Source organism: Streptomyces spinoverrucosus (genome assembly GCF_006539505.1).
GTDB classification, from domain to species: domain Bacteria; phylum Actinomycetota; class Actinomycetes; order Streptomycetales; family Streptomycetaceae; genus Streptomyces; species Streptomyces spinoverrucosus.
Window position 1 is genome coordinate 1 of record NZ_BJND01000028.1, and the last position, 114,083, is coordinate 114,083.

General features: G+C 70.3%; 99 protein-coding genes, 1 tRNA gene and 3 pseudogenes (1 of these 103 running past the window's edge). 44 read left to right on the forward strand and 59 right to left on the reverse strand.

Features of this window, described 5'->3' with window-relative positions; translation table 11 throughout:
- The 3 genes from SSP24_RS20565 to SSP24_RS20580 form a co-directional block, all read left to right on the forward strand.
- Positions 1-828, forward strand: an 828-nt coding sequence (locus SSP24_RS20565; protein WP_141311135.1) for an RICIN domain-containing protein, incomplete at its 5' end; no start/stop codon positions are given.
- An 895-nt stretch (positions 829-1,723) separates the two neighbouring features.
- Positions 1,724-2,953 carry a DUF3500 domain-containing protein gene (locus tag SSP24_RS20575; RefSeq protein WP_229864925.1) on the forward strand — a complete coding sequence of 410 codons (1,230 nt, stop codon included), beginning with the start codon at positions 1,724-1,726 and terminating at the stop codon, positions 2,951-2,953.
- Positions 2,950-4,404 carry a HupE/UreJ family protein gene (locus tag SSP24_RS20580; RefSeq protein ID WP_141311136.1) on the forward strand — a complete coding sequence of 485 codons (1,455 nt, stop codon included), beginning with the start codon at positions 2,950-2,952 and terminating at the stop codon, positions 4,402-4,404. The genes SSP24_RS20575 and SSP24_RS20580 overlap by 4 nt, the downstream gene beginning before the upstream one ends.
- A gap of 524 nt (positions 4,405-4,928) precedes the next feature.
- Here the strand turns inward: SSP24_RS20580 and SSP24_RS20585 are convergent.
- From SSP24_RS20585 to SSP24_RS20610, 6 genes are all read right to left on the reverse strand, one after another.
- A complete protein-coding gene (locus SSP24_RS20585; protein ID WP_141311137.1) occupies positions 4,929-5,861 on the reverse strand; it encodes a glycoside hydrolase family protein in 933 nt (310 codons plus the stop codon).
- A gap of 47 nt (positions 5,862-5,908) precedes the next feature.
- Positions 5,909-6,910, reverse strand: a complete 1,002-nt coding sequence (locus SSP24_RS20590; RefSeq protein WP_141311138.1) for a LacI family DNA-binding transcriptional regulator — start codon at positions 6,908-6,910, stop codon at positions 5,909-5,911.
- Entirely contained in the window at positions 6,904-9,351 is a 2,448-nt protein-coding gene (locus tag SSP24_RS20595) for an alpha-L-arabinofuranosidase family protein (protein ID WP_141311139.1), read from the reverse strand. The genes SSP24_RS20590 and SSP24_RS20595 overlap by 7 nt, the downstream gene beginning before the upstream one ends.
- 80 nt (positions 9,352-9,431) lie before the next feature.
- Positions 9,432-10,742, reverse strand: coding sequence for an alginate lyase family protein (locus SSP24_RS20600; protein ID WP_141311140.1), 1,311 nt, complete (start codon positions 10,740-10,742; stop codon positions 9,432-9,434).
- A 288-nt stretch (positions 10,743-11,030) separates the two neighbouring features.
- The gene (locus SSP24_RS20605) at positions 11,031-12,563 is read right to left on the reverse strand and encodes a glycoside hydrolase family protein (RefSeq protein ID WP_141311141.1); all 1,533 of its coding nucleotides are present in this window, start codon (positions 12,561-12,563) and stop codon (positions 11,031-11,033) included.
- Positions 12,564-12,680: 117 nt separating this feature from the next.
- Entirely contained in the window at positions 12,681-14,198 is a 1,518-nt protein-coding gene (locus SSP24_RS20610) for an alpha-N-arabinofuranosidase (RefSeq protein WP_141311142.1), read from the reverse strand.
- A gap of 536 nt (positions 14,199-14,734) precedes the next feature.
- On the opposite strand from SSP24_RS20610, the gene SSP24_RS20615 reads away from it, so the two are divergent.
- The 15 genes and pseudogenes from SSP24_RS20615 to SSP24_RS20680 all read left to right on the forward strand — a co-directional run bounded on the left by SSP24_RS20615 (position 14,735) and on the right by SSP24_RS20680 (position 27,699).
- Positions 14,735-15,835: an extracellular solute-binding protein gene (locus tag SSP24_RS20615; protein WP_308439626.1), complete on the forward strand. Its 1,101-nt coding sequence runs from the start codon at positions 14,735-14,737 to the stop codon at positions 15,833-15,835.
- Between the two features lie 17 nt (positions 15,836-15,852).
- A complete protein-coding gene (locus SSP24_RS45135; RefSeq protein ID WP_308439625.1) occupies positions 15,853-16,086 on the forward strand; it encodes a hypothetical protein in 234 nt (77 codons plus the stop codon).
- Positions 16,083-17,111: a carbohydrate ABC transporter permease gene (locus SSP24_RS20620; protein ID WP_308439624.1), complete on the forward strand. Its 1,029-nt coding sequence runs from the start codon at positions 16,083-16,085 to the stop codon at positions 17,109-17,111. Before SSP24_RS45135 ends, SSP24_RS20620 begins: the two co-directional genes overlap by 4 nt.
- Positions 17,111-17,932 (forward strand): carbohydrate ABC transporter permease, encoded by an 822-nt coding sequence (locus tag SSP24_RS20625; RefSeq protein WP_141311143.1) that lies wholly within the window; start codon positions 17,111-17,113, stop codon positions 17,930-17,932. The genes SSP24_RS20620 and SSP24_RS20625 overlap by 1 nt, the downstream gene beginning before the upstream one ends.
- 139 nt (positions 17,933-18,071) lie before the next feature.
- Positions 18,072-20,081, forward strand: a complete 2,010-nt coding sequence (locus SSP24_RS20630) for a glycoside hydrolase family 31 protein (RefSeq protein ID WP_141311144.1) — start codon at positions 18,072-18,074, stop codon at positions 20,079-20,081.
- Positions 20,082-20,626: 545 nt separating this feature from the next.
- Positions 20,627-22,093 carry a polysaccharide deacetylase family protein gene (locus SSP24_RS20635; RefSeq protein ID WP_141311145.1) on the forward strand — a complete coding sequence of 489 codons (1,467 nt, stop codon included), beginning with the start codon at positions 20,627-20,629 and terminating at the stop codon, positions 22,091-22,093.
- A gap of 1,209 nt (positions 22,094-23,302) precedes the next feature.
- A tRNA-Arg gene (locus SSP24_RS20640) sits at positions 23,303-23,375 on the forward strand.
- A 306-nt stretch (positions 23,376-23,681) separates the two neighbouring features.
- The gene (locus SSP24_RS20645; RefSeq protein ID WP_141311146.1) at positions 23,682-23,912 is read left to right on the forward strand and encodes a FitA-like ribbon-helix-helix domain-containing protein; all 231 of its coding nucleotides are present in this window, start codon (positions 23,682-23,684) and stop codon (positions 23,910-23,912) included.
- Positions 23,909-24,307 (forward strand): type II toxin-antitoxin system VapC family toxin, encoded by a 399-nt coding sequence (locus SSP24_RS20650; protein ID WP_141311147.1) that lies wholly within the window; start codon positions 23,909-23,911, stop codon positions 24,305-24,307. The genes SSP24_RS20645 and SSP24_RS20650 overlap by 4 nt, the downstream gene beginning before the upstream one ends.
- 102 nt (positions 24,308-24,409) lie before the next feature.
- Entirely contained in the window at positions 24,410-25,396 is a 987-nt protein-coding gene (locus SSP24_RS20655; protein WP_229864924.1) for a TIGR02677 family protein, read from the forward strand.
- A gap of 107 nt (positions 25,397-25,503) precedes the next feature.
- The gene (locus SSP24_RS44205) at positions 25,504-25,584 is read left to right on the forward strand and encodes an SHOCT domain-containing protein (protein ID WP_280527086.1); all 81 of its coding nucleotides are present in this window, start codon (positions 25,504-25,506) and stop codon (positions 25,582-25,584) included.
- A 231-nt stretch (positions 25,585-25,815) separates the two neighbouring features.
- Positions 25,816-26,058 (forward strand): annotated as a pseudogene (locus SSP24_RS20665) (cupredoxin domain-containing protein); the annotation flags it as partial.
- A complete protein-coding gene (locus SSP24_RS20670) occupies positions 26,018-26,320 on the forward strand; it encodes a heavy-metal-associated domain-containing protein (protein ID WP_229864922.1) in 303 nt (100 codons plus the stop codon). The pseudogene SSP24_RS20665 and the gene SSP24_RS20670, both read left to right, overlap by 41 nt.
- Positions 26,321-26,324: 4 nt before the next feature.
- Positions 26,325-27,032, forward strand: a complete 708-nt coding sequence (locus SSP24_RS20675; RefSeq protein ID WP_218037095.1) for a class I SAM-dependent methyltransferase — start codon at positions 26,325-26,327, stop codon at positions 27,030-27,032.
- Positions 27,033-27,045: 13 nt separating this feature from the next.
- Positions 27,046-27,699 (forward strand): DUF1326 domain-containing protein, encoded by a 654-nt coding sequence (locus SSP24_RS20680; protein ID WP_141311149.1) that lies wholly within the window; start codon positions 27,046-27,048, stop codon positions 27,697-27,699.
- A 19-nt stretch (positions 27,700-27,718) separates the two neighbouring features.
- On the opposite strand, the gene SSP24_RS20685 is transcribed toward SSP24_RS20680, so the two are convergent.
- The 3 genes from SSP24_RS20685 to SSP24_RS20695 form a co-directional block, all read right to left on the reverse strand.
- Positions 27,719-28,540, reverse strand: coding sequence for a DUF2182 domain-containing protein (locus SSP24_RS20685; protein ID WP_141311150.1), 822 nt, complete (start codon positions 28,538-28,540; stop codon positions 27,719-27,721).
- A 162-nt stretch (positions 28,541-28,702) separates the two neighbouring features.
- Complete coding sequence (locus SSP24_RS20690; protein ID WP_141311151.1) at positions 28,703-30,907, reverse strand: heavy metal translocating P-type ATPase; 2,205 nt, start codon at positions 30,905-30,907, stop codon at positions 28,703-28,705.
- Between the two features lie 20 nt (positions 30,908-30,927).
- Positions 30,928-31,104: a tRNA-dependent cyclodipeptide synthase gene (locus SSP24_RS20695; RefSeq protein ID WP_141311152.1), complete on the reverse strand. Its 177-nt coding sequence runs from the start codon at positions 31,102-31,104 to the stop codon at positions 30,928-30,930.
- A 77-nt stretch (positions 31,105-31,181) separates the two neighbouring features.
- Here SSP24_RS20695 and SSP24_RS20700 point away from each other — a divergent pair, with 77 nt between their 5' ends.
- Together SSP24_RS20700 and SSP24_RS44210 are read left to right on the forward strand one after the other, a co-directional pair.
- Positions 31,182-31,601 (forward strand): heavy metal-responsive transcriptional regulator, encoded by a 420-nt coding sequence (locus tag SSP24_RS20700; protein ID WP_141311153.1) that lies wholly within the window; start codon positions 31,182-31,184, stop codon positions 31,599-31,601.
- Positions 31,602-31,826: 225 nt separating this feature from the next.
- Positions 31,827-32,333 carry a hypothetical protein gene (locus SSP24_RS44210; protein WP_229864921.1) on the forward strand — a complete coding sequence of 169 codons (507 nt, stop codon included), beginning with the start codon at positions 31,827-31,829 and terminating at the stop codon, positions 32,331-32,333.
- 400 nt (positions 32,334-32,733) lie between these two features.
- On the opposite strand, the gene SSP24_RS20715 is transcribed toward SSP24_RS44210, so the two are convergent.
- Complete coding sequence (locus SSP24_RS20715; RefSeq protein WP_141311154.1) at positions 32,734-34,449, reverse strand: ABC transporter ATP-binding protein; 1,716 nt, start codon at positions 34,447-34,449, stop codon at positions 32,734-32,736.
- Entirely contained in the window at positions 34,446-36,233 is a 1,788-nt protein-coding gene (locus SSP24_RS20720) for an ABC transporter ATP-binding protein (protein WP_141311155.1), read from the reverse strand. The genes SSP24_RS20715 and SSP24_RS20720 overlap by 4 nt, the downstream gene beginning before the upstream one ends.
- Positions 36,234-36,322: 89 nt before the next feature.
- On the opposite strand from SSP24_RS20720, the gene SSP24_RS20725 reads away from it, so the two are divergent.
- Positions 36,323-37,357, forward strand: a complete 1,035-nt coding sequence (locus SSP24_RS20725) for a helix-turn-helix domain-containing protein (RefSeq protein WP_308439623.1) — start codon at positions 36,323-36,325, stop codon at positions 37,355-37,357.
- Positions 37,358-37,776: 419 nt separating this feature from the next.
- Here SSP24_RS20725 and SSP24_RS20735 read toward each other — a convergent pair whose 3' ends face one another.
- Complete coding sequence (locus SSP24_RS20735) at positions 37,777-40,431, reverse strand: glycosyl hydrolase (RefSeq protein ID WP_141311156.1); 2,655 nt, start codon at positions 40,429-40,431, stop codon at positions 37,777-37,779.
- A gap of 243 nt (positions 40,432-40,674) precedes the next feature.
- Complete coding sequence (locus SSP24_RS20740) at positions 40,675-41,340, reverse strand: maleylpyruvate isomerase family mycothiol-dependent enzyme (RefSeq protein ID WP_141311157.1); 666 nt, start codon at positions 41,338-41,340, stop codon at positions 40,675-40,677.
- A 462-nt stretch (positions 41,341-41,802) separates the two neighbouring features.
- Between SSP24_RS20740 and SSP24_RS20750 the strand changes: the two genes are divergently transcribed.
- The gene (locus SSP24_RS20750; RefSeq protein ID WP_141311158.1) at positions 41,803-42,534 is read left to right on the forward strand and encodes a hypothetical protein; all 732 of its coding nucleotides are present in this window, start codon (positions 41,803-41,805) and stop codon (positions 42,532-42,534) included.
- A gap of 272 nt (positions 42,535-42,806) precedes the next feature.
- Here the strand turns inward: SSP24_RS20750 and SSP24_RS20760 are convergent, their stop codons facing one another.
- Positions 42,807-43,316: a DUF3995 domain-containing protein gene (locus SSP24_RS20760; protein WP_141311159.1), complete on the reverse strand. Its 510-nt coding sequence runs from the start codon at positions 43,314-43,316 to the stop codon at positions 42,807-42,809.
- A gap of 719 nt (positions 43,317-44,035) precedes the next feature.
- Between SSP24_RS20760 and SSP24_RS20765 the strand changes: the two genes are divergently transcribed.
- On the forward strand, positions 44,036-44,869 hold the full coding sequence (locus SSP24_RS20765; RefSeq protein WP_141311160.1) for an SDR family oxidoreductase: 834 nt from the start codon (positions 44,036-44,038) through the stop codon (positions 44,867-44,869).
- A gap of 7 nt (positions 44,870-44,876) precedes the next feature.
- On the opposite strand, the gene SSP24_RS20770 is transcribed toward SSP24_RS20765, so the two are convergent.
- On the reverse strand, positions 44,877-45,392 hold the full coding sequence (locus SSP24_RS20770; protein ID WP_141311161.1) for a hypothetical protein: 516 nt from the start codon (positions 45,390-45,392) through the stop codon (positions 44,877-44,879).
- A gap of 327 nt (positions 45,393-45,719) precedes the next feature.
- On the opposite strand from SSP24_RS20770, the gene SSP24_RS20775 reads away from it, so the two are divergent.
- Positions 45,720-47,297 (forward strand): right-handed parallel beta-helix repeat-containing protein, encoded by a 1,578-nt coding sequence (locus SSP24_RS20775; RefSeq protein WP_167529644.1) that lies wholly within the window; start codon positions 45,720-45,722, stop codon positions 47,295-47,297.
- A 79-nt stretch (positions 47,298-47,376) separates the two neighbouring features.
- Here the strand turns inward: SSP24_RS20775 and SSP24_RS20780 are convergent.
- The 4 genes and pseudogenes from SSP24_RS20780 to SSP24_RS20795 all read right to left on the reverse strand — a co-directional run.
- A pseudogene (locus tag SSP24_RS20780) lies at positions 47,377-48,321 on the reverse strand (cellulose binding domain-containing protein); the annotation flags it as partial.
- Between the two features lie 17 nt (positions 48,322-48,338).
- Positions 48,339-49,625, reverse strand: coding sequence for an RNA-guided endonuclease InsQ/TnpB family protein (locus tag SSP24_RS20785; RefSeq protein WP_141311164.1), 1,287 nt, complete (start codon positions 49,623-49,625; stop codon positions 48,339-48,341).
- Between the two features lie 110 nt (positions 49,626-49,735).
- On the reverse strand, positions 49,736-49,945 hold the full coding sequence (locus SSP24_RS20790) for a hypothetical protein (RefSeq protein ID WP_141311165.1): 210 nt from the start codon (positions 49,943-49,945) through the stop codon (positions 49,736-49,738).
- 282 nt (positions 49,946-50,227) lie between these two features.
- Positions 50,228-51,433, reverse strand: a complete 1,206-nt coding sequence (locus SSP24_RS20795) for an MFS transporter (RefSeq protein ID WP_141311166.1) — start codon at positions 51,431-51,433, stop codon at positions 50,228-50,230.
- 78 nt (positions 51,434-51,511) lie between these two features.
- On the opposite strand from SSP24_RS20795, the gene SSP24_RS20800 reads away from it, so the two are divergent.
- Genes SSP24_RS20800 through SSP24_RS20810 form a run of 3 tightly spaced genes read left to right on the forward strand, consistent with a single transcriptional unit; the run spans position 51,512 to position 53,964 of the window.
- Positions 51,512-52,489, forward strand: coding sequence for a winged helix-turn-helix domain-containing protein (locus tag SSP24_RS20800; RefSeq protein WP_141311167.1), 978 nt, complete (start codon positions 51,512-51,514; stop codon positions 52,487-52,489).
- A gap of 37 nt (positions 52,490-52,526) precedes the next feature.
- On the forward strand, positions 52,527-53,036 hold the full coding sequence (locus SSP24_RS20805; protein ID WP_141311168.1) for a glutathione peroxidase: 510 nt from the start codon (positions 52,527-52,529) through the stop codon (positions 53,034-53,036).
- Positions 53,037-53,088: 52 nt separating this feature from the next.
- Positions 53,089-53,964 (forward strand): MerR family transcriptional regulator, encoded by an 876-nt coding sequence (locus SSP24_RS20810; protein ID WP_141311169.1) that lies wholly within the window; start codon positions 53,089-53,091, stop codon positions 53,962-53,964.
- A gap of 117 nt (positions 53,965-54,081) precedes the next feature.
- On the opposite strand, the gene SSP24_RS20815 is transcribed toward SSP24_RS20810, so the two are convergent.
- The 3 genes from SSP24_RS20815 to SSP24_RS20825 all read right to left on the reverse strand — a co-directional run bounded on the left by SSP24_RS20815 (position 54,082) and on the right by SSP24_RS20825 (position 56,495).
- Positions 54,082-54,273, reverse strand: coding sequence for a DUF397 domain-containing protein (locus tag SSP24_RS20815; protein ID WP_141311170.1), 192 nt, complete (start codon positions 54,271-54,273; stop codon positions 54,082-54,084).
- 191 nt (positions 54,274-54,464) lie between these two features.
- Complete coding sequence (locus tag SSP24_RS20820; protein WP_141311171.1) at positions 54,465-55,322, reverse strand: helix-turn-helix domain-containing protein; 858 nt, start codon at positions 55,320-55,322, stop codon at positions 54,465-54,467.
- A 420-nt stretch (positions 55,323-55,742) separates the two neighbouring features.
- Positions 55,743-56,495 carry a GOLPH3/VPS74 family protein gene (locus SSP24_RS20825; RefSeq protein ID WP_141311172.1) on the reverse strand — a complete coding sequence of 251 codons (753 nt, stop codon included), beginning with the start codon at positions 56,493-56,495 and terminating at the stop codon, positions 55,743-55,745.
- Between the two features lie 235 nt (positions 56,496-56,730).
- Between SSP24_RS20825 and SSP24_RS20830 the strand changes: the two genes are divergently transcribed.
- Together SSP24_RS20830 and SSP24_RS20835 are read left to right on the forward strand one after the other, a co-directional pair.
- A complete protein-coding gene (locus SSP24_RS20830; protein ID WP_141311173.1) occupies positions 56,731-59,481 on the forward strand; it encodes a D-alanyl-D-alanine carboxypeptidase in 2,751 nt (916 codons plus the stop codon).
- Between the two features lie 208 nt (positions 59,482-59,689).
- On the forward strand, positions 59,690-61,534 hold the full coding sequence (locus SSP24_RS20835; protein WP_141311174.1) for a DUF8823 domain-containing protein: 1,845 nt from the start codon (positions 59,690-59,692) through the stop codon (positions 61,532-61,534).
- On the opposite strand, the gene SSP24_RS20840 is transcribed toward SSP24_RS20835, so the two are convergent.
- A complete protein-coding gene (locus SSP24_RS20840) occupies positions 61,535-62,359 on the reverse strand; it encodes a hypothetical protein (RefSeq protein WP_141311175.1) in 825 nt (274 codons plus the stop codon).
- Positions 62,360-62,432: 73 nt separating this feature from the next.
- Here SSP24_RS20840 and SSP24_RS20845 point away from each other — a divergent pair, with 73 nt between their 5' ends.
- On the forward strand, positions 62,433-63,221 hold the full coding sequence (locus SSP24_RS20845) for an SDR family oxidoreductase (RefSeq protein WP_141311176.1): 789 nt from the start codon (positions 62,433-62,435) through the stop codon (positions 63,219-63,221).
- Positions 63,222-63,370: 149 nt separating this feature from the next.
- On the forward strand, positions 63,371-64,942 hold the full coding sequence (locus SSP24_RS20850; RefSeq protein WP_141311177.1) for a sodium:solute symporter family protein: 1,572 nt from the start codon (positions 63,371-63,373) through the stop codon (positions 64,940-64,942).
- Positions 64,943-65,003: 61 nt separating this feature from the next.
- Here the strand turns inward: SSP24_RS20850 and SSP24_RS42915 are convergent, their stop codons facing one another.
- From SSP24_RS42915 to SSP24_RS20870, 3 genes are read right to left on the reverse strand one after another with little or no spacing between them, the layout of a single operon-like run.
- A complete protein-coding gene (locus SSP24_RS42915) occupies positions 65,004-65,987 on the reverse strand; it encodes a CU044_5270 family protein (protein ID WP_167529645.1) in 984 nt (327 codons plus the stop codon).
- Positions 65,968-66,657: an RNA polymerase sigma factor gene (locus SSP24_RS20865; protein ID WP_141311180.1), complete on the reverse strand. Its 690-nt coding sequence runs from the start codon at positions 66,655-66,657 to the stop codon at positions 65,968-65,970. The genes SSP24_RS42915 and SSP24_RS20865 overlap by 20 nt, the downstream gene beginning before the upstream one ends.
- Before the next feature lie 44 nt (positions 66,658-66,701).
- The gene (locus SSP24_RS20870) at positions 66,702-67,817 is read right to left on the reverse strand and encodes an ADP-ribosylglycohydrolase family protein (RefSeq protein WP_141311181.1); all 1,116 of its coding nucleotides are present in this window, start codon (positions 67,815-67,817) and stop codon (positions 66,702-66,704) included.
- Between the two features lie 110 nt (positions 67,818-67,927).
- On the opposite strand from SSP24_RS20870, the gene SSP24_RS20875 reads away from it, so the two are divergent.
- Positions 67,928-68,443, forward strand: coding sequence for a DUF2165 domain-containing protein (locus SSP24_RS20875; RefSeq protein WP_141311182.1), 516 nt, complete (start codon positions 67,928-67,930; stop codon positions 68,441-68,443).
- Here the strand turns inward: SSP24_RS20875 and SSP24_RS20880 are convergent.
- From SSP24_RS20880 to SSP24_RS20890, 3 genes are all read right to left on the reverse strand, one after another.
- Positions 68,436-69,005: a hypothetical protein gene (locus tag SSP24_RS20880; protein ID WP_141311183.1), complete on the reverse strand. Its 570-nt coding sequence runs from the start codon at positions 69,003-69,005 to the stop codon at positions 68,436-68,438. The genes SSP24_RS20875 and SSP24_RS20880 overlap by 8 nt on opposite strands.
- Positions 69,006-69,078: 73 nt before the next feature.
- On the reverse strand, positions 69,079-71,664 hold the full coding sequence (locus tag SSP24_RS20885) for a bifunctional FO biosynthesis protein CofGH (RefSeq protein WP_141311184.1): 2,586 nt from the start codon (positions 71,662-71,664) through the stop codon (positions 69,079-69,081).
- A 38-nt stretch (positions 71,665-71,702) separates the two neighbouring features.
- On the reverse strand, positions 71,703-72,551 hold the full coding sequence (locus SSP24_RS20890) for an LLM class F420-dependent oxidoreductase (RefSeq protein ID WP_141311185.1): 849 nt from the start codon (positions 72,549-72,551) through the stop codon (positions 71,703-71,705).
- 133 nt (positions 72,552-72,684) lie between these two features.
- Between SSP24_RS20890 and SSP24_RS20895 the strand changes: the two genes are divergently transcribed.
- Positions 72,685-74,202 carry a CehA/McbA family metallohydrolase gene (locus tag SSP24_RS20895; protein WP_141311186.1) on the forward strand — a complete coding sequence of 506 codons (1,518 nt, stop codon included), beginning with the start codon at positions 72,685-72,687 and terminating at the stop codon, positions 74,200-74,202.
- Between the two features lie 54 nt (positions 74,203-74,256).
- Here SSP24_RS20895 and SSP24_RS20900 read toward each other — a convergent pair whose 3' ends face one another.
- The 3 genes from SSP24_RS20900 to SSP24_RS20910 all read right to left on the reverse strand — a co-directional run bounded on the left by SSP24_RS20900 (position 74,257) and on the right by SSP24_RS20910 (position 75,334).
- Entirely contained in the window at positions 74,257-74,538 is a 282-nt protein-coding gene (locus SSP24_RS20900) for a hypothetical protein (RefSeq protein WP_141311187.1), read from the reverse strand.
- Positions 74,535-74,813 (reverse strand): hypothetical protein, encoded by a 279-nt coding sequence (locus tag SSP24_RS20905; RefSeq protein ID WP_141311188.1) that lies wholly within the window; start codon positions 74,811-74,813, stop codon positions 74,535-74,537. The genes SSP24_RS20900 and SSP24_RS20905 overlap by 4 nt, the downstream gene beginning before the upstream one ends.
- Before the next feature lie 80 nt (positions 74,814-74,893).
- Positions 74,894-75,334, reverse strand: coding sequence for an ATP-binding protein (locus SSP24_RS20910; RefSeq protein ID WP_141311189.1), 441 nt, complete (start codon positions 75,332-75,334; stop codon positions 74,894-74,896).
- A gap of 209 nt (positions 75,335-75,543) precedes the next feature.
- Here SSP24_RS20910 and SSP24_RS20915 point away from each other — a divergent pair, with 209 nt between their 5' ends.
- Entirely contained in the window at positions 75,544-76,395 is an 852-nt protein-coding gene (locus tag SSP24_RS20915) for a helix-turn-helix domain-containing protein (RefSeq protein WP_141311190.1), read from the forward strand.
- A gap of 11 nt (positions 76,396-76,406) precedes the next feature.
- Complete coding sequence (locus tag SSP24_RS20920; RefSeq protein ID WP_141311191.1) at positions 76,407-76,610, forward strand: DUF397 domain-containing protein; 204 nt, start codon at positions 76,407-76,409, stop codon at positions 76,608-76,610.
- 2 nt (positions 76,611-76,612) lie between these two features.
- On the opposite strand, the gene SSP24_RS20925 is transcribed toward SSP24_RS20920, so the two are convergent.
- Positions 76,613-77,440 (reverse strand): endonuclease/exonuclease/phosphatase family protein, encoded by an 828-nt coding sequence (locus tag SSP24_RS20925; protein WP_141311192.1) that lies wholly within the window; start codon positions 77,438-77,440, stop codon positions 76,613-76,615.
- A gap of 81 nt (positions 77,441-77,521) precedes the next feature.
- Here SSP24_RS20925 and SSP24_RS20930 point away from each other — a divergent pair, with 81 nt between their 5' ends.
- On the forward strand, positions 77,522-77,932 hold the full coding sequence (locus tag SSP24_RS20930) for a nitroreductase/quinone reductase family protein (protein ID WP_141311193.1): 411 nt from the start codon (positions 77,522-77,524) through the stop codon (positions 77,930-77,932).
- Positions 77,933-78,001: 69 nt separating this feature from the next.
- Positions 78,002-79,399 (forward strand): alpha/beta hydrolase family protein, encoded by a 1,398-nt coding sequence (locus tag SSP24_RS20935; RefSeq protein ID WP_141311194.1) that lies wholly within the window; start codon positions 78,002-78,004, stop codon positions 79,397-79,399.
- A 28-nt stretch (positions 79,400-79,427) separates the two neighbouring features.
- Here the strand turns inward: SSP24_RS20935 and SSP24_RS20940 are convergent, their stop codons facing one another.
- The 12 genes from SSP24_RS20940 to SSP24_RS20995 all read right to left on the reverse strand — a co-directional run bounded on the left by SSP24_RS20940 (position 79,428) and on the right by SSP24_RS20995 (position 94,405).
- Entirely contained in the window at positions 79,428-80,873 is a 1,446-nt protein-coding gene (locus SSP24_RS20940; protein ID WP_229864920.1) for an aldehyde dehydrogenase family protein, read from the reverse strand.
- On the reverse strand, positions 80,870-82,600 hold the full coding sequence (locus SSP24_RS20945; RefSeq protein ID WP_141311195.1) for an N-acyl-D-amino-acid deacylase family protein: 1,731 nt from the start codon (positions 82,598-82,600) through the stop codon (positions 80,870-80,872). Before SSP24_RS20945 ends, SSP24_RS20940 begins: the two co-directional genes overlap by 4 nt.
- Before the next feature lie 121 nt (positions 82,601-82,721).
- Positions 82,722-83,840 carry an LLM class flavin-dependent oxidoreductase gene (locus SSP24_RS20950; protein ID WP_141311196.1) on the reverse strand — a complete coding sequence of 373 codons (1,119 nt, stop codon included), beginning with the start codon at positions 83,838-83,840 and terminating at the stop codon, positions 82,722-82,724.
- A gap of 110 nt (positions 83,841-83,950) precedes the next feature.
- Positions 83,951-84,721, reverse strand: a complete 771-nt coding sequence (locus tag SSP24_RS20955) for an SDR family NAD(P)-dependent oxidoreductase (RefSeq protein ID WP_141311197.1) — start codon at positions 84,719-84,721, stop codon at positions 83,951-83,953.
- Between the two features lie 3 nt (positions 84,722-84,724).
- Positions 84,725-85,681, reverse strand: coding sequence for an LLM class F420-dependent oxidoreductase (locus tag SSP24_RS20960; protein ID WP_141311198.1), 957 nt, complete (start codon positions 85,679-85,681; stop codon positions 84,725-84,727).
- The gene (locus tag SSP24_RS20965) at positions 85,678-86,898 is read right to left on the reverse strand and encodes an amidohydrolase family protein (RefSeq protein ID WP_141311199.1); all 1,221 of its coding nucleotides are present in this window, start codon (positions 86,896-86,898) and stop codon (positions 85,678-85,680) included. Before SSP24_RS20965 ends, SSP24_RS20960 begins: the two co-directional genes overlap by 4 nt.
- Before the next feature lie 319 nt (positions 86,899-87,217).
- Positions 87,218-87,577 (reverse strand): hypothetical protein, encoded by a 360-nt coding sequence (locus SSP24_RS20970; protein ID WP_141311200.1) that lies wholly within the window; start codon positions 87,575-87,577, stop codon positions 87,218-87,220.
- 55 nt (positions 87,578-87,632) lie between these two features.
- Entirely contained in the window at positions 87,633-89,048 is a 1,416-nt protein-coding gene (locus SSP24_RS20975; protein ID WP_141311201.1) for an O-antigen ligase family protein, read from the reverse strand.
- A gap of 143 nt (positions 89,049-89,191) precedes the next feature.
- Positions 89,192-89,644 carry a phospholipase gene (locus tag SSP24_RS20980; RefSeq protein ID WP_141311202.1) on the reverse strand — a complete coding sequence of 151 codons (453 nt, stop codon included), beginning with the start codon at positions 89,642-89,644 and terminating at the stop codon, positions 89,192-89,194.
- Positions 89,645-90,013: 369 nt separating this feature from the next.
- The gene (locus tag SSP24_RS42920) at positions 90,014-90,346 is read right to left on the reverse strand and encodes a hypothetical protein (protein ID WP_167529643.1); all 333 of its coding nucleotides are present in this window, start codon (positions 90,344-90,346) and stop codon (positions 90,014-90,016) included.
- Between the two features lie 523 nt (positions 90,347-90,869).
- The gene (locus SSP24_RS20990; RefSeq protein WP_141311204.1) at positions 90,870-91,316 is read right to left on the reverse strand and encodes a hypothetical protein; all 447 of its coding nucleotides are present in this window, start codon (positions 91,314-91,316) and stop codon (positions 90,870-90,872) included.
- The gene (locus SSP24_RS20995; RefSeq protein ID WP_167529646.1) at positions 91,313-94,405 is read right to left on the reverse strand and encodes a DNRLRE domain-containing protein; all 3,093 of its coding nucleotides are present in this window, start codon (positions 94,403-94,405) and stop codon (positions 91,313-91,315) included. Before SSP24_RS20995 ends, SSP24_RS20990 begins: the two co-directional genes overlap by 4 nt.
- 571 nt (positions 94,406-94,976) lie before the next feature.
- Here SSP24_RS20995 and SSP24_RS44215 point away from each other — a divergent pair.
- Positions 94,977-95,232: pseudogene (locus SSP24_RS44215) on the forward strand (hypothetical protein); the annotation flags it as partial.
- A 512-nt stretch (positions 95,233-95,744) separates the two neighbouring features.
- Here SSP24_RS44215 and SSP24_RS21005 read toward each other — a convergent pair.
- From SSP24_RS21005 to SSP24_RS21050, 9 genes are all read right to left on the reverse strand, one after another.
- Positions 95,745-95,951 carry a hypothetical protein gene (locus SSP24_RS21005; RefSeq protein WP_141311206.1) on the reverse strand — a complete coding sequence of 69 codons (207 nt, stop codon included), beginning with the start codon at positions 95,949-95,951 and terminating at the stop codon, positions 95,745-95,747.
- 147 nt (positions 95,952-96,098) lie between these two features.
- The gene (locus SSP24_RS21010) at positions 96,099-96,281 is read right to left on the reverse strand and encodes a hypothetical protein (RefSeq protein ID WP_141311207.1); all 183 of its coding nucleotides are present in this window, start codon (positions 96,279-96,281) and stop codon (positions 96,099-96,101) included.
- 188 nt (positions 96,282-96,469) lie between these two features.
- A complete protein-coding gene (gene afsR / locus SSP24_RS21015; protein ID WP_141311208.1) occupies positions 96,470-99,415 on the reverse strand; it encodes an SARP-family global regulator AfsR in 2,946 nt (981 codons plus the stop codon).
- Between the two features lie 79 nt (positions 99,416-99,494).
- On the reverse strand, positions 99,495-99,938 hold the full coding sequence (locus tag SSP24_RS21020; protein ID WP_141311209.1) for a CYTH domain-containing protein: 444 nt from the start codon (positions 99,936-99,938) through the stop codon (positions 99,495-99,497).
- Positions 99,939-100,330: 392 nt separating this feature from the next.
- Positions 100,331-100,681, reverse strand: coding sequence for a DUF6415 family natural product biosynthesis protein (locus SSP24_RS21030; protein ID WP_141311211.1), 351 nt, complete (start codon positions 100,679-100,681; stop codon positions 100,331-100,333).
- Positions 100,678-100,905 carry a hypothetical protein gene (locus SSP24_RS21035; protein WP_141311212.1) on the reverse strand — a complete coding sequence of 76 codons (228 nt, stop codon included), beginning with the start codon at positions 100,903-100,905 and terminating at the stop codon, positions 100,678-100,680. The genes SSP24_RS21030 and SSP24_RS21035 overlap by 4 nt, the downstream gene beginning before the upstream one ends.
- Entirely contained in the window at positions 100,902-101,210 is a 309-nt protein-coding gene (locus tag SSP24_RS21040) for a hypothetical protein (RefSeq protein ID WP_141311213.1), read from the reverse strand. The genes SSP24_RS21035 and SSP24_RS21040 overlap by 4 nt, the downstream gene beginning before the upstream one ends.
- A gap of 154 nt (positions 101,211-101,364) precedes the next feature.
- Positions 101,365-102,621: a helix-turn-helix domain-containing protein gene (locus SSP24_RS21045; RefSeq protein WP_141311214.1), complete on the reverse strand. Its 1,257-nt coding sequence runs from the start codon at positions 102,619-102,621 to the stop codon at positions 101,365-101,367.
- A 120-nt stretch (positions 102,622-102,741) separates the two neighbouring features.
- On the reverse strand, positions 102,742-104,298 hold the full coding sequence (locus tag SSP24_RS21050; RefSeq protein WP_141311215.1) for a FadD3 family acyl-CoA ligase: 1,557 nt from the start codon (positions 104,296-104,298) through the stop codon (positions 102,742-102,744).
- Positions 104,299-104,401: 103 nt separating this feature from the next.
- Here SSP24_RS21050 and SSP24_RS21055 point away from each other — a divergent pair, with 103 nt between their 5' ends.
- From SSP24_RS21055 to SSP24_RS21065, 3 genes are read left to right on the forward strand one after another with little or no spacing between them, the layout of a single operon-like run.
- Positions 104,402-105,550, forward strand: a complete 1,149-nt coding sequence (locus SSP24_RS21055; protein WP_141311216.1) for a lipid-transfer protein — start codon at positions 104,402-104,404, stop codon at positions 105,548-105,550.
- Positions 105,551-105,559: 9 nt separating this feature from the next.
- Entirely contained in the window at positions 105,560-105,970 is a 411-nt protein-coding gene (locus SSP24_RS21060) for a Zn-ribbon domain-containing OB-fold protein (protein WP_141311217.1), read from the forward strand.
- A complete protein-coding gene (locus SSP24_RS21065) occupies positions 105,967-106,740 on the forward strand; it encodes an enoyl-CoA hydratase/isomerase family protein (protein WP_174864679.1) in 774 nt (257 codons plus the stop codon). The genes SSP24_RS21060 and SSP24_RS21065 overlap by 4 nt, the downstream gene beginning before the upstream one ends.
- Before the next feature lie 148 nt (positions 106,741-106,888).
- On the opposite strand, the gene afsK is transcribed toward SSP24_RS21065, so the two are convergent.
- Positions 106,889-109,255 carry a protein serine/threonine kinase AfsK gene (afsK, locus tag SSP24_RS21070; RefSeq protein ID WP_141311219.1) on the reverse strand — a complete coding sequence of 789 codons (2,367 nt, stop codon included), beginning with the start codon at positions 109,253-109,255 and terminating at the stop codon, positions 106,889-106,891.
- A gap of 213 nt (positions 109,256-109,468) precedes the next feature.
- Positions 109,469-110,203, reverse strand: a complete 735-nt coding sequence (kbpA, locus tag SSP24_RS21075) for an AfsK-binding protein KbpA (protein WP_141311220.1) — start codon at positions 110,201-110,203, stop codon at positions 109,469-109,471.
- Between the two features lie 134 nt (positions 110,204-110,337).
- Here kbpA and SSP24_RS21080 point away from each other — a divergent pair, with 134 nt between their 5' ends.
- A complete protein-coding gene (locus SSP24_RS21080; protein WP_141311255.1) occupies positions 110,338-110,973 on the forward strand; it encodes a TetR/AcrR family transcriptional regulator in 636 nt (211 codons plus the stop codon).
- 88 nt (positions 110,974-111,061) lie between these two features.
- Here the strand turns inward: SSP24_RS21080 and SSP24_RS21085 are convergent, their stop codons facing one another.
- Positions 111,062-111,514 carry an Lrp/AsnC family transcriptional regulator gene (locus SSP24_RS21085; RefSeq protein WP_141311221.1) on the reverse strand — a complete coding sequence of 151 codons (453 nt, stop codon included), beginning with the start codon at positions 111,512-111,514 and terminating at the stop codon, positions 111,062-111,064.
- An 82-nt stretch (positions 111,515-111,596) separates the two neighbouring features.
- Here SSP24_RS21085 and SSP24_RS21090 point away from each other — a divergent pair, with 82 nt between their 5' ends.
- Positions 111,597-112,217 (forward strand): LysE family translocator, encoded by a 621-nt coding sequence (locus SSP24_RS21090; RefSeq protein WP_141311222.1) that lies wholly within the window; start codon positions 111,597-111,599, stop codon positions 112,215-112,217.
- Positions 112,218-112,254: 37 nt separating this feature from the next.
- Here the strand turns inward: SSP24_RS21090 and SSP24_RS21095 are convergent, their stop codons facing one another.
- On the reverse strand, positions 112,255-112,725 hold the full coding sequence (locus SSP24_RS21095) for a nitroreductase family deazaflavin-dependent oxidoreductase (protein WP_141311223.1): 471 nt from the start codon (positions 112,723-112,725) through the stop codon (positions 112,255-112,257).
- Entirely contained in the window at positions 112,725-113,909 is a 1,185-nt protein-coding gene (locus SSP24_RS21100; RefSeq protein ID WP_141311224.1) for an acyl-CoA dehydrogenase family protein, read from the reverse strand. The genes SSP24_RS21095 and SSP24_RS21100 overlap by 1 nt, the downstream gene beginning before the upstream one ends.
- 88 nt (positions 113,910-113,997) lie before the next feature.
- Between SSP24_RS21100 and SSP24_RS21105 the strand changes: the two genes are divergently transcribed.
- A protein-coding gene (locus SSP24_RS21105) for a thiolase C-terminal domain-containing protein (RefSeq protein ID WP_141311225.1) crosses the window boundary here: on the forward strand, positions 113,998-114,083 show its start. 1,084 nt of this gene lie beyond the right edge of the window; the window shows 86 of its 1,170 coding nt (coding positions 1-86); it begins with the start codon at positions 113,998-114,000; the stop codon falls past the right edge of the window.

Here is a 114,083-nt window from a genome sequence, read left to right on the forward strand (position 1 = left end):
GGTGCCTCGGCGTCCGTCCGCAACGTGTGGACCGGCACCAACGCCGGCTCCCACGCCACGAGTTACTCCACCACCGTCCCGGCGAACGACGCCGTCCTGCTCACCGTCTCCGGCACCGAGGCGTCCGGGTCGACCTACGAGGACACCACCACGGCCACCACACCCACGTTCAGTGCCGTAACGACCGGCGCGGCGGGCACCAAGCTGGTGGACATCACCTACGCCAACGGCGGCAGCACGGCCCGTAAGGCGACCATCAAGGTCAACGGCCAGTACAGCTACGTCGTCGCCTTCCCGCCGACCGGCTCGGCCACGACCTATCGCACGGTGTCCGTTCTGGCGCACCTGGCCAAGGGCACCAACACCGTGCGCTTCGCGACGGTCTCCGGCAGCACCGCGCCCGACATCGACGCGATCCGTGTCCAGGGCATCCCCGGCACCAACGGCGTGGCCCTCGTCGGCGCCGCCTCGAACCGCTGCGCCGGCCTGGAGAAGAACACCATCACCAACGCCTCTCAGGCCATCCTGTGGGACTGCTTCGGCGGGCGGAACGAGACCTTCACGCAGACCTCACGGGGCGAGCTCGTCGTCTACGGCAACAAGTGCCTGGACGCCGACAACAACGGCACCAGCAACGGCACCAAGGTCATCATCTGGGACTGCAACGGCGGCACCAACCAGAAGTGGACCGCCAACTCCAACGGCACCCTCACCAACAACCTCTCCGGCCTCTGCCTGGACGCCTCCGAAGCGGCGACCGCCAACGGCACCAAGCTGATCCTGTGGACCTGCAACGGCCAGACGAACCAGCAGTGGACCCTCAACTGACCTCACCTGTGCTGCCACACCGCCCGTCGCCGACCCGGCCGTCGAACCGGCCCCGGCGACGGGCGGTGTCGCCTGCCGGGCAGCTGCTCCGCAGGAAATCAGTGGGCGGACAGACCGGGCCAGACGGCCGAGGCGTAGTCGCGGTCGGGGTCGGGTAGGCCGATTGGGCGGATCGGGCGGACGGGAACGGTGCGGGTACGGCACTCCGACACGGCCGTCCACGGGGCGGGGTGGCCCTAGGGGGTGGTGAGGGCGAAGACGCCGTCGGCGTAGACCTCGATGTGTTCGCCGATGGTGAGGATGCGCAGGGTCGCCGCGGTTCGGTGAGGACCGCCTCGCCCAACCCGTCCCCGTCCGGGCCGGTGACCCACAGGTTCCTGCCGTCGCAGCCGACGAGCAGGGCCGGGCGGTCGCCGTCGGGGGTGTCGGTGCGCAGGGTGGTCTCGACGCGGCCGGTGAGGGTGAGGTCGCCGACCGCGTGCAGGGCGGGCTGTTCCCTCTGGACGTCGTCGCCGCGATCACGCGTCCGACGCTGTTCAGCGAGGTGGAGCGCGGCCATCCTGCCAACGGTGGAGAAGGTGCCGGGACGGCGGTCTTCTCGTGACGCGCGCCCGTTTCGGCGGCTGAGGTCGCAATGAGAGAAACCTGTCAACGAGCCCAGGATATTTCCCGTATATGGGGTGCCCGCCATCCAATTGGGACAGGTCCGAAGGCCCGCGCGTTGAGCTGTCAACGATATTGCTGATAGCTCTCTCATCCAGCGCGCGCGTGTTCTGGACGCCGCCGCCCGCAGAGTCGGCGCACCGTCCCCCACCCTTGTCTTCAGGGAGTGTTCGTGAGCAAAGAGAGAACAAGTCGGGCTCGTAACCGACGGACTTGGCGGGGCATAGCCGGCGTGGCCGCCGGTGTGGTCCTCGTCGGGGGCGGATTCGTGGCGGCCAACGCCGCGACGACCACGGGCGCCGCGAAGAAGGCCGGTGTCCACTACCCGGTCGACAAGAAGGCCAACGGCGTCGCGGCCGTGGTCAGCGCCGCCAACGCGTTCCTGAACACGCTGGACTCCGACCAGCAGGCGGCGACGGTCCTGGACTACTCCCAGGCGAACGCGACCGCGTGGTCGAACCTGCCGTGCGGGTCGTCCTGCCGGGTCGGCATCCAGACGGGCTCGCTGAGCGACGAGCAGCTGGCCGCCCTGAAGAACGTGCTGAAGGTGGCCCTGGGGACCGGCGAGGGCACCGGCTACGAGCACGTCCTTGAGACCCTCCTGGCCGACGACCAGCTGGCCTCGGCGGAGGGCTCGGGCTCCGGGCCCGCCGCGCCGTCGGGCAGCGCGTCGAGCGACGCCTCGGCCTCGGCCGACCCCTCGGCCGACCCCTCGGCCTCCGCCTCGGCGGACCCGAGCGCCACGGCCAGCGGCGCCCCGACGGGCGCCCCGCCGTCCGGCGGCACCGGCGGCGGCGCAGGCGGCGGGTACGGCAGCGACATCTACCTCATGGCCTTCCTGGGCACCCCGTCGGTCGACGGCACCTGGCAGCTGCAGTTCGGCGGCCACCACCTCGCCGTGAACATCACCTACAAGAACGGCAAGGTGGCCGGCGCCAGCCCGTACTTCACCGGCGTCGAGCCCACCAGCTGGACCGCGGACGACGGCACCACGTACGAGCCGATGGCGAAGTTCCGCAACGGCATGCTCGCCCTGACCGGCAGCCTGAGCACGGAGCAGCTGGCCAAGGCCAAGCTGTCCGAGTCCTTCAACGACGTGCTGCTCGGCCCGGGCGAGGACGGCCAGTTCCCGGAGACCAAGGAGGGCATCAAGGCCAGCGAGCTGTCGCCCAAGCAGCAGAAGCTGGTCCTGGAGGCGATCCACCCCTGGGTCGCGGGCGTGGACGACGCCACCGCGAAGAAGCTCATGAAGACGTACGCGCGTGAGCTGAACGAGACCTACATCGGCTACTCCGGCGGCACGGGCTTGGACACCCAGGGAGACTACGTCCGCATCGACGGCCCCAGCGTGTGGATCGAGTTCGTCTGCCAGAACGGCTTCGTCTACCAGGACAAGGTCCACTACCACACCGTGTACCGGGACCACACCCGCGACTACGGCAGCGGGTTCTCCTTCTCATGACCGGACCGCGAGACTGGCTGATCGCAGCGCTGACACGCCTGGTGGCCGGGATCGCGATCGTGGTACCGGCGGCGCTCCTCCTCGGGGCGTCGCCGGCCGCCGCGCATCCGATGCCGCACTCGGTGGTGGAACTCGACGTGTACCAGGCGTCGGTGAGCGCACGGCTGGAACTGCCGGCCGACGACTTCTCCCGGGCCAGCGGGATCGATCTGAGCGACACCACCCGGGCCACGCTGTCCGCGAAGGCCGAGGCCATCCGGACCTACCTCGGCAAGCACATCCACCCGACCAGTACCGGGGGCAAGGCCTGGCAGGTCAGCATCGGCGAGCTGAGCCTCAGCAGCACCGAGCAGACCTCCACCGGCCCCTACCGCGAGCTGGTCGCCGAGGCCGTCCTCACCCCGCCGGCCGGCACCGACGTACGACGCTTCACCTTCGACTACGACGTCATCGTCCACCAGGTCATCACGCACACCGCTCTGGTGACGGTCCGTCAGGACTGGGCCGCCGGACAGATCGAGGACGAGGGCACCACCCAGGTCGGCACCATCCGGGTCGACACCCGGACCATGACGGTCCCGGCTCTGAAGGTGGACCTCGGCGAGGGCAGCACCTGGCGCGGGTTCCTCGCCATGCTGAAGCTGGGCGGCGACCACATCCTCACCGGCACCGACCACCTGCTCTTCCTGCTGATCCTGCTCCTGCCCGCGCCACTCGCGGCCACCGGACGGCGCTGGGACGGCCTGGTCGGCGCCCGGTCCGCGCTTCTTCGGATCGGCCGCATCACGCTCGCCTTCACCGCCGGGCACTCCGTCGCGCTGGCCGTCACCGCGCTCGGCCGCCTGGACATCCCCGACTGGCCGGTCGAGGCGTTCATCGCCGCCAGCATCCTCGTCGGCGCGATCCACGCGATCCGCCCCCTCTTCCCGGGCAAGGAGGCGCTCGTGGCCGGGGTCTTCGGGCTCGGCCACGGCATGGCGTTCTCCTTCGTCCTGGCGGAGATGCACCTGTCCACCGGGCAGCTCGTGACCAGCCTCCTCGGCTTCAACCTCGGCATCGAACTGGTCCAGCTCCTGCTGGTCTGCCTGGCCCTGCCCTCACTGCTGGTGCTGGCGCGCCTGCGCGTCCAGCCCACGCTACGACTGGCCGGCGCCCTGCTCACCGCCACGGCGGCCGTCGGCTGGCTGGCCGACCGCCTCGGCCTGCCCAACCCCGTCGCCCGGGCGGCCGACAGCGCCGGATCCCACACCACTGCGATGCTGGCCGGCCTCACGGTGACCGCACTCGCCGCCACCGCCTGGACCCTGGCCACCCGTCGGCACGCACGGCCCGGACCGGCCGAGCCCCCTGCGGCGACATGTCCCGAGTGTGAAGGGCGACACACGGCGACGACGTGTGACCCGTACGATCGGAACCAGTCGACGGACACCGCCAACTCAGCGGCGACATAGAGCGGTTGAGAGCCGCAAGCGGTGATCACGGGGTGGCGCCAGAGACCGGAGGGAGTCATTCGGAGCAGCGAGACGGCCCTATGACAGATTGGGCTCGTCGACGCCTCGGGCTGTTCAGGCGCGACGCGAGCCGGGCTCCTGGTGATCGCGGCCGACACCGAGCGGCCCTGGCCGAGGACATCTGCGAGCACGTCCCCGTCGTGGCCGTCACTGCTACGACGGCGTCACCCTGACGGCCTGCAGAATGACCCGCTGTCGGGGGCTATTGCCACGCCCCATCGGAACGAGCTCAGAATGTGCGGCATTTCCACGTCAGGACATCGCTTCTGACACCCGTCAGACCGATACGCTCCCCGTCGAGCACCAGTCCCTCAGGTCTTCGCCGCACCCGGCGGGCCGGTCCAGGACGGAGCGCAGTCCGCCCCCAGGACCTGACCACAGAAGCTCATCGCCTCCTGGCCCATGCGACCGCGACCGCGGCGGTGGCCTCCATCGAACCGACCACCCAGACCACATGACGCCTTCTAGGGCACAGGGGACAGATCGAGTCGTACGGGCTCGCGGTCACAGTGCAGAGTGCCGTCGACGACCCGTGCGGCGGCGACCTGGAGCGAGGAGCGGCGGGTGGCGTAGGTGTCCTCCTCGGCGGCGGCGCCGACGCGGCCGGGGTGGGTGAAGTAGAAGACATAGGCAGTCTCCTCCTGAACGACCACGTCGGCGTGGAGGCCGATGGTCTGGTCGTCGGGGCGGCTGCCAGGCCGGTCCAAAATCAGGCCCTGGTGTTTCCAGGTGGTGAGGTCGTCCGAGCGCAGCACGCCCTGGCCGCGCCATTCGTCGACGAGCATCCAGTAGTGGCCGCCGAGTTCGAAGACGTTGGGCCCTTCGTGCGGGCGATGGCCGATCACGAGGCCGGTGGGCCGCCACTGGTACAGGTCGGGGCTGTCGGCGGCGTAGGTGAGCGAGCCGCGGCGGCCGTCCTTGAACCACATGCGCCAGCCGCCGCCCGGCAGCGGGAACACACAGGCGTCGATGACCCCGTCGGAGCCGAGGTCCAGGGCGCCGTGATGCGTCCAGTCCAGCAGGTCGGGGCTGGTGTAGTGGCGGATCCGGGCGTCGCCGTTCCAGTCGTCGCGTATGCCGCGGATGTAGCTGACGTACATGTGGTAGACCCCGTCGTGCCAGATGATCTCCGGCGCCCAGAAGGTGTTGCGGCCCCACTCGGTCTCCAGGCCGGCGAGGGTGCCCCGGTAGGTCCAGGTGAGGCCGCCGTCCGCGGATGCGGCCACGCCCAGGTCGGTGCCGTACACCCAGGAGACGCCTGGGCCGGGGGCGGTGGTGCGGCGGTTGGTGTAGACGAGCCACCATTCGCCGGCCTGACGGTTGAAGACGGCGACCGGGTCGGCGGCTCCGTCGTAGATCGGGTCACGGAAGAGCGGGGCAGGGGCCACGCGGTTCACGGAGGTCTCCCTTGTCGTGGTGCTGAGAGGCGAGGCGCGAACTGTCCTCAGCCACCCGTCGACTCCCGGATCACCAGCGAGAAGTCGCCGATGAAGTCCTGCTGCCGGGTCGGGGGCTCGGTCTGTTCGATGCGTTGGAGCAGGAGGTCGACCGCGCGCTCGGCCATCCCGTCGTGGTCGGGGTCGATCGTGGAGAGCGAGGGGATGAAGTACTCGCTCTCCGTGACGTTGTCGAAGCCGATCACCTTGACCTGATCGGGCGCCCGTATCCCGGCGTCGGCCAGTCCTCGCAGCACGCCCATGGCCAGGGAGTCGGTCACGCAGAACACGCCGTCGAAGTCGAGGCCGCCCTCCGCCATCTCCCGGGCGCGCCCGGCGCCTTCGCGCATGCCGAGCCTGTCCACCTGCTGGATCAGGGCGGGGTCCGTCGACAGGCCCGCCTCCGCGAGAGCCTGCCGGTAGCCGGTGAGGCGGAGGCTGGAGGTGTCGACCTCCTCCACCGCCCCGCACAGGAACGCGATACGCCGGCAGCCCCGCTCGATCAGGTGGCGGGTGGCCGCACGCGAGGCTTCGAGGTTGGGCATGGCGACGTGGTCGACCGGCGCGCCGAAGATCCGGTCGCCGAGGATGACGACCGGGTGGTCCACCCGAAGCCGTTCGGCATCGGCCTGTCGCATGCCCGCGGCGGTCAGGATGAGTCCGTCGTAGAGGCGGTTGCGCGACAGGGACAGGGCGTCCAGTTCGTTGTCCCGGGAGGCGGTCTGCTCGATGCTCACGCGCAGGCCCCGCCGCTCGGCGGCGGCGATGATGGCGGCGGCCAGCCGGCTGTAGTAGGGGCTGTTCACCTCGGGGACGGCGAGGCCGATGGTTCCGGTGCTGCCCTTGGCCAGATTGCGGGCGGCGACGTTGACCCGGTAGTCGAGCCGGGCCATGGCCTCGAGGACCTTCGCACGCGTCGAGCCGCGCACGTTCGGGTGATCGTTGATGACGTTCGAGACGGTCATCGGTGAGACCCCGGCCGCCTTCGCCACATCCTTGATCGTTACCACGCTCGCCCCTGGTCTGCGGTCTCGGCACCCTCCCGCATGGTATGCCGCGCGTCCGTGCGCAGAACGGTGAAGGAGTGCGGCGGGACAGCACAGACGGGCCCGGTGATCCGGTCGTGCACGGGCGCGGCCGGGGCCGGGCCGAAGCGGCTGCCGGCGTCCGGAGGAACGGTGAGGGTGGTGCGCGCGCAGCCGGTGTCCCCGGCCATGTCGGGCGGCCGCAGGCGGACCGTGACAGGTTCGGGTGTGGTGTTGACGATCTTGATGATCACCTCGTGGGTGGCGCTGTCGCGGACGGCCGAGACGGCGAAGACCTCCGGGTCCGGCCGGACGTCCTCGACGTCGTGGAGCAGCTCGCCGTCGCGGAAGCAGCGCACGCGCGGGCCGTCCACCTCCACCCGCAGGTCGTACCAACGGCCGCTCTCCACACCGTCGAGAACGCGCTCGCCGAGGTCGTCCGCCACGCCGTCGTCCACCCGCTGGAGCCAGGTCGCCCGGTTGTCCCAGCCGCCGAGCCGCCACTGGTACCGGCGCTCGGACGTCGTCCCGGTGAAGCACAGGACGAACCCCTCGGCGCCGTCCGTCTTCCTCGCCCGCACCGAGAAGGCGTACGACGTTCCGCGCACCGCGTCCGTGAGCAGCGGGCCGGTACCCGATCCGGCCACGGTTTCGCCGTTCAGCTGCCAAGTACCGTCCTGCGTGTCCCAGTTACGGAAGTCGGGGGCCGGTGCGAGACCTTCGCCGAGGAGGCCGCAGAGGACGTCGGTGAACTCGGCGCGCGTGTCGGAACCGGTACCGATGCGGATGTCGTGCCGGTTGCTCACCTGGACGGCCGGTGCCTGGGGCGCTCCGGTGACCGTGACGGGCAGCGCGGTGTCGCCCGAGTTAAGCGAATGCATCTGCTGGACGTGGTAGTTGAGTGTGGTCCAGACGTGCGTGTTGTCGAAGTAGATCAGGTCGGGCAGCCACTGGGTGTGGTCGCGTTTGGCGAGGAGCGGGGCGTAGGAGGCCATCCGGACGACATCGCCGTTGCGTTCCATGGCGATCATGTAGAGGGCCTCGGCGAGCGCGCCGCGGCCGTCGTTGCCCCAGCTGCCGTACTCGCCGATGTACAGGTGCGAGCCCTCACGGTCCATGGAGTCGAAGCGGCGGCTGTTCTCCAGGAACCAGCGCGGCGATTTGTAGGAGTGCTCGTCGACGACGGGTACGCCCCGTTCGCGGGCGAACGCCCAGCCCTTCTCCCAGTCCTCCCCGAAGGTGGCCGGGCCGAGGGTGCCGATGACCGTGATCTCGGGGTGGTGCTCGCGCAGGGCGTCGTGGATGCGGGAGAAGCGGTCGCGGAAGGTGTCGGTGATGGTGTCCTCGTTGCCGACGCCGAGGTATTCGAGGCCGAACGGTTCGGGGTGTCCGGCGGCGGCGCGCAGGGCGCCCCAGGGCGAGTCTGCGGGGCCGTTGGCCCACTCCACCAGGGCCAGTACCTCGGCGACGTAGGCGTCCATCTCCTCGTCGGGGATGCCGGCCTGTCCGGTCACGTCGCTGTTCTGGCAGCAGACCGCGGCCGGGACGACGGGCACCGGTTTGGCGCCGATGTCCTCGCAGAACTGGAAGTACTCGTAGTAGCCGAGGCCCATCGACTGGTGGTAGTGCCAGATGTTGAACTGCTGCCTGCGCTCATGGAGCGGGCCGATGGTCTCGGACCAGCGGTACAAGTTGGCGAGGCCCTGCCCGTGGGCGAGGCAACCGCCGGGAAAGCGCAGGAACTTCGGCTTCAGGTCGGCGATGGCCTGCGCCAGGTCGGCGCGCAGGCCGCCCGGGCGGCCCTTGAAGGTGGCCTGCGGGAAGAGCGAGACCAGGTCCAGGTGGACGGTGCCGGGGCCGGTCGCCGTGAGGGTGAAACGGGCGTCCGGGTCGGTGACTTCCGAGGTGATGACCGCCGTGTGGCGCCTCCAGGAGCCGTTCAGCGGGCCCAACTCCGCCTGCCCGTGGACATGTTCGCCGTCCCGTCTCTCGATCCGTGCGACCAGCCGGTCGGCGGTGCCCCCGGCCAGGCGGGCGAAGACGCTCACGTCGTACGTCTCGCCCGCCCGGACCGGGATGCCGTCGAACCCCTCGTTGCGCAGCCCCGCACCGGCGGTGGTGGTGCTGGTCAGCACCGCGTAGTGCGGGTTGGCCGGGTGCAGCGGGTCATCGGTGGAGACCGTGACCGATCCGGTGGCGCCGTCCCGCTCCAGCAGCTCCCAGGCGGTGAGGGAGTGCCATTCGGGACGGTCGGCCGGGCTGTACTCGAAGGACCGGTTCTGCACCAGCTCGGCGTACAACCCGCCGTCGGCCCCGTAGTTGAGGTCCTCGAAGAACGCGCCGAACAAATCGGGTGAGATGGCTGTGCCCGGGGCGCGGGTGTCCACCTCGACGACCGTCTCGACAGGGGGGTTGGCGTCGGGCACGGAGATACTCCTGCGTGGGTGTGGCGTTGCGTGAACGGTGTGACGGGGTGGCCCCGCGGGGAGCGCGGGGCCGCCCGGGACTACTTGGCGTACATCAGCTGGCCGAAGCCGAGCTGGTCGTAGCCGCCGCTGGTGGAGCCGTAGTCGCCGCCTCCTCCCTCGATGCCGACGAGGTCGCTGGACATGGCCGCGATGTACTTGTCGTCCAGGCGCTTGATCCGGTTGTAGTGGTAGTGGAGCATCGCCCACACCGGGCGGATGCCTCCGCGGCCGGCCGCGGAGATGGCGGTCTGCTCGTTGTAGGCGCAGTTGGTGCCGCTGCCCCAGCTGTAGGTGGTGTAGGGCACGTCCAGGCCGAGGTTGTACTTGGCGACGTACTGGGCGGCCTTGAAGAACCTGTTGTTGTCGTAGCCGTAGAGGTCGACGCCCTGGTTGTAGGCCATCTCGCAGATCGCGCCCATCTGGCCCATCCCCATGAGTGTGTGGCCCTGGTCGCGGCCGGACTCCTGCCACTGGCCGAGCGCGTAGCCGTCGTCGTCCGTGTAGAGGTACGGGACCGCGTGGGCGAGGGAGCCGTTGCCCGCGCCGCTCTGGAAGTAGGTGACGGCCTCGTCGAACTTCCCGCCGTCCTCGCAGAGGATGGCTATGGCCAGGATCGACGCGATGTTGCACAGATCCCAGTTGGCCCAGTAGTGGGTGATGCAGGTGAAGTTGTGGTCTCTGAGGAAGCCGTGGTTGATCGGGTAGAACACGTCCAGCATCATCTGCTGGAAGGCTTCGAGGTCGAAGGCGCTGTAGTCGCGCAGCAGTTCCCCGACGTTGGCGAACTGCCAGCCGTAGATGCCGGCGGCCAGGATCGCGTCGGTGCTGCCCGTGATCGTGGTCAGGGTGCTCGACCAGGCGTTGCAGATGGCGGCGGCGCAGTCGGCGTGGGCCGTGTCGCCGCTGATCAGCCAGCGCAGGGTGTTCTGGTAGGCGGCGGCGATGTCGTTGTAGAGGATCGCGTAGTTCTGGTAGCTCCCGCCGCGGTAGACGGTCTCCTGGGGGTTGGCCTTCCAGGTGGAGGCCGAGTGGGCGTTGGCGGTGAGCCGCTGCCAGCCCGAGTACCACGGCTCGATGCGCGAGGCCACCCTGACCTTGGCGCGGTTGATGTCACCGGGGTGGTGTATCCCGCCGGGGTGGTTCCAGACGGTCGGCGCGGCGGCAAGGGCCAGGTTGCGGACACCGTGCCGCTTGCCGGCGGCGTCGGCGGACGGTAGGGAGGCGGCGCCGAGCGCGCCGGCGAGCCCGAGTCCGCCGGCGGCGCGCAGGATGCCTCGCCGGCTCAGGAGCTCGGTGTGGAGGCGTTGGGGTGTGCCTTGGTCGAGTGGGGGGAGATGGTTGCGGCTCATGGGGTGTGCGACTCCGATCGAACGGGACCCCGACCGGCTCTGGTCGGGGATGGTGCCGACTTGGTCGAACCGCGTGGTGTCGAGGCTCGGGAGGCGTGTGAACAGAGCACAGGACCCACGTGGGAGGGGCGTTGTCCGAAGCCGGGGAGGTCTCCCGCGGCGTGGAGGGTCGGACAACGCCCTCTTCAGGAGCGGCGTATGCGGTGAAGGCGGTCCCAGTGCGCTTCAGCCGTGCGGCCGAGGCCCTGTCGCCGAGGCGGACGCCCGGGCGGCAGGGCGCGGTCGGACCTATGACGCGGCTGCCGCCTGGGCCTCGGCGGTGGTGAGGAACTTGAGGTCGATCACGTGCTCGTTGGCGTGCCACTGCACCATGTCGGTGGTCTTGTACCAGCGCGGCTTGCGCATCGAGTCGGCGATGACCAGGCCGTCGACCACCAGGTTCTCGAAGGTGACGTTCTTGATGGCGTGGTCGGCGTCGTAGCCGAGGAAGAGCGACGGGTTGGCGTGGGTGCCCGTGTAGGTGAGGTTCTTGATGTAGACGTCCTCGATGCCGCGGCCGACCGAGGTGTTGTACGTCGTGTTGTACATGACCCGGAAGTTGAGGAGCTGGCCCCAGCGGAAGTCCTCGACCCGTACGTCCTCGATGCGGACGTTCTTGATCAGGTTGGAGTCGCCGGCGTTGAGGGCGATGCAGCCCTGGTAGTTCATCTGGGGCTCGCGGTGGTCGAGGATGTCGACGTTCTTGATGACGAGGTTCTCGATCATCTCCGGGGCGTCACTGTTGCCGTGCGTGCCGATGTTGATCGGGTGGGCGACGTCCGCCCACAGGGTGGCGTTCTTGATGGTGACGTCGCGGGTGTCGCCGTACAGCTCGCCGCGGTGGGCATAGATGGAGTGGCTGTCGTCGGAGCTGCGTACGAAGCAGCTGTCGTAGGTGATGTTCTTGGAGCAGTAGAGGGGGAGGCCGTCGCCCCACTGTCCCCACGTGAACACGCGTACCTTCTTGACCACGCCGCCGTCGGCCTCCCAGCAGCCCAGGCCGTTGCCGAGCAGGATGACGTCCTCGACGCGGATGTTCTTGCTGTGGTCGAGCTGGACGCCGCCGACGGTACCTCGCGGCCGCAGCACGCCGTGGCCTCGCAGACGTGCCTTCTCGGCGTCCTTGAAGCTGATCTGCCCGGTGACGACGGCGCCGCCCGCCAGGTAGACGGTCTTGCCACTGGGGACGTAGAGGATGTCGCCGGAGAGCGAGTGCAGGCCGGGACCGAAGTAGATGACGTCCGGGTCGTCGGCCGAAGGCGGGTTCGGGTCGATGTGGTTGGTGATGACGTGCAGGCAGTCGAAGATCTCGTCGTTGATCTGGACGACGACGTCCTTCGGCTCATCGAGGGTGAACCGCAGGGTGTCGCCGAGGAGTTCGGACGTGATGCCGTACGAGTCCGGACGCACGCGGGCCTTGGTGGTGCCACCCTTGAGGTACGTCACCTCGATCTCCACGGACCCCCGGAAGTCGAAGTACACCATCGAGGAGCCCCACACCTTGCCGGAGCCGGTGGTGGCGTTGATCTCCTTGACGCCGTGGTCGTAGCAGGCGAGGGTCTGCCACTCGCCGTCGGGGGCGGTACGCACCCGCACCTTGAAGCTCGCCCGGGTGGCCACGCCGGACGGTATCGGGTAGGTGACCAGCTTCGGCGCGGCGTTGTCGCCCTCCGCCGTGTCGTCGGCGTGGGCCGTCGTGGCGGTCAGGGAGGACAGGCCGGCGGCGAGGGCGGCGGCTCCCGCGGCCTGGAGGGTTCTGCGGCGGGTCAGGTCCGTGCTCATGTGCGGCTCCTTGTCAGGGTGAAGTGCGCTTGGGAACGGGGCTCTTGAGGCCGGGGCCGACGGCCGGCGGCGGTGTGCGGCCGGCCCGGCCCCACGCGGGACACAGCGCTGGGCAGGTCAGCCGAGCGGCGCCCGGACGGTGACGAACGAGTGGGGCGGCAATGTCAGGGCGAGCCCCTGCTCGGTCGTCTTGAGGTCGTCGAAGGGGTGTGGGCTGACCGCCTCCGGTGTGCCGGGGGTGTTGTGGTCCTGGAGGCGGCCGGCCGTCAGGATGCGGGCGGTCGGCTCGCCCATGGTGCGGCCGCGCAGGTCGAGGGTCAGCTCGACGGGCTCCTCGGCGTCGAGGTTGGACAGTGAGATCAGCACCGCCCCATCCTTGACGCTGGCCGAGGCGGACAGGGTCTCCAGCTCCGTGTCCCCGACCGTGCGTCGGATGCCGTCTCCGCTGAGGTGGACGGTGAGCGAGGTGGCGTTCTGGTGGCCCTTGTTCATCTCGAAGACGTGGTAGGTCGGGGTCAGCACGAGTGAGTCGCCGTCCGTGAGGAGCATCGCCTGCAGGACGTTGACGGTCTGGGCGATGTTGGCCATGTACAGGCGGGCCGCGTGCTTGTGGAAGATGTCGAAGTGTGTGCTCGCCACGAGCGCGTCGCGCAGGCTGTTCTGCTGGAACAGGAAGCCGGGGTTGGTGCCCGGCTCCACGTCCCACCAGGTGCCCCACTCGTCCAGGACCAGGCCGACCGTGCGGCCGGGGTCGTAGACGTCCATGACCGTGGAGTGGCCGGTGAGGATCCGGTCGGTCCTGCGGGCGGCGACCATCGTGCGGTAGTAGTCGTCGGTGTCGAAGACGGTGGCGCTGCCCTTCGCCTCCCAGGGGCCGGCCAGCGTGTAGTAGTGCACGGACAGGCCCTGGAAGTAGTTCTTGGGAGTGGCCTCGCAGCCGAAGCAGCTGATCTGCTGCATCAGCGTCTCGGTCCACTTGTAGTCGTCGTTGGAGGCGCCCGAGGCGATGCGGTAGAGCTTGTTGTCGCCGTGGTCGCGGCAGTACGTGGCGTACTGCCGGGCCAGGTCGGCGGAGTACTCGGCGCGCATATTGCCGCCGCAGCCCCAGGTCTCGTTGCCGATGCCCCAGAACTTCACCCGCCACGGCTCGTCGCGGCCGTTGGCCCGGCGCAGCCTGGCCATGGGGCTGTCGCCGTCGCGGGTGAGGTACTCGACCCACTCGCTCATCTCCTGAACGGTGCCGGAGCCGACGTTGCCGCTGATGTAGGGCTCGGCGCCGAGCAGTTCGCACAGGGCCATGAACTCGTGGGTGCCGAAGTGGTTGTTCTCCTCGACGTCGCCCCAGTGGGTGTTGACCATCCGGGGGCGCTGGCCGCGGGGCCCGATGCCGTCCTTCCAGTGGTACTCGTCGGCGAAACAGCCGCCCGGCCAGCGCAGGTTGGGAATGTTCAGGGCCCGCAGCGCCTGGACGACGTCGAGCCGGATGCCTCCTTCGTTGGGTATCGGCGAGTCCTCCCCCACCCAGAAACCGCCGTAGATGCAGCGGCCGAGGTGTTCGGCGAAGTGGCCGTAGAGATGTCGGCTGATCGTCGGGCCCTCGATGTCGAGGTTGATCACCGCGGTGGCATTGGGCACGGACGTACTCCTGCTGGATGGGGTGGGACGCGAGGGGGCGTGGTGGTGCGGGGCGCGAGCAGAGGTGGTGCGGCATCACCGACCGGTGGCGGTCTCGTTCAAGGCGTGACGAACGCTTAACAACCGGTTTCTTGTAGCGCTACAAAAAGCTGCCATCGCGCTGCTGCAAGAGTCAAGAGGGTTGCATCAAGCCTTCTTCTGTCACGGGCCTCCGCGCGGTTGGACCCGCTGAATACGGGGACGCTCCAGCCTCTTGACACTGCCCGGAAGCCCGTCCTACGTTCGCCGAAGCCTTCTGCAACCGGTTTCTACACGTGGGCGTTTCGGGGCGTGACGCCGCACGGCCGAAGTACCGGACCCTCAACGCTCGGCACCCCCAGTGCGGGCGGTGTCGCCGACTCCGTGCCCGAAGGCCGTCCACCACGGCCGGGCGCACACCGGGCTTCCTTCTCCTCCCGCCCGCTGCGCCTTCCTGCGCGGAAGCGCCCGTCTCCTGCGCATCCCAGCATGCCCACCGCACGAAAGGCTTCACAGTCATGCCCGTTGCACCCAGAGGCTCCCTCGACCGGCGCCGTTTCCTGGCCGCCTCCGCCGGCGCCGCCCTCACCGCTGCCGCCCTGCCCGGCTGCGCCTCCTCCGTCGACTCCGGGAGCGGCGCCAAGGGCGCCAAGGAGACGCTCACGATCATGGACGTCGCCTGGGAGAAGAAGGACCAGCAGAAGGTCGAGCAGGAGCTCGGCATGAACCTCGACATCGTCACGTACGACATCACCAAGCTCAACGCCATGCTGGCCGGCAACAACCCGCCGGATGTGGTCCGCGGCATCGGCGCGACGGACGTGCCCTACTTCGCCGCGCGCGATCTGATGACCGACCTGGACTCGTACTTCGCCAAGAGCGACGTGCTCAAGCCCTCCGACCTCGCCCCGGCCAACGACGTGTGGCGCTACGACAGCGAGACCAAGAAGCAGGGCACCGGTCCCCGCTACGGCATGGCCAAGGACTACTCACAGGACTGCATGTTCTGGTACCGCACCGACCTGTTCGAGGCGGCCGAGCTGGAACTCCCCAGCGACACCGAACCGCTGTCCTGCGACGAGTGGCTGGACCTCGGCAAGCGGCTGGTCAAGCGCAGGCTCGGCAAGGTGAAGGTGTACGGCCTGAGCGCCGGGACCCTGGGCGGCCCCCTCACCACGTTCATGTGGATGACCGCGTCGGCCGGCGGGAGCCTGTTCGCCGATGACCTGGCCACGGTGGACTTCTCCTCGCCCGAGGCGCTCAAGGCGCTGCAGTGGTACCTGGACTACGCGAAGGCCGACATCGGCCCGAGCGTCGTCAACCCCAACCCGGACGGCTGGGACTGGCCCACCTACCAGGCCAACCGGATGGCGATGGCCACCGACGGCTACTGGTTCGGCGGGACGATCGGCGGCGACGCCAAGATCGCCGAGGTCTCGCGGTTCGCCCCCGCGCCCCAGCTCGGCAGCCACCGCGTCAGCCCTGCTTCAGCGGCACCGGCTACTGGATCCCCAAGAAGGCCAAGAACAAGGACGCCGCCTGGAAGTACTTCGAGTACTACTTCGCCGGCAAGCTCGCCCAGGACCGCGCGACCACCGGCTGGGGCATCCCCTCCCTGAACTCCCTCGTCTCGAAGATGCCGCGGGACACCGCGTTCCACAAGCAGTCCTACGACGTCCAGCAGCGGGAGCTGCCCTACTTCTCGGTGCTGCCCGTCAGCCCGTACGCGCAGGTGGACGCCCTGAACGTGGTGCTCACCAAGGTGCTGCCGAACGCGGTCAAGTCCGGTACGGCGGCCGGGAAGGTCGCCGACACGCTCAACTCCCAGATCAACGACCAGCTCAAGCGGGGCGAGGAGCTGGTGGGGTGAGTACCGATCAGCTCGCCGGGCCGGACGCGCGTTCGCCGATGCGGGCGGCCATCGCCCGGCCCGGCTCGCCGCGGACGCGCCGTCCCCGCTCCCTGCGTGCCCGCCGGACCGGGGCGTTCTATGTGTTCGCCGGCCCCTGGCTGCTGGGCTTCCTGGCCATGACGGTCTTCCCCCTGGGCTACGCGCTGTGGCTGAGCTTCACCAACTCCGACGGCCTGTCCCCCAACGCCCGCTACGTGGGGCTGGCCAACTACCGTGAGGTCTTCACCGACCCGGACACCCTGGCGTCGCTGGGCCGCACCGGCCTGTTCACCGCGATCACGGTGCCGCTGACGATCGCCGCGGGACTCCTCCTCGCGGTGCTGCTGAACCAGCCGATCCGCGCCCGGGGCGTGTTCCGCACGCTGGTCTATCTGCCCGCCGTGGTGCCGCCGGTCGGTTCCGCCCTCGTCTTCAAGCTGATCTTCGACCGTGACTCGGGTTCCGCCAACGGCCTGCTGGACATCTTCGGCGTGAACGGGCTCTCCTGGCTGGCGGATCCCTACGCCCGCTATGTACTGATCTCGCTGACCGTATGGGCCTGCGGAAACGTCATGATCATCTCGTTGGCGGGGCTGCAGGACATCCCCGCGGAACTGCTCGACGCGGCGCGGGTGGACGGGGCGAGCTGGTGGCAGTCCTTCACCCGGATCATCCTCCCCCTCCTCTCCCCCGTGCTGTTCTTCCAGCTGGTCACCCAGATCATCGCCACGCTGCAGAGCTTCCTGCCACTCCTCATCTCGATCGACCCCACACCCAAGGGCGTGGGGGCCGTCCCCGAGAGCAACCAACTGATCATGATCGACGTCTTCACGCAGTACTTCTCCAACGGCCGTTACGGCTACGCCTCCGCCATGCTCTGGGTGCTCTTCGCGTTCGTCATGGCCGTCACCTTCCTCGTCTTCAAGCTGAGCCGGGGAGTGGTCTTCTACGCAGTGGATCCCGAGCAGACACAGACCAAGCCCCGGACGATCGGAGACAACTGATGGTCCTGGCCCGACGCAAAGTCGTCTACATGCTCCTGGTCGCGATCCTGGTGCTCATGCTCAGCCCCTTCGGCTGGCTCCTGATCAGCGCGTTCAAGGACCCCTCCGAACTGCGCGCGGTGCCCATCCACTGGTGGCCGCACCAACCGACCCTGGAGAACTTCCGCCTGGCCCTGACCCTTTTCGACTTCTTCGGCTACGCCCGCAACTCGCTGACGATCGCCGGCATCTACTCGGTGCTGATCACCCTGGCCTCGGCCTGGGCCGGCTACGGCTTCGCCCGGCTGACCGGACCCGGCAAACGGATCATCTTCGGGCTCATGCTGTCCACGATGATGACGCCGCAGGTCATCACCCTCATCCCGACCTACCTGCTGTTCTCCAAGGCCGGCCTGCTCAACACCTATGTGCCGTGGGTGCTGTGGGGGCTGGCCGGCGCACCGTATCTGATCTTCCTCTTCCGGCAGTTCTTCTCCAACATGCCCAGGGAACTGGAGGAGGCGGCGATCATCGACGGCTGCGGGCAGATCCGCATCTTCTGGCGGATCTTCCTCCCGCAGTCCTGGCCCGTCATCGCCACCAGCCTGGTCCTCTCCTTCAGCTGGAGCTGGGGCGACTACATCTCCCCCGCCCTGCTGCTGGACGACGACCACACCACGCTCGCGGTGAAGATGGCCACCGGCTACGTCACCGAGCAGGGAACCGGTCTCTACACCGTCGTCGGAGCGGGCGCCATCCTGTACATCCTGCCCTCGCTGATCCTGTTCCTGATCCTGCAGCGCGGCTTCGTCACGAGCACCGCCACGTCCGGAATCAAGTGACGAGCCCAGCTCCTCGACAAGGGCACCCCTCCATCCAGCAGTTCTGTCCTCCTCGCTGCCGCCACTGTCCTGGAACGTCATCCGACTGTGACCGTCGACCACCGCCGCCATCCGGATCTGAGAAGGAATCCCCAGAGCCATGACCGTCTTCACCGCACAGGGCGGCGTCCTCGAACGACGCACCCCGCACGAGGTCCTCCTCATCGAGCCCTGGGGGCCGCACTCGGTACGGGTCCGCGCCCGCCCCGGTCACGCCCCTGACGACACACTCCCCGGTGCCCTCGACATCCCGGCCACAGGCCCTGCCCCCACCGTGACCGCGCACGCGGACGGCAGCGCCCGCATCGTCAACGGCCGCCTCACCGTGGAGGCCGACAAGGACGGCTCGCTGCGCTTCCTGCACACCGAAACAGGCCGCGAACTCCTCTCCGACAAGCGCCCCTACACGGCGTGCCCGCGGGCGCGCTCCTACGCGCCGCTCGCCGACGGCGCCTACCGCACCGAGCAGCGCTTCGAGGCGTACGACGGCGAGCGGATCCACGGCCTGGGCCAGCACCTGCACGGCTACCTCGACCAGAAGGGCCTGGTGATCGATCTGGTCCAGGGCAACACGGTGGTCGCCATCCCGTTCCTGCACTCCTCCCGCGGCTACGGCCTGCTCTGGAACAACCCCGCGATGGGCAGGGTCGAGCTGGGCAGGGACGCCACCCGCTGGGTCGCCGACTCGGCCCACCAGATCGACTACTGGATCACCGCGGGCGACACCCCCGCCCAGATCATGGAGGCGTACGCCGAGGCAACCGGGCACCCGCCGCTGCTGCCCGAATGGGCGGCCGGTTTCTGGCAGTCCAAGCTGCGCTACCGCACGCAGGACGAACTCCTGGCCGTCGCCCGGGAGTACAAGGAACGTGGACTGCCGCTGTCGGTGATGGTCTGCGACTTCTTCCACTGGACCCACATGGGCGACTGGGACTTCGATCCCACCGACTGGCCCGACCCGGACGCCATGATCAAGGAACTGGAGTCTCTCGGCGTCAGGTTGGCGGTGTCCGTCTGGCCCACCGTGGATCCCGGCAGCCGCAACCACGACACGCTGCACGACGCCGGACTCCTCGTCGGAGACAACCACGGCGGCCTGCTGACCTTCCCCTGGCCCGCCCGCGGCCACGGCACGGATTACCAGCCGATGACCTACGTCGACGCCACCCGTCCGGCCGCCCGCCGCCACCTCTGGCAACAGCTGAGCGAGCACTATCACTCGCTCGGTGTCTCCGCCTTCTGGCTCGACGCCTGCGAGCCGGACATGCCTCCCGAACTGGCCGCCCGCGCCGCCTACTCAGTGGGTCCCGGTGTCCAGGTCGGCAACCTCTACGGGCAGTTGGTCGCCCGCGCCGTCGCCGAAGGCCTGAACGAGGCCGGCGACGAGCGCCCGCTCAGCCTCGTCCGCTCAGCCTGGGCCGGCAGCCAGCGCTACGGCGCCGCCCTGTGGTCCGGTGACATCATGCCCACCTTCGAGTCGCTGGCCCAGCAGATCCGGGCCGGGCTGAACGTCGCGATGAGCGGCATCCCGTGGTGGAACACCGACATCGGCGGCTTCCTCGGCGGCGACCCCACCGACCCGGCGTACCAGGAGCTGCTGGTCCGGTGGTTCCAGTACGGCACCTTCAGCCCCCTCATGCGGCTGCACGGCGACCGTGCGCCCAACCACCCCACCTTCTCCGCGGACATGACCGGTGGACCGAACGAGGTCTGGGCATACGGAGACCAGGCGTACCCGATCCTGACCGCACACCTGCGGCTGCGCGAGCGGCTGCGCCCCTATCTGCTGGAGCTGTCCGAACAGGCGCACCACACCGGGGCGCCGGTGATGCGCCCCCTGTTCTTCGGCTTCCCCGAGGACGCGCACGCCTGGACCGTCGACGACCAGTTCCTCCTCGGACCCGACATCCTCGTCGCGCCGGTCGCCGAGGCCGGAGCCCGCTGCCGCACCGTGTACCTCCCGGAGGGCGCCCGCTGGACCGACACCGCCACCGGCGAGCTCCACGGGGGCGGCACCACGCTCGACGTTCCCGCGCCGCTGGAACGTATCCCGGTCTTCGTCCGCGAAGGCGCCGCCGTCGCGGACGCGTTCACGGAGATCACCGCCTGATGACCTGTGCGCCTGCCTTCGCAGCAGGGTGAACCGCTCTTCCGTCGGCAGAGGTTTCGCTCCGACGCCTCGCCGACTTGTTGAGCGGCGCTCTGGTGTGGACCCGCCCGGTGAGGAAGCGGGAGTCGGCGGCGCCCTCGCTCATCACCTGCTGGACATCCTGGAATCCGTTCTCACCTCCTCCGTCGACGATCGAAGAGGCGCGTGACGAGCACGGCGGAGCGACTCGCCCCCGTTCACCTCCCGTCACTCGATCATGAACCGCCTCCATGCGGTGGGCCGCCCCGCGGCACGATTCGGGGACGTCCCATCGCGCGATGCGAGGGGCGTCCGACAGCATGGCCCGAGAGAGAGTCGTCACATCCGGGCGAGCGGCGGGCCTGGGGGATTGCGGGAGAACGGCCGGAAACATAGCTTGACCCGGCGAAAAGAAAGCCCTTGCCCTTCGCAAGGCATCGCAGCGGGACGCCGCAGCGCAGCAACAGCCCAGCGCGCCCGCACGCCCCGTACTCACGCCCCGGCACCTCACGGACCCAGGTTCACGCATGCCTCGACGCGCTCTCGCCCCCGTGCTCCTCCTGCTCGGCTCGCTCGCCCTGACGGCCGCCTGCTCCACCGGCTCGTCCCCGGCGGACTCGGCGCCCTCCCCGGACGGACGATCCGGGACCGGCGGGAACGACACCGGCACCCAGGTCGACCTGACCAGGCTCAAGGGCGTCAGCATCGTCAGCGACAGCAGCACCGACCGCTCCTGCCCCTGGGCCACGAGCTACCCGGACGTCCCCGGCGCCGACAAGGTGACCGCCGCGATGAAGAAGGACGTGGAGGGACGCCTCGCGGTCTTCCTCGGCACGGACATCGGCGGCCCACCGAGCTGTGGTGGCTCGCCCGGCGCGGACGGCTCGGAGGGCCCCGAGCTGAACGTCAGCTTCTCGTTCCTCGTGGCCTCCGGCGACGTCCTGGGCGTGCGTCTGGCGACGGTCGACCGTACGTCGAACGCGGACGGCGTGGACACCAGGGCGTACTGGTACGACGGTGCGGCCAAGAAGTACCGGCCGTCCTCCGGCCTCATCGCGGACGACTCCCGGGACGCCTTCGTCTCGGCCCTGAAGAAGCGCCTGTTGAAGCGGGAGGGCGTTACTTCCGACACGGTCGAGGCGTCGCTCGGCGACCGGGAGAACCGCGACGCCTACCTGGACGACATGGCCTTCACCGCCGACGGCGATCTGAAGGTGGACTTCGACCGGGGCACGGTCGGCGTTCCCCCCGCCGGCCGCATCTCCGTCACTCTCCCCAAGTCGACCGTCACCCCCTGGCTGTCCGACTTCGGCAGCCGCGCCCAGCAGCAGACCACCGACCCGGACGACAAGCTCGACCTCGGTGCCGCCCACACCCCCGCCCCGACCGTCGCCGCGCAGCCGGACCCGGGTGAGGACACCACGGACTGCTCCCAGGCCAAGTGCATCGCCCTGACCTTCGACGACGGCCCCGCCGCCCCCGAGACGGGAACGCTGCTCAAGTACCTCGCCCAGTACAAGGCGCGGGCCACCTTCTTCGTCGTCGGCCAGAACGTCGCCACCCACCCCGACATCGTGCGCGCCGAGATGAAGTCCGGCCACGAGATCGCCAACCACTCCTGGAACCACCCGGTCCTCACCAACCTCACCCCCGCCCAGATCCGCTCCCAGCTGGAACGCACCACCGCCGCGATCAAGGACGCCACGGGCCAGGAACCGACGCTCTTCCGCCCGCCGTACGGCGCGATCGACGACAGGGTCAAGGCGGCCACCAGCCTGTCCCCCGTCCTGTGGGACGTGGACACCCTGGACTGGAAGTCCCACGACCCGGCCAAGGTCGCCCAGACCGTCATCTCCCAGGCCGAGCCCAACGACGTCGTCCTGGTCCACGACATCCACCCCACCTCGGTCGCCGCGGTACCCGAGATCCTGCGCACCCTCACCGCCCGCGGCTACCACTTCGTCACCGTCAGCCACCTGCGCGCCACCCTCTGAGCGAGCTGTGAGACAGCCTGACGTTTCCGGCCGACATGCCCCGTGGGCGGCCTCACGGGGCGGGCTCTTTTCAGCGAGATGGGGTGACGACGCAGCTTGAACGCGTGTCGTACGGGATGAAGCGGTTGAAAGAAGCTCTCAGTGGGACGCCGCGAGAAACCGGTCGAACCAGGCGGGCCAGGCGATGCCTCAACCACCGAGCGACCAGAGTCCGGCGAGCGCACCACGCCCACCAGCATCCGAGACCTGGCCGTCCCACGCGTCGCGTGCGCAGTGTCCGCGGAAATCGACCGCTGATACGTCTCCCAGTGCCACGCGTCTTCCAAACCGGGCACGCTCCAGAGCCGCGAGTCACGGGACCAGGGATGGGCTGGCGCCAGCGGACGCCGCAGGGTGGTCGCGCAGCAGAACACACAAAGCGGAGGACACCAATACGGCACTGAGGCCGCGGCCTTCATCGTTATCGCCTTCCCGAATACTCCCCGGCATCCGCGGCGCATTTCGCTGTCGTCTCGGAGCACTGCTGCAGGGGCTCTGCCTGGCTGTGCGACCAGGCCTGGCCCCGGCTGTCGGAGGCGGCAACAGGCGGGTCAATCGCCTGGTTGCGCAGACATCGGTGGTGAGACCCGGTAACCCTGAGCGGTCGGAGCTCTCGAATCCTGGATATTCAGTTCGATCTCGAAAAGCGAATTCCCAGCAACCGCGCTGTGCCACCGCTTCGGGGGTCGCGGTAAAGAGGCTCCACCTTGAGGTCCGAGTGCAAGTGATTACGCGCTGGTACGTTGCGCCAGACCTGACTCGACTCGCTCCCACGCCGCGAAGAACCCCCTACCCCTACGCACAGGCAACCGCCTGTCATGCCGGGCGCCGGGAGACGACACCAAGTAGCCCCCACAAGCTGACGCAGGGAACAGAACGGTCCAACCACCCTCGGCCTTCACCCCTTGAACGTCCACCAGGCGGTCATCGAAAACCGGTGAAACAGCAGGTCAGGGGATCGCTCGCTCGCCACCCCGCTCGCCTGCCCCCATACAGAGGACCCCCGCTTGCGCACATCCGCTACGCTGTCCTTGGTCGCGCGTTGGTACGTCCTGTTGTCCGCTCAGGCATCCCTGGCGGAGAGCATCGCATCACGTCCGACCAGCGGGCTTGTGCTCCTCGTCGAAGATCCGCCGCCTGGATTTTCAGCAAGGTTTTCCACAAGCCCCTGCCTTCGTAGCTCAGGGGATAGAGCACCGCTCTCCTAAAGCGGGTGTCGCAGGTTCGAATCCTGCCGGGGGCACTGCATTTTCGCAGGTCAGGTCGCGTTTAGCCCTCTCGGGAGTTCTTCCGGGAGGGCGTTTTGCGTTACCCGGGGGACAGGCGGGGGACAAAACGCGCGCTTCTGATGGTGCCGAAATGGACAGCGGTAGTCACCGCTTTGATCACGACAGGGAAAAATCCGGGAAGGTCAAGACAGATCACCGCAGACGACGGAGATCGAGGCCTGCAGGCGAGTGGCACGCAGACGCTGCGACGCGATCATAAGGTTGCCGAGCACCCGCCGAGCCGAGCTGCAATCTGCATGCAGCGGCGCTAGAATGCATGCATGACCGTTCTGACAATCCGGGACATGCCCGATGACCAGATGCAGACCCTCAAGGTTCGAGCAGCCCAGGCCGGACAGAGTCTGCAGGCGTACGTGAAGGACGTCCTGGCCCGTGAGACGGCTAAACCGACTCTGGCCGAGATGATGCAGCGCCTGGACCGCGAAGCCTCCGCGGACGTCAGCACCCGCGATGTGCTCGAGGCCATCGACGAGATGAGGGCCGGGCGTTGATCGTCCTCGACTGCTCGGCTCTCGTACCCGCCCTGACCTCCCGGACCGCCGGGGCTCGTCTCCTGCGTGGACGTATCTCCCAGGCAAGCACCGTCTTCAGCCCCACTCTGCTGGACTACGAGATCCAGTCCGCGCTGCTGGGCATGGAGCGCGGCGGCAAGCTGACTGAGAACCAGGTCGCCAAGGCCATCGACGACTACCGGCAGTTGCCCTTGACCCGGCACGAGACCCTACCGTTCTTCGACCGGATCCGCGCCCTGCGCCAGAACCTGTCCGTATACGACGCCCAGTACGTCGCCCTCGCCGAAGTCCTCGCCGTACCGCTGGTCACCTGCGACGCACGGATCGACCGCAGCGGCACGGCCAAGTGCCCGATCGAAGTCTTCGACGCCTGACTCCGCACCCGTCCGCGCCGACAGCACTACTCGTCACCGTGCGTGATGCTTTGGTGGCGGTTGTCGGCGCAGGGGGGTGCCGTCGGTGACAATGTGGAGGCGATGACGTCCACGCCGTCCGCCCCGGAACGGGCACCGCACGCGCCGTTCGCGCACCTCACGGCGCCCAATGCCGCCCTCTACAGCCAGGTGATGCGGACGTTCCTGTCCGCCGAGGAGCGATTCGCCGTGCACCTGCGGCCCGAGGACGTGCAGGCCGCGCTCCCTGCGGAGCACCGGCCCGCTGACCTGGACACCGTGGTCAAGGCGCTGGACAGTCTCGTCGGCTGGGGGAATCTCCGGTCCGACCCGGACACCGCCCGCGTCACCGCGGTCGAGGACTTCTACCGTAAGCGGTTCATCTATCAGCTCACCCAGGCCGGTGAGGCCGCCGAGCAGGCTCTCTCCGTCTACGACGAGGCCCTGGGCCGGCGCGGCGCGCTGCAAGCGGTCGCGCTGCACGACATCGTCACACAGCTGCGGGCCCTGCTGGTGATCGCCTCCGATGACGAGCCGGACGCGGCCAAAGCCCATCTCGCGTTGTCCGCGCTGGCCGGCCGGTTCGAGGCTCTGGCGGAGAACGCGCGGGCATTCATGGGCTCCCTGCAGCGCACCATCGACCTGCACGGCGTCGAGATCGAGGTGTTCCTCGCCTACAAGGACCGTCTCATCCAGTACCTGGAGCGGTTCATCCAGGACCTGATCACGCTGGGCGGCCGGATTGCCCTGCTCATCGGTGAGCTGGAGGACCAGGACCGGGTGCGGGTGTTGCTGTGCCTCGCGGCGGCCCGAGGCGAGCGATGCGGCCCCGGAGGAGGCAGAGAGCGCCGCCTGTCGTTTGGATCATGCCGGCGTCGCGGGCCCTGGCACGCGCATCTGCCGCGTTGTCGTCACTCTGCCCCACGCTCGAATCGAGTTCGCGCGGGGGCACCCCCATCGCTCCGCGTCGACTCCCTCCTCCGCCTTGCAGCTGCACGCACCAGACCCCGCTCGGGTCCGCCGAAAGGCGCAGTCTCTCTCAGCCGACCTGATCCAAACGACAGGCCCTAGTCGGGCTCGTCCTCCTGGCACTCTTCATCGTCGGACTGGTCTGGCTGATCCGCTCTCTGACCCGGGATGCGGCGAGCAAGCCCGCCAACGTCGAGACACCGCAGGACATCCTGCGACGTCGCTACGCCGCTGGCGAGATCGACGAGGAGGAGTACCTGCGCCGACTCTCCGGGGTCGGCCAGAGATGATCACCATCCCCACCCCGGAGTACGGCAGCGTCCCGTGAGGTGTCCCGCCGGGCTGACCGCCGGCCGGGGAAGCGCATCCAGCGAGTGACGTTCGGATTCTGCGCCTGGGCGCGCCTACGGACACCGGCACCAGTCAGCCCCGAGATCACGGCTGCAAGAGCGCGCAGTGAAGGCCGCCGGACCGGCGGTCGCGTTCCTGATGAGTCTTGACGGCGGTGGCTTAAGGCCGGCGTCCCGACCACGCTGGTGCTGCACGGCAAGGATTCCGGCGGCTGCGCCCGCGCCTTCACCGTCCCCGAACTCGGGGTCCAGGAGATCGTCAAGCGCAACGGCGAGACCAAGGTCGACCTGGGTACCCGCAAGCCCGGCAACCTCCGCTTCTCCTGCGCCATGGGGATGCAGACCGGCGCCATCACCTTCAGGGAGACACCAAGTGAGGCTCTTCAACCGCAAGAAGGACACCGACGTCGGTGAGCAGGTGGTGCTGATCGTCGAGGGCATGCACTGCTCAAGCTGCGGTCAGCTCATCGACGACGAGCTGGAAGACATCCCCGGCGTCCGATTCGCTGCCACCGACGTGAAGACCGGACGTACCACGGTCCGCCTGGAGGAAGGCGCTCACGTGGACACGGCCGCACTCGTCGCGGCGGTGCAGCAGGCGGGCGACTACACGGCCCGGCCCGCGCCTCGGGGGCCGACCGTGACGTGCGGGGGAAGCCGGCAGCGGAGAGGATGACACCGTGTCCGAGCCGAAAAACAACGAGCGGCTGCGCCGATACTGGGACAAGCACGCCCGCTCCTACGACCGGCAGATGCGGTTCCTCGACCGCCGCCGCCTGTTCGGCGAGAGCCGTAGCCGGGTCTGCTCGCAGACCACTGGCGACGTCCTGGAGGTCGCCATCGGCACTGAACTGAACCTTCCCTTCCACCCTCCGGGCGTCCGGCTGACCGGTATCGAGTGGAGCCCGCAGATGCTGGCCATCGCCCGACGCCGCGCCGAGGAACTCGGCCGTACCGCAGGCCTGCGCGAGGCCGACGCCCAGGCCCTGCCGTTCCCCGACGCCGCCTTCGACACCGTGGTGTGCACCCTGTCCCTGTACGCGATCCCCGACGACCAGCGCGCCGTCGCCGAGATGAGCCCCGTGCTCAAGCCCGGCGGCCGGCTCCTGCTGCTGGACCACATCGCGAGCTCCGCCTGGCCCGTCCGCGCGATCCAGCGATCTTCGAAGTCGTCACCGTCCCGCTCGGCGGGGAGCACTTCATGCGCCGACCGCTGCGGTGCGTCCGGGCGGAAGGACTGGAGATCGAGCGGGCGCGGGGCCGCTCTCCTCGCAGGAGCTTCCGCTTCCGCATCGGCGAGGCGCATGCTGGAGGTGAGACCGCACCGCCACCGGGACCGCGGGCTCGGCGCGGGAGCCTCGCAACGCTCTTACGTAGGTGGGGGATGAGGAGGCTCGCGAAATGACGGAGCAGATCACCAGTCCGACTTGGCATGTGGCCGGCGACTGGTTCGATACCTGCAAGTGCGCCATACCGTGCCCCTGCACGTTTGCCCAGCCCCCGACCGAGGGCGATTGCGAGGGTGTGCTCGCCTGGCACATACGCGAGGGACGGTATGGGGATGTCCGGCTCGACGGTCTGAATGTCCTGATGCTCGGGTCCTTCACCGGCAACGTCTGGGAGGGTACCCACACGGACGCGTACGCCGCCGTCTTCGTCGACGAGCGTGCCGACGATCAGCAGCGCGCCGCGCTCGGCGCGATCTTCGGCGGGGAGGCGGGCGGCTGGCCACAGCAGTTCAGCGAGATCTTCAACGCGGAGATGCGTGGGATGGACGTCGCGCCCATCACCGTCGAGATCGACGACGGCCTAGGGGCATGGAGCGCCGAGATCCCCGGCCGGGTCACCGCACGCGCCGAGGCCCTCGCCGGTCCCACCACTCCGGAGGGCGCGCGGGTGCAGGTCCACAACGCCCCCGGTGCCGAGGTCGGCCCGGGCCAGATCGCCACCTGGGGTCGCGCCACCACCGATCAAGCCGACGCCTTCGGCTTCAGCTGGAACCGCAGCGGCAAGTCCAGCAAGCACTTCCCCTTCGACTGGAGCGGTCCCGACTGACAGCAGGCGCTCAGTGCGTTCAGTGCATCATGGGGTTCGCCGGCGGCTCGGACATCTGGAGGCCGGGCAGCAACCAGTCCTGGAACGGCGCCAGAACGCCCAGGACCAGGAAGGTCACGCCAACCGCCCAGGTGAACAACGGGCCGTGTCGCCACAGTTTCTCCAGGAAGATGACTGCCGCCAGACCGGCCATGGCTGCCACATTCATCACGCCGAGCGGTACGAGTACGATCATCAGGCCCCAGCAGCAGCCCACACAGTAGAGCCCGTGGTGGGCGCCCACGCGCAGGTCACGGGCCCACGGCCGGAAGTGCGCGTACCGCATCAGGTGCGAGAGCGGGTTGCGGCAGTGCAGCAGACAGACGCGCTTCAGCGGCCCGAACTGGTACAGCCCCGCGAGCAGGAACGCGGCCGCGCCCAGCCAACGACCTGCCTCGGGGTTGCGGTCCACCAGCCACCCGGTCGCTGCCAGTACTCCGTAGGCGAAGAGACCGAACACCGTCCAGGCGAGTAGGTAGCCCCCGGCGAACTGGGCGATCCGGGCGGCGCGGGCCGTACCGGCCGACTGCCGGCCGATCGCCCGTGCCCAGGTGATGGCCACTGGTGCCACCGACGGGAACATCATCGCCACCATCATGGTCACCCACAGCAGCAGGAAGAGTGGCAGTGCCAGACCCATCGTTCCCGGCTCCATGCTCGTGTCGCGGGCCTGGGCAACGGTGAGAACCCATGCCGGCGCCGCGAGCAGGGCCATCAGGATCCATGCAATGGCCAGGTCACGCCGCAGCAGGAGGACTCCGGGCTGTGTCGGCGTCGGGACGACGATACGGACGTGCAGCATGGCGCTCCTCCCGGGGCCCGGTCTGCCGTGGTCATCGGGCGCTGCACCACCAGGGCCCGGTGGCATCGACGGTGGCTGGCCATGGGGAGTGACAAATCGGACCCGACTCCTCCAGCAGATCACATACGTGCTGGAGGAGTCGGGTCCGGGATTGTGTCGATATCAGCGGTTCAGGGTCTGGAAGCGTCGCAGCCGCAGGCTGTTGGAGACGACGAACACCGAGGAGAACGCCATCGCCCCGCCCGCGATCATCGGGTTGAGCAGGCCGAGCGCGGCGAGCGGCAGCGCGGCGACGTTGTAGGCGAAGGCCCAGAACAGGTTCGCCTTTATCGTGCGAAGGGTACGGCGGGCCAGCCGGATCGCGTCCGCCGCCGCCCGCAGGTCACCCCGTACCAGGGTCAGATCCGACGCCGCGATGGCCGCATCCGTGCCGGTCCCCATGGCCAGGCCGAGGTCGGCCTGGGCGAGGGCGGCAGCGTCGTTGACGCCGTCGCCGACCATCGCCACCACCTGGCCTGCCTGCTGGAGGCGCTGGACCTCGGCGACCTTGTCCTCGGGGTGGACCTCGGCGATGACCCTCTTGATGCCGACCTCGGCCGCGACCGCCCGGGCAGCCGCCGCGTTGTCGCCGGTCAGCAGGACCGGGGTGAGCCCGAGCCGCTTGAGGTCGGCGACCGCCTCGGCGCTCGTCGGCTTGACGGTGTCGGCGACCACCAGCGCGCCGCGCACCCGCTCGTCCCAGGCGGCGAAGACGACCGTACGCCCCTCGGCCTCGGCCTCCTTCCGTGCGCGGCCGAGTTCCTCGGGCAGCACCAGGCCGTGTTCCTCCAGCCACGCGACCCGCCCCGCACGGACCGTACGGCCCTCGACCTGCCCGGTCACGCCCCGACCCTGGGTGTTGGCGAAAGCGGTCACCGCGGGCAGTGCGCTCAGTTGACCTCGTGCGGCGTCCGCGATGGCGGTGGCGATGGGGTGCTCGCTGGCGTCCTCCAGACCGCCGGCCAAGCGCAGGACCTCGGCCGCGTCCTCCCCGTCGGCCGGTATGAGGTCGACCAGGCGCATCTTGCCCTCGGTGACCGTGCCGGTCTTGTCGAGTACGACGGTGTCGATCCGCCGGGTCGACTCCAGGACCTCCGGGCCGCGGATCAGGAGCCCGAGCTGGGCCCCGCGTCCGGTGCCGACCATGAGCGCGGTCGGTGTGGCCAGGCCGAGCGCGCATGGGCAGGCGATGATCACCACGGCGATGGCCGCTGTGAGCGCGGTCGCCGCGGCGGCTCCGGTCAGCATCCACACGCCGAACGTGCCTACGGCCAGGGCGATGACGACCGGGACGAAGACCGCCGAGATACGGTCCGCCAACCGCTGTACCTCGGCCTTGCCGATCTGCGCCCGCTCCACCAGTGCGGCGATCTGGGCCAGCTTGGTGTCGGCGCCGACGCGGGTCGCGCGGACGACGAGCCGGCCGTGGCTGTTGAGGGTGGCGCCGGTGACCGGCGAGCCGGGCTCGACCTCGACCGGCACGCTCTCCCCGGTCAGCAGCGACTCGTCCACCGCCGAGGCGCCCTCGACGACCTCCCCGTCCGTGGCGATCTTCTCCCCGGGCCGCACCACGAACAGGTCCCCGACCACCAACTCCTCAACGGGGATCCGCGCTTCGGCCCCGTCGCGCAGTACGGCGACGTCCTTGGCGCCCAGGTCCATCAGCGCCCGGATCGCGTCCCCGGCCCGCCGCTTGGCCCGGGCCTCGAAGAACCGGCCGGCCAGCAGGAACGCCGTCAGCACGACGGCGACCTCCAGGTACAGGTGCCTCCCGCCGACGGCCAGGGTGCCCGCGCTCCACAGGTAGGCGGCCAGAACGCCCAGAGAGACCAGAGTGTCCATGGTCGCCGAGCCGTGCCGCAGATTCACTGCCGCCGCTCGGTGGAACGGCCACGCGCCCCACGCCACCACCGGCGTGGCCAGGGCCAGTGCGGCCCACTCCCACCCGGCGAAGTGCAGCGCGGAGATCATCGACATGACCACCACCGGCAGCCCGAGCAGCGCCGAGACGATCAGGCGGTGCCGCAGCCCGGCGACATGTACCTGCTCGGCATCGACGGTCTCGGCCTCCTCGGCCTCCGGCACGCGAATCCCGGACACCTCGGCGCCGTAGCCGATGGCCTCGACGGCGGCGATCAGCTCCGCCACCTCGACCGCCGGGTCCTCGCGGGTGACATGCGCGGTCGCGGTCGCCAGGTTCACCGTGGCGCTCACTCCCGGCAGCTTGCCAAGCTTCCGCTCGACCCGCGCCACGCATGAGGCGCAGGTCATCCCGGTGATCATCAGCTCTATGGGGCGGCCGGTGCCGGTGTCGGTCGTGGTGGTCATCGTGGAGATCCCTTTCCCCCTCATCCTCGGCCCGCCGGTGTGACCACGGCGAAGCCCTGCCCGGCGGCCGACCGGTAGCTGTTGAACGGGCTGATCCCGAAGCAGGCATGCTCGCCCTGCTCCACCACGGCCGCGCACACGTCGCTCAACGGCTCCACCGCCATCGGCGGACAGTCGTCCCCTTGATCCGTCGTCATGCCCGCACCGTAGAACCTTGCCCTTAGGGCAAGGTCAAGGCGACACTGGAGACACGTCCCACGAACGGAGACCCGGCATGCTCACCGTCGGTCGCATCGCCGCCCAGAGCGGACTCAGCCCCAAAGCCGTCCGCCTCTACGAGGCCAACGGCCTCATCGACCCGCCCGAACGCACGGCCGCCGGGTACCGGACCTACACCGCCACCGCGTTGCCCGCGTTGCGCTTCATCCGCCAGGCCCAGGCCCTCGGCCTGAGCCTGAAAGAGATCAAGCGCATCCTCGACCTCCAGCGCCACGGCCAGCAGCCCTGCGGCCTCGTCATCAACCTCCTCGACGAACACCTCGCCCAGGTCGACCAGCGCATCGCCGACCTCCAGGCCTTGAAGAAGACCCTCCAGGAAGCCCGTCACGTCGCGGACCAGGCCGCCGGGCGCGGCGAGCCCGGCGTGATCTGCCCGATCATCGAATCCACCGCCATCGCAGCCGAAGACACATGACCCCGCTCTGCGCGCCGCGCCTCTGATCGACACGTGAATTCAGGATGCCCTGTGCGTTGGTGGTGTGCCGTTGCCTGGGTCGAAGCGCTCGCGCGCTTCGGCCGCCAAGGGAGCGCCTCGGCTGGGAACCTGATGGGACAGCAAGACAAAGAAGGCGGCGAAGGATCGTGAAGGATCACTCCCCGCCTTCCCCCATTAGCCCGTTGACCTGTGGTGGCCGCTGCCATGCCGGTCAGGTTCTGCGGTACGACGTTGACGGCGGCGGCGGTGATCGCGGCGGCGACCAGGCCGAAACCGACGCCGTTCAGGATCAGCGGGCCCAGCATGGGCAGCAGAGCGGTCTCGTGGATCGGCAGCGCCCGCAGCCACAGTTGGCCCGCGGCCATCGCCAGGAAGCCGGTGACGAGCATCGGGCCGGGTCCGATGCGGTGCAGCAGACGGACCAGCAGGGGCCAGATGAACGGCGTGCACGACTGGATGATCACGACGGACCCGTCCCTGGAAATCGAACTCGCCAGGATCGTCGAGCAAGGGCGACAACGCGGGGAGATCAGGGCGGGCGTCGACCGAGACCAGGCGGGCCAACTGCTGGCCGCCTGCTATTTCTCGACGATCCTGCGCTGGATACGCGAGGAACCGGCCCCCTTCGACCTGCACGAGCGCCTCGCCGGGGCGCTCGACATCATCCTGCTGGGCCTTCTTGCCGACGAGGCACACACCGGGGAACCCTGACGGTCCCCTCACCGCTGACTTTGAGGCAAGAGGCCGGTGCCCCATACCAGCGGTTGACCAACAGCCGGTGCCCCGTCACGGTAGCGGGCAGAACGGATTCAGCACACATGAGGCTGGGAAATCCCGTGAACCCGTGAGAACTACGGAGGGGTGTTCTCCCAGGCCAGACGCTCTGCAGTCGATGTTTCCGCGTGTAGGGGGCGCAGACGCCACGCCCGGCTTCGGCAGTTCGCCTCTACCACGGCGACTGACCGGTCCCAGTCATCGCCCCCGTACGGGGAGCGTGGCCTCCACCCGTTACGCACGTCCCAGAGAGCCGCAACTCACGCCCTTCCAGGTCTCGAGGACTTCCTCGGCGGCCGTTCCGTCGTCTTCTCCACCGAGGCCCTGCACGGCTGTCTCAGTCCCGCGCCGCCCCGGCCCGGGACAGGTCCCAGTACGCGGCGTAGCGGCCGGCGCGCCGCAGCAACTCCTCGTGGCTGCCCTGCTCGACCACCCGCCCGGCGTCCAGGAAGGCGACGCGGTCGGCCCGGCGCACGGTCCCCATGCGGTGCGCCACCAGCACCACGGTCCGGCCCGCCATCAGCTCCTCGATGCCGGCGTGCACGGCCGCCTCGTTCACCGGGTCAAGGGCCGAAGTGACCTCGTCGAGCAGCACGATCGGCGCGTCCTTCAGCAGCGCGCGGGCGATGGAGACGCGCTGCCGCTCGCCGCCCGACAGCAGCGCCCCGCCCTCGCCCACGTCCGCCGACCAGCCGCCGGGCAGCCGCTCGATCACCTCGTCGAGACGGGCCGCGGCGGCCGCGGCCCGTACCTCGGCGTCGGTGGCGTCCGGGCGGCCGAGGCGCACGTTCTCCTCGATCGTGCCGTCGAAGAGGTAGACGTTCTGGAAGACGATGGCGATCCGCGCCATCAGCGCCGCGGTGTCCATCTCCCGTACGTCCACGCCGCCGATCCGCACCGCGCCCGCGTCGACGTCGTAGAAGCGGGCGAGCAGTTGCAGCAGCGTCGTCTTGCCCGCGCCCGACGGGCCGACGACGGCCAGCCGCTGACCCTCGGGTACGGAGAGCGTCACCCCGTCGGCGACCGTGCGGTCGCCGTGCCGGAAGGTGACCGCGTCGAACTCGACGTCGTGGCAGGACGGTTCGCGCGGCGCGCGGGGCTCCGGCAGCGGCTTGGTGTTGAGGACGTCGTCGAGGCGGGTGAGTTCGGCGCGGGCCGCGCGGATGCCACCACTCATCTCGGCGAGGGACAGCAGCGGGTCGGCGCAGCGGGCGGCGAGCACCAGGACCGCGAGCACCTCGGCCGCGCCGATGTCCCCGCCGAGGGCGAGGTACGCACCGAGTGCGAGCAGCGCGGTGAACACCGCCTGCACGGTGACCGCAAGACCCAGCACACCCGGCAGCGCCGAAAGGGTGGAGCGACGCGAGGCGCGGCGCAGTTCCTTCAGGGAGTCGTCCAGCAAACCGAATCGCTCGCCGGTGCGGCCGCCGGCGCGCAGCACCGGCTGGGCCTGGAGGTACTCGATGACGCGACCGGTGGCCGCGCGCTCGCGTTCCACGCGCTCCGTGTCGGCCGCCGTCGTCGCGCGGGCCGTCCGCAGCTGGACCGCAGCCACCAACGGCACAGCGGCCAGGCCGGCCAGGCCCAGCTGCCAGTTGAAGGCGAGCATCACGGCGACGATCGTCAGCGGCGTCACACAGGCGGAGATGAACGGCGCCAACAGGTGCGCGATCACGCCCATCGCCTGCAACACGCCCTGGCCGGCGAGGACGGACACCTCGCCGGTACGGCCGGGTTGATACCAGCCGATGGGCAACCGGGCGAGGTGTTCGCCGAGGCGCTCGTACATGCCGTGCAGCATCGTCGTACCCACGCGGAAACCGGAGCGGTCGCTGACGTACCGCAGCACCGCGTAGACCGCGACCGCCGCGCCGAAGGCGGCCAGCCAGGGCCGGGCGTCCTCGGGTGTGCTGCCGAAGAGCGCGCGCAGCACGGGCACCAGCAGGGCGTACGACAGTCCCTCGACGAGGGCGGTCGCCGTCATCAGGGCAACGGTGCGGCGCACCGGCCCGGCGTACTCGTGGCCGAGCACACGCAGCAGTGTGCTGATCATCGGGCCTCTCCCCCTTCCATGGCGCCGGCTTCCACGGCACCGGCGTGGATCTTCCAGAATTCGGCGAATGCGCCGTTCCGCGCGAGGAGTTCCGCGGTCGTGCCCCGCTCCACGATCTCCCCGTCGCGCAGCATCACGACGGTGTCGGCGTCGGCGATCGTCTCCAGGCGGTGGGCGATGACCAGCGTCGTCCGCTTCTCCCGGGTCTGCGCCAGCGCCTCACGCACCGCCTGCTCGGTCTGCGGGTCGGCGAAGGCGGTGGCCTCGTCGAGGACCAGGACGGGGGCGTCTGCGAGCAGGGCGCGGGCGATCGAGACGCGCTGCGCCTCGCCGCCGGAGAGGCGGGCGTCCTCCCCGATCACCGAGTCGTAGCCGCGGGGCAGTTCGAGAACGCGGTCGTGGATGCTCGCCCGGCGGGCGGCGCGGACAACGGCGTCGCGGTCGGCGTGCGGGACGGCGAGGGCGATGTTGTCCGCGACCGAGGCGCGCAGCAGCCGGACGTCCTGGAAGACGAAGGACACCCGCCGGTACAGCTCCTGACTGCCCACCTCACGCAGGTCGACGCCGCCGAGGAGCACGGAGCCGTGCGTCGGGTCGTAGAACCGCGTCAGCAGCTGCACCAGCGTGGACTTGCCACTGCCGGACGGCCCGACCACGGCCGTGATCGTCCCCGGCTCCAGCACCAGGTCGATACCGCGCAGCACCTCGCGCCCCGCGGCGCCCTCGTACCCGAAGCGGACGTCCCGCAGCTCCACCCGGTGTCCCTCGGGCGCCACCGGCCGTACGGGCTCGGGCAGCGACGACTCGGCGAGTACGTCCCGGATGCGGCCTACGGCGCGCCGCGCGGCCTGCAGGTCGTCGAAGCCGTGCCCGAGCGCGGCCACGGGCGCGGTCAGCCCGAGGCCGAGAAGCAGGAAAGGCAGCAGGTCCGCCGGGGCGAGCCCGCCCCCGGTGATCCGGTACGCGCCGCCGACCAGCACCGCCAGCAGCACGAACGGCGGCGACAGCGCCACCTGCATCCCGGCGGCGACCCCGGAGAGACCGCGCACCATCCGGTAGAAGCTCCGGGTGAAGTCGCCCACGGCGGTACGGAACTTGCCATGTGCCCGCTCCGATCCGCCGAACGCCTTCACCACCGCGATGCCCTGCACGAACTCGACCACCGACGCCGAGATCCGCCCCATCGCGGCGTCGAACTCCTTCTGCTCGCGCAGCCGCGCGGGGGTCATCATCAGCGGCACCAGCGCGACCGCCAGCAGCACGGGGATCAGTGTGATCAGTGTCAGCCGCCAGTCCACGGTGAGGAGGTAGCCGAGCGAGACCAGCGGCACCACGAAGGCGGAGACCAGCTCGCCCGGCGTGTGGGCGATGAACGGGTGCACGGCGCTGACGTCCTCACCCACCAGCTTCGCCAGCTCCCCGTTGCGCCGCCGCGCCAGCCAGCCGATCGGCACCCGCCCGAGCCGCGCGGCGAGTTGCCGGCGCAGCGACAGCTGCACCCGGGTGTCGAGGAGGTGTCCGACGCCGGACGAGGCGGCCGTGAACAGCAGCCGTACGAGCAGCCCTGCCGCGCCCGCGATCACGACGCCCCGCACGTGCCCGTCGTCGGCCTGCCCTGGCGCCAGCAGCGTACGGCCGAGCTCGACGACCGCGAGCAGCGGCGCCAGGCCGGCGACAGCGCCGATGACCTGCAGGACGACGACAATGGCGAAGCCGCCCGCGTACGGGCGCAACAGACGGGCCACGCCCGGTGGTGGCGGCGCGGTGGTTCCGGTGGAAGTCATGCGCTCACCTTCGCCGCGGCTGCGGCCCGCTGGATTGAAGAAATGTTCCGTCCGGATGTTCCGTCCGGGCGGGCCCGTAGCATGGACGCATGCCAACTGCCGTGCGCCAGCGCGTCGCTGGCCCCGTGTGGCAGGTCACGCGCCCGGCCCGGCCCGGCCGCGTACCCGGCGTCGTCCTGGCGGGGCTGCGCGACCGCGGCCCGGCTCCGGTCGACCACCGGCTCGACCCGCACCCCGTGCTGACGCTGGCGCTGGCCTGCGGCGAGGCGGCGCTCGGCATCGACGAGTCGACGGGGCGGCGGCAGCACCGCGGCAGCCTTGTCACCGGGCTCGGATTCGGCGTCGGCGGTGCGGCGCGGGTGCGGGCCGCGAACGTCGAGTGGATACAGGTGCGCCTGTCCCCCGCCATCGCGCGCGCCGTGCTGGGCGTGGGCCCTGCTGAGCTGGAGAGCTCCGTGGTGGCCCTGGACGACCTGTGGGGAGAGCGGCGGGCAGCCCGGCTGCGCGAGCAGCTGGCCGAGGCCGCCTCGTGGGAGGAACGCTTCGCGCTCGTCGAAGCGCTCCTCGCCCGGCTGTCCGCCACGGGGCCCGCCATCGAGCCGGAGCTGGCCTGGGCCTGGGACCGTATCGTCGCCGGGCACGGCCAGGTGCGGGTCGAGGGGCTGGCCGACGAGCTGGGCTGGAGCCGCAAGCGCCTGTGGTCCCGCTTCCACGCGCAGCTCGGCCTGCCGCCCAAGCGCGCCGTGAAGCTCGTCCGCTTCGACTGGGCCGCCACCCGCCTGGCCGGGGGTCAGGCGGCGGCCGGGGTCGCGGCCGACTGCGGCTACGCCGACCAGTCGCATCTGCACCGGGACGTCGTGGCGTTCACCGGTGTGACCCCCGGGGCCGTGGCCGGCCAGTCGCTCGTCGCGACGGCCGACCTGGCGTGGGTGGACCACGTGCCGCGTCTCTCGGCACGATGGGGCAATGCCCCAGCCTCCCGTTTCGACGGGCCGCACCGGCCACCGCCGCCAACCGGCGGAGATGGCCGAGGTGGACGGGTTCCCGGGCGGAGTACGGATGTACGGTCCCGTCACCGGCGCCGACACCCCGCTCGCGCCGCCGATGCGGGTGACTCCGGCTGACGGCGGCTTCGTGGGACGGTGCGATCCGGGCATCGCGCACGAAGGACCACCCGGCTACGGCTACTGGTGCGAGTGCTGGACCGAAAACCTCACCGCTGAGGCAGCCCACCCCCCACCACGCTGCACGCAACGTTCGACGCGTACTCCGCTCCACAGGCCGACCGATGGTGAGCAGTCGCTCTCAGGACCTTCACGCCAGCCCTGGACCCCAAGCCTGCGACGAGGCATGGACCTGGCTAAATGAGACGACGTCCAAGTGCGCGGAGCGCACGGCCATGTGTCGGAAGGCGTGGGAGGAGGCCAGACGGTCATCTGGTTGGTCCGTCGGACCGCAGGCCCCTCTCCCCGCCTCCCCCGCCTCCGCATGTCAGGTCGTGCTGCTCCGGTTCACGTCACCGCGGTCGCCGTACGCCGGAGGATCACCGCAGGCGCCGTACATCGATGGACCAGATCCCGCGTCCGTGCGTGGCCGCGTACAGGCGCCCGTCCGGACCGGTCTTGAGCTGGAGCACGGCGGTGGTCGGCAGGTTGGTGCCGGCCACCTTCCAGCCGGACGACTTCGGTGTGCGGACCAGGACGCCGAGGTCCGTGCCCAGGGCGATCGTGCCGTTCTTCAGCAGGACCACCGAGTTGGCGGGCACGTCCGGCAGGTTGCCGGAGACGTCCGTCCAGGTCGCGCCGCCGTCCTTGGTCTCGAAGAGGTGACCGACGCCCGCGCCGGGGCCCTCCGTCCACTTCCGGGAGAAGCCGTTGACGGCGAGCAGGACGTGGTCGGAGTTCGCCGGGTCGACGGCGAGACCGGACAGGTAGCGGTTGGGGACCGTGCTCTCGGCGGGCAGGTTCAGCTCGTGCCAGCCGGTGCCGTCGGCGTTGCCGACCGCGATGCCCCGGGCGAAGCCCTGGTTGTTGCAGGGGCCGCACCAGGCCGCGTACACCTTGCCGCCGGAGGAGGCGACCGCCGTAGCCGTGCGGCCCTCGCCCAGGTCGAAGGCCTTGAACCACTCGCTGCCGCTGCGGATCCCGTAGCCCTTGGTGTTGATCCAGATGTGGCGGCCGCCGGCGACCCAGGTGTTCTTGTCCTTGATGTCGGCGCTCAACGGCGCGATGAAGCGCGCCTCGGCCGTCTCGTTGTCGGGCGGCGCGACCGAGTACGACGTGGCCTTCGACTGGTCGTCGATCCAGCTGCCGTCGTTCACCGCGCAGTTCTGCGTGACGGACACCGAGAGGTAGACGTACTCCTCGGCGATGTTGCACCCGTTGTCCGGGTCGGTGAGGGTGTCGCCGCCGTCGCCGCCGAAGTTGGAGCCCATCACCCGGTCGCCGGGCCGCAGCATGGACTGGCCGTTGTCCTGCAGACCGCCGGTGATGGCGATGCCGCGCTTGGCCGGGTCGGTGCCGACGCCCACCGAGTAGTACTGCAGGGCGTCCATCGAGCCGTCGTTCAGGGACGTCCAGTCGGTGGCGTGACCGTCGGCGTTCGCGTTGCCGTCGACCGGGCGCCGGTAGACGCCGCCGTCGTTGCCGACGAGGACGTACGGCTTGCCGTAGTAGCTGCCGATCGCCACCGCGTGCTGGTCGGGGTGCGTGGTCTGCGGGCAGTCGCCGGACTGCTTGGCCGGGTCGATGGACCAGCAGTCGAAGCCGAAGTTCCAGTACGGGCCCGGGACGGTCCAGGTCTTTCCGCCGTCCTTGGTCTCGAAGACCTCCTCCAGACCGGCGTACACATGGTCGGGGTTCTTCGGGTCGACGGTGAGGAACTGGTTGTACCAGGCCTGGATGCCGGGCTGGTAGCCGTCGCCGGTGAGCGCCGAGCCGGAGTCGCGGAGCTGCTTGTAGTCGGCGATCCTCGTCCACTTGCCGGTCGGTGAGCCGGACTTGGAGACGTAGATGCCCGCGAGGCCGCTGTCCGGGTTGGTGGCCATCTGCTGCGGCGACTGGTCGATGGCGTAGTACCGCGACCCGTCCGCGCTGCGCGCGAAGCTGACGTTGCCGACGTCCTCCGCGTTGGTCGGCAGCTCACCGAGGTCGGTCAGCCGCTCCCAGCCGTTACGGCCCTTGGTGTAGAAGCCGTTGTAGGTGTCGCCGCTGCGCCAGCCGATCGCGAGGACGACCTTGCTCGGGTCTTTGGGGTCGATGGCGATGTCGTTCGCGATGTTCTTGTACGCGGCGTCCTCGTCGTCGTCCTTCGGGCCGCCCGGCAGATAGTCCGGGTTGGGCGCGAACTCCAGCTTCCAGGCGCCCTTGAACGTCTTGGTGCTGTGGCTCCACACGCCCCGCGTGGTCGCCGCCCACACCTTGTCGCCGGCGAAGCGCAGCGCGTTGATGGACGTCGACTCCAGCTCGTCGCCGCCGACCCGGTCGCGCCGGCTGAACTTGCCGTGGCGCGGGTCCTTCAGGACGTAGACGCCGGTGCCGAGGAAGGCGGTCGCGCTGGTGTTGGCCTCTCCGGTGGCGTACCAGAGGCGGCCGCGCGGGTCGAGTTGCAGGTCGCCGGTGGACAGGGCGGGCAGCTCGTCGGAGATGTTCGTCCAGTGGCCGCCGCCGGTGCGCGACCGGAAGACGCCGCCGTTGGCCGAGCCCGCGTATACGTACCCGCGGTTGTCGGCCGCCATGCCGGTCACCCGGCCGGTCACCTGGCCCGCGCCGCCGCTGGAGTTGGAGTTGATGTCCCGGTAGCGGGGGTCGTCGGCGTCGTACGGCAGCCGGGTGTCGTTACGCCAACCTCCCTTGGTGCTGGGCAGATTCAGCATCTCCCCGTACGCCGCCCCGAACGCGCCCGGCGCCACGATGCCGCCCGGCGCGGTGCGGGCCTGGGCGTACTCCTCGGCCCGCGCGGCGATGTGCTCGTTCTCCTCGCCGCCGTCTCCGGGTTCCTCTTCCCCTGGTTCGTCTTCCGCCGAAAACGAAAGGCCCCCCTGCTGTTCATGCAGGTGGGCCCGTTCGTCCAGGACGCGGACGCCGAACGGATCGTCGCCGCCGGGTGCCGCCTGGGCCTGAGTGATCGTCAGGCCCAGTGCGGCGGAGGTGGCGAGTACCGCCCATATGCGTCTCGCTCGCCGACCGCTGACTGCCATGAAGTGCCTCCCCTAAGAAGCGCGTGATGCACATGACACTTGCTGTGAAACAGCTTTGATGAAAGGGGAGTTGTGGGGGATCTGAAAATGGCAATCAGTATGTAAAAGAATCTTCAGCGACGCAGCGCCGGAGTTGGCCGAGTACGGCCGGGTCGCCTGCTGAGCAACAAGGCGCCCGTGGCCGAGGGCGACCTGTCTGGCCAGGCGGCCATGCACACCAGCCTCGGAGTGATCCGGTGGTAGTCACGCGGTCCCGCAGCGTCTGCGGAGAACCTCAACGCCGTCGCCTTCGAGGTCTTCGCAGTACGTCGAGCGCCCGGTCATCGCCATCACCAGAGCCAAGGTGGCACCGGAGACGAGCTGCCCGGAACCGGCGGTGAAGGGGCCGTCGTTCGCGACGAGTCTCAGGCCGCCGATACGTCCCTTGGCGACGACCACGAGGTCCGTTCCCTGGTAGTACTCGGCCACCCGTGTGACCACCTCGATCGGGTACTCGTGGCGGATGCCCAGCGGGCGCCGGATGTCTTCTCCGTGCACGATCGTCTCGCCCAGCATGGCCATGGCAGGGAGGGGAGGCTTGGTCGTGCTCGGGACCGCGCGCCGGAATCTCTCCAGCGTTTCGGCCGGGGTTGCGCCCAGCTGCTCGGCCAGTCGCATGGCCACCTGCTTGTCGAAGTCGAACCGACAGCGGATCACGCCCGCCAGCCAGCGCATGGAGTTGAGGCTGGCGGCCGCGGTGAGATGCGCCAGCACCTCGCGCACGGTCAATTCGGTGCAAAGCGAGGGTGTTGCCCACTGCTCGTCAGTCACGTCTGCAAGATCAGCCGCCAGCGCCGCTCGCTCAGCGTGGATCAGGGGCCAGACCCCAGCCCTCCGGCTGCGGTCTGCTGTCAGTTTCGGATCAGTCATGCGGCAGCGTCTCCTGTCACGGGTCGTGCTCTGCGTTGCACCTGGGCCGGAACAGGTGGCGTCCGGCAGGGGCGTTCAAGGAGAAGACCCTTGCCCCGAAGCAAAGTCATCGCGGTGGAACATGTAGGCGTGGAAGTCCATCGCCAACACGGCGTTCCCCGTCCAGCCTTTGGCGCGCGCCCACATCGCGCGCCCCTTCTCCGTGCTGTCGGTGCCCCGGTGCCCTCGCCCGAGACATAGGCGAACGTCGGACCAGGGTTGTCGGCGCGCACCGCTCGGGGGGCTCGCCCCGTATCGCGGAGAAGTCGGTGAAGTCGTCGTGCAGGGAAGGGGCGAAGTCCCTCCGGTGCACGGCCAGGGAGGGATCGTCCTCGTAGGCGGCGAGCATGGCGGTGACGGGCGGGCGTGTGTCCAAACGTCCGGTACGGGAGGGGTCCCGTGCGTCGAAGCTACTCTGCGGCCGTGACTGTCGATGATCCGTACAGCCGTAAGTACCGTTACTCAGAGGATGGTTGGCTGTGGGCCGGCCTGGCCGCACCCCTGGCCGGAGGCACCTTGCTGGTCGTACGGCTGGCCCTGGACGACGAGGTGCCGACCACCGTCCCCGTCGCAGTCGGCGCGGCGCTCGCCGCCCTGATCCTGCTCCTGGTGCGCTGGTTCAACGCGACCGCGACGATCAGCGACGGGAACCATCTGACGGTCCAGGGAGCGTTCCGCAGCCACGCCACGGCCTGGGCGGACGTACAGGGCATCGAGATCGAGGTGAACCCGGGGGCCGGGGCGCAGGGGGCGCCGATCCGAATCGTCGTGCTCTACGACGCATCAGGCCGGCGGCGCGTCCTGCCGCATCTCAACGACCGCAACACCCCCGATCTGGAGGGCGAGGTGGCGGCCCTGCGTGAGGTGTGGATGCTGCGCAGGGGTGATGGCTGGGCGCCCATTCCGAAGGCGGCGGACAAGATCGCACGCATGCGCAGGCACCCGACACCACTGGTGCACATCGCGGTCAAGGCAATGCTGTGCGCTTTCCTGCTCGCGATCGTGGTCTTCCTCATCGCGCTGGCCTCGGGCACGTACGACGGCTCCGACGACGTTACCGACACTGTGTTCCACCCCTTGGCGCTGTTCATGGTCCTGCCCCTCGGGGTGTACATCGGCACCTTCGTGGTCGGGGCGATCCTCCGCCGTCGCTGAGGCTCAGGCAGGGCTGTGCATCCTGGTCACCATGACGAACCCCGAGGGCCCATACGTGAAGGTGCACTTTCGGCTTCCGTGACGGCGGCTCGGAAGCTGCACGGCAGAGCGCGATCAACGCGTTTCACGAACTGGGAGTCGACGGCGAGGGCATAGAACGTTCGGCATGGTCGTCCTGGACGTCCCGCCCACCGCCGGTCTCGGCAAGCGCAATGGCTGGCCGCTTGCGCCGGCTGACGCCGTTCAAGCTGTGTCACCTGGTCAGTGAATGGCTACGGCTCTCTCTGCCGCCCGACCGCCATTCCCTTGCTGAAGCTGCGCGCTGCCAGCCCGAAGAGCAAGCCGCCGAGAATGAACCACGGGTTCCACAAGGCGAGCGTCCAGAACTTCTGCGCGGCGCTGATCCCGTCGACGGTGGACACTCCGGCGATGAGCAGCACTTCGACAAAAAGCCCCCGGGCCAGCAGCAGTACGCAGATCGCAACGCCGAGCCACCGGAGCGCACGCCACCGGCGTCCATGCACACCGCGCCGCTGCAGCCCGAGCGCCACCGCGGCGCCGACCAGGCACAGGAGCCCCACTCCCCAGAGGCCTCCGGCTACGAACCAGGCCGGTCGTTCGGACGCGAGACGCTCGCCGGACGAGACATCCAGCCCCACGTCCCCGCCGAGGGCCCAGAAGAAATGCAAACCAGCGAAAGCTACCGCCCAACCGGCAGCAAGGCACCCAAAGCAGCGCGACGAACTGAACCGCAACTCGCAACCCCCGTTGTGCAACCCCATCGCAGCACCCTACGACGCTGCTGATTCAAACCAGGTGCGAAGTCCGAGTCGTTGGGATGGGTGCGCCTCGCCGTGAAGAACAGCGAGCCGGTGTCGACCGCACGGCCGAACGGCTCTCTCGGCATCACGGTCTGCCGGCCGAGGATCTCCGACAGTACGGCCGGCTGCGCTCGCCACATGCGGCAGCTCCAAGCCGTCGTAGCGCAGGGCCTGGAACAGCACGTTGGTGTCCGGATCCGGCGTAGTCGGCCTGGCGTCCGACCGCGCAGCCGGCTCGGACAGCTTCCGGTACGGCTCCGCACTTACGTGGAACAAGACGTTGTCGCCCTGGTCGCCGGGCGTGGTCGGGCGCTGCCGGTCCGCCGGCAGCCGTAGCTCGTCCGGCAGCCCGGCCAGCGCCTTGCGCCAGTACTCGATCTGCTCGCTGATCAGGGACTCCGGGTCGTCCTCGCCACACCTCCGACACCGACGGCATGAATCAACTCCTCGCAGGACACCCCGTGCGAGTCGAGAAGGTCTGACGAGACGCCGCCCACACCTCGGCACGGGTTCCTGGCGGGTGTTTCTCCTCGCCGTCGGGCTCCGGCCGCCTACAAGGTCTCCCAGGTGCTGTGACGGAACGTCATGCCCGGATATGAGGATCTCGTTGACCTCAAGTCCGGTTGAGGACCTAGCGTCCCGTCACGTTGATCATCAACTGGCGGCAGGGAGAAGAACTCGTGATCCTCGTGACCGGCGCGACCGGAAACATAGGAAGCGCCCTGGTGAAGGAGCTTCGGGCGTTCGGTGTCGGGCCGGTCAGGGGGCTTACCCGTGACATCGCCCGGGCCGTGTTTCCCGCGGCTGTCGAAGCCGTTGAGGGCGACATGGCGCGACCCGCCTCGCTCAAGGCCGCGCTTGAAGGGGTGCGTTCGCTCTTCCTGGTGTCGCGTCTGGGGCCGGATGCCGAGATCCTTGAGGCCGCTCGGCGGGCTGGTGTCGAGCATGTGGTGCTGGTGTCGTCCATCACTGTCCAGAGCCACCCGCACTTGGGTCCCGCCAAGGAGAACCTGGCCGTCGAGCGTCTGCTCAAGGGCAGCGGCATGACGTGGACGATTCTGCGGCCGACGCAGTTCGCCTCGAACGCCCTGTGGTGGGCGGAGGCAATACGCGAGCGTCAGTCGGTCCGCGTGCCTTATGCAGACATCGGTCTGCCCACCATCCATCCCGCGGACATCGCATCGGTGGCTCGCGCCGCGCTCACCGAGCCCGGCCACGGGGGCCTGACGTACGCGATGACCGGCCCGGAGCAGATCACTCCCCGTCAGCAGCTCGCTGCCATTGCGCAGGCGGTGGGACGTGAAGTGCCGTTCGTCGAGATCAGCCGAGCGGAAGCCCACCGTGACATGGCCGCCTTCTTGGGCGATGAAGCCGCAGCGGCGGTCCTCGACATCACCGGCGGAGACGTCAACGAGGAACTGCTCAGCGTGCGCAACACCGTCACTCAGGTCACCCGCGCCCCGGCCAGGACGTTCGCGCAATGGGCTGGGGAGAACGCCGATTCCTTCCGCTGAGCTCTGGCTAGTCGTCCTTCCGCGGGCTGAACTTCAGGATGACCCTCTCGTCGTCCGGGCGGTCGAAGTCGACATGGATGTCGCCGGTTTCGACCGTGCCGGTGCCGCCCACCCAGCCCCTCAGCGGTGACGGCTGATCGTCGGTCGCCGAGAACTCGACTCGGTCGTCTGTGATGCGGTCCACCGTGAAGGTTTCGCTGATGAACTTGGGGGCGAAACGGATCGTGTCTCCGTCCCTGACTTCCACCTCACAGCTGCGGTCCAGGCACGCGTCCAAGTTCCGCCCGTCCCGGGCCTCCTTGCGTGTCGGAGACGGCGTGGGGGTCGGAGACGGAGTGGCCGGTGCGGAGTGCGACGCCGAGCGCTGTCCCTTGCCCGTCGTCGGCGTCGCGGCACTTCCCGCTTCGTCGCTGTCACCGCCCCCGCAGGCCGTGACCATGAGCGCGAGGACCGGCCCGAGCGCCCAGAGCGCCCGGGACCTCGCGAGAGCCGTCCGACGTCCAGCGGCCTGCGCTGTGTCCATGCGTGTCTTCCTTCTCGGTAGCGATTCAACCGATTCCGGCAGTGATTCAGCCGACGGTTCGCTGACGAGGGGAATCCTGGCGCAGGGCACCCGGGACCGGTCCCGGACAAACCGCCGGGTGCTGCCATCCCTCCCTGCTGTTCATACTGATGAATGATTATCAAGTGCATGTCTATTGACGCGTTCTTCGTCACCACCTAACGTCACGTCACAGAAAGCGCTTCCCATAGCGCCGCCCGGGCCGAATGCGGCGGCCTCGCACCACCCAGCTCATTCACGTTCATGAACCAGCCCCTGGTCGGTCAACCAACCAACCTGGAGACAACGATGCGACTGAGAGCCGCCATCACCTGCGTCACCCTGCTCACCGGCACGCTCGTAACGCTGTCCGGCGCCACGGCACAAGCCGCCGGCGCGCGGTACGAGGCCGAGACCTCCCCGACGATCTGCACCGGCACCATCGACTCCGACTGGTCCGGCTACTCCGGCAGCGGATTCTGCAACGGCAACAACGCCTCCGGCGCCTACGCCGAGTTCATGGTGAACGCCCCCGCCGCGGCCACGGCGACCCTCCGGGTCCGCTTCGCCAACGGGAGCGGCACCGCCCGGCCGGCGAACGTCATGGTCAACGGCTCGACCGCCACGTCGGCGTCGTTCGAGAGCACCGGCGCCTGGAGCACCTGGGCGACCAAGACCCTCACAGTGCCGCTGAGGTCGGGCAGCAACACCATCCGGCTCGACCCGACCGCTTCCGCCGGTCTGCCCAACATCGACCACATCGAGGTCGAGACGGGCGACACCACCACCCCGCCGCCCACCAGTGGCGCCCTGTACGTGTCCCCGAACGGCACCGACAGCGCGGCCGGAACGGAGTCCAACCCCACCACGCTCACCTCGGCGCTCAGCCGCGTCGCCCCCGGCGGCACGATCTACATGCGCGGCGGGACGTACCGCTACTCCCAGACGGTCACCATCGCCCCGGGCAACGACGGCACGTCCAGTGCCCGCAAGACGCTGGCCGCCTACCCGGGCGAGGCTCCGGTCCTGAACTTCTCGGCGCAGAGCGAGGCCTCGTCGAACCGCGGGCTCGCCGTGAACGCGTCGTACTGGCACGTCAAGGGCATCGTCGTCGAACGCGCCGGGGACAACGGCATCTTCGTCGGCGGCAGCAACAACATCTTCGAGCGGACGGTGACGCGCTTCAACCGGGACACCGGACTGCAGCTCTCGCGGATGCTCTCCAGCACCCCCAAGGACCAGTGGCCGTCGAACAACCTCATCCTGAGCGCGGAGTCGCACGACAACGCCGACTCCGACGGCGAGGACGCCGACGGCTTCGCCGCGAAGCTCACCTCCGGCCCCGGGAACGTCTTCCGCTACGCCGTCGCCCACAACAACATCGACGACGGCTGGGACCTCTACACCAAGTCCGACACGGGCGCCATCGGCCCGGTCACCGTCGAGGACTCCCTCGCCTACGACAACGGCACCCTCTCCGACGGCTCCCAGGCCGGAAACGGTGACCGCAACGGCTACAAGCTCGGCGGCGAGGACATCGCGGTCAACCACGTCATCCGGCGCAACATCGCCTACAACAACGGCAAGCACGGGTTCACCTACAACCGCAACCCCGGCACCATGACCGTGTCGGACAACATCAGCATCGACAACGAACAGCGCAACTTCTCCTTCGACGCCGGTAGTTCGGTGTTCCGGAACAACACGTCGTGCCGCAGCGGCAGCGGCACGAACGACCGGATCGTCGGCAACAACGACAGCTCGAACCAGTTCTGGATGGGCTCGAACGGCTCCCGGTGCTCCTCCTACTCCGGCGCCCTGCGGTGGTCCTACGCCGCTGACGGCCGCCTCGTCGTGACCTTCGGCGGCAATGCGGTGACGCCGTAAGCGACGAAACCGTTCCTGCACACCGGCGGGGGCAAGTGGCTTCGCCCACCCCGCCCCCGCCGGTGTCAGGAAGACCGAGTCAGCCCGCCGCACAGTTCCCGCCGTTGAGCGTGAACGCCGTCGGAGCCGTGTTCGTCGCCCCGCTCGCCCCCACGAACCCCACCATCACCGACCCGCCGGCCGGAATCGTGGACGTGTAGGAGGCCGGGGTCACCGTCACCGCCCCACCCGTCTGACTGGCCGTCCCGCCCCACATGTTCGTGATGGTCTGGCCGTCGGTGAAGGTGAAGGCCAGGGTCCAGCCGTTCAGCGGTGTCGTGCCGGTGTTGCGGATCACGACCTCGCCCTGGAAGCCGCCGGGCCACTCGTTCACCACGCGGTAGCCGACCGAGCAGGCCACGGCCGGGGCGTCGGCGGTGGTGACGGTGACCGTCGCCGAGCGAGGTGAGCGGTTGCCGGTGGCGTCGCGGGCGTAGACGGCGAAGGTGTACGTCGTGCCGGCCGTCAGGCCGCTCACCGTGGCCGTGTCGGTGGCGGAGGAGGCGGCCGTCGGCTCGGACGCGCCGGCGACGCGGACCACGTCATAGGCGGTGACGCGTACGTTGTCCGTGGCCGCCGGCCAGGTGAGGGTGACCGACGTGGAGGTCACCGCCGAGGCGGAGGGGGTGCCGGGGGCGGTCGGGGGCTGGGTGTCGGTCGGCGTGCCGCCGCCGAAGATCGTGGCCTCCTTCGACGTCTGGGCTATGCCGTTCGCACCGTGGAAGATGCGCTGGCCCCATGAGCTGAGCCGGCTCGGGTCGAAGTCGATCGCCAGGTCGAGGATCGGGTCGGTGTTGCCGCTCCAGGACCAGGCCAGGTAACCGAGGTCGAGCTGTTCGGCCGCGGCCATCATCGTGTCCTCGTCCGGGTCGCCCCACTGGTCGGGCGGTCCACCGAACTCGCCGATGAGGATGGGGAGATCGGCGGCCACGAAGGCGTTCAAGTAGTCCGTGATCTCCTGCGCCGTGTCGTAGACGCTGTACATTTGACATCCTCCCCCTCTTAAAAGAGGGGGATTCCAATCCATGCGGGTTGAGGTTCACGGGCGCTCGAACAGCTGGCGGCCGCTGTCACCCCTCCGGCACCGGCTGTTTGCCGGGGGCGGGGGATCCCGCCCTGTCCTGCCGCGACGTTGATGCTTGCGTTCTCATCGGCGTTGCAGGTGAAGCCACAGGACACGCAGACGAAGTCGGCTTGGCTCTTGCGCGACTTCTTCTCGATCCATCCGCAGGCACTGCAACGCAGCGAGGTAAAGGGTGCGGCCACATCCTCGACCCGGCCCGGAGCCTTCTGTTCAGTGCGCTGCCTCAGCAGGCCCCAGCCCTGAGCGAGGATGCCCCGGTTCAGCCCGGCCTTCTGTCGGACGTTCGTGCCAGGTTGCTCGACCGTTCCCTTCGCCGAGCGAGTCATGTTCTTGATGTTCAGCTTCTCGAACCGCACCAGCCCGTACGACCTGGCGAGCATCGTGCTTGTCTGCTCGCACCAGTCCTTGCGCCGATTCGCCTCGCGCGCCTTCAACCGGGCGACCTTCGCGTGCTCGGCAACCTTGGCCTCACTGCCCCTCGGGGCGCGGGCGGCACGCCGCTCGTGCTTCCGGATCCGTGCGCGCTCCTTGACCGTAAGCTGCGGGCAGTTCAGCTTCCGGCCGTCGGACAGAGCGGCCGTGATGGTCACACCCCGGTCGATGCCGATGACCTCGCCCGTTGCCGGCGCGTCGATCGGCTCGGGAACGACGGCGAACGCAATATGCCACTGTCCGTTACGGAAGGTGACCCGGAACGTCTTCGCAGCGGGCAGTTCGGCACGGGAGAGGCGGAAACGCACCCAGCCACAGCCGGGCACCTTCACCTGCGCCCACCGCCGGTTCAGCCTCTGCACCACAACCGAGCGGCCCATGACCTGCTTACCCTTGGCGTTCAGCTTCGGGCTGCCGTCCGGCTCGAACTCCGGAACACGATCGCTACCGATGACCCGGAAGCCCTCGTGCACGTGCTTCCTGCGCCAGGTCGGCTCGCCGAACCCCGAGGTGAAGCGGGCGTTCCTGGCTGCGGCGAAGTCCTTCAGAGCCTGCTGCTGCACGTCCGCATTCCCGGCCCCGAGCCACTCGTTCTCACGCCGGGCCTCGGTCAGCTGGCGGCACTGCTCCGCAAAGCCGGGCGCGGACCTGCGGCCGGGCCGCCAGTGCGTGTGCTGCTCCACCGCCAGGTTCCACACGTACCGGGCGTGCGCGCAGTGCAGCAGCATCTGCTGCGCCTGCACGGGCGTCGGGTACAGCCGGAAACGTGACATGCCACGAACCTAGCCACCCCGTTCCCCTCCCGCGCACGCCTTCGATCGACATCACCCGTGAGAGTGACCGAAACGTCCTGCCTTCCACGGCAACCCCCAGCCACAGGTCCTCAACCCGCCGTCACCACCCACTGCTTGAGGTCGCCCTCAGGTTCACGGGTGGAGACGACGAATCGCCCTGGCAGCGACTCGTCTATCCCTGCCCTGCGCTGCGGGAGCACGCATTCACCCCGGCCCTGAAGGACCGGGCACCTTGCGTGAAAGACAGGGTGGACGGTGAGGTCGCCGCCGAGGGTGAAGGTGGCGAGCTGCTTGGTCATGCTGGGTCTCCGATCGTGGTGCTTGGGGTCAGCAGAGGATTTCCGGTCGAGGCACGGGCTCTGCCTCTCCAGAACTCGGTGAGCATGCCCTGCCCCTCCGGGGGAAAGCTGGCGGCTGCTGGGTGGGACGGGGTGGGGAGGGTCGTTCGGAAGCCTATGTGGACGTCGAGCCGGCCGTCCGCCGCAGAGCCGTACCAGCTGGGTGAGCAGCAAGCCACGGTCTCCGGCACCTCTGTCAGGATCACTCCGGTTCCCGGGCGGTGCGCTCCTCGTCCGGGGCGCTCAACCCGCAACAACCGCGCCCCGCTCGGTCCTCCCCCGGTCCCTGCGCATGCCCCACCCCAGACACCCCGTCACCGCCACCGACAGCCCCGCCATCGCCGTCATCGCCACCGCCGGGGAGGCGATCTGGGCCACCGCCCCCGCGAGCGCCGCACTCACGCCCTGCATCGTGAGCATGCCCGCCGAGTGCAACCCCAGGGCGTGGCCGCTGAGTTGCTCCGGGACCAGGGTCATCAGGTGCTCCTGCTGGACCAGGCTCGCTCCGAAGCCGACGGAGGCCACGGCGACGGTGACGGCGGCGAGCGGGAGTGCCGGGCGTGTGAAGAAGAGCAGATACGGCGCGGCCAGCAGCAACAGCAGCGGTACGCCGAGGCGGGCGCGTACCGCGCGCGGCACCAGGCGGCCGATCGTCACGTCTCCGACGAACATCCCCAGCGCCGCACAGGCGAACAGCAGCCCCGCATCCCCGGGGGCATACGACACGAACAGCGACTCGCAGCCGACGATCAGGCCGTTGGGGACCCACAGGGCGAGGTAGAGGCGCCGACGAGGGGCGGAGGACCACAGGAGGGCGTTGGTGCGCCATGTCGCCGCCACGGACGGGCGGAACCCGGATGCGCGCGGTGGGCGTGGACCCAGGCCCAGCCGGGCCAGGACCGCCGCCGCCAGGAACAGCAGCGCCGACAGCAGCAACGTCACGCGCGCCGACCCGATCGCCACCAGAAGGGCGCCGCCGGTGGCGTATCCGGAGATCTGCATGACGCCGCTCATCATGTTGAACACCGAACGGCCCAGCAGATAGCCGTCCTTGGAGAGGATTTCCGTCAGCAGTCCCCACCGCACTCCCCCGCCCAGCGACGCGATCAGCCCCTGCGCCAGTACGACGACCAGGACCGACCAGATCGGCAGACCGGGCAGCGCCAGGAGCGCCGTACCCACCGCGAAGCCCGCCGAGACGGCCGTCAGCGCCTTCCTGGGCGGCAGGCCGTCCGCCCACGACAGGAACAGCGTCGCGCCCAGCACCTGCGCCAGCGACGGCCCGAACATGCTCACCGCCGACAGCAGCGGCGAGCGGGTCGCCTCGTACACCAGCGTGCCCAGAGCCAGGCCGCCGATCGTCTGGCCCACGATGTGGGCCGAGGAGGAGAGGAAGAGCGGGGTGAACTCCGGCGTGCGGAACAGGTGTCGGTAACGGTGACTGCGCATGCGCGGAGTCTCCGGCGCCCCGCACCGGCGCGTTATTGTTTCGCGCACACGCGAAAGGACCCGGGGGGCGGGAAGACCATGGGGTGGTGGCAGGTCGATGCCGACACCCTCGCCCGCAGCCGCTTCCTCCTCTCCCCCTACGCCGAGACCTTCGCCAGCCTCAAGCTCCTGCACGCCGGTGCCGGTGCGCATCCCGGCGAGCAGGCCTGGCTGCGCGCCCATCTGCCGGCGTACCGGGCCCGACTCGCGGCCGATCCCGTCACCGCGGCGCTCGTCCGCGCCGGGCTGGGCCGGGACTGGATCGCCGACTTCCTGACACCGACCCCGTGGGACGGGGAGAGCTTCGCGGACGCGCTCGCGCGGGTGCGTGCGGCACGGCCAGAGGCCGTCCGCGCGCATCTGCGGATGTCCCTCGGCGGTCCGCTGCCCGCCGCGCTGGAACGGGACGACCTCGCCGACCGGGCCGCGCGGCTGGTCGAGTACGTCTGGGAGGAGGGCGTACGACCGTACTGGGCCCGTCGGCGGCGGGTGCTGGAGGCCGATGTGGTCGCGCGGACCGCGCGGGCGGGGCAAGGTGGCTGGGCGGCCGTACTGGACGCCTTGCGGCCGGGGCGGACGCGGTGGCTCGGGGAGAGCCGGTTGCAGGTCAATCTGCATGAGTATCCGCCGCGGGAGGTCTCGGGTGCGGAGCTGCTCTTCGTGCCGGTCACCCCGCAGACCGGGTGGGTGTCGTGGGAGGAGCCGCGGCGGGAGCGGTACGCCGTCGTCTACCCGTGCGATGGCGTCCTCGCCGACGAAAGCGCCCGGCCACCCGTGCCCGCCGCCCTCGGCGCGCTGCTCGGGCGGGCGCGGGCCGAGGTGCTCGTGCTGCTGGAGTCGCCGCTGAGTACGACCCAGGTCGTCGCCGTGACCGGGCAGGGGCTCGGGTCGGTCGGGCGGCATCTGCGGGTGCTGCTGGACGCGGGGCTGGTGCAGCGGCGACGGGCCGGGCGCTCGGTGCTGTACTCACGGACGGCGGCGGGGGAGGTCCTCCTGAGGTCGGCTGAGGCGGCCTGAACGCCCTCCCGACACCCCCCGGCGTTAGCATCCGCCCATGACGACCAATGACGCACACGCATCCGTCCTCGACACCGACATCGACGCGCTCCAGGGCGGCTCCGCCGACCTCAAGCAGTACGCCGGGCAGGCCGTGCTCATCGTGAATGTGGCCTCCAAGTGCGGGCTGACCCCGCAGTACGCCGGGCTTGAGCGGCTGCACGAGCGGTACGCGGACCGCGGGTTCACCGTGCTCGGCGTGCCCTGCAACCAGTTCCTCGGGCAGGAGCCCGGCAGCGCCGAGGAGATCGCCGAGTTCTGCTCGGCGACGTACGGCGTGACCTTCCCGATGACCGAGAAGGTCGAGGTGAACGGGGAGGGCAGGCACCCGCTGTACGAGCGGCTGGTCGGCTTCGCCGACGGCGAGGGGCACAGCGGGGACATCCGCTGGAACTTCGAGAAGTTCCTGATCGGGCGGGACGGCACGGTCGTCGCCCGGTTCTCGCCGCAGACCGAGCCGGAGGCGGCGGAGGTCGTGGCGGCGGTGGAGCGGCAGCTCGCCGCTTGACCTTTCCCCTGGGGCAGACCCGACCTTCCTGTCACCGGGCCAACGGCGCCCGGTGACGGAGGATGACGTGGTGAACGTAGGAGAGGAACTGCTCACCATCGGGACGTTCGCCGCCCGGGCACGCCTGTCGGCCAAGGCCCTGCGGCTGTACGACCGGCTGGGACTGTTGGCCCCGGCGCACGTCGACGAGGCCAGCGGCTACCGCTACTACCGCGCGGGACAGGTCGAACGCGCCCGGCTCGTGGCGCTCCTGCGCCAGCTCGACATGCCGCTCGCGCGGATCGCCGAGGTCGTCGAGGCGCCGGACGGGGCCGCTGCCGCCGACCGGCTCGACGTGTACTGGGCGGACGTCGAGGAGCGGTTGGCCGGGCAGCGGACGCTCGCCGAGTACCTCCGTGGACGACTGTCGGGGAGGAGCTCCGAGATGTACGGGAAGTTCGTGGTCGAGACGGTGGACGTGCCCGAGCAGGTGCTGATCAGCGAGACGCGGCATGTGCTGGCGGGTGAGCTGCCGGCGTGGATCGGGGCGTCGCTGGGCCGACTGGAGGAGGCGGCGAAGGAGTGCGGCGGCATCACGGCGGCGCCGTTCGTCGTGTACCACTCCGAGGTGTCGATGGAGAGCGACGGACCGGTGGAGGCGTGCGTGCCGGTTGCCGACGAGGCGGCGGCGCGGGCGTGGGCCGAGGCGGCCGGGCGGGCGCACCAGGCGCGGGTGCGGGTCGAGCCCGCGCGGCGGCTGGCGTACACCCGGATCACCAAGGCGCAGGTGGCGCATCCGCAGATCCTCGCCGCGTTCGAGGCGGTGGAGCAGTGGGTCGGGGGGCAGGGGCTGACGTTCGACGGGCCCAGCCGGGAGGTCTACTTCGCGGACTGGGACGCTGCCGGGCCCGAGGACCCGGTGTGCGACGTGGCGTTCCCCGTGCGGTGACCTGACGGTCCAAGGACAGGCCCGAGCCCTCTCGGCTAGGACGGCGAACTGGTCGAGAGGGCTCTTGGGGTACTGCTGTGCAGTTGTCGGGCGGCGTCAGGGAGGTTCCTCCTCCCCTTACGCCTTGACCGAGGCCACGAAGACGCTCCACGCGGTCGCGGGGAACGCCAGGACGGGGCCCTCGGTCACCTTGGAGTCCCGGACGGAGATTGCGGACAGGACAGGGGACTTGATCTCGACGCACGCGCCGTTGCCCTGGGAGTACGAGGACTTGACCCACGTGTCCGTCGCGCCCTGCTTGATTGCCATTTTCGCTCCGGTAAGCAGTTGCTGAGTTGCTGTGATCGCGCCAACGTTCTTGCTCGATGGCGTGATCGACGCTACTCGCCAACATCGCCGCACGGAGCGGCCATTCACTCGACCGGCTGGCATATACCAGCAAGGACTTCCCAACGAGGCGGGCGACGGTGTATCTTTCCGCCCCGCGCATCCCGCAGGGCTCAGCGAGCGTAACTCTTCGCCACATCCGAGAGGAATTCCCGGGTTTGGTCGACATTCAGCGCCTGCGCCCGCAAATGCTCGTACATCACGCTGTACTTCTGGACGTCCTGCGGCTTCTCCAGGTAGAGGTCGCTGGTGACACCCTCGATGTAGACCACGCTGGAATCCGCGGCGTCCGGGAACTCCAGGATCGCGTACTGCCCGCTCACACCGGGGTGCGCGCCCATCTGGAACGGGATCAACTGCACGGTGACATGCGGCAGCTGGGACATCTCCAGCAGGTGCTCCAGCTGGTCGATCATCACCTGTTTGTTGCCGACCTCGCGGCGTACGGCGGCCTCGTCGAGCACCGCCCACAGGCGCAGCGGGTTCTCCTCGGCGGCAATACGTTCCTGCCGACGCAGCCGCACCTGAACGCGTCTGTCGATGTCGGTGGGCGTCGCCTCCGGCAGCGCGCCGCGGATCAGCGACTCGGCGTACTGGCGCGTCTGCAACAGGCCGGGGACCACCTGCGGGTCGTACACCCGGAGGCTCGCCGCGTCCGTCTCCAGACCGATGTAGACGCTGTACGGGATATCGCCGAAGGAGTGCCACCAGCCCTGCTGGCGCGAGTCCTTGGCCATCTGCATCAGCGAGTCGACGATCCGGTGATCCTCCACCTCGTAGACACCGCACAGGTCACGGACGTCGCGCTGGCTGATGCTGCGTCGGCCGTTCTCCAGACGGCTGATCTTCGACTGGGACACCAGCAGCCGCTCCGCCACCTCCTCGGCCGTCATGCCCTTGAGCTCGCGGAGCCTGCGCAGCTCCTGGCCCAGCCGGCGCCGCCTGACGGTGGGATTGACATTGGACGCCACGGGACGTGCACCTCCGGCTGCGTGCCTCGAACTTGCAACTATGCGTATCTGCTGCTGAGCAGACTGCCACCAAGGGGCTACTTACCGCTGGGAAACAGCGGATATGCAGCGGATATGCGGTGGATATGCGGTGGGTACGCGACAGGACGCAAGTTCGTACCACTTCGTGCGAGGTGTTCGCGAGGGTACGCGAGGTACGCGAAGCGGCGCGGGACATGCGACCGCGCGGGGTGGTGGGGCCGTCCGTCGTCCGAACGACGGCTCCCGCCACCCCGCGCGGACCGCTGCGGCTCCCGAACCGGGTCTTGGGGACTCAGGTGCGGCGCTGACGGTGCGTGGTGCGGCCCGGTGCCCTGTGGGCCGTACCGGTGGTGCTGGGTGGTGCCGTTGGGTGATGGTGCGCTGCCGTGGGACTGCGGCTCAGTGGGCCACGGCGCGTGCCATCGTGCCGCGGTGCGGCTGCACCGGGACACTCCGGGCCGGCTCCGCCGACCTGGCTCCGGCGGCGGCCTGGCGGCCGGCCGGGGCAGGGCTGCGGCGCGGCTGGGCCGCGACGCCGTTCTGAACGTCCATCACGGCGTGCGCCACGAGGCCGCCCATCGGGTCGTGCCTGATCAGGTCCCGCAGCCGGGAACGGGACGAGCGGCCCTCGTTGCCCGGATACAGGTGCTTGCCGAGGCCGACCGCGTGGGCCAGTGCGGCGAGCGCCGCGGTCCGCGGGTCCGGCGGAACGCCGGTGCGGATCGCGGAATCCAGCCGGGCCCTGATCTCCCGGCTGATGGCGTTGTCCGTCGCCTGGTAGCGAGTTGTCGGCAACACCCCGCACATCTGACCGGCCACGGCATGCACCATGCCGCACCGCTCCAGATGCGAGAGGTAGGTCTGGCGGAGCCCCAGTCGTGGCCCGCCGATCCAGTGGACCGCCCGTACCGGGGCGCCGCGCCTGCGCAGCAACTCCAACGCGCAATCCAGTGTCGGATCTCCTGTCGGCCGTGGTACCACCACGGCGATACGATCCCCGTCTGGGGCTATCCGTCCGGCCAGCGCCAGCTCCACTAGCTGTGCTCCGGCCAGACCGAGGTCGAGCGACTGCGGCTGTGCCGTGGTACCCGTTGCCGGGTCCAGTGCCAGCAGCAGAAGCTCCTCCGGAAGTGTTCTGCGGCTCCTGCCCATCCATGCCTCCCCGCGTGGATGAATGACAGGGTGACCCCTCTCACATTGGTCTGTCGAGGGTGCGTGACCTGTTTGTGAGGGAACCAGTAGGTATGTCGTTCTCGTCTTCGGCGTGGGTCGGGTCCGCACACAGGACACTGGTACATGGTTCGGACAGCGCTTCGGACAGTCCTGGTGGGGGCGGTGGTCCGGGCAACGGTTCACGGTTGGGTACGCGCACGGAGGCGTGCGGCGCATGGAGGAGGCATCGGTGGCGGGCGAGTCCCCCGACAGGTCGAAGCAGCGCGAGTCGTCGGCAGAACCGACGTCGGGGAGCGCGAGTCCGGTTCCCGAGGCCAGGAACGGCGCCACCACCCCTGACCCACGGCTCGCCGTGGCACGGGAGTCCGGGGGCGGGCGTGAGGCGGACACGGCGACGCGGGTGCTCTCGGTGAAGGAACTCTCCGAGGAGACGGAGGGGGCTGCTGGTGAGGCGGCTTCCGAGCAACCTGCGGGCCGTGAGGAGCCCGAAGCGCCCGAGGACGGTGCCGAGTCCGACACGACGGGCGACGACCGGCTGCGGGCGGCTGTGGCGGCTTGGGTGACGTCTGCGGACGGGAAGGCCGAGGAGGGCGACGCGGACGCCGATGAGCCCGGCGACGGGGCTGGGGCAGCAGATGAGGCCGAGGGTGAGCGCGAGGGCGACACCGACGCCGACGAGCCCGGCGACAGGGCTGAGGTTGCCAACGAGGCCGAGGACGTGACGGCCGCCGGTGCCGGGGACTCTGGCGGGGAGGACGGCGCCGCCGAGGACAAGTCGGCCGCCGGTCAGGAGAACTCCGCCGAGGCCGAGACGCCCGCCGTGGAGGAGGCTCCCGCCCAGGACGAGACGCCCGCCGTGGAGGGGGCTCTCGCCCAGCGGAGCGAGCCCACCGAGGAGCTGGATGCTCACGGCGAGGAGACCGCGAACACCGGCGCCGCAGCCGGGGAACCTGGGGACACTCGGGCCGCAGCCGGCGAGGCCAACGGCAAGGCCGGTGCCACGGCCGAGACGGCCGACAGCGACACCAGCGCCGTAGCCAACACGGCCAACGGCAAGGCCGGTGCCGCGACGGAGACAGCCGACAGCGACACCGGCGCCGCGACCGAGACAGCCGACAGCGACACCAGCGCCGTGACCGAGACGGCCAAGGGCGACACCGGCGCCGCAGCCGAGAACACCAAGGGCGACACCGACGCCGCACCCGAGGACGCCAAGGACGCTCCCAAGGACGGCTCCCCGGACGCCGCCCCGGACCGCACCAAGGCCGACTCCCAGCACGCCGCCACGAGCGGCCGCACCCCGCAATCCAGCGCCGACGACGCCACCAAGGCCGACGCACCCCCCGTAGACCAGCCCACGGCCGTCTTCCGGGCCGTGAAGCCGTCGGAACCGGCTGTCGACCAGCCGACCACCATGCTGAAGCTGGGGGACGTCAAGAAGCCCGCTCCGGCGCCGGAGTCGGATGCCGAGCGCACCAGCAAGTTCGTTGCGCTGAAGCCGTTGGACGACCCGTCGACGCGCAAGCCCCCGCGGCCCGCCGAGGCGACGACCGCGCTGCCGAAGGTCGCGGCGGAGAAGTCCAAGGCGCCCGCCGAGGCCACCACCGCGCTGCCGAGGGTCCCCGCCGACCAGACCGCCTCCGTGCCGCAGGTCGGCCCGGAGCGGACGACGCAGCAGCCGCTGCCGCCGAAGCCGCCGCTGGATCTGCTGGCCGAGCTGACCAACACCCCGCCGCCCCCGGAGACCCCGCTGCGGACGGCGGTGCGGCGGGTCAAGATCTGGACGCCGCTGGTACTGCTGCTGGCGATCGTGTTTGCGATCGTGCAGGCCGTACGGCCGCTGCCGACGCCCGCCCTAGAACTCACCGCCGAGGCGTCGTACACCTTCGACGGCGACCAGGTCACCCTCCCGTGGCCGAACGAGGGTCAGGGCGCGATGGACGTCACCGGCATCGGCACGATGGGCGGCTTCGGCGAGCAGAAGCCGGTCGCCATCGGCTCGGTCGCCAAGGCCATGACGGCGTACGTCGTCCTGCAGAAGCACCCGTTGAAGCCCGGCGAGGAGGGCCCGAAGATCACGGTCGACGCGCTCGCCGAGAAGGAGGGCGGCTACGACCAGGCCGGCGAGTCCACGCTCAACACCGTCAAGGAGGGCGACCAGCTCACCTTGCGCCAGGCACTGTCCGCCATCATGATCCCCTCCGCCAACAACATCGCGCGCCTGCTGGCCCGTTGGGACTCCGGCACCGAGGCCGCGTTCATCAAGAAGATGAACGACACCGCCAAGGAGCTGGGCATGAAGAACACCACGTACACCGACGCCTCCGGGCTGAAGGAGACCACCGTCTCCACCGCCGAGGACCAGGTGAAGCTGGGCAACGAGCTGGTGCAGATCCCGGCCCTGGTGGAGATCACCAAGCTGCCCTCGTGGTTCGACCCGTCCGGCCAGAAGTGGCGCAACTGGAACACCCTCGTGCCCTACAACGGCGCCATCGGCATCAAGACCGGCACCACCACCGCGGCCGGCGGCAACCTGCTGTTCGCCGCCACCAAGGAGGTCGGCGGCGAGACGGTCACCGTGGTCGGCGCGATCCTCGGCCAGCACAAGGCGCCGATCATCGACACGGTGAACGCCGTCAGCAAGACCGCGATGCTCGGCGCCCAGGACGCGCTGGCCTCGGCGAAGATCCTGAAGAAGGGCGATGTCGTCGGGTACGTCGACGATCAGCTCGGCGGCCGGACGCCGGTCGTCGTCACGCAGGACGTCACCGCGGTCGGCTGGGCGGGCCTGAAGGTGAAGCTGTCCTTCGCCCCCGACGCCGTACCGCACACCGCGAAGGCCGGCACCAAGGTCGGCACGCTCACCGTGGGCGATGGCAGCGGCGGCGCGGTCGAGGTGCCGGTGGCCCTGCAGTCGGACCTCACCGAACCGGGCTTCACGGACAAGCTGACCCGCGTCGCCTGACCCGGCCCACGCGTGACCACCCCACCGCACCCCGTCGACGGAGCCCTCCCCGGGCGCCCGTCGGCGGGGTGCGTGCTAGCGTCACGAAACGGGACAGGACGCCCGCGCACGGGACGGGCGCGGGAACGCCTCGTCACATGGCCGAAAACAGCCGGGAAACGGGGCGTGCGGCCGAGAGCGGAAGACGGGACACGGGGAGTGCCAACAGGTGGCCACTGCGGAGCCGACACGCGCCGACGACACCGGTCCGGGCCCGGGATCCGGCCCGCGAATACGCGTGCCGGCGAGACCTTCCGAGGGATCGCCCGACGCATCGCCCGGGCCGCCCGGGGTGACCGTCCGTGACCGGCTGAAGCGGCTCGCCCAGCATCCCGTCCTTCTCACCACCGCCCTCTCGGGCGTGCTCCACGTCACCTGGTTCTTCACGTTCGCGAACAGCGGTGGGGACCTCGCGGCGCAGGACGCCTGGGCCGAGTTCGTCGGCCGCCACCCCGACTCGGCGTACAACCTCGCCTGGTACGGCGGCATGCACCCGGTGTCGTACAGCGTGGTGTCGCCGTATCTGATGTCGCTGCTCGGTGTGCGGACCACGATGATGATCGCGGGGACGCTCTCCGCGGGGCTGCTGACGCTGATCCTGGTGCGCAGCCGGGCGGTGCGGCAGCCGCTGTGGGCCGGGCTCGCAGGGGTGTTCGGGCTGCTGTGCAACGCGGTGTCGGGGCGGGTGACGTTCGGACTCGGCACGCTGTTCGCGCTGGCCGCGGTCGCGGTGGTGTTCTGCTGGCCGTACCGCTGGCGTTACAAACGCTGGGCGAAGGCCCTGTGCGCCGCTCCTCTCGCCGCGCTCGCCACCATGTCCTCGCCCGTCGCCGGGCTGTTTGTCGGTCTCGTCGCGGTTGCGCTGTTCCTGCAGAAGCGGCGCCCGGGCGCATGGGCGCTGGGGCTCGCGCCGTCCGCCGTGGTGGCGGTGTCGGCGTGGGCGTTCCCGTTCTCCGGCACCCAGCCGATGTCCTTCGGGTCGGCCGCGCTGCCCCTGCTCTACTCGGCCTTCGTCTTCCTCCTCGTCCCGCGCGACTGGAAGACCGTGCGCATCACCTCCGCCGTGTACGGCCTGGCCGTGCTGCTGGTGTGGCTGATCAGCTCGCAGATCGGGTCGAACATCACGCGACTGTCGATGCTGTTCGCGGGCGTCGCGCTGCTGGCCGCGCTGCCGTTCGCGGTGCCGCACTCGCGCAAGTGGTACGCCATCGTGGTGGCCTTCATCGGGTTCGTCACCTGGATCGGCTACAAGTCGGTCGACGACGTGGTCCATACGACGCCGAGGGCGTCCTGGGCGCGTGAGCTGGCCCCGCTGGTCAACGAACTGCAGCAGGTCGGCGCCGAGAAGGGCCGCGTCGAGGTGGTCCCGGCCCGCTCCCACCGCGAGGCCTCCGCACTCGCCCCGTACGTCAACCTCGCCCGCGGCTGGAACCGCCAGGCCGACATGGAGCGCAACCCGCTCTTCTACGACGACACCCTCAACTCGGCCAACTACCACGAGTGGCTCAAGCGCTGGGCGGTGCACTACGTCGTGCTGCCCAAGGACGAGCCGGACGGGGACGGCGGTGAGCGGGAGCGGCAGCTGGTGCAGCGCGGGCTGCCGTATCTGACGCAGATCTGGGGGGACGCGAACTGGCAGCTGTTCCGGGTGACCGACCCGACCCCGCTCGCCGATCCACCGGCCACCGTCGACCGGGCCGAGCAGGGTGAGATGACCCTCCGGGTGAAGCAGCCGGGCCGGGTGCTGATCCGCGTGCCGTACTCGCCGTGGCTGAAACTGGTCGACGCCAAGGGCGAGGGCGTCGAGGCGCCGCAGGAGACGGAGGCCTCCAAGGACCGTCCCGAGGGCGCGCCGAAGACGTACCTCAACCTCAACGGCTGCCTGATGGAGACCGAGGAGGACGCGCAGGGCGACAAGTGGACGGTCCTGCTGGCCCCCCGGGCGGGGACGTACCGGCTGGCGTCTCCCTACGACCTGCCTCGGGGGACGCCGTGCCCGGAGGAGCTCCGGTGATCAGCGGAGCTGGTCGACGTACCGGTCCGTGCCCGGCACGGTGGGGATGAAGGGCGCGACCAGCTCCGTCCGCCCCAGTTCCTCCATCTCACCCAGCCCGGCGAAGTGCTGCTCCCAGCACTCCCTGGGGTCCGTCTCCAGGAACCACAGCAGGGTCAGCCGGGTGTCGACGCCCTCGACCTGCTTGACGTACGTCATGCGGTCGCCCGGCAGCGGGACCGGGCGGAAGACGGTGACCAGGGCGGCCGGGGAGCCCTTGAGCCGCCTGGGCAGGTGGCGGGTGCGCAGCCACTGGAGCAGTTCCGCGCGCTGCTGCGGCGAGTCGGCGTCGACGACCTGGAGGACCAGTCCGGCGTAGGGGTGGTCGAGGGCGTGGAAGTCCCGGGGCCCGGCGGCGCCGTCGCGGTAGACGGTCGTCTCGTGGTCCTGGAACGCGGTGAAGACGTGGGTGCGGGCGTGGTGGACGCGGGCGTCGTGGTTGAGGCGCTTGTTGATCGCGACGGTCCACTTCATGTGGTCGGCGTGGCGGCCCGCGGTGATCCAGTACGTCGAAAGGTAGCAGCCCGCAGTGACGGGCTGGGCGATCGCCGACTTCTCCGGGTAGCGCAGGAGTTGCAGCTCGCGGGTGGCGACCCAGCGGCGGCCGGCGTACATCCAGGGCATGGCCATCGCGCCGGAGTAGTAGTGGTCGTCCTCGTACCAGCGGTTGTAGGCGTACTCGTGGCCCGGGTGCGGTTCGACCATGGTGATCAGGGCGTGGCCGGGGCGGACGCCGTAGGGGCCGACGGCGGCCAGTTCGGCGTAGAGCTCGCTGCGGGTGTCCATGGCGTTCCCCTTTCCTCGCGTCGCCCATACTCTGACGCTCCGTCAGATAAATCGCCAGAGGCGGGAGGCCCTGATGTCGCTGCTCCACGGCAAGACAGTGGTCGTCTCCGGGGTGGGCGCCGGACTGGGTCACCAGGTGGCCGCGGCGGTCGTACGGGACGGCGGGAACGCGGTGCTCGGCGCGCGCACGGAGGCGAACCTCGCCAAGAGCGCGGCCGCGATCGACCCGGACGGGGCGCACACGGCGTACCGGGCGACGGACATCACCGACGAGGGGCAGTGCGCGGCGCTGGCCGGGCTGGCGCGGGAGCGGTTCGGGGGGATCGACGCGGTGGTCCATGTCGCCGCCTGGGACAGCTACTTCGGTGGGCTTCAGGACGCCGACTTCGACACCTGGCTTTCGGTGATCGACGTGAACCTGCTGGGGTCGCTGCGGATGACGCGGGCATGTCTGCCGGGGCTGAAGGAGGGCGGCGGCGGGTCGGTCGTGTTCATCGGGACGCAGTCGGCGGTGGCGGCTCCGTCGCAGGTGCGGCAGGCGGCGTACGCGGCGTCGAAGGGCGCGCTGACCAGCGCGATGTACTCGCTGGCACGGGAGCTGGGGCCGTACCGGATCCGGGTGAACACCGTGCTGCCGGGGTGGATGTGGGGGCCGCCGGTGCAGGCGTACGTGCGGTTCACCGCGCACACCGAGGAGGTGCCGGTGGAAGAGGTGCTGGGGCGGCTGACCGGGCGGATGGCGTTGCCGGAGCTGGCCACGGACGGGGACGTGGCGGACGCGGCGGTGTTCCTGGCGTCGGACCGGGCGCGGGCCATCACGGGGCAGTCGCTGCTGGTCAACGCGGGGGAGTTGATGCGCTGAGGCCACCCGCAGCAGTTCATGTGTGTGAACACAGGTCATCGTACCGAACTTTTTTGCCTGCTCTTGACCTTCCACTTTCTTGTCGTGCTCGCGTCGCCGCACTCACGATGAGCGGGCCGTTCACAAGGCGGACCCCGGAAGGTTGGCACATGAACAGTCTCGACTGGGCCGTGCTCATCGGCTACTTCGGCGTGATGGTCGCGATCGGCGTCTGGTCGCACAAGCGCGTCGACAACGTCAGCGACTTCTTCACCGCCGGCGGGAAGATGCCGTGGTGGCTGTCCGGCATCTCGCACCACATGTCGGGATACAGCGCGGTGATGTTCACCGGGTACGCCGGGATCGCCTACACCTACGGTGTCACCTCCTTCGTGACCTGGTCCTTCCCCATCGCGCTGGGCATCGCCATCGGGTCGAAGCTGTTCGCCCCGCGGATCAACCGGCTGCGTTCCCGGCTCCATGTGGCATCCCCGCTGGAATACCTGAAAAACCGTTACGACCTGAAGACCCAGCAGGCGCTGGCCTGGTCCGGCATGCTGCTGAAGATCGTGGACGTGGGCGCCAAGTGGGCCGCGATCGCGACCCTGTTGTCCGTGTTCACCGGGGTCTCCCTCAACCAGGGCATCCTCATCACCGGCACCATCACCGCCGTCTACTGCACGATCGGCGGCCTGTGGGCGGACGCGCTGACCGAGCTGGGGCAGTTCGTGATCCAACTCCTGGCTGGTATCGCGATGTTCGTCGCAGTGGTGGCGAAACTCGGCGACTACGGCGGCTTCTTCGGCGTCTGGGACCGGCCGGAGCTGGACGGCCACGAGCAACCGCTGGTGGGCCCGTACGGGACGGTGTTCCTGCTCGCCTTCCTCTTCATCAAGCTCTTCGAATACAACGGCGGCATGCTCAACCAGGCCCAGCGGTACATGGCGACGCCGACCGCGAAGGAGGCCGAGCGGTCGGCACGGCTGTCGGCGATCCTTTGGCTGGTCTGGCCGCTGGTGCTGTTCTTCCCGATGTGGATGTCGCCGCTGCTGGTGGAGTCGCAGAAGCCGGACGGCTCCGACTCCTACGCCCTGATGACCGAACAGCTCCTGCCGCACGGCCTGCTGGGCCTGGTCATCGTCGGCTTCTTCTCGCACACGATGGCCATGTGCTCCTCCGACGCCAACGCCATCGCCGCCGTCTTCACCCGGGACTGCGCGCCGGTGATCTGGGCCCGGGCGCGGACGTGGACCGAGCGCAGGGGGCTGGTCGTGGCGCGGGTCGCGACAGTCGTCTTCCTCGGGTTGTCCATGGCGGCGGCTACGCAGGTCAACTCCCCCACGTTCAAGGACATCATCACCGTCGTGATCAAGTGGGTGGCCGGGCTGATGGGCCCGATGGCCATCCCGATGATGCTGGGCCTGCTGCGGCCGTTCCGCCGCTCCGGGCCGACGGCGGCGCTCACCAGCTGGGCGGCGGGGCTGTTCGCCTTCTGGCTGGTCAACTACCCGATCAACTGGAACGTCGAGGGCGGCGTGCCGCTCCAGTACCAGGTGTCGATCCCGCTGGCGGTGTCACTGATCCTGTACATCCTGATCGGCTACCTGAAGCCGGAGGACACCCCGGACCGGCTGGCGATCATCGAGAAGATCAACACGGACGACGACGGGGCAGCGGCAGCCGTACCGGCACCGGCCGGGCCGGCGGACGGCGTGGTGGGGGCTGCGCCGAGCAAGGAGTAGCTCCGGAGCGGATGGGCGGCCGTACCCGTTGGGGGCGGCCGCCCATCGTGCTTGTCCGGCGTCAGTTTCCGGGTGACTGACCGACCTTGTCGACGATCCCGACCTCCAGCAGGGCCGTCTCGTCCGTGCCGAGGTAGTCCAGGGTGGTCCTGTCGAAGACCCAGGTGTCACGGTCGTCGCCGTCCTGGAAGGTGAGCCCGATGCCGTGCCGTCCGGCGGCGTCGGTCGCGTCCGGGACCACCGTGACGCCGGGGATCTTCGCCGCCGCGCGGTAGAGGGCCGCGCTGACGTCGGGGATGAGGACTGCCCGGTCCAGCAGGGTGTCGATCGTCTCCATCGCCGCCCACTCGTGGGTGGGGCCCTGGCCCTCGGTGTCGGCCCAGATCTTCTCGTACAGCTTCTGCGGGTCGGTGGGCAGGGCTTCGAGCCTCCGGTAGTCGGAGGGACCGGGGCCCGGGTACATCGTCATGTCCTGCGTGGACTTGCCGTCGCGGAACGGCCCGCCGCCGGGCGGCGGGTCGAGGACCACGGTTCTGGCCAGGCCAGTGCGCCCGCCCTTGATCGCCTGCCAGTCCGTGCGCTCGTACTCCCACTCCTTGCCGGCCTCCGACAAATCGGTGCCCTGGACGCGGGTGTAGACGAACTGGTCGTCGCGGACGGGCACGGTCTCCTTGGCGTCGGCGGCCGTGGCGATGCGGTTGAGCAGGGCGACGGCCTCCTGGTCGGTGACCGGCTTGTCGGGTGCGCCGGGTCCTGCGGTGCCGAGGGCTACGGCGACGACGGCGGCCGCGGCGGCGAGGGGGACGGCGATCATCGTCAGGCGGCGGAGGGGGCGTGGGCGGGGCGGGGGGATGGGCCGGGGGGAGGTTTCCCGGGCGTCCTGGGCTACTTGGGCTCCCTGGGCCTCTGCTTCCTGGGCTTTCGCTTCCTGGGTGAACTCGCGCATCAGATGGTCCTTCAGCAGGCTCTGACGGTCGCTGGGCAGGACCGGTTCACCCGGGCTCGGCAGCAGCCGAGCCAGTTCTTCACGCTCTGCGGGGTTCATCGGCACTTCTCCTGGTTCGACCGGGCCGCTCGGTGCGGCCATCCGGTTCCTGTCCGGCGGCGGGAGCGCGTCTCGCGGTGTGTTCCGGTGTCTTCCTCAACTCCGCCTCGGCCAGCCGCCGCAGCCGCTGCCGGGCGCGGGCGAGGCGGGACCGTACGGTGCTGGCGGGGACGCCGAGGGCGTCGGCGGCGGCCGCGTAGCTCAGCCCCGACCAGACGCACAGCGCGAACACCTCGCGCTCGGCGCGGCGCAGTTGGCGCAGGGCGGTACGGGCGGCCGCGAGCCGTTCGGCGTCCTCCATACGGCCGACCAGTTCGTCGGCGAAGTCCGGCACCGTCTCGCGGTCCGCGCGGCGGTCCGGGATGCGGGCGAGGGCGGCGCTGTGGCGGCGGGCGGCGCGGCGGGTGTTGCGCAGGACGTTGGTGGCGATGCCGTACAGCCAGGGCCGCAGTCCGTCGCCGTCCGCCGTGGGGTCGGGGGGCTCGGGTCTGAGTCGTTCCCGCAGCCGCCAGGCCTCCAGGAAGGTCAGCGAGACGACGTCCTCCGCGACGCCACGGTCACCGGTCAGCCGGGCGGCGTGACCGTAGAGGGCCTGTGCGTGCGCGGTGAACAGCGCGCCGAAGGCCTCCGGGTCACCGGCCCGTATCCGGGCGCGTAGGGAAAGGTCCACAGTCCGGCCTGTCCGTTCGCCGGGCGGGGTCCCTGTGAGGTCGGTCACACCCGGGGGTAGCGGGCCAGCCAGGCCGGGGACGCGCCGGCCGGGCCGTGCAGGGCCGGGCCCTGGGTCATCTCCATGGCGAAGTCGTCGGCCAGTTCGAGGATCGTGGGGCGGCCCTCCAGCTCGGCCAGCCAGGCCGGCGGCAGGGCGGTCTCGCCGTGCAGGGCGCCGAGGAGGCCACCGGTGAGGGCGGCGGTGGCGGCGGAGGGTCCGTCGTGGTTGACGGCGAGGCGCAGGCCGTGGCGTACGTCCTCGCCGACCAGGGCGCAGTAGACGGCGGCGGAGACGACCCGGTCGGCGGTGCCGTCGCCGGCCAGGTCGGCGACCCGGTCCGGCGTCGGGATGCCCTGCCGTACCGCACCCAGCGCATGCTGCAACGAGTCGGACACCGGCTGGTGCCCGGGCCGGGCGGCGAGCAGCGCGAGCGCACGCTGCACGGCCCCGTCAAGGCTCTCGCCGCGCGCCAGCGTGTGCACGATCACGGCGTACGCGCCCGCCGCGAGGTAGGCGGTGGGGTGGCCGTGGGTCTGGGCGGCGCACTCCACGGAGAGCTGGGCGACGAGTTGCGGCTCCCAGCCGACGAGCAGCCCGAAGGGCGCGGAACGGGCGGCGGCCTCGGGCCCCGCCTCCCCCGGATTCTTCGGCATCTCCGGCGTGCCCATGGTCTCGTCGCCGAGCCCGATCAGCAGGGCGCGGGCCGGGTCGCGCCGGGCGTACAGCCACTCCTCCCGGGCCAGCCACCCGTCGTCCTTGCGCCGCTCGTCGGGCCCCCAGTCGCGCTGGGTGGCGGCCCAGCGCAGATACGCCCGATGCAGATCGGTCGGCGGATGCCAGGCGCCGGTGTCACGGCGGACCTGGGCGCGGATCAGCCCGTCGACGGAGAAGAGGGTGAGCTGAGTGAGGTGCGTGACGGCACCGCGCCTGCCATAGGCCGGGCCGAGATCGACGACACCCTCAGCCCCGTACGCGGCCCGAATCCCCTCCATGTCCAACCCGTCCACGGGCGCGCCCAGCGCGTCCCCGACGGCGGCACCGAGCAACGTCCCACGCACCCGGCTACGGAAGTCCTGCTGCTCGACACGCCCCCAGACGGCGCCCGCTGTCGCATCCACCAGACCTCCCCAGGGCACCGTCCGTACGTACGACAGCTCAGCACTGTATTCGACGGCGAACGGTTGGATCAGGGGGCGTGGGCACTGTCCGACGCTGGTAGAGAAGAGGCATGTCCACAACCACCTCAGGCACCACCAGACGCACACTCCCCCTCGCCGCCACCGCGCTCACCGGCACCGTGGCCCTCTACATCGCCCTCGTCGCCTTCGGGAACATCACGGACTTCGGGACGAACCAGGACTTCGTCCGGCATGTCCTGGCCATGGACACCACGTTCAAGGACGAGGACATGATGTGGCGAGCCATCACGGACACCGCGCTGCAGGACGCGGCGTATGTCGCGATCATCGCGTGGGAGACGGTCGCCGCGCTCCTGCTCATCGCCGGTACGTGGTTCTGGGCGCGCGGCCCCCACACGTTGGCGCGGCAGATATCGACGTACGGACTGCTGATGGTGATGCTGCTGTTCGGCGCCGGGTTCCTCGCGATCGGGGGTGAGTGGTTCGCGATGTGGCAGTCGGAGGACTGGAACGGGCTGGACGCGGCGACCCGGGTGTTCCTGGTGAGCGGGGTCGTGCTGCTGGTGAACCATCTGCCCAACGGGCAGGCTGACACCACTACTTGACGACCGTCACCGTCGTCCCCGCCGTGCCGAAGGCCCACAGCGCCGAACTGTCGGCCGTCTTCATACGGATGCCGCCGGTGCGCGTACCGGACGCGGCCGGCGGGGGCGAGGAGCCGTCCACCGCGGCGGAGAAGGCGATGTTGACGCCGGACTTGGCGGCGAAGTAGACGACGTGCTCGATCTGCACGCCGTCGGAGCCGGTGGTGGCCTCGGTGCGGGTGCCGACCGTGTACCTGCCGGGGTCGGGGTCGACCGTGCCGGGCCACACCGTGAACGTACGGCGGGAGCTGTCGCTGGCGTCGACCAGCCACACCCGCCGCTCCCCCAGCGAGTAGACGATCCGCCGCCCGGTCCCCGAGCCGTCGGGTACGGCCGCCGGGGCCGGCGTGCTCGGCGTGGGCTCGGCGCTCGCGGACGCCGAGGGGCTGGGCCGGGTCGCCGTGGCCGTGGGGCGCGGCCCCCGCTCGGCCTGCACGGCCAGCACGACGACCGCCGTGATCGCCCCCACGGTCAGGCCGGACACCCAGGCCCACGAGGGAAGCCGTCGGGCAGGCACGGGCACGCATCTCCTCAGTCTCCGACCCCCGACATCGGGGGTCGGATCATCGTACTGTGCGTGCCTGAACGCCCCTCCGTCAGTCCAGCACCGGCAACAACTCCGGCAGATGCCCGTCCGAGGCCGCCGCCGCCTTCTGCCGTTCCTCCGGGACCTCCCCGTACAGCGTCGTGCGGGGGCGGGACGGGCGGCCCGCCGCCTCCGCCACCGCCACCAGGTCGCGGACCGACTTGTACGAGCCGTACGACGAGCCCGCCATGCGGGAGATCGTCTCCTCCATCAGCGTGCCGCCCAGGTCGTTCGCGCCGGAGCGGAGCATTTCCGCCGCACCTTCCGTGCCCAGTTTCACCCAGCTTGTCTGGATGTTGGGGATCCAGGGGTGCAGGAGCAGGCGGGCCATGGCCGTGACCGCCCTGTTGTCCCTCGTCGACGGGCCCGGGCGGGCGATGCCCGCCAAGTACACCGGTGCGTTCGTGTGGATGAACGGGAGCGTCACGAACTCCGTGAAGCCGCCCGTGCGCTGCTGGATGCCGGCCAGCGTGCGCAGGTGGCCCAGCCAGTGGCGGGGCTGGTCCACGTGGCCGTACATCATCGTGGAGGAGGAACGGATGCCCAGTTCGTGGGCCGTCGTGATGACCTCGATCCACGTGGCCGTGGGGAGCTTGCCCTTCGTCAGCACCCAGCGGACCTCGTCGTCCAGGATCTCCGCCGCCGTACCCGGGATGGAGTCCAGGCCCGCCTCCTTCGCCGCCGTCAGCCACTCCCGGATCGACATGCCCGTGCGGGTCGCGCCGTTCACCACCTCCATCGGGGAGAAGGCGTGCACATGCATGCCCGGGACCCGGTCCTTCACCGCCTTCGCGATGTCGAAGTACGCCGTCCCGGGCAGGTCCGGGTGGATGCCGCCCTGCATGCAGACCTCCACCGCGCCCACGTCCCATGCCTGTTGGGCGCGGTCCGCCACCTGGTCCAGCGACAGCGTGTACGCGTCGGCGTCCGTGCGGCGCTGCGCGAAGGCGCAGAAGCGGCAGCCGGTGTAGCAGACGTTGGTGAAGTTGATGTTGCGGGTGACGATGTACGTCACGTCGTCGCCGACCGCCGACTTGCGCACGTCGTCGGCCACCGAGCACAGCGCGTCCAGCGCCGGGCCGTCGGCATGGAGGAGCGCCAGCGCTTCTTCGTCCGTCAGGCGCGTCGGGTCGTTCGCCGCCGTCGCCAGCGCCGCCCGTACGTCCGTGTCGATGCGTTCCGGGACCATCCCGGGGGCGGCCGCCTCGCGCAGGGCGCCCCAGTCGCCGTACACCTCGTCGAAGTCGTCGCGGCGGTCGGACGTACGGCCCTCGGTGTCGATCGTGGCGTGCAGGTCCGTACGGCCGGACGACACGAACGCCTCGTCCGGCTCCTGCCACGGGTGGCCCTCGACGACCGCGTCCGCGCGGGCCAGGCCCGTCTCCGGGTCGGCCAGGGCCGCCACGTGCGGGCGCAGCCTCGGGTCCAGCCAGGGCTCGCCGCGGCGGACGAACTCCGGGTACACGCAGAGACGTTCCCGCAGTTCGAAACCGGCTGCCGCGGACTTCGCCGCCAGCTCGTCGATCTGCGGCCAGGGGCGCTCGGGGTTGACATGGTCGATGGTCAGCGGGGAGACGCCGCCCCAGTCGTCGATCCCGGCGCCGATCAGCCGCTCGTACTCCGCGTCGACCAGGTTCGGCGGGGCCTGGAGGCAGGCCGCAGGGCCCATGATGTGCCGGGCCACCGCCACCGTCGCGACCAGTTCGTCCAGCTCCGCGTCCGGCATGCCGCGCATCGCGGTGTCCGGCTTGGCGCGGAAGTTCTGGATGATCAGCTCCTGAATGCCGTGGTACGCCCGGGAGACGCGGCGCAGCGCGAACAGGGACTCGGCGCGCTCCTCGTACGTCTCGCCGATGCCGATCAGGATCCCGGACGTGAAGGGGACGGAGGAGCGTCCCGCGTCCTCCAACACCCGCAGGCGTATGGCGGGTTCCTTGTCCGGGGAGCCGTAGTGCGGGCCGCCGGGCTCGGACCACAGGCGGGTCGCCGTCGTCTCCAGCATCATGCCCATCGACGGGGCCACGGGCTTAAGGCGCTGGAAGTCGGTCCACGTCATCACGCCCGGGTTGAGGTGAGGGAGCAGGCCCGTCTCCTCCAGGATGCGGATGGAGATGGCGCGGACGTAGGCGATGGTGTCGTCGTAGCCGTGCGCGTCGAGCCACTCGCGCGCCTCCGGCCAGCGGTCCTCGGGCTTGTCGCCGAGGGTGATGAGGGCTTCCTTGCAGCCGAGCGCGGCACCGCGCCGGGCGATGTCGAGCACCTCGTCCGGGGACATGAACATTCCATGTCCCGTCCGGCGCAGCTTGCCGGGCACGGTGACGAACGTGCAGTAGTGGCACTTGTCCCGGCACAGCCGGGTCAGGGGGATGAAGACGCTCTTCGAGTACGTGATGACGCCGGGGCGGCCGGCCGCTTCAAGTCCCGCGTCCCGCACCCGGGCAGCGGACGCGGCGAGGTCGTCGAGGGCCTCGCCGCGGGCCTGGAGCAGTACGGCCGCCTCGGTGACGTCGAGGGCGACGCCGTCACGGGCGCGTTTGAGGGCGCGACGCAGGGAGTTCTCGGTGGGGCCGGTTCCGGAGGTCGCGGAAGTCGTCATCCTTCGAGGATACGGTTGGGCTGATCAGCGCCGGGAAGTCAGCCCAGGAAGGCGCCGTACCCGTCCAACGCCCGCAGCACCTCCGCCTCCCCGGCCGGCGGCAACTGCACGACGACCTCCTCGATGCCCAGCTCCGCGTAGTGCGCGAGCTTGCCCGGGGTGGGGTGGACGGCGTACGGGACGACCTGGAGCGCGGACGGGTCGCGGCCGGCGTCGGACCAGGCGGCGCGGAGCACCGGCAGTGACTCGGACAGGCCGCGCCCGCCGATCGGCAGCCAGCCGTCGGCGTACTCGCAGATGTGCGCGATCAGCTTCGGGCCCGCGGCGCCGCCGACGAGCGTGCGGGGACCCACGACCGGCCCGCGCGGCTTCTGCACGGGCTTGGGGTGGGCGTAGCTCGCGCGCACACTTCCGAACTCGCCCTCGTACGCGGAGGGTTCCTCCGACCACAGCGCGCGCATCAACGCCATCCGGTCCCGGACCAGCTCCCGCCGCGTCCGCCACTCCACGCCGTGGTCGGCGGCCTCCTCGACGTTCCAGCCGAAGCCGAGGCCGAGGGTGAAGCGGCCGCCGGAGAGGTGGTCGACGGTCGCGATCTGCTTGGCCAGGTCGATCGGATCGTGCTGGGCGACCAGCGTGATGCCGGTGCCGAGACCGAGGCGCTCGGTGACGGCGGCGGCCTGGCCGAGGGCGACGAAGGGGTCGAGGGTGCGGCCGTACTCGGGCGGCAGGTCGCCGCCCGCCGGGTACGGCGTCGTCCGCTCGACCGGGATATGGGTGTGCTCGGGCAGATACAGCCCGGCGAAGCCCCGCTGCTCCAGCTCACGGGCGAGCCGGGTCGGGGTGATGGTCTCGTCCGTGAGGAAGATGGTGACGGCGATGCGCATGTCCCATCTCTACCCGGGGATGCGCCAACTGTCCATACCGACCGGTCGGCATCAGCCCGGAAGCCTGGGCACGTAAGGGCACGATCCCCTTGCGGTGTTCCGGAGTTCACGCCTTGCGCCCATCCTGGTCGGCATGTGTGACGACGAGGCAGGGATCGGAAGACGCACGCTGTTCGTGACGGGTGCCGCCGCCGCGCTTACGCTCTCGGGTGTGAGCTTCGCGTCGGCCGCGGGCCAGCAGCAGACGAAGACCGTACGGGGCACACTCCCGCCCGGTTCGCCCGACTTCGTGTACGTACCGGTGGACATCCCCTCGGGCGTACGGGAGCTCAAGGTCGCCTACACCTACGACCGCCCGTCCGTCCCCTCCGGCACCGCGGGCAACGCCCTCGACATCGGCATCTTCGACGAACGCGGCACCGAGCTGGGCGGCCGGGGCTTTCGGGGCTGGTCGGGCGGGGCGCGCACGGAGTTCTTCATCCGCGCGGACGACGCGACCCCCGGCTACCTCCCCGGTCCGGTGCGGCGCGGCACCTGGCACATCGCGCTGGGCCCGTACACGGTGGCGCCGCAGGGACTGACCTACGAGATCACGATCACGCTGACGTACGGCGAACCCGGTGCCGCCGTCGAGCCGACGTACCCGCCGGACCGGGCGAAGGGACGGGGGCGGGACTGGTACCGGGGCGACTGCCATCTGCATTCCTGGTACTCCGACGGGCGCCGCACCCCCGCCGAGATCGGGGCGCTGGCGCGGGCGGCGGGCCTGGACTTCATCAACAGCTCGGAGCACAACACCCATTCCGCGCACGCCCATTGGGCGGACGTCGCGGGCGACGACCTGCTGGTGATGCTGGGCGAGGAGGTCACGACGCGCAACGGTCACGTGGTCGCGCTCGGCACCGACCCCGGCACCTTCGTCGACTGGCGCTACCGGGCCCGCGACAACCGCTACGGCCGGTTCGCCCGCCAGATCCGCAAGGCGGGCGGCCTGGTCGTACCGGCCCACCCGCACGCCACCTGCATCGGCTGCAACTGGAAGTTCGGCTTCGGCGAGGCGGACGCCATCGAGGTGTGGAACGGCCCCTGGACGCCCGACGACGAGATGGCGCTGGCCGACTGGGACAGCATGCTGGTCGCGTCCGTGCGGGACGAAGGGCGGGAGGAGCGCCGGGACTGGATCCCGGCGATGGGCAGCAGCGACGCCCACCGGGACCCGGACGTCGTCGGCCGCCCGCAGACGGTCGTCCTCGCCGACGATCTGACCCGGGAGGCGATCCAGGAGGGCATCCGCGCGGGGCGTTCGTACATCGCCGAGTCGGCAAACGTGTCGCTGTCCTTCACGGCGTCCGGCGGACGGGGCGAACACGCGGGTATCGGCGAGCGGTTGAGGGCCGACCGGGACACTCCGGTGACCGTGCGACTGGAGGCGAGCGGGGCCCCGCGCTGCGTCGTCCGGTTCGTCACCGACCAGGGCGTGCTGCACACGAGCGCGCCGTTGCCGGTGGCGGGTTCGGGGGTCGTGGAGTGGCGTACGACGCCGTCGTACGCGGCGTACGTACGGGCCGAGTTGAGACACGAGGCGGCGGTGGGGCCGCTGCCGGGGGCGTTGGCTGCGTTCACGAACCCGATCTTCCTGGGCGGCACGTGAGCCAGGCCGGGACCCCGGGCGACGTACTCGTCGTCACCCTGGCCTTCGCGCCGCTCAGTCCACCACCTGTGGGTCACGGAAGTAGTAGACGACTGTCACTCCCATGCCTGGCGTGTGCGTGTACACGACCGTGATCGCCTCGGCGGAGTCACGGGCCAGGGGTGTCGTGTACGTGTATTCCACGGAGGGGGGCCGCCAGCCGGGGATCTCACGACCCACCGCCGGGTCGCGGCGGATGGCCACGAGCGCTTCCCGGACGACTTCCCGCTCCCCCTCCGCCAGGTCGCCGAACGCCTTCCGAGCGGGCTCGGCCTCCTCCAACGGGACCTCGTTCACCCGCCGCTGCCTCCGGCTCGTGCGTCTTCCAGGGCCGTCATGATCTCGGGCGAGTTCCTGATCAGGACCCGGTGCCGGTAGGCCCGGACCACGGCCGCGGCGCCGGCGAAGTCGTTGGTCGGTGAGGCTCCTATGGCGGCCGCCAGCTCCTCCTCGAACCGCTCCCGGTCGCCCGGGAAGCCGTAGCGGCTGAGCGCGCTGCGCAGGTCGTCCACGGTCCGGATCTCCGGGAGGGGCATGGCACCCCAGCCGCCGTGTTCAGGCTGTGCGCTCATGGTCTGCTCCTGGTGTACGGGCGTGGCTCCGCCTCCCAGTATGGCGCCGCCCGCCCAGGACAGACAGCGCGCGCCCCCGCTCACCACGTCCTCGCCCCGCCTCCGCACTCGGCCCACAGCAGCTTGCCGCCCTTCGACGCGCCCAGCTCACGGAGGACCGACGCGCCCCACGCGTCCGCGCAGGCCCGGACCAGGGGCAGTCCGCGGCCGTGCTCGGCGTCCGGCGAAATCGCAGAGGCATCCGCGTTCGAGAAGCCGGGCGGGACTCGGGGGTCGGTGTCCCACACGGCCACGCGGAGCCGGCCGGGCTCGGCGGAGCGAAGGCGCAGGGCGTACGGCCCCTGGGTGTGGCAGTGGGAGTTCGCCAACAGCTCGGCCGCGAGCAGCTCCGCTGTCGGGACGAGGTCGGGCATCTCATGAGCGGCGAGAATCAGTCTGAGGGTGCCCCGCGCGATACCGGGGGCGCGTGGATCGTGCGGAAGGTGCAGGGTGTAGTTCCAAGGCGGGGATACGGTGGCCATCGGAAATCTCCGATCGTTGAAGGGTGTTGGGGTTGTCTGCGATGCCCGGTGTCTCTGCCATGGCGTCCCACGGTGCGCTTCCGGGGCCGGGGGCCCGGTAACGAAGATAGGGGCTCGGCAAATGGCATTTGCAGCCCTCGGAGATACTTCGGTCGATTTCCCCCGTGTGAGTGACCTACCGACGGAACACACGTGCAGGAGGAGTTCACATGCCCGCAAGACCGCCCCTGACGGCCCGCCGCCTCCGGCTCGCCGTGGAGCTGCGCAAGATGCGTGAGCGCGCGGGCATGACGGCGACCGAGGCCGCGCGTGCGCTCGGTACGAGCCAAGGGCAGCTCAGCAACGTGGAGTCGGGCCGGTTCGGCGTGAGCCCGGAACGCATCCGGGCTCTGGCCCGCATCTACTCCTGCCCGGACCAGGGGTTCATCGAGGCCCTGGTCGACATGGCGACCGACAGGACGTTCGGCTGGTGGGAGTCGTATCGGGAGGTGCTGCCGTCAGGGCTCCTCGACGTGGCCGAGCTGGAGCACCACGCCATCGCCGTACGCACCGCGTACACCTCGCACATGCCGGGATTGCTCCAGACCGCCGACCACGCGCGTGAGATCTTCCGCCACGTCATTCCCCCGCCCACTCCACCCGAGGTCGAGCATCGGGTTTCGCACCGGATCAAACGGCAGGGCGTGCTGTACGGGCCCGACCCGACTCCGTACCGCACCACCGTGCACGAGGCTGCCCTGCACATGCGCGTCGGCGGCCGGAACGTGGCACGTGCCCAGTTGCAGCATCTGCTCGACATGAGCGAACGCGAGCACATCACGATCCGGGTACTCCCGTACGACGTCGGCGCGTTTCCCGGCTCGGGACAGTCGATCAACTACCTGTACGGCCGTGTACCGCAGCTCGACACCGCGCAGCTCGATCAGTTCCACGGCCCGGTGCTGCTCGACGCCGAGGCGCTCCTGGGGAAGTACCGGAATCTGCTCGACATCGTGGAAGCCACCGCCCTCGGACCCGATAAGTCCCGGGATCTCATCCATGCCATTGCCCACAACCTGTAACGGAGGCCGAGATGTCCGCGCACCGCTGGAAGAAGTCGTCCTACTGCCAGGAAGGCGACGCCTGCGTCCACATATCCGTCACCCCACAGTCCATCCACCTCACCGACCGCCCCACCTCACCCCAGACCGTCCTCACCGTCAGCCGCGCCGCCTTCGCCTCCCTGCTCGGCGCGCTGAAGGACCGCGCCCCGCTGACCCCAGTCACCGGCCGCTGATCTCACGCCGCGGGCGGCCCGGCCAGGTCCGCGACCACCGCCGCGTGGTCCGAGGGCCAGACGCCGTCCACCGGGCCGTCGCCCGCTCGGCGGACCGAGCGGACGTGGCCGAGGGCGTTCGGGCCGGGTGGGCCGACGTGGATGTAGTCGACGCGGGCGCCGGGGTACCGGCCGGGGGCGACGTACGGGTTCGCCGGGTCCCACGTGTGGGACGGGGCGGCCGGGTCGGCGTACTCCCAGGCGTCGAGGAGGACCTGGCGGGGGACGGCCGGGGCCGTGCGGTAGCCGCCGAAGAGGCGGATCTCGTCGGAGTCGGGCCAGGCGTTGAAGTCGCCGGTGACGACCGGAGGGAACGGGGTGTCGCCGCGGTGTTCGGCGACGAACTCGGCGAGCGCGGTGACCTGACGGCAGCGGGTCGCCGAGGCGTGCAGGGCGGAGGTGAGGTGGGTGGTGAAGAAGGGCACCGGGTAGGAGGGGGTGGCCAGGCGGGTGTAGAGGGCGAGGCGGCCGTCGTTGACGTCCGTGGGCGCCGGGAGCGGGAGGACGGCCTGTTCGGTGATGGGCCAGCGGCTGAGGACGGCGTTGCCGATACCGACGGCGGGGTCGCCGATGCGGTGCTGCCAGCGCTCGGGGGCGTGCGAGGGGGCCCACGTCCAGTGCAGGCCGAGTTCGCCGGCCAGCCACTCGGCGAGGTTCTCACCGCCCGCGTCCCACACCTCCTGCAGGCCCACGACATCGGGACGCAGCTCGCGCAGCGCGCCGAGGATCGCCTTCTGCCGTTCCGCCCAGGGCCCGAACCGCCACCACAGGTTCCAGGTCACGACCCGCATGCCCACCGCCCTCGTCGCACCGCGTCCGAGGACCATTGAATCAACAGCCACCCCTGATACGACACAGGAGATCTCACGCCGATGAGCCGGATCGACGACCTCAGATTCCGCACCACCACGACCATTCAGCGCCGCCTCGTCAACCCGGTCCTGCGCCGGGTTCCTTTCCAGACCCTCCTGGAGACCACGGGCCGCGTCTCCGGCCTGCCCCGCCGCACCCCGGTCGGCGGCCGCCGCGTCGGCGACGCCTTCTGGCTGGTCTCGGAATTCGGCGACCGCTCCCAGTACGTCCGCAACATCCGCGCCAACCCGAGGGTGCGGGTGCGGCTCGGCGGGCGGTGGTACGAGGGGACGGCTCATCTCCTGCCGGACGACGACCCGGTCGCCCGGCTGCGCGGCCTGCCCCGCATGAACAGCGCGGCGGTACGGGCGATCGGCACGAAACTGCTGACGGTGCGGGTGGATCTGGCCGACGGTGACGCCCGCGCCTGACGGCCGTTCGGGGGAGGCCGGTGCGTGGCGTATCGGGGCCCGGACACCGGGGTCGTACTTTCACTTCGTATGAAGGATGTCTCCGGAGACGGTGCGCCCACGCCCACCCGCCGCACCGCACTCGCCGGGCTCGCCGGCGCCGCCGGGGCCGCACTGGCCGCCGGGTGCACCGCGTCGAGCGCGAGCGCGCCCACGCCCAGCCCCACGGGCACCACCCCGGCAGGCGGCCCCACGCCCGGGGTGATGACGCTGTTCGAGAACCCGGGGTTCAACTTCAACGGGCTGTGGACACTCGGTGGCTCCGGTGCCGGCGCCGGTGAGGTGGGCGAGGTGCTCACCGCCGTCAACGCGATCAACAAGGCCGGCCTGTCCGCGCAGTCGTACGTCGAGACCTTCAGGAAGCTCGGCGACCAGCTCATGGCAGCACCTCAGGGCAGCAAGCCCGACGATCAGACGACGCGGTGGCGTGCGCTGCGAGCGGCGCAGTACTACGGCCAGGCCCTGTTCTACGTCCTCGGCTCCGACGACCCGGGCCGCGAGGAGCAGCTGTACCGGGCCGGACGCGGCGCCTGGGACAAGTTCTGCGAGCTGTGCGACCCGGCGCCGGTGCGGACGAGCGTGCCGTACGGGAAGACGCCGCTGCCCGTGTGGTTCTTCCGGCCGGACGAGTCCGAGCGGCGCCGCCCCACCGTGATCCTCACCAACGGCAGCGACGGACAGAACGTCGACATGTGGACCTACGGCGTCCCGGCCGCCCTGGACCGCGGCTGGAACGCCCTCGTGTACGACGGACCGGGCCAGGGGCAGTTGCTCTTCGTGAACCGGGTGGTCTTCACGCCGACCTGGGAGAAGGTCGTCGGCCCGCTCGTCTACTGGCTGGTCGCCCGTGCGGACGTGGACCCCGACCGGATCGCCCTGACCGGGCTGAGCATGGCGGGCGACCTGGCGCCCCGTGCGGCGGCCTTCGAGGACCGGCTCGCGGCCGTGGTGGCGATGCCCGGCTGTCTGACGCCCTGGCTGGGCTTCCCTCCGGAGATCCGGGAGATCCTCACCCCGAACAAGCAGGAGACCAACGACATCTGGAACAAGGAGGTCGTTCCCGAGCTGCCCGCCGCCGATGCCGCGACGATGAAGAAGCGCTTCGAGCCCTTCTCCGTACCGGCCATGCTCGACGCCCGCGAGGGCAGGATGTTCACCGACTTCTACACGCCCGCGAAGCGCATCCAAGCACTGGACATCACGAACGTGGTGGGCCGCATCAAGATGCCCGCGCTGGTCCTGGACTACGAGGGCGAACAGTTCTACCCCGGCCAGGCACGCCAGATGTTCGAGAGGCTGACCTCGCCCAAGGACTACGTGAAACTCACCGCGGCCACCGGCGCGCAGCTGCACTGCTCCCCGATGGCCCCGCAGCAGCACAGCGAGGTCGTCTTCGACTGGCTGAACGAGACACTGGCCAACCGTTAGAAGCAGGGGGTCTAGAAGCAGGGGGTCCTCATCCCGGCCACACGATCGCCTGCACCTCGCTGTACGCGTGCAGGGCGTAGGAGCCGACGTCCCGACCCACGCCGCTCTTCTTGAAGCCGCCGAAGGGCGCCTCCATGTTGCGGCCGACGGTGTTGATGCCGACGCCGCCCGCCCGCAGGCGGCGGGCGACGCGGAAGGCGCGGGCCACGTCGGCGGACCACACGTAGTCGATGAGGCCGTAGTCGCTGTCGTTGGCCAGGGCCACGCCCCCCTCCTCGTCGTCGAAGGGGATGACGACGACCACCGGGCCGAAGATCTCCTCCCGGGCCACACGCATGTCGTTCGTGCAGTCGGCCAGGAGGGTCGGGGACACGTAGAAGCCGCGGTCCAGGGGCGGTCGTTCGCCGCCGGTCACGACCACCGCGCCTTCCTTGCGCCCGAGTTCGACGTACGACTCCACGCGCTCCCGGTGCGCGGCGGAGATCAGCGGGCCGACGACCGTGTCCCGCTCACGCGGATCGCCGACCTTCAACCGGCCCGCATAGGCGGCGAGTTGCTCCACCAGCCGGTCGTACACCCCCCGCTGCGCCAGCACCCGCGTCGGTGCCGTGCAGATCTGGCCGCTGTAGAAGGCGAACGTCGTGCCGATGCCCGCGACCGCCGAGCCGAGGTCGGCGTCGTCGAAGACGAGCGCCGCGCCCTTGCCGCCCAGCTCCATCAACTGGCGTTTCATGGACCGTCCGCACACCTCGGCGATGCGCTGACCGACGGCCGTGGAGCCGGTGAAGCTGACCATGTCGACCTCGGGCGAGGCGACGGCGGCCTCCCCGACCTCCACCGCTCGCCCCGAGACCACGTTCACCACGCCCGGCGGAGCCCCCGCCTCCGCCAGCGCCTCCGCCAAACGGTACACCGACAGCGGGTCCTGCGGGGCCGGTTTCACCACCACCGTGTTGCCCATCGCCAGAGCCGGGGCGACCTTTCCGGCCGTGTTCGCCCAGGGGTTGTTGTACGAGGTGATACAGGTGACGACCCCGACCGGCTGCCGCACGGCCAGTGCCCCCATCACACCCGCCTTACCCATCGGACCGGCCTCGTTGATCTGCGGCGCGATCGGCCACTCGGCGGGCTCGACGCGGGCGTACCGGCGAAAGCGCGCCGCCGCGACGCCCACCTGCATCCCGCGTGCCGTGCCGGTCGTCGCGCCCGTCTCCGCCTGGGCCAGTTCGGCGTACGGCACGAGGCGGGCCCGGATGATCTCCGCGGCCCGCCCCAGCACCGCCGCCCGCTCCTCCGCGGGCGTCGCCGACCACGCCCCGAAGGCCGCGCGCGCCGCCTCGCACGCCGCGTGCACCTGATCCCGCGAGGCCTCCGGCGCCCACCCGACGGTCTGCTCGGTCGCCGGGTCGGTCACCTCGTAGTGGCCGCCGTCCGGCTCGACCCACGCCCCGCCGATGAACAGCCGCCGGTTCACCGGGTGCTCACCGTCCGGGTGTCCCGCCCCGACCGCAGCACCCGCCCCGGCACCGCGCCCGTCACCACGTCGTCCCGGATCGCCTCGACGCCGTTGACCCAGACCGCCCGTACGCCAAGGGCCTTGGAGTCCAGCCGCGGGCTGTCCCCGGGCAGGTCGTGCACCAGGGTGGCCGTACCGGCGTCGATGCGTTCCGGGTCGAGGAGGACCAGGTCCGCGTGGTACCCCTCCCGGATCCGACCCCGGTCCCGGAGCCCGAAGAGCCTGGCCGGATCGTCGGTCAGCATCTTCACCGCCTGCTCCAGCCCCACCAGTTTCCGGCCGCGCAGACAGTCCCCGAGGAAGCGCGTGGTGTACGGCGCCCCGCACATGCGGTCCAGATGCGCGCCCGCGTCCGAGCCGCCCAGCAGGACGTCCTCGTGCTGCCAGGTCTCGGCGCGCAGCGCCCAGGACGCGGGGTCGTTGTCGGTGGGCATGGGCCACAGGACGGTGCGCAGATCGTCGTTCGCGCAGATCTCGACCAGGCAGGCGAAGGGATCCTGCCCGCGCTCCGCCGCGATCTCCCGTACGACCCTCCCCCTCACGCCCGCGTTCTCCGCGCTGTACGTGTCGCCGATGACGTACCGCCCGAAGTCCGTCAGCCGCCGGAAGACGCCCGCCTCCTTGGACGCCGCCCGCTGGAGCATCCCGGCGCGTACGTCCGCGTCGCGAAGCTTCCGGATCCGCTCGGGCACGGGCAGGCCCAGGATCTCGCCCCACCCCGGGATGAGGTTGAGCGCGCAGAACGTGCCCAGCGACATGTTCATCGGCGTGAGGATCGGCATGGTCAGCGCCACGACCCGGCCGCCCGCCTTCCGGGCCCGCTCACTGGCCAGCAGCTGCCTCGGCACCCGCTGCGGGACCGCCGCGTCGATCGTCAGGACGTTCCAGTTCAGCGGGCGCCCGGCCGCCGCGCTCATCTCCACCAGCAGCTCGATCTCGGCGTCGCTGAACTGATCCAGGCACCCCGCGACGATTGCCTCGATCTGCGTCCCCTCGTGCTCCCCGACCGCCCGCGAGAGCGCCAGCAGTTCGGCGGGCCCGGCGTGCCGCGAGGCGACCGGCTGCCCGTCGCCGTCGGAGTGGGTCGACGACTGGGTGGTGGACAGCCCCCACGCCCCCGCGTCCATGGCGTCGTGCAGCAGCCGCACCATGGCGGCGAGCTGATCGCCGGTGGGCTGTCCGCCCACGGCGTCCGCCCCCATGACGTACCGCCGCAGCGCACAATGCCCCACCATGAACCCGGCGTTGACCGCGATCCGCCCCTCCAGGGCATCCAGATACTCCCCGAAGCCGTGCCAACTCCAGGGCGCCCCCTCCTCCAACGCCACCAGCGACATGCCCTCGACCTTGGACATCATGCGACGGGTGTAGTCGGCGTCCTCGGGGCGGGCGGGGTTGAGAGGCGCCAGTGTGAACCCACAGTTCCCGGCGGCGACCGTGGTGACGCCGTGATTGAGGGAGGGGGTGGCGTACGGGTCCCAAAAGAGCTGGGCGTCGTAGTGGGTGTGGGGGTCGACGAAGCCGGGGGCGAGGACGAGCCCGGAGGCGTCCTCGGCCGTACGGGCGGCTTCGCCGATCTTCCCGATGCCGACGATCCGCCCGTCCTGTATCCCGACGTCGGCGGTGTAAGCAGCCGCACCGGTCCCATCGACAACGGCGGCACCTTTGATGACGTGATCGAGCATGGGGGTTCACCTCCTGGAGTCGCGGTGATCGGTCCTACCTAGGGGCGCGGGGCTGTATCGATTTGCGGCTCCGCCGCGTGGGCGCGACCAGCCACACTCAGCCCGCAGCCGCCACCAGAGATCAAGCCCCCTGCCGGAACCGCGAAGTCCGATGCACAGGATCCGTATCGATCTTCGGAATCACGTGCTCCCCAATCAACCGAATCGTCTGCAACGTCTCCTCCTTCGGCACCCCCACAGGCAACCCGAAGCTCAACTGATCCGCCCCCGCCTGCTCCCACCGCTTGCACTGCCGCAGCACCTCATCCGGATCGCCACAAATCAGCAGCTCCTCCTCGATGAGCACCTCGACGAACTCCGCCGTGTACTCCGGCAACGTCTCCGGCCACACCGGAAACCCCTCGGGCCGCGGAAACGTGTCGTGGTACCGGAACACCAGCGACGGCAGGTAATGCAGCCCACCCCCCACAGCGATCCGTATCGCCTCCTCATGCGTCGGCGCACAGATCGCGGTCGTCGTCACCATCACGTTGTCGTTGACGAAGTCCCCCACCGGCTCCGCGTCCACGACCGCCGTCTTGTACTGCTCCAGCACCCACTCCATGTCGGACACCTTCTGCACGCTGAAGCCCAGCACCCCGAGCCCCTTCTTCGCCGCCATGGCGTACGACGACGGCGACCCGGCGGCGTACCACATCGCGGGGTGCGACTTCCCGTACGGCTTCGGCAGCACCTTCCTCGGCGGCAACGACCAGTGCTTGCCCTGGAAGCCGGCGTACTCGTCCTGGAGCCACATCTTCGGGAACTCGGCGATGGTCTCTTCCCAGATCTCCTTGGTGTAGTTCATATCGGTGACACCCGGTATGAACCCGAGGATCTCGTGCGACCCGGCACCCCGCCCGCTGCCGAACTCGAAGCGGCCCTCGGAGAGGTGGTCGAGCATGGCGACCTTCTCGGCGACCTTCACCGGGTGGTTGACCTGGGCGAGCGGGTTGAAGATGCCGGAGCCAAGGTGGATGCGCTCGGTGGCGTGCGCGAGGTAGCCGAGGAACACGTCGTTGGCGGAGAGGTGCGAGTACTCCTCCAGGAAGTGGTGCTCGGACGCCCAGGCGTACTTGAAGCCGGACCGGTCCGCCTCGATGACGTACTCGGTCTCCTCCATCAGCGCCTTGTGCTCGGCGAGCGGGTCGGTCTCGGCACGCTTGCCCACGTATCCCTGTACAAAGAGCCCGAATTCCACGGAGGTTCACCGTCCCTCTGTCTCATGACGGGGCTTTCTGACGAACCGTCAGATCACCTGTTCGCCGACTGTCGCACCACCCGCCCGCACCGTCAATAGCTGACAGTCAGTCAGATGACCGAGACCCCGGCCAGCCACCCACCGTCGATCACGAACGGCTGCCCGGTGATGTAGGAGGAGTCCTCGCAGCTCAGGAAGAGCGCGAGCCGGGCCACCTCCTCCGGCCGCCCGACCCTGCCCAGCGGCACCAGCCTGCGGTACAGCCCGTCGAGGGCCTGGCGCGTCTCCTCGGGGTCCGCGTCCGGGTCCAGGCGGGCCGGGTTGGACATCGCCGTGTCGACGGCGCCGGGGCACACGGCGTTGACGCGGATCCCGCGGTGGGCCAGCTCCAGGGCGGCGACGCGGGTGAGGCCGAGGACGGCGTGCTTGGTCGCCGCGTAGGTACCGACGGCCGCCATCCCGGTCATCCCCGTGTACGACGCGGTGTTGACGATCGTGCCGCCGTCCGCCATCTCCGGGGCGACCGTCCGGATGCCGAGGAAGCAGCCGACCTGGTTGACCCGCACGACCTCCATGAACTCGTCCAGGGGCGTGTCCACCAGGGCGTTGAAGCGCAGGATGCCCGCGTTGTTGACCAGCCCGTCGATCCGGCCGTACGCCTCCTTGGTGGCGGCCACGGCGGCGGACCACTGCTCCTCACGGCGCACGTCGAGATGGACGTACCGTGCGCCGATCTCCTTGGCGAGGGCCTCGCCTTGGTCGTCGAGCACGTCGGTTACGACGACGTCGGCGCCCTCCTCCCGGAACAGCCGGGCCTCCTGCTCCCCCTGCCCGCGCGCCGCGCCGGTGACGATCACGACACGTCCGTCCAGTTTGCCCATGTCTCAGTCCTCCGAAAGCAGCGGGCCGATGTCGCTCCCGAACGCCTCGATCTGGTCGGCGAGTTCGGCGCGGTCCCGGCTGCGGAACCGCACCTGGATCTGGTGCACGCCCATCGCCCGGTAGGCCCGCAGCGACTCGGCGAGGGCGTCGGGCGGGCCGGTGAGTGTCCGCCGTCCGACGTCCCAGGCGGGCGTGCCGACGTAGAGCGGCTCGGCGATCGCGCCGATGGTGAACGGCACCTCACCGCGTCCATGAGCGGCTCCGCCGCGGGCCGCCTCGGCACGCAACCGCCGCAACGTGGCGATCTGCTGCGGCAGCCGGTCACGGGGGTCGCCCTGCGGCAGCCAGCCGTCCCCCTTGAGCGCGGCCCGGCGCACGGCCGCCGGGGACGATCCGCCGACCCAGAGGGGGATGCGCGACTGGGCGGGCCGGGGCCGCTGGCCGAGCCCCTCGAAGTCGTACAGCTTCCCGTGGTGCACGGGGAACTCCTCCGGCCCGAGCGCGGCCCGCAGCGCGTCGATCGTCTCGTCGAGCACGGCCCCGCGCTGCCGGAAGTCCACGCCGAGCGCCTCGAACTCCTCACGCACGTGCCCGGCCCCGACGCCGAGGATCAGGCGGCCGCTCGCGAGGTGATCAAGGGTGGCGTACTGCTTGGCCGTGAGGAGCGGGTGGCGCAGGCCGACGACGGCGACGTGGGAGAGCAGCCGGACGCGCTCGGTGACGGCCGCCAGGTGGGCGAGGGTGGCCACGGGGTCGTACCAGACCGTGCTCATCGCGGAGGCGAGACGGCGCGGGATGGCGACGTGGTCGCAGCAGGCGATGTAGTCGAAACCGGCCCGGTCGGCGGCACGCGCGATCGCCACGAGGTCCTCGGGGCCCGCCCCGGTCTCCCAGGGCTCGGCGTAGATCGTGCTCTGGGACTGGACCGGGAGCTGGATGCCGTAGCGGAGCCGGCTCATGGTGCCCACAGGCCGTCGTCCGTGAGCCCCAGCAGCTCGATGGCGTTGCGACGGACGATCCGCTCGACCGTGTCGGCGTCCAGGTGACCCATCTGCGCCTCGCCGACCTCCCTCGACTTCGGCCAGGTGGAGTCGGAGTGGGGGTAGTCGGTCTCGTACAGGACGTTGCCGACGCCGATCGAGTCCAGGTTCCTCAGCCCGAAGGCGTCGTCGAAGAAGCAGCCGTAGACATGCTCGGCGAACAGCTCGGACGGCGGTCGGTGGACCTTCTCGGCGACGCCGCCCCAGCCGCGGTTCTCCTCCCAGACGACGTCGGCGCGCTCCAGGATGTACGGGATCCAGCCGATCTGGCCTTCCGCGTACATGACCTTGAGGTTCGGGAAGCGCTCGAACTTGCCGCTCATCAGCCAGTCGACCATCGAGAAGCAGCAGTTGGCGAAGGTGATGGTGGAGCCGACGGCGGGCGGGGCGTCGGCGGAGGTGGAGGGCATACGGCTGCTGGAGCCGATGTGCATCGCGACGACCGTGCCGGTCTCGTCGCAGGCGGCGAGGAAGGGGTCCCAGTCGTCGGTGTGGACGGAGGGGAGCCCGAGGTGCGGGGGTATCTCGGAGAAGGCGACGGCGCGGACGCCGCGTGCGGCGTTGCGGCGGACCTCTGCCGCCGCCAGCTCGGCGTCCCAGAGGGGGATGATGATGAGCGGAATGAGTCGGCCCCGTGCGTCCGGCCCGCACCACTCCTCCACCATCCAGTCGTTGTAGGCGCGGATGCAGAGCAGGCCGAGTTCGTGGTCCTTGGCCTCGGTGAAGGTCTGGCCGCAGAAGCGGGGGAAGGTGGGGAAGCAGAGGGCGGACTGGACGTGGTTGACGTCCATGTCGGCGAGGCGGGCGGGGACGTCGTACGAGCCCTGGCGCATCTGCTCGTACGTGATGACCTCCAGCTTGATCTCGTCCCTGCTGTATCCGACGGCGGTGTCGAGGCGGGTGAGGGGCCGGTGCAGGTCCTCGTAGATCCACCAGTCGCCGATCGGGCCGTCGTCGCCGGGCCGCCCCATGACGGGCTTGAAGCGGCCGCCGAGGAAGCTCATCTCCTTCAGCGGGGCGCGGACTATGCGGGGGCCGGTGTCGGCGTACTTCTTGGGGAGGCGGTCCTGCCAGACGTTCGGGGGTTCGACGGTGTGGTCGTCGACGGAGATGATCTGGGGGAATTGGGTGTCCATGGGGGCACGGTAGCGCCGATCTGACGAACCGTCAGCTGCTATTGGAACGGTCTCGTCACGCTCGGCAGTTGGGGCCGCTTCGTTCTGGTCATGTTGGCCGGGTGATCGCCGACGTGCAGGGACTGCGCTGGACTTGCTTGCGCCACTTCCAGCACCCTCCGGAAGTTGTCCAACCCACGTGGACAACGGCCCCGACGAGAGCGGAAAGAGTGTGACGCGGGACGTTCAGCCAGTCGGCCCAGGAGGCCCAGCAGCGGTCGTCCCCGGGTGATCGTCTCGCCTGACGTGGTTTTCGTCCGGGTGATACTCCCAGCGCCATTCAGCCACGGTTCAGGGACCCCCGGGCGTGGGTGTGGAGAACACGGATCTCGTCCATCGCCGCCCGCCAGGCGGGGTCCTCACGATCGACGGTCTGCGCCGTGTCCTCGGCGGCCCGGAGCCGAGCGGCTGTGGCTGGGTTCCTGGCGATCTCTACTACGACGGCCCAGTTTTCCAGGAACTGCACGATCGGGCCGAGACTGGCGGAGCGCGCGGCCAAGGCGATGGCCTCGTCCTTCTGTCGCTCCATCTCGGCAAGCCGGTGCGGGGCGACCTGTGCCAGAGCGATCCGGAGAGCGGCGGGCGTCCGCTCCGGCCGGGGGATGAGTGGCCCATCGGGCTCGAAGGGCTGTGCAGTCATCGTCCGTGGTCCTCCCGTGGCCCAGCCATGCCCACGGTACGGCAGTGTCGGCCGATCACACAGGGCGTTCGGAGAAGGGCCTGGATGAAGGGTCGGGAGCGGCAACCCCGCCTGATGGTTGTGCCGAGGCGCCGACGCGTTGCGGCCCGTGCCTGGGGCGTTTGAGCTGAGTGGGGACAGGGATGGGGGAGGCTCCCGAGCGACGGCGCCGCCAGCCGGCCGGGGCCTCGGCCATGACCACCGCGAGCACGCACCAGAAGAGCATGTCGATCCGGTCCAGGTTGGCCGGGTGGTCCATCATCCCGACCATGAAGAAGCCGGTCAGCGCGGCCAGCCCCACCGTGCCGATGGCCGACTTGGTGCGGGCGGCGCGGGCGGCCGAGGACCAAGTGATCACGGTGACGGCGACGATGGCGAGCAGGCCGAGGGGGCCGGTCTCGACGAGCCAGTTCAGCCACATGTTGTGGGCGTGCACGAAGACGCGTTCGCCGGGCGCGGTCGCGGATATGACGGCGCCGGAGCGGCCGAGGCCGACGCCGAGCGGGTTGTTGAGGGCGATGTCGAGTGCCGCGTTCCAGGCCTGCCCGCGCACGCCGAGCGAGTTCCCGGCCCGCGACACCGCCCAGATCGCGGCGGCCGCGCCCCCGAGGGCGAGGAACCCGAGGGCGGCCGTGATCCGGCGCTGGGCGCGGTCGGCGAGGCGGGGCGCGAGCCAGTAGGCGCCGCCGAGGACGAGCAGGCCGGCGGCTCCGGCGACGTACCCGGCGCGGGAGAAGGTGGTGAGCAGGGCGCCGTACCCGAGGACTCCGACGAGGACGATCACCGTACGGGCGGTGCGCTCGTCCACCGAGACAGCGGCGAGCAGCACGAACGGCAGCAGCAGGACGAGGAACGCGGCGAGCAGGTTGGGGTTGGCGAACGTGCCGGTGGCGCGGATCAGGACACCGGCGCCGCCGGAGTCGCAGGAGACGTCGGTGAGCAGGCCGGTACGGCAGAAGCCGGTCGGGATCTCGTTGGTGACCTGCGAGAAGGCGAAAGTGCCGGCGGCGGCGACACCGACCAGCGCGAGCAGCCCGACGGCGCGCCAGGACTCGGGCTGGGTGCGGCGCAGGCCGACGACGAGGTAGTAGCAGGCGATGACGGTGAGCAGGCCGCGCAGGGGCGCGGTCGGGTGCCCGCCGAGGAACGTCGTCACCACGGCGGCGCCGAGCAGCAGCGCGATCGGCGCATCGAGCCGCGTGCGGAAGTCCCGCAGCCGCGTCCGGGGCCGTCCCCGCACCGGTACGGCCACCGCGAGCAGCCCCACCAGCAGCGCCAGCCGCGTCGGGGTCACGACGCCCACAAGGGGGTCGTCGGGGAAGAAGTCGGTGGCCGTGTCCAGGAACACGACGAACAGCGCCGCGAGCGGGACCATCTGCCAGAACGCGTACGCCGGTCCGGGGGCCGCCTGCGTGCTCCGGTCGGTTGCCATGACACCCGAGCGTGACGGCCGGGTGCGACGCCGGGGTGACCGGGGGGATAACGGGGGTGTGCGGGTGGAGGGACGGCGATTTTCACACCGGCGGGGCCGGAGCGGGGCGCCGAAGCCTGGCGTGGCGCCCCGCTGTGTGTGGGTCAGCCGAAGGCGCGGACGGCCTGGTAGTAGGTCCAGGCGGTGCTGTTGCAGGCGGTCTTGGTCGCGCCGCTGTAGTTGTTGCAGACCCGCTTCAGGTCCTCGTAGAAGGCGCTGTCGAGGCGGGACTTGTTGGCGCTGAAGGTACCCGCGGCCTTGTAGTTGCGGTAGCCGAAGTCGTGCCGGGCGCAGGACATGGCGAAGGGGAAGCCGAAGGGATTGTCCGGCGAGGAGGAGCAGTAGTCGGTCGACCAGTCGAAGGCGTACGCCGACCAGGCGCCCTGGTTCGCACGGGCGGCCGCCCAGGCGCTGTAGCTGGACGCGCTGGTCTGCGTCCAGCTTGCGAGGACCTGCGGCTTGTCGGCCGGTACGGCGGCGGCGGCCGACGCGGTGGCGACGACGGTGGCCAGGGAGAGGGTCGCGGTGGCGAGAACGGTGGCGAGTCTGCGGTGCATTCCCACACCTCCATGAGGCTGCTGCCCGCCCATCGGGCGACAGGTTCATGACAAGAGAATCGCCATGACCACACCGCCTTCACACCGCACGAGCCCTAAGGATCCCTGAACTCTCGTCTCGACCCGGGGATCGGAACGTGAACCTCCGGGGGCGGATGTGATGGAGCATCAACTATGCGTTCAACTAGGCGATATGGAGGCCCCGGAGCACACGTGACCCGCGGCGGCTCCCCTCCGGGCCGCCGCCGGTGAAGTACCCGGTGCGAAGGGTTACTTCGTCGGAACGGTGGCGAGTCTGCGGTGCAGCGCTGTCGTCCTGGGCGACCTGGCCTCCGCGCTGCTGCGCGGAGGCGACAGGGACCAAGGTGTCTACGTATCACGCCAGTTCACGGCTGCCGCTGAGGCTCGGCCGAACACCATGGGCAGGGGCTCGCGCCCTCGCCATTGCTGTCCGGCGGTGACCTTCAGCGGATCCGCAAGGAGCTTGGCGCGCCGCTCTCCCAGAAGCCGCCAGGGCCCGCAGCGCTGCGCCGCCCGCTCCCGCTCGGCCGCCAGCTCCTCACGGCATGCGGTCTGCAACTTCCTTTCAGCAGATGCCTGTTCGCGGCGCTCAACCTCTGTCAGTGCCGCTTGCTCCGCTTCGCGCTGTGCGGTGACGAACTCCGTCAGGCCCTTCGGTGTATCGAACCCCAGCGCTGCCAACAGACGCTTGATCGCGGCCCGCGTTCCCTTGCACCTTCTCCCGCGTCAGCATCTTGCCCAGACGGTCCTGGGTGACTGTGACCTGCTGCTCGCGGCCGCCGCCCTCAGAAGTGTCGTCCAGGTGGTCGTTCGTCTCGTCCTCCGACGAGGCACCGAGAATCGGGTAGGCCGGCCGCACATCACGGCGATGGCCGACAGGGTGGCGAGTCGGCAGGGGCCCCGGACCATGCAACTCCTTCAGTGCGCGCCACCGCGCTGTCGATCAGGGGAAAGGCCAGCCGCCCGGCCCCCACCTCTTGTCCTCAACCAGCAGCAGATGAAGGAACTTGTTCCCGGCTGTGGACAACGCCAGTTCGCACGTGAGCGGTGGATCCGTCGGTCTGGCGACAGGATGGCTACGTAGCCGCGACGCAAGTGCAACCAGCGAGCCCGACAGCCGAGTGGCGCCCCCGGCCGTAACCGTGGGCGCCACAACGACTACGTTGTGCTGCTGCGCCAGCTGTGCACGTGCGGTCGGATCAGGTCAGACGACCCGCGCGTTCGACGGCGACGCCGACGACCCGCGTGCCTCGACCGCACACGCGACGGCGACGCACAGGGCGACCACGATCATGCCCGCACCGATCCCCGTGTCCGGGCCAGGCGTCTGACTGAGGACGTTGAGCAGCGCCTTGGCCGCGATGGCGAGTTGGCCCAGGGCGACGAGCGCCAGCCACACGACTCGCACGACCCGGGGGGCGCGCGTGCGTGCCTTCTCCAGCCCCAGCAGCGCGGCTGCGCCCGCCAGGGCCACGATGATGCCAAGGGTGGCGACGGGGACGAACGCCGTTTCCATCGCTGAGGCGCCTGGCTGGTCGAGTTCCGCCGTGTCCGGCGGCAGGACCGTGAAGGCCACCGTCAGCAGGGCCACGTAGGCCACTTGGAGGAGGAGAAGGACCGGCGCCACGCGTCGGCTGAGCTTGTCGGTCATGTGTTGCTCCTGACGAGGCGGCCGCTCTTGATGATCCACAGGCTGCCATTCTTCTGGGCGTTGCGGCACGCGTCCCTGCTGCGGATGCCGGCGCTCGTCTGGCCCGTCTTGCTGCGCCCGATGCCCCGGCCGATGGAGTTGTTGCGCAGGTCCATCTCCTTGTCGACGCCCCTGGACGTGGACTCGTGACGCGTGGCGATCTCATACGCGTCCTTTGTTGAGAGGCGTATTTCCATCAGTGCGTTCCAGTAGCAGTGCCGGAACGCGTCACCGGTGCCCTGGAACAGGGTGTTGTCCGGGTAGAGCTCCTGCGCCTTCTTGAACGCGGTGTCCGCTCTGTCCCACGCGAGCGAGCAGTCGTACGGGTTCCAGAAGCAATAGTCCCACTCGGCGTCGGTGATGTTGCCGTAGCCATAGCCCGGGTCCAGCAGGACCGGGTAGGCGATGGACTGACCCTCCGCCGGGGCGAGCGAGACGACGATGTCGTTACCGGACAGCGTCATCGAGACGGGAACGGTGTTCCCCTTGGCGTCCAAGGCCAGCGGGGCGGTAACGAACGTCGTCAGGCCACCTTCCGAGCCCGAGATCATCATGGTGTTGTCCTCGCCCACCGTGATGACCTCGCCGGGACGCAGCGTGGGTCGGTAGGTGAAGGAGCTCGGGGCGTTGCCGCTGCGCAGCAGGTGGAAGAGCTCCACCGCGTTGGGGCCCTTGCGGACGGCGATGGTGTCGGCGTCCGTCTGGGTGTTGGGGTAGACGACCAGGCCCGTGGTGCTCAGCTCCGCAGGTGAGGCGGTGCCGGTGGGCAGGTTGACGACCGCCTGGGCAGACCCGTCGGAGCTGGTGCCGACGATGTCCTGGTCGGCGCGTTCGGGCAGCTGGGCGACCGGGACGGCCTTGGCGGAGTCCTCGGTCTCCACCACCTCGGGGTCGACCTGCTCGACGAAGTCGGCCGGCGTGTCGTCGACCTCCGGGTAGGCCTCGTCCGCGGGGAGTTCCTCGATCGGCGCATCATCGACCGGCGGGTGCAGCGTCTGCGAGAAGTGCGCCTCGGCGATGTCATTGATGAACGAGGTAGGCAGGCTGCCCGAGATGGCTCCCGCGCGGAACGTGTACGTGCCCCACTCGGACCAGACGCCGTTGGGGTTCTTCACCCGCGCGGTCACGGTGTGGGTGCCGCGGGTCGTAGGAACCAGGGAGAAGGAGGCCGTACCGCCGGTGAGCGTGATGGCGGTCGTCGCGCCCTCGTCGAAGGAGTACTCGGCGGACACCGCCTTGCCCGCGGGGTCGGTGACCTTGAACGTGCCGGCCTGGCCCGCGTCACCGTGCCACAGACCGTCGGCCGGGTACGTCGTGGAGGACAGCGCCGGAGCGGCGGGCACGGAGGTGTCGACGGTCAGGTTGCGCCAGACCGACCACGTACCGTTCCAGTCGGTGCCGTCGTACACGGCGATCCGCCACTTGTACGACCCGGGGGCGAGGGTCGGCGCGGTCCACGAGCCGGTGGCGCCCGAGGCGGTGTACGGGGTCTGGCCCGAGGCGACCTTGGTGGCGCCGGCCGCGTCCCACACCTCGATGGTGAAGCGGACGGTGTTGCCGTCCGCGTCGGTGGCCTTCGCCGACAGCGTCGGTGTGGTGTCCGCGGTGACCGTGTAGTCGGCGGGGCTCACCGGCGACGCCACGCCGGGCTTGGTGTTGTACGTCACCGACAGCGCCGGCTCGGTGGGGCCCTGCGAACCGTCCACGTAGTTGGCGGACCGGAAGCGGCGCCAGGTCGTGGAGTCGGTCTCGTCCACGCCCTTGATCTGGAGGCCGTGGTTGGGCTGTCCGTCGGCCCAGGCCTGGGCGATTGAAGAAACGTTCCAGCGCATGAAGTTGGCCGGGCAGGCGGAGCTGTGGCCGTACGACGCCTTGGAGACAGCGGCGCCGGTCGCGGTCGTCGTCGGCTGGGCGCCCCAGGTCACGGCGCTCGGGTCCCAGCTGGAGGTGATCCGCCGCGCCTCCACGCCCGCACCAGTGGTGGAGCAGCTGGAGGACCAGTACGAGTGCAGCCGCAGCTCGGCGTTGAGGATGTGCTTGCCGACGTACTTCGAGACATCGAACTTCACGTAGGAGCGTGCCTTCGTGGTGCCCGCGTCGTACGTGCCCGCCTTCAGCTCGGTCGAACCGCGCTGCGAGTCCGGGTAGTTGGTGGCGACCCACGTGTCGGTGGATGCGGCGAGCGTGGTGGTCGGGTCGATGGTGACCGGATAGGTGACGCTCGGGTCGGTGAGGAACTCCTGGCTCGGGCGCAGGACCAGGACGGTGCCCTGCGGGGTCTCCTCCACCGTCGTGGCGATCTCGGCCGAACGGGCGGGGTCACCGGACGTGGGGTCCGTGCCGCTTCCCCACATCCGGGGCGCCGGGGCGCTGGCCACGAGAGTGCCGGCCGCGTCCTCCAGGCGGAGGTGGCGCTGCTTGGTCTTCTCCAGGTCCATCCCGTCCAGCGTGACGGGCAGCCGGAGTTCGACCGGTTCGGTGGGGCGCTTCTTGAGGATCAGCGACTCGGTGAACCCGTGCGGCAGAGCGGTGACGTGCAGGTCCCCATCCGGGACGACCGACGGGTAGACGGCGGTGTCGCCCTCCACGCGGGGCGCCGGAAGGGATGTGCCCCAGTCCAGCCCGAAGGTGAACGCGCCCTGGCTGACCGAGGCGAAGTCCCCCGAGCCGCCGTCGGACAGCGCCACGTCGGCGACGGCCGTCTCCGGCTCCAGCCGGCTGCCGGTGTCGACAAGCGTGGTGTCGATGGGCTTCCACCCTCCGTCCTCGCGCACCCGTATCGCACCGGACGCAGTCTCGGTGGTCAGGCTGCCGTCCGGGTTCGCCCATGTCGTCGAGTCGGCCGTGCGCTCGGACAGGGCCTCGACCCGCTTGCCCCCCAGCACCGCGGCCAGCCTGGCGGACTCGACGTCCGGGGCCTCGGTGACGCGCTTGGGCGCAACGGCCTTCTCTGCCGTGGCCTGGGCCGCCGTGGCGGGGACGTCGACCGTGTATGTCGCGCCTGCCGCGTTGGCGGCGAATGTGAGAGACAGGGCCAGCGATGTGGCCACTGTTGTGAACCGTCTGTTCACAAAACCCCGATCATGTATTTCCTGTCGTGACTGTGCACCATCTGTGATGATGACCAGCCGGGTGATCATAGAGGTGACCTGAGCAAATGCCATCCACTGCCGGATGGCTCCTTGACGGCAAAAAGCGGGGTGAACCACCCCATGTCCACTGTGACTTCGCTCACCTGAGCATTCGTGGGGAGCGGCTCACCGAGCAGTCGGCTTCGAAGCCGACCCGATCACCACCACTCGCCCACGCGGGCCAAGACGACATCGGGGCAGGGCCGCGTCCTCAGCGCCTTGGCAAAGCCCGTGGGAAGATCCGGGCCCCGCCGACCGACCTACCGGGATTCCCTCGGCGCGGCACGGCGGGTGCACCGGACGACCGGTGACGCCGCGCCCTCACCGGAACCAAGCCGCGTGCCGTTCCCGCTACGGGACGTCCTAGTGGCCATACGCGGGCCTCCAAACAACGACGACCGCCGAATCTGTCACACCTCTCGATAACGATCAACGACCAGCACCACCCACCAACTCTCCCCGTCGCCTTCACCTTCAACGCCTTCCAGCTCTAAGCAAGAGAGGGATCCGCCACCGCATCGCCTGCAAAGGCATCGAGTCCTCGCAGCGGCTGGGCCGCCACCGCTGGGTCGTCGGAGGACGGTCTCCTGCTCGTCGGCTGCCGCCGCCTGCACCGCCGCTACGAGCGCAAGGCCGAACACTTCCTCGCCTTCGTCGGCATCGCCGCCGCCCTCATCGGCTACCGCCGACTGACCAAGTGCAGCCACATCGAAGGCCACACGCAGCTGGGGAACGGTATGCGCTGAGGCCGAAGGTGCCTCGCGTCAGGGGGGCCAGTAGTAGGCAGGCGCAGGAGATCAGCGGCTCGGGCGGCAACCGCCTCGGCATGCGGGCGGGATGTCTTCGTCAGCGATGCATCGAGTCAAAGGCAGGTGGAGGGACTGGAGGGCGGCGAAGGTGTTAAACGCCCAGATCGGGACGGGTCCGGGCCCTCCGCCGTCCAGAACCTCCGCCACCGCGGTCAGCCAGCCGGTGGCCTGCTCGCGCGTCAGGCCAGGAGCCTGGAGGACACGCGTGAGCGCACGGGCCAGCCGGGCGTCTTCCAACTGCATGTATCGGTAGTCGGCTTGCGGCGCCGTCATCCTGCATGCACACAGCTCGAGTAGTCCCGTACGGCGGTGGGGGTAGGGCCTTCGCGAACGCGGCCATAGCGTCGGCGCCGTGTGCGACGGCATGCAACCGTCATACCAGGGTTCTGCAGCCTCCTGCGTCACGAGGCCGGGGACGCTGTCTCCACGTGTCAGAACCGAGCAGAGGATCAGCGGTGCGAAAGTTCGAGCGTGAATCTCCGAATGGGTGAACCGACTATGGCGGAGTCGCCGAGGACCTCGAGGACTGCGTCGAAATGTCCTTCTCTGATCAGCAACGCCGACAACTCGTCGGCGAGGCGAGATGCCGGTACGGCCTCGGGATAGGAGAAGTCACTAGCCGCAGTCGACCGCCAGTCGACGAGGTCAACAGTCATTGCGTCAGGCTTTCATACGGCCGACGAAGGCCAGCAACGGTCTCTCTCAACATCACAGGCCCACCGAACGAGACATCGTCTTGGAGCGCGCGTCGGCCGCGGCGGCTCCCCTCCGGGCCGTCGCGGCCGAACGCCGGGCGAGGACGCTTACCTCGTCGGCTTGAAGGGCTCCGACGTCGCGTGGATGTCCTTCGTCTCGAGCGGCTCGTCGGTGGCGTGGATGTCCCCCTGGGTGGTCGCACCGCCCTCGGTCTCCGGCGCGTCGTCGGCCGCGGCGGGCTCGGAAGTGGCGTGGATGTCCTGCGGCTTGACGACGGGCTCGTCGCTCATGATCGTTCGCTCCCCACTTGGAGTGTTCCGTGGCTTGAGGGCCCGCCCGGTCACTCCCCCGAGGGTGACCAGACGGGCGTTCGGGCCGCTCACCTTAGTTCGTCTGCCCCCCGACGCGACGGACTCGGCCCGCAGAAAGAAGGATGGCGTTCGGCGATAAACGAATGATGAACGCCCCCGGGGGGGTGTCAGGCCGCTCGGAGTGGCGTCAGGAGTGCGCGGACCTCGGCGGCCTCCGGTGAGTCCAACTCCTCGTAGACGCGGACGGCTTCCTGCCAGCAGACCTGGGCGCGGCCCGAGTGGCCGATGCCGGAGAGCGCACGGCCGAGGACGGTGAGGACGTTGGCTCGGCGCCACTCCCCGCCGATGCCCCGCAGCACGGTCAACGCCATCTCCGCGTTCGCGGCCGCCTGCGGGAAGCGCCGCCCGGCGATGTCGACCTCGGCCAGGCGGAAGAGGGTCATGCCCTCCCACAGCCGCTGACGGCTGTCGCGGAAGACCTCCAGCGCCTCCAGCAGCCGGTTCGCCGCCGCGTCGAGCTGCCCGCTCTGCGTGAGCGCCACGCCCAGGGCGTAGCGGCCGTTGGCGCCGCGCATGGAGTTCCCCATGGTGTCGTAGATCTCCATGCCCTCCTGGGCCAGGGCGACGGCGCTCTGCGTCCGCCCGGTCGCCAGGTGGATCCGGGAGAGGTTGCACAGGGCGCTGGCCTCGCCCGGCCGGTCTCCGAGGGTGCGGAAGTGCTCGATGGCCTGGGAGAGGTGTTCCTCGCCCTCCGCGTTGCGGTTCTGGTAGAGCGCGATGACGCCGCGGGCGTTGTGGGCCCAGCACACGGGCAGCAGGTCCGCCGCCTCGCGGGCCCGGCGGATGACCTGCTCGGCCTCCCGGTCGGCCATGTCGAACCGCCCGCCGTCGATATGGGCGTGGGCCAGCGTCATGAGGGCCCGCGCCTCCTCCTGCGCCACACCGACCTGGTGGGCGGCGTCCAGCAGGGCCTTCGCCGTGGCCTCGTACTCCCGGGAGTTGGCCCCCGACTCCGAGAGGTCGTGCGCGGCCCACAGCAGGTCGATGGCCCGGCGGAGGCTGGCCGGCCGGTCGGCGCTCTGCCGGGCGAACGCCAGCAGGCAGTTGGCCTCGGTGTAGAGCCAGTCCCGGGCGGACGCGCGGTCCGGGAATGCGAGGCCGGGGCGGTCGGTGGCCGCGAGGTGGTCCACCAGCCGGTCGCCGGGCCGCTCGATCGCGTACACGCCCGCCGCCGTGGCCAGGTAGAAGTCCAGCAGCCGGGACATCGCCGCGTCGCGCTCACCCGGCGGGTGCTCGTCCCGCTCGGCGCAGGCACGCGCGTAGAGCCGCACGAGATCATGGAAGCGGTAGCGGCCGGGGGCCGCCGATTCCAGCAGGGAGGTGTCGACCAGCGACTCCAGCAGGTCCTCGGCGTCCTCGACGGCCAGATCCAGCACCGCCGCGGCCCCCGCCAGCGAGGTGTCCGGACCGTCCGCCAGCCCCAGCAGGCGGAACGCGCGGGCCTGGGCGGGCTCCAGTTGGCCGTAGCCCAGCTCGAAGGTCGCCTTCACGGCGAGGTCGCCGGCCTGGAGTTCGTCCAGGCGGCGGCGTTCGTCCGCGAGCTTCGCCGCCAGGACCGAGACCGTCCAGGTGCGGCGGGCCGCCAGGCGGGACGCCGCGATGCGGATCGCCAGCGGGAGGAAGCCGCACGCGGCGACCACGTCCAGCGCGGCCTCCCGTTCGGCGGCGACCCGCTCCTCGCCCACGATCTTCGTGAAGAGCGACAGCGCCTCGTCGGGGGACATCACGTCCAGGTCGACCAGGTGCGCCCCGGCGAGGTCCACCATCCGCACCCGGGACGTCACGAGCGCCGCGCACCCCTCCGTCCCGGGCAGCAGTGGCCGTACCTGCGCGGCGTCGCGGGCGTTGTCCAGGAGCACCAGCACCCGGCGGCCGTCCAGCACCGACCGGTACAGTGCCGCCCGTTCCTCCAGGGAGTCCGGAATGGCGGAATCCGCGGTGCCCAACGCCCGCAGGAACGAGCCCAGCACCGTCTCCGGTTCCGCCGCCCGTGGACCGGCGCCCTGGAGGTCGACGTACAGCTGCCCGTCCGGGAACGCCGAACGCGCCTGATGCGCCACATGGACGGCCAGGGTCGTCTTGCCGACGCCGCCGATCCCGGCCAGCGCCGACACGGCCATCACGCGGCCCTCCGCCGACGCCAGCACCTCGCTCAGCTCGGCCACGAAGGAGGCACGGCCCGTGAAGTCGGGGACCGTCGCGGGGAGTTGCGCCGGTCGGACCGGGGTCACGGGCGGTTCCGCGACCGGCGCCGACGGCTCCGCCAGCCCGAGGTCCGCCGTCAGGATCCGGTGCTGCAACTCCCGTAGTCCGGGCCGTGGCTCCACGCCCAGCTCGTCCGCCAGCAGGCGCCGTGTGTCGGCGTACACCGCCAGCGCCTCCGCCTGCCGGCCCGACCGGTACAGCGCCAGCATCAGCAGCTCGCGCAGCCGTTCCCGCAGGGGGTGCGCCGCCGTCAGGGCGGTGAGCTCGGAGACCGCCTCGGCGTGGCAGCCCTGCTCCAGGTCCATGTCCAGTCGGGATTCGAGGAGTTGCAGCCGCCACTCCTCCAGCCGTACGCGCTGTGCCTCGGCGTACGGCCCCGGCACCCCCGCCAGCGCCTCCCCGTCCCACAGGTCCAGCGCCCGCCCCAGCACCTTCCGCGCCTGGCCCAGGTCACCGGCGGCCCGCGCCTTCTCCGCGTCCGCCGCCAGGTCCTGCGCCACCGCCAGGTCCAGGGCGCCGTCCCCGATCGACCGGATCGCGTAGCCGCCGGACTCGCTGACCAGCACATCGGCGTCCAGCGCCTTGCGCAGCCGTGAGGCATACGTCCGCACCGCCGCCAGCGCCTGCGACGGCGGCTCCTCGCCCCACAGCGCGTCGATCAGCTGCGCCGCGGTCGCCGTACGGCCCTCGCGCAGCAGCAGCGCGGCCAGCAGGGCGCGTTGCTGCGGGGAACCCGTGGCGAGCGGCTCGCCACCACGCCAGGCACGCACCGGTCCGAGCACACTGAAGCGCAGCGCGACGGGCTCGTCCACACCGCCCGGACGCCTCTGTGCCGGCACCCCGTCCATAGCCGTCCCCCTAGACAACCTGAGCAACCCTGTCAGTTTGCCTTGCTCATGGCAGATGCGTCAGCCGCCGAGACCGCAGTCACAGCTGGGTGCACGGGATCCCACAAGCCCCACACACCCTCTTCGCACACTTCCGCACTGACCTGAGCACGAAGGGCCGTCCGAGATACACCTGCGGTCGGTTCACGCCGCCCAGGTCGCGGTACGGCAGGTCGATGACGGGGCAGTCCGACACACCGAGCTGTTGCTCGGTTTCCGCGACGATCCTCTTCTCCAGCAGCTGGTCAGCCAGCCCAGCATGGCCGGGTATGAGATGCACGTTGGTCTCCGGCTTGGAGATCACGCTGTCCGTGCTGTGTGTGGCCGTGGTGGACGGCGGCTTGTAGGTGATCTCCGGGAAGTCGCCTCGCTGACGAACCCGCAGACATTCGACGGTCTTCATGTAGTCCACGCCCGGGCAGCTGTAGTAGGTGTCCACCTCCGTCACAGGCGCGTCGGGCTTGCAGCCCAGGCCCGCCAGCATCCGCGTCAGACCCTGTCCGCCGCCGGCCAGCGCCCGCTTGCGTTGGTGGCGGCGGTCTTCAGAGCGGTGGTGAACGTGGAACCAGGCACGTGCACTCCTGGGGACGTGGGACCCGCCCCGCCAAAGGTCGTGCGGAGCCTCCGGCGGGACGGGCTCTGCTGGTGTGCGGTCTCCGTGCGGCCCCCTTCATGCCGGGGCGGGCGTTCAGGTGCCAGGCCGTGTGTTGTAGGCGTGGCAGGAGCAACCGCACCGGCGCTGGAGCAGGATGCCCGTCGAGTGGGGCAGCGGGATGTCCTGGGTCTGGCGGCAGTCACGGTGGAGCTCGCTGTATCCCGGGGCCCTCGCGAGTGTGCATTCCGCCGACAGGGGCGCGCGCTCCGTCGCGGGGGCGGTCATGGCCCGCCCTGCCCGGCCGGGCTGCTGCTCAGCTGCTCATAGCGATCGCACAGGGCGGTATGGCAGTGTGCGAGCTCCCGGTGTACCTCCGCTCCCGGAGGCGGGCCGGACGTCAGCAGCCTGCGCGCTACCCACACCAACGTCAGCGCGCTGTCGCGGGGCGGGTAGTACCTGGGCAGCCTCAGCGCGGCCGTCTCCACCTCGGGAATGAGGAGATCGATGTGCCCCCGCAGCTGGAGCGTGAGCGTCTCCAGCTCCTCGGAGCTGGGCGGTTCGGCGTCGTCGGCGAGCAGCCGGTGCGCGGTGCTGCGCATGGTCCCGATGTCGATCGGGTGGGAGGTGTTCACGGTCGCAGCTCACCCCTGGACCGGGCGTTGGCGGCCGCGACGGCAGCGCTGAGGCCCTCAGAGACCGTGACCGGCTTCAGGTTTTCCGGCTTGGCATCCCACTCCCGGCCACCGCCGACGGGCCGCAGCTGCACGTACGGGCCCTCGAAGCCCATCACCTTGCCGACCTTCCTGGTGACGGTCTCCTCGACGGTCTCGTGGAGCAAGGGCTTGTACGCCGTCATCGCCACTGCGCCTCCCCGGCCGGTGCCACGAACACCCGCGCGCGCTCTTGCGGAGGTAGTACGTACGCGCGCACGAGGGCGCTCGTCTGGGGCTCCCAGACGGAGGGCACGGCGGCCGGCCAGAGGTGGGCGGCCCTGCGGCGGCGCGCACCGGCGAGGATGGCGCCCCACATCTCCGGGGACGGGCAATCCGCCGAGTCCGGCAAGACCGTGCGAACCGTGGCGGTGCGGGCGTTCGTGCCGGGCGCACGCCGCCCGAACACGCGGTCTCTCAGCCCTGCGAGAGCCCGTGGTACAGATGGCATCGTCGACGCTCCTCAGTAGCGTTGGCCACGCCCCGGGACCGTTCGCGCGGTCGCCGGGGTCATCTGAGCTGTCGACGTTATGGGCGGTTGAGAGCGCGAAGGGGTACGGCCCCTACCCTCATGGCGAAGGGTACGGTTCCTACCCGTTGCGTGATCACACAGGCACAGCCAGTTTCCGAGCCAGTTTGAGCGCGTCATCGCGAACCACGAATGGCCCCGATTTCACCAACTCCGGCAGAACGCTCCGCGTGTGCAGGTTGTACTCGACCGTCTCCGGGGACTCCTCGTAGGCCTTCTTGAGCAGGGCGACAGCCGACACGCGCTCCCCGACCAAGCCGTACGCGCGGGCCGTCTCGATCAGGTGGTACGAACGGCGGGTGGCCGACGGAATCCGGTTCAAGTCGAGGGAGTCGGCAACCTGGAGCGCCTTGCCCGGCTGGACCAAGTCGTTGTGCATGGTGATCGCGTAGCCGTCGACGATGCCCCGCCCGAACATCAGCCATGGGTGCGCGTAGTCGTCCCCGAGCTGGCGGGCCGCGGCATCGGCCTTGTCCCAGTACCGCCATGCGTCCCCGGCCTGCCCAGTCTTCGCGTACGACAGGGCAACCGCCAGGTGGAGCAGCCCGCGGCGGGCGATGTGGTCCGGGTCGTCGTTGGATGGCAATAGTTCGGCTGCCTGCTCGGCGAGGTCGACGCGCGCTTCTGCAGCCTCCCCGGCGTCCCTGTGGACGTGATTGACATACCAGGCAGCGCCGGCGATTGCGCGCGGGCTGTCGGCGTCCTGGGCCGCGGCCATGGCGCGGTCGCCGGTGACCATCACCAAATCGGGGGCAGGCTGGAAGCTCAGGAAGAGTTGAGCCAGGTGATACGTCTCGGCGAGCGCGACCAGAGCCCGTCGGCGGTCGGCTCCGTCGAGGGCGCGGGTGGCGTGCCGGGTGTCCGCAAGCAGTGCGGGCAGGAGGGCGACGATGCGGGACCGGTTGCCCTCGATGGTGTTCCTCGGGCCGGTGCGGCGGTCATGGGCGTGCCACAGCTTCCACGCCTGACGCAGGCGCGCAGCTAGCACGTCTGCCGGCTCTGGTTCCCGGTCGGCGGGCGCGAGTTGGTAGGTGGTCAGTGCGCGCTTCATGACGGGCAAAGCGCCGTGCTGGGCCTTGCTGTAGGTCGTGGCGGCGATGCGCTCCTCTCCGGTCAGTTCGGCGAGGTCCTCGACGCCGAGGACATGCGCGAGCCGGAGGAGTTTCGGCAGTCGGGGCATTCCGATGCGGCCGGTCTCGATGGCTTTTACCCACTCGGTGGACTGGTCCATGAGTCCTGCCACCACGGCCCTGGTCTTGCCTGTGCGTTCGCGAGCGTGTTGAACTCGCTGTCCGAACGTCGTGGGGGCTGGAATGTCGGTTTGCTCAGGCATCCTGAACTCCGTTCTGACGTCGCACTCAGAACGGTACCCCCAGCGTTGCTGGGAGTAGCAGCGTTCGGCCCCTCTCATCGCGTGGATCACCACAACCGTGATCCACTTTCGCGACAGGCCCTAACCACCCGCCCTGAGCCGCCCCTTCACCACCTTCCCACTCGCATTCCGCGGTAACTCCCCCACGAACTCCACCACCCGCGGCACCTTGTAGTTCGCCATCTCCCGCCGGGCCCACGCGATCAGGTCGTCCCCGGTCAGCACGGCCCCGGCCCGCCGCACCACGTACGCCTTCCCGACCTCCCCCAGCCGGGCGTCCGGTACGCCGATCACCGCCACGTCCGCCACATCGGGGTGCAGGGCAAGGAGTTGTTCGATCTCCGCCGGGTACGCGTTGAAGCCGCCGACGATGAACATGTCCTTGATGCGGTCCGTGATGCGGAGGTTGCCCGCGTCGTCCATGACGCCGACGTCCCCCGTGCGCAGCCAGCCGTCGGCCGTCAGGACCTCGTCCGTGGCCGACTGGTCCTCGTAGTAGCCGAGCATGACGTTGAAGCCACGGACCAGTACCTCGCCGGGGGCGCCGGGCGGTGCGTCCACGCGTACCTCCGTGCCGGGGATCGCCCGGCCCGACGTCGAGGCGATCACCGACGGGTCGTCGCCCCGGCGGCACATCGTCACGATGCCGCTCGCCTCGGAGAGGCCGTACGCCGTCAGGACCGTCTCCACGCCCAGTTCCCCGCGCAGCCGTTCCACCAGGCGCAGTGGTACGACCGCCGCGCCCGTCACCACCAGCCGCAGCGCGGAGAGGTCGTGCGCGTCCCGGGCGGGGTGGTCGAGGAGGGACTGGAGGAGGGTCGGCGGGCCGGGGAGGACCGACACCCGTTCCGCCGCGATGTTCGCCAGCGCCGTACCGACGTTGAACACCGGCTGCGGGATCATCGTCGCGCCCCGCATCAGGCAGGCCAGGACGCCCGCCTTGTAGCCGAAGGTGTGGAAGAAGGGGTTGACGATCAGGTAGCGGTCGCCCTGGCGCAGGCCCGCCAGGTCGCCCCAGATGTCGTATGCGCGGAGCGATTGCGCGTGGGTGATCACCGCGCCCTTGGGGCGGCCCGTCGTGCCGGACGTGAAGATGATGTCCGAGGGGGCGGAGGCGGAGATCGAGGAGACCCGCTCAAGAACCTCGTCCGACCCCACCCCCTCGCCCTCCGCCAGGAAGTCCTTCCAGGTGCGGAAGTCCGGCGGTGCGTCCTCCGCCAGTACGACCACCTGCTCGGGGAGCTGCCCCGGTCCCGCCGCCCGTCGTAGCGACGCCACGTACGACGTCCCGAGGAACGTCCCCGTCACGAACAGCAGCCGCGTCCCGCTCCTGCGCAGCACGTCGAGTGCCTCCGCGCCCTTGAAGCGGGTGTTCAGCGGTACCAGCACCCCGCCCGCCGACACCGCGCCCAGCGCCGAGACGATCCAGTCGAGGGAGTTGGGGGCCCAGATGGCCACCCGGTCGCCGGGGCGCAGGCCGTGGGCGAGGCAGGCGGCCGCCGCCCGTTCGACTCGGGCGCCCAGTTCGGCGTACGAGATCCGGGTGCGGCCCTCGACCACCGCCTCCACGTCCGCGTACCGCTCGGCGGCCCACCGGACCAGGCCCGGAATGCTCCTCCACTCCCGGTCTCTGCGCATAACGGCCTCCCCGATTTCGGTGAGCTGACGTACCGTCAGATTAGCTGTAGCCTGACGGTCTGTCAGCAGTTGCCCATGTGGATGCATGGAGGTGCGCAAGGTCATGGCAGGCCTCAAGGACGCCACCGCGATCGTCGGCATCGGCCGGACCGCCTTCGCCAAGCACCTCCCGGAGGACGAACGGACCCTCGCCTGCCGAGCCGTCCTCGCCGCCCTCGACGACGCCGGGATCTCGCCGGGCGAGGTCGACGCGCTGGCCTCGTACACCATGGAGGAGACCGACGAGGTCGAGCTCGCGAAGGCCGTCGGGTTCGGCGACCTCAGCTTCTTCAGCAAGGTCGGGTACGGGGGTGGCGGTTCGTGTGCGACCGTGGCGCATCTCGCCGCCGCGATAGCCGCCGGGCAGGCGACCGTGGGCGTGGCCTGGCGGTCGCGGAAGCGGGGCAGTGGGCCCCGGCCGTGGACCAATACGGCGGTTCAGCTGCCCACCCCGGGGCAGTGGACGCGGCCCTTCGGGCTGCTGCGGCCCGCCGACGAGATCGCCATGCTCACGCGGCGCTACATGCACGAATACGGGGCCACGCGCGATCACCTGTTCAATGTCGCCCTCGCCTGCCGGAACCGTGCCAATCAGAATCCCGCCGCGATGATGTACGACCGGCCCCTCACCCGCGAGATGTACATGACCTCCCGTTGGATCAGCGAGCCGCTCTGCCTCTACGACAACTGCCTGGAGACGGACGGTGCGTTGGCCTGTGTCGTCGTCTCGCGGGAGCGGGCCCGGGACTGCCGGCAGCGGCCCGTGTACGTGCACTCCGCCGCGCAGGGGCTGCCCGCCCAGCACCACGGCATGGTCAACTACTGGAACGACGACCCGCTCACCGGGCCCGCCTGGACCGCCGCCCGGCATCTGTGGAAGCACGCCGACTTCACTCCACAGGATGTGGATGTGGCGCAGATCTACGACGCGTTCACGCCGCTCATCCTGCTGTCCCTGGAGGGTTACGGGTTCTGCGGTCGGGGGGAGGGCGGGGCGTTCACCGAGGGGGGCGCGCTGGAGATCGGCGGGCGGCTGCCGCTCAACACCGCCGGTGGGGGGCTGAGCGAGGCGTACGTCCATGGGTTCAACCTCATCACCGAGGGCGTGCGGCAGTTGCGCGGGAGCAGTACCGCCCAGGTGCCGGGCGCCGCGACCTGCCTGGTCACCGCCGGTGAAGGGGTCCCCACGTCCGCGCTGCTGCTGAGGAGTTGAGGAGCGAGCATGCTGAGTCCCGTCATCGACCCCGAGGGCGCCCCGTTCTGGCGGTACGCCGCCCAGGGCGAGCTGCGTGTCCAGGCCTGCGCCGACTGCGGCGAACCGCGCTTCCCGCCCCGCCCGTGCTGTCCGCACTGCCAGTCCTTCGCGGCCGAGTGGCGCCGGATGTCCGGGCACGGGCGCATCTGGTCGTACGTCGTCCCGCATCCGCCCCTGCTGCCCGACTACGCCGAGCAGGCGCCGTACAACGTGGTCTTGGTCGAGTTGGCGGAGGCCCCGAGGATACGGCTGGTCGGCAACCTCGTCGCCCGCGCCGGCGCGCGCCTCGACTCCATTCCGCCGGACCGGGTCCGCATCGGCGCGAAGGTGCGGGTCGTCTTCACCGACGACGGGGTTCCGCAGTGGGTGTACGGATGAGCGGCCTCCGCGTCACCGCCGACAAGGACACCGGCGTCGCCGTCGTCACCCTCGACCGGCCCGCGCGGCTCAACGCCATCGACCTCGCCCTGGCCGACGAACTCACCGCCGCCTGGCGGGAGTTCCGGTACGACGACTCGGTGCGGGCCGTTGTCCTCACCGGCGCCGGTGAGCGGGCCTTCTGCACCGGCATCGACCGGGACGTGTCGGTGCCGCAGCCGGGATCGCCGTACATGCAGGACGATCCGCTGCTGAGGGTCGGGCCGAAGGCGAACGATCTGTGGAAGCCGGTCGTCGCGGCCGTGAGCGGGATGGCCTGCGGCGGGGCCTTCTACCTGCTCGGGGAGGCCGAGTTCGTGGTCGCCGACGAGACGGCCACCTTCTTCGACCCGCACACCACGTACGGGATGGTCAGCGCGTACGAGTCGATGCTGATGGCGCAGCGGATGCCGTACGGGGAGGCCGCGCGGATAGCGCTCATGGGCACGGCGGAACGGATGTCGGCACGGCGGGCGTACGAGGTGGGCCTGGTGTCCGAACTCACGTCGCCCGGCGGGGCGTTGGCGGCGGCGACCACCTGCGCCACGGTACTCGCCGGGTACCCTCCCGAGGCCGTCCAGGGGACCGTGCGGGCCCTGTGGGCGGGCCGGGAGGCGGCCCTGGCGGCGGCGTTCGCGCAGGCACCGGCGCTGATCGCGCTGGGCAATGCGCCGACGGGGCTGCAGACGGAGCTGTTCCGCGCCCGGCGCCGGGAGCACCGGACGCGGTGAGCCCGCAGGCGCGGCTCGCGTGGCGGCCCTCACTCACTGGACGTAGCGTCTTGTGTGAGCACGGTGAACGCCGGGCTCGCCCGAGCGACGGCCGCCGTCTGGAAATCCCTTCCGTGCGCCCGGTACGACGGCCGTCCCGTGGCACGGTTCAGGCGGTGCGGGCCGTGCCCGTGCCCTTCTCCGCGTCGAGGGCGTACACGCAGCGGTCCTTGCTGCACGCGTACACGATGCCGTCCTTGACGACCGGGGAGCCGGTGATCTCGCCGCCCGTGGCGAGTTTCCAGCGCAGTCGGCCGTCGTCGGCCTTGAGCGTGTAAAGGAGGTGGTCGGTGGCGCCGAAGTGGATGCGGCCCTCGGCGACCGAGGGCGCGCCCACGATGTCGCCGCCCGCCTGGAAGCGCCACTTGGGTGTGCCGGTGACCGCGTCCAGGGTGTAGAGACCGGTGCCGCTGCCGACGTGGACGTGCCCGGCGGCGACCAGCACCGGGTCGACGGACGCCCGGGCCTCGGTGGCGATGCGCCAGCGGTCGCGGCCGTCGGTGGCGTCGAGGGCGTACACCGTGCCGAGGTAGTCGGCGAGGTAGACGCCGCCGCCGGTGACCGCGGGGCCGGGCGCGAAGGCGGGCGGGGAGAGGAAGACGGCCGGTGCCTCGAAGTGCCAGCGGACGTGGCCGCCTGCGATGTCGACGGCGAGGACGCGGGTGCCGGCGGTGATGTAGACGTAGCCGTCGGGGGCGGGCGCAACGCGGACCGGGACGCCGCCGCAGGAGGCCGCGTCGCCGATCGGGTACGACCAGCGCTCGTCGCCGGTGCGGGCGTCCAGGGCGCGCAGGCGGGCGTCCCTCCAGACGTAGACGGTGCCGTCGTGGAGCGCGGGCCCGGCCTCGGGGTTCTCGAAGTCGCTCTGGCAGCCGGTGATCTCCCACAGCTTGCGGCCGCTCGCGGCCTCCCAGGCCTGGACGCCGCCGCCGCGCGTGCCGGTGACGACGGTGCCGCGCTCGGCCTTCAGGGAGTACACCCAGGCGTCCGTGGACAGCCGCCACAGGTCGCTGCCCTCGCGGGCGTCCAGGGCGAACAGGGTGGGGCCGTCGGAGGCGTGGATCCGGCCGTCCGCGACCGCCATCGACCAGGCCACGTCCCGGGTCTTGAAGCGGCGCCGCCCGGTGGCCACGTCGAGGGCGTGCACCTCGAAGGAGGTGACGTAGACGAGGTCGCCGTCGACGGCCGGGGTGCCCCAGACGTCGTTGGACATCCGGAACCGCCAGGGCCGCCAGCCCGCCGGGCTCTCCGGGGATGCCGGGGGCTGCGGTGCCGGTACGGCGGGTTCGGCGCCGTTGACTCCGGGGCGCGGCTTGGACCAGGAGGCGGCCAGGCCCGCCTCGGGCGGGGGTGCCTTGACGGCGGCGGCGCGGGCGTCGGCGACGCGCGGTCCTGGGCCGATCGGCACGGGGGCGCCGGCCAGCCGGACCGGGCCGCCGTCGGGGGCGCCGACCGGCGCGGGCACCGGCGGGGCGGTGACGGGCGGCGGCGGAACGGCGGGGTCGTGCGAGGGCGGGGGCGGCACGGCGGGCGGGCGGCCGGAGCCACGGCTCGCGCCGGACACGGGCTTGGCGGCGGGGCGGCCGCCGCGGCGGGCCTCGATCAGGGCGACCGCCTTCTCGGGCAGCCACGCCGACGCAGTACCGCTGTCGTCGGAACCGGAGCCGAACAGGTGCGGGGCGAGCTGGGCCTGCAGGTCGGCGGGGTTGGGGCGGGCGGTCGGGTCCATCTGCATACAGGACTCGATGAGCGGGCGCAGCTCGTCCGGGAGGCCTTCGAGGTCGGGGCCCTCGCGGAGCAGCATGAAGACCGTCTCGACCGGGTTGGCGCCGTGGAAGGGCGGGTGTCCGGTGGCGGCGAACACCAGCATCGAGCCGAGCGAGAAGACGTCGCTGGCGCCGGTGACGGAGCGCGAGTCCTTCGCCTGCTCCGGGGACATGTAGGCGGGCGTGCCGACGGCCACGTTCGTCATGGTCAGACGGGTGTTCGAGACGCCGGAGGCGATACCGAAGTCGATCACCCGGGGGCCGTCCTCGACGACGAGCACGTTGGAGGGCTTGAGGTCACGGTGGACGAGCCCGGCGCCGTGGATCGACTGGAGCGCCTCCGCGACGCCCGCGGCCAGCCAGCGCACCGCCTGGGCCGGGAGCGGCCCGCAGTCGTTCACTATTTCTTCGAGGGAGGGCGCGGGGACGTACGCGGTCGCCAGCCACGGCACGGCGGCGCGCGGGTCGGCGTCGACCACGGCCGCCGTGTAGAAGCCGGAGACCGCGCGGGCCGCCTCGACCTCGCGCGTGAAGCGGACGCGGAACAGCTGGTCCTCGGCGAGCTCCGTCCGCACGGTCTTGATCGCCACGCGCCGCCCGGAAGCCGAGCGCGCGAGATAGACCAGCCCCATGCCGCCGGCCCCCAGCCGTCCCAGCACCTCGAACGGCCCGATCCGCCGCGGATCGTGCTGCGTCAGCTGATCCACCACTTGCCTGCCACCTCCCCGTACGAGCCGCGTCACCCACATATGGACGCGACCGAAGTGCAGCGTCTCACCACCGCACCGCCGTGGCGGCACGCACCCCGATTCTTCCTGTCCAGGCCGCAGGTTGCGAGCCCGGTGACATATCGGGTGTCTCACCCCATACCGGGGCAAGTGTTGGCGCACAGCCCGCCGGATCGGCGGGGGATCGGCGATGCGTCAGCGCTGGAGCACCCCGAACGACGCCCCCTGGTCGTCCGTGGCCACCCCCACCGTGCCGTACGAAGTGTCGAAAGGTCCCGCCTGGATCCGGCCGCCGAGCCGGTTCACCTCGGTGAGCGCGGCCTCGCAGTCCGCCACCGCGAAGTGGACGATGAAGTGCGGCGGCATCTCGGCCGGGAAGACGTCGGCGAGCGGGGCGCGGCCGAAGTCGGGCTCGGCGTCCGGCCCGAACAGGGCGTCGTGGAAGAGATCGCCGTAGAAGGTGTTGGCGGCCGCGGTGTCACGGGCGTACAGCTCGGCCCAGACGAAGGCGCCGGGCACGTGCCGCACACCGAAGCCCGCGTGCGTCCCCGGCTGCCACAGGCCGAACACCGCACCCTCGGGGTCGGTGGCCAGCGCGGCGACCCCCAGCTCGCCGACCGGCATCGGCGCGGTGACCACCTGCCCGCCGGCCGCCCGGATCCGCCGGGTGAGCGCCTCGGCATCCGGCGTCGCGAAGTACACCGTCCAGACGGTGGGCAGCCGGCCGTCCGCCTTCTGCGCGAGCGCGGCGACGGGCTCGCCCTCGTGGTACGCCCACACGGTGCCGCCGTACGACGGCTGGAAGGACCACCCGAAGAGCTCACCGTAGAACCGCTTGCCCGCCTCAAGATCGGCCAGCTGCGCGTCCACCCAGCACGGGACGCCCTCGGTGTACGCCGCTTCGCGAGCAGATGTGCTGTTTTCGGCCATGCCGCCAAAGTAGCGGCGCCGTCCACACCCCGCTCACCGGCCACACCGCGCCCAGATACCCCATGCACCCCATTTGCAGTCGGCCGAATCGCGCTCCGATCACCCCTCGGTAAGCTGACGGCATGACAGGACAAGTGCGTACCGTCGACGGCCGCGTGGCCGGTCGGCGTGGGCAGGCGACCCGGCAGAAGCTGCTCGACTGCCTCAGCGAGATGCTCAGCTCGTCTCCCTACCGGGACGTCAAGGTCATCGATGTGGCCCGGAGGGCGGGCACTTCGCCCGCGACCTTCTACCAGTACTTCCCGGACGTCGAGGGCGCCGTCCTGGAGATCGCCGAGCAAATGGCCGCCGAGGGCGCCGGCTTGACGGAACTCCTCGAAGGCCGCACCTGGGTCGGCAAGGCCGGCTGGCAGACCGCCCAGGAACTCGTCGACGGTTTCCTGGAGTTCTGGCGCAAGAACGACGCGATCCTGCGCGTCGTCGATCTCGGCGCCGCCGAGGGGGACAAGCGGTTCTACAAGATCCGCATGAAGATCCTGAACTCCGTGAACAACTCCCTGGTGGACGCTGTCACCGAACTCCAGTCCAAGGGCCGCGTCGACAAGGACGTGAACCCGGCGGCGATCGCCGGTTCCCTGGTCGCGATGCTGGCGGCGGTGGCCTCGCACCAGAAGGGCTTCCAGAGCTGGGGCGTCAAGCAGGCCGAACTCAAGCCGAATCTGGCTCTGTTGGTGCATCTGGGCATCACCGGAAAGAAGCCGACCAGATAGCCGCGACGGCCCCCTTCCCTTTTATTCCATTTCCAAGTCCTGTCAGGCAGGCGGTGGTTCACCCGTGTGGGCCACCGCCTGTCACGTGTCACGCCGGTAGCGGCCGGTCCTTCACCACGTGCTTCATCACCAGCGTGGAGGTGAGCCGCTGCACCCCCGGCAGCGTCGCGAGCCGCTCGTCGTACAGCCGCTGGAACGCGGCGAGGTCCGCGGTGGCCACCCGCAGCAGATAGTCCGGCTCCCCGAACAGCCGCTGCGCGTCCAGTACGTGCTCCACCTCACTGACCGCCTTCTCGAACTCGGCGACCGTGTCCCGGTCCTCCTGCCGCATGGACACGAAGACCAGCGCCTCGAAGGTCAGCCCCACGGCCCCCGGATCGACCATCGCCCGGTACCCGCTGATCGCCCCCGACCGCTCCAGCTCCCGCAGCCGCCGATGACACGGCGAGACACTCAGCCGCACCCGCGCGGCCAGCTCGGTCACGGTCAGCCGCCCGTCCTGCTGCAGCTCGGCAAGAATCTTCCGGTCCATGTCATCCATGGGGAAGATTCTCCCCCACAAATCGCGATCACGGGGAAACTTCAGGAACACTTTCGGGCGCTTCCCGCCTAATCTCGCCACCATGGACTCCGCAACCCTGATCTCCTTCCTCGCCCTCGACCTGCTGCTGGTGTGCGTACCGGGCGCGGACTGGGCGTATGTGATCTCGGCCGGTCTGCGCGACCGCTCGCCGGTCACGGCGGTGGCGGGCCTGGTCAGCGGCTATGCGCTGCACACGCTGCTCGCGGCGGCGGGCCTGGCGGTCCTGGTGGCGGGCTCGCCGGTGCTGCTCACGGCACTGACGGTGGTCGGGGCGGCGTATCTGGTGTGGCTGGGGTGGGGCGTGCTGCGCCGCCCCGGAACGCCGGAGGCCGGGGACGACGCCCCGGTGGCCGGGCGACGGGTCTTCCTGCGCGGCGCGATGATCAGCGGGCTCAACCCCAAGGGCCTGCTCCTCTACCTCTCGGTACTCCCGCAGTTCCTCGTCCTCGGGCACGGGCACCTGCCGGTCCCGGCCCAGACCGCCGTCCTCGGGCTGCTGCACATGGCGTGCTGCGCCGTGGTCTACCTCGGCGTCGGCGTCGCGGCACGCGCGGTGCTGGGGGCGCGCCCGGCGGCGGCGCGGGCGGTGGCCCGGACGTCGGGGGCGGCGATGCTGGGGATCGGCGCGTTTCTCCTCGTACAGCGGCTGGCGACGCTGTAGGGAGCTACAGCGGAGAGTCATCTTCGTACGAGCGCGATCACTTTCGTACGAGCCTGAAGACCCGGATCTCGCGCGTCACCCGCGCCTGATACGTCGCATACGGCGGCCAGAACGCCAGCACCGCCCGCCAGGCCGCCGCCCGCTCCTTCCCCACCAGCAGCCGGGCGGTGACGGGGATGTCCCGGCCCTTGAAGTTGATCTCGGCGTCCGGATGGGCGAGGAGGTTGTGGGTCCAGGCCGGGTGACCCGTCCGGCCGAAGTTGGAACCGACGAGGATCCAGCTCCGCCCGCCCTCCTCGGTCATACAGGCGAGCGGCGTACGGCGCCGCTGCCCGCTCCGCGCGCCGGTCGAGGTCAGGATCACGCCCGGCAGCAGCGTCGCGCTCAGCAGCACCTTGCCGCCGGTCAGGCGGTGGACGGCCCGGTCCAGGGCGGGGACGACGTACGGGGCGACCTTCGCGAAGCCCCGGGTCGAGGAGACCTTCTGGACGATCCCGGCGACACCCATCAGACGGCCACCTCCGCCCGCTCGAACAGCCGCGCCGCCTCGGCGGCATGCGCGCGCAGCCGGTGCACCGGCCCGAACAGCAGCTCGTCACCGGCCGCACGCTTGAAGTACAGGTGGGCGTCGTGCTCCCAGGTGAAACCGATCCCGCCGTGCAGCTGGATGCCCTCGGCAGCGGCGGTCCGCAGCGCCTCCAGCGACTGCGCGAGCGCCAGCCCGCCGACCCGCTCGCCGTGGCTGGTGGCCCATGCGGCGTAGTACGCCGCCGAACGCGCCGCCTGCACCTGCACGTACACGTCGGCCAGCCGATGCTTGACCGCCTGGAAGGAGCCGATGGGCCGCCCGAACTGCTCGCGCTGCCCGACGTGTTCGACGGTCCGTTCCAAGGCGCGGTCGGCGGCACCGACGGCTTCGGCGGCGAGAACGGCGGCGGCGGTGTCGCCGAGCGCGGCGAGGGCGTCGAGGACGTGGGACTGCTCAGTGCCCAGCAACTCCGCTCTCACGTCCCGCAGTTGGATCCGCGCCCGTGGCCGGGTCGCGTCGAGGGCGGTCTGCCGTACGCGGGTCAGTCCGGCGGCGTCCCCCGGGACGAGGAACAGCAGCGTCCGCGACCGGGCGAACCCCCCGGTGTGCGCGGCGACGACCAGCAGCCCCGCGCTGTGCCCGTCCAGCACCTGGTCGACCTCCCCGTACAGCCGCCAGTCACCGTCCGACCGGCGCGCTTGTACGCCCCCTGCCCGGCCGCCGCCCGCCCAGTCGCCCGCGTTGTCGCCGGTCAGCGCGAGGGCGGTGGCGAGGTGGGGGCCGGGAACGGCGAGGGCGGCGGTGAGGTGGCCGGAGGCGATCCGCGGGAGCAGCTCGGCGCGCTGTGCTGCGGTCCCGAGGGTGAGGAGGAGGGGTGCGGTGAGGACGGCGGTGGGGATCATTGGCGACGGGGCCAGCGCGCGGCCGGTCTCCTCGGCGGCGAGGGCGAGTTCGGTCGCCGAGCAGCCGACACCGCCGTACGCCTCGGGGAGGGCGAGGCCGGGCAGGCCGAGCCGTTCGGCGAGGGCGGACCAGAGGGCGGGGTCGTGTCCGGCCGGGGTGTCGAGGGCGGCGCGGAGCTGCTCGGGGGTGCAGCGGCGGCGGAGCAGTTCACGGAGGGTGCGGCGGATCTCGTCCTGCTCGGGCGTGAAGCTGGCGTCCATGAACGGGCCCCTCTCGATCTGACGGCCTGTCATATTAGGCCGACGCCGCCCAACCGCCCAGAGCCATTCCTGATGTACCGTCAGAAACATGGCTGCTGCTACCCGGAAAGTCGCCGTGGTGGGCGTGTCCCTGTCCGACTGCGGCCGTGTCGATGACGCAACTCCGTACACCCT

Bases quoted from the DNA above. Each gene is read 5' to 3' on its own strand.
- SSP24_RS20890 (WP_141311185.1), bottom strand. From the start codon at position 72,551: ATGCGCATCGCCGTCACCATCTTCCTCACGGACGAGACCATCACCCCG.
- SSP24_RS21045 (WP_141311214.1), bottom strand. From the start codon at position 102,621: ATGCCTGAGCAAACCGACATTCCAGCCCCCACGACGTTCGGACAGCGA.
- SSP24_RS20945 (WP_141311195.1), bottom strand. From the start codon at position 82,600: ATGCTCGATCACGTCATCAAAGGTGCCGCCGTTGTCGATGGGACCGGT.
- SSP24_RS20815 (WP_141311170.1), bottom strand. From the start codon at position 54,273: ATGGCAATCAAGCAGGGCGCGACGGACACGTGGGTCAAGTCCTCGTAC.
- SSP24_RS20800 (WP_141311167.1), top strand. From the start codon at position 51,512: ATGGGGTGGTGGCAGGTCGATGCCGACACCCTCGCCCGCAGCCGCTTC.
- SSP24_RS20605 (WP_141311141.1), bottom strand. From the start codon at position 12,563: ATGAGCACGGACCTGACCCGCCGCAGAACCCTCCAGGCCGCGGGAGCC.
- SSP24_RS20875 (WP_141311182.1), top strand. From the start codon at position 67,928: ATGTCCACAACCACCTCAGGCACCACCAGACGCACACTCCCCCTCGCC.
- SSP24_RS20970 (WP_141311200.1), bottom strand. From the start codon at position 87,577: ATGACTGCACAGCCCTTCGAGCCCGATGGGCCACTCATCCCCCGGCCG.
- SSP24_RS20805 (WP_141311168.1), top strand. From the start codon at position 52,527: ATGACGACCAATGACGCACACGCATCCGTCCTCGACACCGACATCGAC.
- SSP24_RS20685 (WP_141311150.1), bottom strand. From the start codon at position 28,540: ATGCTGCACGTCCGTATCGTCGTCCCGACGCCGACACAGCCCGGAGTC.
- SSP24_RS20895 (WP_141311186.1), top strand. From the start codon at position 72,685: ATGTGTGACGACGAGGCAGGGATCGGAAGACGCACGCTGTTCGTGACG.
- SSP24_RS20725 (WP_308439623.1), top strand. From the start codon at position 36,323: ATGCCAACTGCCGTGCGCCAGCGCGTCGCTGGCCCCGTGTGGCAGGTC.
- SSP24_RS21060 (WP_141311217.1), top strand. From the start codon at position 105,560: ATGCTGAGTCCCGTCATCGACCCCGAGGGCGCCCCGTTCTGGCGGTAC.
- SSP24_RS20845 (WP_141311176.1), top strand. From the start codon at position 62,433: ATGTCGCTGCTCCACGGCAAGACAGTGGTCGTCTCCGGGGTGGGCGCC.
- SSP24_RS21010 (WP_141311207.1), bottom strand. From the start codon at position 96,281: ATGAGCGACGAGCCCGTCGTCAAGCCGCAGGACATCCACGCCACTTCC.
- SSP24_RS42915 (WP_167529645.1), bottom strand. From the start codon at position 65,987: ATGAACCCCGCAGAGCGTGAAGAACTGGCTCGGCTGCTGCCGAGCCCG.
- SSP24_RS20625 (WP_141311143.1), top strand. From the start codon at position 17,111: ATGGTCCTGGCCCGACGCAAAGTCGTCTACATGCTCCTGGTCGCGATC.
- SSP24_RS20600 (WP_141311140.1), bottom strand. From the start codon at position 10,742: ATGAGCCGCAACCATCTCCCCCCACTCGACCAAGGCACACCCCAACGC.
- SSP24_RS20840 (WP_141311175.1), bottom strand. From the start codon at position 62,359: ATGGACACCCGCAGCGAGCTCTACGCCGAACTGGCCGCCGTCGGCCCC.
- SSP24_RS20720 (WP_141311155.1), bottom strand. From the start codon at position 36,233: ATGACTTCCACCGGAACCACCGCGCCGCCACCACCGGGCGTGGCCCGT.
- SSP24_RS21035 (WP_141311212.1), bottom strand. From the start codon at position 100,905: ATGACGGCGTACAAGCCCTTGCTCCACGAGACCGTCGAGGAGACCGTC.
- SSP24_RS20735 (WP_141311156.1), bottom strand. From the start codon at position 40,431: ATGGCAGTCAGCGGTCGGCGAGCGAGACGCATATGGGCGGTACTCGCC.
- SSP24_RS21100 (WP_141311224.1), bottom strand. From the start codon at position 113,909: ATGGACGCCAGCTTCACGCCCGAGCAGGACGAGATCCGCCGCACCCTC.
- SSP24_RS21020 (WP_141311209.1), bottom strand. From the start codon at position 99,938: ATGCTGGCGGGCCTGGGCTGCAAGCCCGACGCGCCTGTGACGGAGGTG.
- SSP24_RS20850 (WP_141311177.1), top strand. From the start codon at position 63,371: ATGAACAGTCTCGACTGGGCCGTGCTCATCGGCTACTTCGGCGTGATG.
- kbpA (WP_141311220.1), bottom strand. From the start codon at position 110,203: ATGGCCGAAAACAGCACATCTGCTCGCGAAGCGGCGTACACCGAGGGC.
- SSP24_RS20785 (WP_141311164.1), bottom strand. From the start codon at position 49,625: ATGTCACGTTTCCGGCTGTACCCGACGCCCGTGCAGGCGCAGCAGATG.
- SSP24_RS20770 (WP_141311161.1), bottom strand. From the start codon at position 45,392: ATGGACACAGCGCAGGCCGCTGGACGTCGGACGGCTCTCGCGAGGTCC.
- SSP24_RS21055 (WP_141311216.1), top strand. From the start codon at position 104,402: ATGGCAGGCCTCAAGGACGCCACCGCGATCGTCGGCATCGGCCGGACC.
- SSP24_RS20910 (WP_141311189.1), bottom strand. From the start codon at position 75,334: ATGGCCACCGTATCCCCGCCTTGGAACTACACCCTGCACCTTCCGCAC.
- SSP24_RS20830 (WP_141311173.1), top strand. From the start codon at position 56,731: ATGGAGGAGGCATCGGTGGCGGGCGAGTCCCCCGACAGGTCGAAGCAG.
- SSP24_RS20960 (WP_141311198.1), bottom strand. From the start codon at position 85,681: ATGAGCCGGCTCCGCTACGGCATCCAGCTCCCGGTCCAGTCCCAGAGC.
- SSP24_RS20700 (WP_141311153.1), top strand. From the start codon at position 31,182: ATGCTCACCGTCGGTCGCATCGCCGCCCAGAGCGGACTCAGCCCCAAA.
- SSP24_RS20690 (WP_141311151.1), bottom strand. From the start codon at position 30,907: ATGACCACCACGACCGACACCGGCACCGGCCGCCCCATAGAGCTGATG.
- SSP24_RS20920 (WP_141311191.1), top strand. From the start codon at position 76,407: ATGTCCGCGCACCGCTGGAAGAAGTCGTCCTACTGCCAGGAAGGCGAC.
- SSP24_RS44210 (WP_229864921.1), top strand. From the start codon at position 31,827: ATGCCGGTCAGGTTCTGCGGTACGACGTTGACGGCGGCGGCGGTGATC.
- SSP24_RS20680 (WP_141311149.1), top strand. From the start codon at position 27,046: ATGACGGAGCAGATCACCAGTCCGACTTGGCATGTGGCCGGCGACTGG.
- SSP24_RS20740 (WP_141311157.1), bottom strand. From the start codon at position 41,340: ATGACTGATCCGAAACTGACAGCAGACCGCAGCCGGAGGGCTGGGGTC.
- SSP24_RS20580 (WP_141311136.1), top strand. From the start codon at position 2,950: ATGACCGGACCGCGAGACTGGCTGATCGCAGCGCTGACACGCCTGGTG.
- afsR (WP_141311208.1), bottom strand. From the start codon at position 99,415: ATGGACGGGGTGCCGGCACAGAGGCGTCCGGGCGGTGTGGACGAGCCC.
- SSP24_RS20885 (WP_141311184.1), bottom strand. From the start codon at position 71,664: ATGACGACTTCCGCGACCTCCGGAACCGGCCCCACCGAGAACTCCCTG.
- SSP24_RS20915 (WP_141311190.1), top strand. From the start codon at position 75,544: ATGCCCGCAAGACCGCCCCTGACGGCCCGCCGCCTCCGGCTCGCCGTG.
- SSP24_RS20635 (WP_141311145.1), top strand. From the start codon at position 20,627: ATGCCTCGACGCGCTCTCGCCCCCGTGCTCCTCCTGCTCGGCTCGCTC.
- SSP24_RS20825 (WP_141311172.1), bottom strand. From the start codon at position 56,495: ATGGGCAGGAGCCGCAGAACACTTCCGGAGGAGCTTCTGCTGCTGGCA.
- SSP24_RS21040 (WP_141311213.1), bottom strand. From the start codon at position 101,210: ATGCCATCTGTACCACGGGCTCTCGCAGGGCTGAGAGACCGCGTGTTC.
- SSP24_RS20790 (WP_141311165.1), bottom strand. From the start codon at position 49,945: ATGACCAAGCAGCTCGCCACCTTCACCCTCGGCGGCGACCTCACCGTC.
- SSP24_RS20645 (WP_141311146.1), top strand. From the start codon at position 23,682: ATGACCGTTCTGACAATCCGGGACATGCCCGATGACCAGATGCAGACC.
- SSP24_RS20760 (WP_141311159.1), bottom strand. From the start codon at position 43,316: ATGGGGTTGCACAACGGGGGTTGCGAGTTGCGGTTCAGTTCGTCGCGC.
- SSP24_RS20955 (WP_141311197.1), bottom strand. From the start codon at position 84,721: ATGGGCAAACTGGACGGACGTGTCGTGATCGTCACCGGCGCGGCGCGC.
- SSP24_RS20965 (WP_141311199.1), bottom strand. From the start codon at position 86,898: ATGGACACCCAATTCCCCCAGATCATCTCCGTCGACGACCACACCGTC.
- SSP24_RS20905 (WP_141311188.1), bottom strand. From the start codon at position 74,813: ATGAGCGCACAGCCTGAACACGGCGGCTGGGGTGCCATGCCCCTCCCG.
- SSP24_RS21085 (WP_141311221.1), bottom strand. From the start codon at position 111,514: ATGGATGACATGGACCGGAAGATTCTTGCCGAGCTGCAGCAGGACGGG.
- SSP24_RS20615 (WP_308439626.1), top strand. From the start codon at position 14,735: ATGCCCGTTGCACCCAGAGGCTCCCTCGACCGGCGCCGTTTCCTGGCC.
- SSP24_RS20695 (WP_141311152.1), bottom strand. From the start codon at position 31,104: ATGACGACGGATCAAGGGGACGACTGTCCGCCGATGGCGGTGGAGCCG.
- SSP24_RS21065 (WP_174864679.1), top strand. From the start codon at position 105,967: ATGAGCGGCCTCCGCGTCACCGCCGACAAGGACACCGGCGTCGCCGTC.
- SSP24_RS20775 (WP_167529644.1), top strand. From the start codon at position 45,720: ATGCGACTGAGAGCCGCCATCACCTGCGTCACCCTGCTCACCGGCACG.
- SSP24_RS20980 (WP_141311202.1), bottom strand. From the start codon at position 89,644: ATGCACCGCAGACTCGCCACCGTTCTCGCCACCGCGACCCTCTCCCTG.
- SSP24_RS20935 (WP_141311194.1), top strand. From the start codon at position 78,002: ATGAAGGATGTCTCCGGAGACGGTGCGCCCACGCCCACCCGCCGCACC.
- SSP24_RS20975 (WP_141311201.1), bottom strand. From the start codon at position 89,048: ATGGCAACCGACCGGAGCACGCAGGCGGCCCCCGGACCGGCGTACGCG.
- SSP24_RS20925 (WP_141311192.1), bottom strand. From the start codon at position 77,440: ATGCGGGTCGTGACCTGGAACCTGTGGTGGCGGTTCGGGCCCTGGGCG.
- SSP24_RS45135 (WP_308439625.1), top strand. From the start codon at position 15,853: ATGCCGCGGGACACCGCGTTCCACAAGCAGTCCTACGACGTCCAGCAG.
- SSP24_RS20990 (WP_141311204.1), bottom strand. From the start codon at position 91,316: ATGACCGACAAGCTCAGCCGACGCGTGGCGCCGGTCCTTCTCCTCCTC.
- SSP24_RS20630 (WP_141311144.1), top strand. From the start codon at position 18,072: ATGACCGTCTTCACCGCACAGGGCGGCGTCCTCGAACGACGCACCCCG.
- SSP24_RS21050 (WP_141311215.1), bottom strand. From the start codon at position 104,298: ATGCGCAGAGACCGGGAGTGGAGGAGCATTCCGGGCCTGGTCCGGTGG.
- SSP24_RS21090 (WP_141311222.1), top strand. From the start codon at position 111,597: ATGGACTCCGCAACCCTGATCTCCTTCCTCGCCCTCGACCTGCTGCTG.
- SSP24_RS21005 (WP_141311206.1), bottom strand. From the start codon at position 95,951: ATGACTGTTGACCTCGTCGACTGGCGGTCGACTGCGGCTAGTGACTTC.
- SSP24_RS20930 (WP_141311193.1), top strand. From the start codon at position 77,522: ATGAGCCGGATCGACGACCTCAGATTCCGCACCACCACGACCATTCAG.
- SSP24_RS21095 (WP_141311223.1), bottom strand. From the start codon at position 112,725: ATGGGTGTCGCCGGGATCGTCCAGAAGGTCTCCTCGACCCGGGGCTTC.
- SSP24_RS20715 (WP_141311154.1), bottom strand. From the start codon at position 34,449: ATGATCAGCACACTGCTGCGTGTGCTCGGCCACGAGTACGCCGGGCCG.
- SSP24_RS20795 (WP_141311166.1), bottom strand. From the start codon at position 51,433: ATGCGCAGTCACCGTTACCGACACCTGTTCCGCACGCCGGAGTTCACC.
- SSP24_RS20655 (WP_229864924.1), top strand. From the start codon at position 24,410: ATGACGTCCACGCCGTCCGCCCCGGAACGGGCACCGCACGCGCCGTTC.